Raw genomic sequence first — 104903 nt, 5'->3', positions numbered from 1 at the left:
GCCGTGTTCGTCGGCGGCGGACTGGCCGAGCTGGCAGACCAGCAGATCCCGTACGCGCCCGGCCATGGGCAGCACACTCACCGCGTACTGGTCGTACTCCAGTTCGTCACCCTGGGTGCCGTGGGGGCCGTACCGCTGGATGTCGGGGAAGCCGACGATCTGGCAGTGCGGGACGGGGGACGCGGTGGCGATCCGGCCGTAGCGGATCGCCCCGAGCGGGGCGGCCCGCTCACCGCCGATCACCACCCGGTCGGCGGCGAGCAGGGCCACGTCCAGTTCCGCGGACGCCCAGGCGACCTTGCAGGGCACGGGGCGGCCGTAGGCGGGGTGGATCACCTCGGCGGTGTCCTGGCCCGCCACGACATGCGCGGCGGTCAGCACGATGTACGCGTCGAGCAGCACGCCGCTGCCCTGGCCCGCGTCCGCGCCCGCGCCTGTTCCCTGGACCACGACGACGCGGTCTAGGGCGATCTCGCCGGGGCGGGTGACTCCGTCGGGGCGGGTGAGGTCGGCGGAGCCGGCGATTCCGTCAGGCCCGGCAAGGTCCCCGGAGCCGGTGATTCCGGTGTTACCCATTACCCACGCCTACCGGACCCCGTCGCCGCCGGCCGTGTCACCGCCGGGTGCGGCGCCGAACCCGGCCGTGCTCCCCCGGCTGTCGTTGCGCACCCTCCACGGGCGGCCGGTGCGGGCGTCCAGGGCGCGGAGCGTGACGGCGACACGGTGGGTGCGGCTGGTGCCGAGGCCGCCGTCGGCACCGGCCTCCACGACCCATGCCTTGACCTTGGCCCCGCCCTTGACCTCCTTGCGCAGTTCGACGGCGAACTCCAGCTCGATGTCGCCGACCTCGAAGGTCACGTCCCGCCCGGTCGCGCGGGCGGCGGCGGTGATGAGTTCGTCGCGTACGGCCTCGACGGCGTCGGCCAACTCGATGCGGTGGTCGCTCATGTGATGCCCCCTCAGGTGTGTCGCGCACGAGGGTCTCACAGGGGCGCGGGGCCCCACCGGGCAACCCGGAAGCGCTCCGGGACGGACGTTCCGCACACCCTTTTCCCGGGCAATGCGCCGACCCCGCACGGGCAATGCAACGGCTCCGCACGGGTGATTTCCAGGTCGGCCGGGAGCATTTCCCGGACCGTTATTCGCGCGGGCGCTTTCCTGAGAATCAGGCTTGAATCATAAGATTTAAATGAGAGCAGAAACCTCTCTTCTTCTGCCCGCGATCTCCCTGCCTAAACACCAAGATTCCGCGAACACCAAGAGGGCAATCCGGAACGCCGCCACGAGGGTTACATGATTGTGATGCGTTCCACAAGCGGTCCTTTTCATCCCGATTTACTCTGGACAAATACTCACAATCCACCTGCCCTCGGTAAGCGTCCTCACGCCCGCGCGATAACACAGCAACGGCCCGGACCCAAGGCTCATCACCCATGAAATTTCAAATTTACCTCGCTAAATTCAATTCGCATGACTGCCGCACACGCAGACCTGCAGATCGACCGTCCGTCGGTGGCCGACGGGGCGGCGCTCTGGCGCCTCGCCAAGGAATCCGGAAATCTTGACCTGAACTCGTCCTACGCCTATCTGCTGTGGTGCCGCGACTTCGCGGCCACATCGGCGGTGGCCCGTGCCGGGGACGGCACACCCGTTGGGTTCGTGACCGGATACCTCAGGCCGGACCGGCCGGGCACGCTGCTGGTGTGGCAGGTGGCGGTGGACGCCGCGCACCGGGGGCGGGGGCTCGCCGCGCGGCTGCTGGACGACCTGACCGCCCGGATCGCCGCCGAACGGCCGCTGACCGGCGTCGAGACCACCATCACGCCCGGCAACACCGCCTCCGAGCGGCTGTTCGCCGCCTACGCCGACCGGCACGGCGCCCGCGTGGAACGCGAGGTGCTGTTCGGCACGGAACTGTTCCCGGACGGCCCGCACGACCCCGAGGTCCTTTACCGCATCGGCCCGCTGACCACCCGGCCGCATCGAGGCCCTTCGCACTGAGGAGCGATTCACTGTGACCATCACCCAGCCCGACCTGAGCATCTTCGAGACCCTGGAGTCCGAGGTGCGCAGCTACTGCCGCGGGTGGCCCACCGTGTTCGACCGTGCGCAGGGCAGCCTGATGTACGACGAGGACGGCCACCGGTATCTGGACTTCTTCGCCGGTGCGGGGTCGCTCAACTACGGGCACAACAACCCCGTGCTCAAACGCGCGCTCATCGACTATCTGATGCGCGACGGGGTCACCCATGGCCTCGATATGTCGACCACCGCGAAACGATCGTTCCTGAGCGCGTTCCAGGATCTGGTGCTGCGCCCGCGCGATCTGCCGTACAAGGTGATGTTCCCGGGGCCCACCGGCACCAACGCCGTGGAGTCCGCGCTGAAGCTGGCGCGGAAGGTGAAGGGCCGCGAGTCGATCGTCTCGTTCACCAACGCCTTCCACGGGATGTCGCTCGGCTCGCTCGCGGTGACCGGCAACGCGTTCAAGCGCGCCGGGGCCGGGATCCCGCTGGTGCACGGCACGCCCATGCCGTTCGATCACTATCTGGACGGCCGGGTGCCGGACTTCCTGTGGTTCGAACGGCTCCTGGAGGACCAGGGCTCCGGACTGAACCAGCCCGCCGCGGTGATCGTGGAGACCGTGCAGGGCGAGGGCGGCATCAATGTGGCCCGGCCCGAGTGGCTGCGCTCGCTGGCCGAGCTGTGCGAGCGCCGCGACATGCTGCTGATCGTCGACGACATCCAGATGGGCTGCGGCCGAACGGGCGCGTTCTTCTCGTTCGAGGAGGCCGGGATCACCCCGGACATCGTGACCGTCTCCAAGTCGATCAGCGGCTACGGGCTGCCCATGTCCCTGTGCCTGTTCAAGCCGGAGCTGGACGTCTGGGAGCCCGGCGAGCACAACGGCACCTTCCGCGGCAACAACCCCGCGTTCGTGACCGCCACGGCCGCCCTGGAGACCTACTGGGCCGACGGCTCCGCCATGGAGAAGCAGACCCGTGAGCGCGGTGAGCAGATCGAGCGCGCACTGATCTCGATCACCGAGGAGAACCTCGCCGACATCAAGGAGTACCGCGGGCGCGGGATGGTGTGGGGCGTGGAGTTCCACGACAAGGACCGGGCCGGACGGATCGCCCAGCGGGCGTTCGATCTCGGGCTGCTGATCGAGACCTCCGGCCCCGAGGGCGAGGTGGTCAAACTGCTGCCCGCGCTGACCATCGCCCCGGACGAACTGGACGAGGGCCTGAAGACACTGGCCCGCGCGGTACGCGAAACGGTCTGATCCGGGCCGGGGACGGGGCCCTCCGGCTCCGTCCCCTTCGTTCTGCGCAACTCCGTTCTGTTCAAGTCCGTGCCGTTCAAGTCCGTTCCATCCGATTCAGCATCATCCGATCCCGTTCTGCTCGATTCCGTTCTGTCCGATCCGTCCGAGGAGGCATCGCACCACCGTGATCGTTCGATCATTCAAGGAGATCGAAGGCACCGACCGGCATGTGAAGGCCGCGTCCGGCACCTGGGAGAGCAAACGCATCGTGCTCGCCAAGGAGCGCGTCGGCTTCTCGCTGCACGAGACGATCCTCTACGCCGGCACCGAGACCTCGATGTGGTACGCCCATCACATCGAGGCCGTGGTCTGCGTCGAGGGCGAGGCCGAGCTGACCGACCACGAGTCCGGGCTGACCCACACGATCACGCCCGGCACCATGTACCTCCTCGACGGCCATGAGCGGCACACGCTCCGGGTCAAGGAGGACTTCCGCTGCCTCTGTGTGTTCAACCCGCCGGTCACCGGGCGGGAGGACCACGACGAGGACGGCGTCTATCCGCTGCTCACCGAGCCCGAATCCGACTCCGACTCCGACTCCGAGGAGGTGTGACCGCCATGACCACGATCACCGATCCGTACCCCAGCCGCGGCGCCACCGAGGTGACCACCCCCCGCCAGGACCCGGTCGTCTGGAGCGCCCCCGGCGCCCCGGGCCCGATCCCGGCGACCGATCTGCGCGGTTACGAACAGGACGGTTTCCTCGCGATCGATCAACTGATCACCGATGACGAGGTCGCCGTCTACCGGCAGGAGCTGGAGCGGCTGATCGCCGATCCGACGATCAGGGCCGATGATCGTTCGATCATCGAACCGCACTCGCAGGAGATCCGTTCGGTCTTCGAGGTACACCGGATCAGTGAGCTGTTCGCCCGGCTGGTGCGGGACGAACGGGTGGTCGGACGCGCCCGCCAGATCCTCGGCTCGGACGTCTACGTCCACCAGTCCCGGATCAACGTCAAGCCCGGTTTCGGCGCGAGCGGCTTCTACTGGCACTCCGACTTCGAGACCTGGCACGCCGAGGACGGTCTGCCGCACATGCGGGCGGTGTCCGTGTCGATCGCGCTGACCGAGAACCACGACACCAACGGCGGGCTCATGATCATGCCGGGCTCGCACCGCACGTTCCTGGGCTGCGCGGGCGCCACGCCCAAGGACAACTACAAGCAGTCACTCAAGATGCAGGACGCCGGTACGCCCTCGAACGAGGCGCTCACCGCCATGGCGGGCGAGTACGGCATCCGTCTGTTCACCGGCCGGGCGGGCTCGGCGACCTGGTTCGACTGCAACTGCATGCACGGCTCCGGCGACAACATCACACCGTTCCCGCGCAGCAATGTGTTCATCGTCTTCAACAGCGTGGACAACGCGGCGGTGGAGCCGTTCGCGGCGCCCGTGCGGCGACCGGAGTACATCGGCGCCCGGGACTTCACGCCGGTGCGCTGACCCGGCGTCCGCCCCGGTATCCACGCCGGTGCGCTGACCCGGTATCCACATCGGTGCCTTGTGGGCCCGTCGTCCCGATCGAGGGGTGGCGGGCCCACGGGCGCGTCCGGCGCCGGTCCGCAGTCGCGCGTCCATGACCCCGCCCATGACCCCGGGACGGGTTTTCCCCCGGCCGCCTGCCCAGGGCCTCAGTCCGCCAGCGCGGCCAGCAGCCGGTCCACGTCGTCGGAGGTGTTGTAGAGGTGGAACGCGGCGCGCAGATTGCCCGCGCGGTCGGAGACCTCGATGCCCCGCGCGCTGAGCCCCGGCTGGTGCCCGCCCAGGCCGGGTACGGAGACGATCGCCGAGCCGGGTGCCGGGACCGGCTCGTGGCCCAGGTCGCGCAGGCCCGCGCGGAAACGGTCGGCGAGGGCGACATCGTGGGCGTGCACGGCGGCGACGCCGAGTTCCTCGATCAGCCCCAGGGAGGCGCGCAGCCCGGCGTGGGTGAAGAGGGCGGGGCTCATGTCGAAGCGGCGCGCGGAGCCGGCGAGTTGCTCGACGGGGCCGTAGCAGCTGTCCCAGGGGACCTCGCCCGCGACCCACCCGGCGAGCAGCGGCGTCAGCTCGCCCAGATCCTCCGGCACCACGAAGAACGCGACCCCGTGCGGCCCGAGCAGCCACTTGAAGCCGACGGCGGCCAGGAAGTCGTACGCGTCCGGATCGATCGGGAGCCAGCCGATCGACTGGGAGGCGTCGACGTAGAGACGGGCTCCCCGCGCGCGTGCCGCCTCGCGCAGGGCGGTCAGGTCGGCGAGGCGGCCGTCGGCGGACTGCACGGCGCTGACCGCCACGAGTGCCGTCTCCGCGCGGACCGACTCGGCGAGCCGCTCCAGCGGCACCGAGCGCACCTTGAGGTCGCCACGCATGTGGAAGGGGTTCACCAGGGACGCGAAATCGGCCTCGGCGGTGAGCACCTCGGCCCCGGCGGGCAGCGCCGCGGCGATCAGGGCGCCGAACTCGGCGACGGACGCCCCGGCGGCGACCCGTCCCACCGGCACCCCCGCCAGCCGGGCGACACCGGCGCGGACGGCCTCCACGTCCTCGTAGAGCGGGACCAGGGGGATGCCCTCGGCCCGCATACGGACCGCCCGGTCCAGGGCGGCGACGGTGCGGGCCGGGAGCAGGCCGTTGCTCGCGGTGTTCAGGAAGGTGTTCTTCGGGGCGAACTCGGCACGGACGAGGCTCTCGAAGGTCTCCATGCCCCCACTGTGCGGGCACCGCATGTCGAAGTCCATCGCGGAATTCTGCGCGGATCACCCAAGGAGCGCTTATGGGTGAGCCCTACGGGTGGGCCCCTGCCTGCGCTTCCGTGAGCGGGCACCCAGGGGCCGGGCGGGTCAGGAGCGGGGCGGGACCGCGCAGCCGTCGGGGCCGCAGGTGTCGCCGCCGTCCTCGATCAGCCGCAGCGGGGAGCGCTCGCCCCATGCCTGGGTCAGGGCCTGCGTGAACACCTCGGCGGGCTGGGCGCCCGACACGCCGTACGCGCGGTCCAGGACGAAGAAGGGCACCCCGTTCGCGCCGAGCTGGGCGGCCTCGCGCTGGTCGGCGCGTACCTCGTCGGCGTAGGCGGTGGGGTCGGCGAGCACCTTGCGCACCTCGGCGGTGTCCAGGCCGGCGGCGCCGGCGATCTCGACCAGTCGCTCGTCGTCGCCGAAGAGGGACCGCTCCTCGGCGAAGTTGGCCTCGTACAGGAGCTGGATCAGCTCGCCCTGGTGGCCGTGCTCCTTGGCGAGGTGCAGCAGGCGGTGCATGTCGAAGGTGTTGCCGTGGTCACGGTCCCGGGTGCGGTAGGCGAGGCCCTCGGCGGCGGCCTGGGCGCCGAGGTTGTCCTCACCGGCCTGGGCCTGGGCCTCGCTCATGCCGTACTTCTCGGTGAGCATGGTGAGCACGGGCTGGATGTCGTCCTTGGCCCGGCCGGGGTCCAGCTCGAAGGACCGGTGTACCACTTCCACCTGGTCGCGGTGCGGGAAGGCCGCGAGCGCCTTCTCGAAGCGGGCCTTGCCCACGTAGCACCAGGGGCAGGCGATGTCGCTCCAGATCTCGACGCGCATGTTGTCGGTTCTCCCGGTAGACGGCTGGGGAGGGAGACAACCCTCCGCATCAATGCGCGAACGCCCAAACGAGCAGTTTCATTCCGATGCGTTCGGTCACCATCGATATCGCTCCGCCACCGTCGGTACCGCTCCACCGTCGTCGATACCGCTCCGCTGCCGTCGGCCGCGCTCCCCCGCCGCCGGGTTCGATCCCCCTCCATCGAAACGAGCAGCCGCCGTCGAAACGGACACCCACCACCGATGCGAACATTCACCGTCGAAACGAGCAGCCGCTACCGATACGAGCAGCCACAGTCGATCCGAGCAGCCACCACCGAAACGAACAGCCGCCGTGGATATGAACAGCCACCGCCGAAACGATCAGCTTCCGTCCCGCAGATCGCTCGGCCACGCCGGGCGGAACTCCAGGTGGTCGTAGGTCACGACACACCCCTCCCCCATCGGCGACTGGGTCATGAACCCGACCAGCGCGGCGCCGGTCGCCTCGGCGTCCCCCAGCGTGAACAGGCGCACGAACGTCCAGCGCTCGCCGTCGCGGGAGGCGTGGAAGGCGAAGGAACGGCCGGTCCGGCTCACCCGGAGCCAGACGGAGCTGCCCTGAACGGTGAAGGAGTTCGCGTCGTCGGAGTGGCCGCGGGTGACGACCGTGCACACGGTGGGCACGTCCGGCGAGTACTCCAGGCAGAGCTTGGCCCAGGAACGCTCACCGACGTGCACGTACAGCACACCGGCGTCGAAGGAACCGGCGAAACCGACCGTGACCCGGGCGATCAGCTGGAAGTCGCCGACCGGCGCCCCGAGCAGCCGGGGCGCGTCCGCGGCCGGGTCCAGGGACTCCCCGGTGGGCGGTACGAACCGGTCCTGCCGGGCGCCCGCCCACCCGGTGAGGATTCCGTCCTCGTACGACCAGTTTCCGTCGGGGCCGTAGGTGCGCAGGGCGAACGGCAGTTCGGGGAGTTCCAGTTCCATGGCGGGATTCTTCCAGGCCGCACCGGGCCGCACCGGGCCGCACCGGGCCGTACCGGGCCGGGTACGGCGGGTCGGCACCCCCGGTACGAGCGGGTCGGCGTCCCCGGTACAGGCAGGGCGGCGTCCCCGGTACGACGGGTCGGCGTCCCCGTCCGCCGTGCTCAGCGCTCCAGGACGCCGTTGAAGCGGCGCGGCAGCCCGAGGGGGTTGTCGTCGCGCAGCTCGGCGGGGAGCAGGGCCTCGGGGGCGTTCTGATAGGCGACCGGGCGCAGCCACCGCTCGATCGCCGTGCCGCCGACGGAGGTGGAGGTGGAGGTGGTCGCCGGGTACGGCCCGCCGTGGTGCTGCGCGGGCGCCACCGCGACGCCGGTCGGCCAGCCGTTGACGAGCACCCGCCCGGCGAGCGGGGTCAGCTCGGCCAGGATCGACGCGCCGAGCCCTTCCCCGGCGGCCTCGCCCGCGGAGAGCTGGACGGTCGCGGTGAGGTTGCCGGGCAGCCGGGAGAGTACGGCGCTGACCTCGGTGTCGTCGGTGTAGCGCGCGACGACGGTGACGGGCCCGAAGCACTCCTCCAGGAGCAGATCGTGCTCGCCGCCCGTGGCCAGCCGGGCCGCCGGGACGGTGAGGAACCCGGCGCCGACCGTGTGCTCGCCGCCCGCGCCGGGTGTCACCGGTGATTCCACATCGGGCAGCTTGGCGCGCTCGGTCACCCCGGCGACGAAGTTGTCCCGCATCCGGTGGTCGAGGAGCACCCCGGCCTCCACCTTGCTGACCGCGTCCATGAGCGAACCGATCAAACGATCACCGGACGCGCCCTGCGGAGCGAGCACCAGGCCCGGCTTCACACAGAACTGGCCGACGCCCATGGTCATCGATCCGGCGAGTCCCGCACCGATCTCCTCGGCCCGCTCGGCGGCTGCGGCCTCGGTGACCACGACCGGGTTGAGCGATCCTAGCTCGCCGTGGAAGGGGATCGGCACCGGCCGCGCGGCGGCGGCGTCGAACAGGGCGCGTCCCCCGCGTACGGAGCCGGTGAAGCCCGCCGCCGTGATCGAAGGGTGTGTGATCAGTTCGATCCCGGCGTCGAACCCGTGCACCAGTCCGAGCACGCCCCCTGGGATGCCGTGTTCGGCGGCGGCCGTGCGCAGCACCTTGGCGACGAGTTCGGACAGGGCCGGGTGATCGGGGTGGGCCTTGACGACGACCGGGCAGCCGGCCGCGAGGGCGCTGGCGGTGTCGCCGCCGGGGACGGAGAAGGCGAAGGGGAAGTTGGAGGCGGCGTAGACGGCGACGACGCCGAGGGGCACCTTGTGGCGGCGCAGATCGGGCACGGGCGGCGTGGCGGTCGCGTCGGGGTGGTTGATCACGACGTCCAGGAAGGCGCCCTCGTCGACGATGCCGGCGAAGGCGCGCAACTGGTAGCTGGTCCGAGCGAGTTCGCCGGTGAGGCGGACGGGGCCGAGCGCGGTCTCGGCGTCGGCGGCCTCCACCAGGGCCTCCCGGGCGGCCTCCAGGCGGTCGGCTGCGGTGCGCAGGAAGGCGGCGCGCACCGGGCGGTCGGCGAGCGCGCCACGGGCCTCGTGGGCGGCCCGGACGGCGGTGTCCACCTCCGCGGGCGTCGCCTCCACGGCGACCTGTTCCCGCTGCTTCCCGGTACGGGGGTCGACACTCCAGACTGGTGCTGCTGCCACCGCTGATCCCTTCAGATGTACGTGCCGCTCGGATGCAAGTGCCGCTGCGAGTGCCGCGTGTCGTGGCACATGGTGTGCCACATCTGGTGCCGGATGGCAAAAATGCCGCACTATGTACGGCATCTCTCCGCATCACCCGGACCCTGTTCGATATACTGAACGTTGTCTCTGATGATGAACTTCACCCGCTCGGAGACTATTTCCCGGCGAACGAAGGGGTCAAGGGCGATGTCGGCAGGCGATACGGGCGGCGGGGCACAGGTCAAGTCCGCGGTGCGGACGGTGGAACTGCTGGAGTACTTCGCCGGGCGCCCCGGCATGCACTCCCTCGCGGCGGTCCAGGAGGCCGTCGGCTACCCCAAGTCCAGCCTCTACATGCTGCTGCGGACCCTGGTCGAGCTGGGCTGGGTGGAGACCGACGCCACCGGCACCCGGTACGGCATCGGGGTGCGCGCGCTGCTGGTCGGCACGTCGTACATCGACGGCGACGAGGTGGTCGCGGTCGCCCGCCCGACCCTCGACCGGCTCTCCGACGACACCACGGAGACCATCCACCTGGCCCGGCTGGACGGCACCAATGTGGTCTATCTGGCCACCCGCCAGTCGCAGCACTATCTGCGGCCCTTCACCCGGGTCGGCCGTCGGTTGCCCGCCCATTCCACCTCCCTGGGCAAGGCGCTGCTGAGCACGTACACCGACGAACAGGTGCGCAAGCTGCTGCCCGACACGCTCCCCGCGCTGACCGAGAACACCATCACGGACCGCGAGAAGCTCATCGAGGAGCTGCACCAGGTCCGTGAACAGGGCTACGCGGTCGACCGCGAGGAGAACACCCTGGGCCTGCGCTGCTTCGGCGTGGCGATCCCGTACCGCACCCCCGCGCGGGACGCGATCAGCTGCTCCATCCCGGTGGCGCGGCTCACCCCGGCCCATGAACAGATGGTCAAGGACGCGCTGTTCGACGCGCGCGACCGGCTGACCCTCGCGACCCGGAGGCTCTGACCCATGGACCGTACGGAACGGGCGGAACCGGCGCACGGGAGTGGGTCGGCCGGGGGCGGGGAGCGGGCGGACCGGGCCCGGGAGGCGCACTGGCTGCGCCCCGCACCGGCCGCCGAGGTGGCCCTGCGGCCCGTGCACGACAGCGATCTGCCGGTGTTCTTCCGGCTGACGAACGATCCCGAGTCGCTGCGCATGGCCGCCTTCACCGCCGACGACCCGGCCGACCGGGACGCCTTCGAGGCCCATTGGCGGCGCATCCGCGCGGCTCGGGACATCGTGAACCGCACGGTCCTGGTGGACGGTGACGTGGTGGGCAGCGCCGCGGTGTACGGCGATCCCGGGGATCGCGAGGTGACGTACTGGATCGATCGCGCGTACTGGGGCCAGGGCATCGCCACGGCAGCGCTGCGGCTGCTGCTGGCCGAGGTGCCGGAGCGCCCGCTGTACGCCCGTGCGGCGGCGGACAACGCGGGGTCGTTGCGGGTGCTGGGCAAGTGCGGTTTCCGGGTCACCGGGCGGGAGCGCGGGTTCGCGCGGGCGCGGGGCGAGGAGATCGACGAGGTGGTGCTGACGCTGGACGCGCCTTGATCGGATGCACGGCGCTTGATCGAATACACGGGTCTTGAACACGTGCGCAGAACTAGGACTCGATCAGCTGCCCGCGACCTGATCAGATGCGCAGATCCCGACCAAAGGCGCGAGCCCTGATCGGATGAGCGTTCCATGAGAAAGACGCACGGAAGGAACGTTCTGATCGGCTCCGCTCGTCTGATGGAGCGGGATGAACAAGACGATCAGGCGAGCCTCCGTCTTCTCGCTGCTGCTGGTGCTCGCCCTGTTGATCAGGGCGACCTGGGTGCAGTTCTACGACGGACAGGCCCTCGCGGACGACACCGACAACCGGCGGAACGCGATCGAGCTGTACAGCGCGCCGCTCGGCAACATCATCGTGGCCGGCGAGGCGATCACCGGCTCCGCCAGAACCACCGGCGGCGATCTCGCGTACAAACGCACCTACGAGGACGGCGCCCTGTACTCGGCGGTCACCGGCTACAGCTCCCAGGTCTACGGTGCCACCCAGCTGGAGGGCATCTACCAGGACGTCCTGGACGGCACCGACACACGGCTGAAGACCGTGATGGACACGGTCACCAACACGCGAGCCGACCCGGGTGACGTGGTCACCACGATCGACCCGGACGTGCAGCGGGCCGCGTACGAGGCGCTGGGCGACAAGAAGGGCGCCGCCGTCGTGATCGACCCGGTCAGCGGGCGGATCCTCGCGGTGGTCTCCACACCGTCGTACGACCCCGACGAGATCACCACGGACAACCCGGATGTCTGGGAGCAGCTCACCGAGGCCGAGGACAAGCCGATGACCAACCGCGCGCTGCGCCAGCCGCTGCCGCCCGGTTCCACGTTCAAGCTGGTGGTCGCGGCGGCGGCGCTGGAGGACGGGCTGTACGCGTCGGTCGACGAGCGCACCGACAGCCCCGACCCCTATGACCTGCCGCTCTCCAGCGACGAGCTCACCAACCAGAACCCGTCGGCGCCGTGCGAGAACGCGACGATCCGGGTGGCGCTCCAGTACTCCTGCAACAACGTCTTCGGCAAGATGGCCGTCGACCTGGGCCAGGACAAGGTGCGGGACATGGCGGAGAGGTTCGGGTTCAACGACACGGAGCAGGACGTGCCGGTGCGGGCGTACGAGAGCGTGTACCCCGAGGACATGGACGAGCCGCAGACCGCGCTGAGCGGGATCGGCCAGTTCGATGTGACGGCCACGCCGCTCCAGGTGGCCATGGTGTCGGCGGCCATCGCCAACGGTGGTGAGCTGGTCTCGCCGCACATGGTGTCCCGGATCACCGACAGCGACGGCGACACGCTGGAGAACTACGACGACAGCACCACCACGGAGCGGATCGTCAGTTCCTCCACCGCGGAGCAGTTGGAGTCGGCCATGCGGACCGTGGTCGAGGACGGCACCGGTTCGAACGCGCAGATCCCCGGCGCGACGGTCGGCGGCAAGACCGGTACGGCCCAGCACGGCGAGAACAACAGCCAGACGCCCTACGCCTGGTTCACGTCGTACGCCAAGTCCGACACCAACGGCAAGGAGGTGGCGGTCGCGGTGGTGGTCGAGCAGTCGGACGCGGCACGCTCCGAGGTGAGCGGCAACGGGCTGGCCGCGCCGGTCGCCAAGGCCGCGATGGAGGCCGCGCTCGCGGACTGAGGGCGGGCGGACGGACCGAGGGCGCACGGACCGGGGCTCCGGGCCGAGAGACGGAGACCAGGAGTAGACCCAGCACCCGGGAGGGGCCTCATGGGAGGCCCCTCCCGGCGGTCTTTCCGGCGTGTCGGCCGGGGCCCGGCATGCGGCCGGGGCCGGTCGACCGGTCGGGGTCCGGCGTGTCGGCCGAGCCCGGTCGGCCGGTCGGCAAGCGTTGGCCGCGGTCGGCCGGATCAGCGCACGCCCAGGAGCTGTTCCAAGGGATCGATCGCGAAGTACACCAGGAACAGCACGGACGTGCCCCACAGCAGCCAGTGCACCTCCCTGGCCCTGCCGAGCACGGTCTTGATGGTGACGTAGGCCAGGAAGCCCGCGCCGATGCCGTTGGTGATGGAGTAGGTGAACGGCATGACCGCGATGGTCAGGAACGCGGGGACGGCCAGTTCGTACCGCTCCCAGTCGATGTGTTTGACCTGGGTCATCATCAGGAATCCGACGGCGACCAGGGCGGGGGCGGCGGCCTGGAGCGGGACGATGGTGAGCAGCGGGGTGAGGAACAGCGCGAGCGCGAACAGACCGCCGGTGATCAGATTGGCGAAGCCGGTGCGCGCGCCCTCCCCGACGCCGGCCGCCGATTCGATGTAGGAGGTGGCGGAGGACGCCGAGGAGGCGCCGCCCGCCACAGCCGCCGCGCCGTCGATGAGCAGGACCTTGCCGAGGCCGGGGACCTTGCCGTCCTCGTCCAGCAGGCCCGCCTCCGAGCTGATCCCGACGACCGTGCCCATGGTGTCGAAGAAGTCGGAGAGCACCAGGGTGAACACGAGCAGCACGACCGTGATCACTCCGACCTCGGGGGCGCCGAACGCGCCGAAGAGACTGAACTCGCCGATCAGTCCGAAGTCGGGCGTGTCGACGATCCGGTCGGGCCAGGCGGGGGTGGTCAGACCCCAGGTGCGGACATCGGCGACGGAGTTGATCACCAGTGCGACGATCGTCATGACGACGATGCTGATCAGAATCGCTCCTTTGATCTTTCGAGCGATCAGCGCGAACGTGAGCAGCACTCCGGCGCAGAAGACCAGGATCGGCCAGCCGGAGAGCTGGCCACCCCCGCCGAGTTGCACCGGCACGGTGGTGTTCGCGGCGTCCGGGATCCGGCTGACGAACCCGGCGTCGACCAGGCCGATGAACGCGATGAACAGCCCGATGCCCACGCTGATCGCCTGCTTCAGCGGCTGCGGGATCGCGTGCATCACCGCCTCGCGCAGCCCGGTGACGACCAGCACGCAGATGAGCAGTCCCTCCAGGACGATCAGGCCCATGGCGTCGTCCCAGCTCATCAGCGGGGCGATCTGGAAGGTGACGACCGCGTTCAGGCCGAGCCCGGCGGCGAGCGCCAGCGGCAGATTGCCGCCGACGCCCATGATGACCGTCATGACCGCGGCGACCAGCGCGGTGGCGGTGGTGAGCTGGACGGGGTCGAGCCGGTCGCCGTACGCGTCCTCGGCGCCGCCCAGGATGATCGGGTTCAGCACGAGAATGTAGGCCATGGTGAAGAACGTGGCGAAACCGCCGCGTATCTCACGTCCGAAGGTCGATCCCCGCGCGGATATGCGGAAGTACCGGTCGACCCCGTTACGGGGCGCGGGGGTGGGGCGGGGCCGGTCGGCCACTTTCTGGGAACCGGACAAGGCGCGAACTCCTCGATGCCAGCGGATCGTTCGGATCGGTGCGCCGACGCCCTGCGGGATCACTGCGGTGCGGTGCAATGCGGAGCGGTGCGGAGCGCGGCTGCTGGCTGGATTGTTCCCTTGTTGTGGCCACTTCAGGTTTTCCGCGTGTTACGGGTGCCGGATTCGGTCTCGCCGGGCGTCACGGCTTCCAGTACGGGTCCCTGCCGCTGAGGCCGATCGCACGGTCCAGGAGCGGGGCGTCGTCGGGCACCGGGACGACCGGGCCGAAGAGGCCGTTGCCGCGGTCGGGGTCCTCGGCGGCGGCGAGCAGGAAGGTGTACGCGGCGCTCAGGGCGGCCGGATCGGGCTCATAGGGCTGCCCGGTGGCGCGGGCCAGGTCCCAGGCGTGGACGACCAGTTCGTCGGCCGCGACGGCGCCGGCGATCTCGCCGGGCAGATCGACGCCGCCCGCGCGCGTCATGCCGGTCCAGGCGGCGGGATCGCGCCAGGCGTCGGCGAGTTCGGCGAGGGAGACGAGGAGTTCCTCGCGCCAGCCGGGGGTGATGTCCGGCTCCTGGTCGCCGGGGCTGGTGTCGGTGGTGTCGCCCAGCCGCTTGTGCCCGGCGTCCCGGAAGGCGACGGACAGCCCGGCCAGATGCCCGAGGAGATGGCGTACGGCCATGCCGGGACAGGGGGTGGCGTCGGCGAGCTGGTCGTCGCGGACACCGGCCACCAGCTGTGCCACGATCCGGGACTGCGGGCCGAAGTCGAACGCGGGGTCGGTCATGACATTGCCTCCTGGGCGGACGGGGCGGTGCGGTTGCTGTGATCGCGGTTGCTGTCGTTGCGGTGCAGTGAGTGGCAGTAGCTCTGATCGCGGTTCCGGTGATCGCGGTGTGCTTTTGATCAGTGATCACGGCGCCTGTGATGTGGACCGCCCCGGGCGCCGAAACTCATCGCCCGCGCGCGGGGCCCGTTTCCGCGACAGACCCCGCCCGTCCCCACCCCCAGCACCTCACGCCCCACCCCCCGTCCGGCGCCCGCCTCACCACCCCCCTAGGGCATGTGCCCGATCCGTCCGTGCCCGTCTTAGCCCCACGATGACCAGGCATGACGAGGACATGGACAGATGCGTGGACGGGCGCCCGGGTGCTCGGGGACCGCACCGCGCGCCGGTATCTGGGCGCGGTGCTGGTGAACGGTTTCGGCACGAACGCGCTGTGGCTGGCGGCCGGGGTCTGGGTGAAGGAGCTGACCGGTTCGGACGGACTGGCGGCACTGTGCATGCTGGCGATGTGGGCGCCGACCGTCGCCGGTCCGCTGCTGGGCCCGCTCGCCGACCGGGTGCGCCGCAAGCCCCTGCTCGTGGGGCTGAACCTGGGCATGGCCGTCCTGCTGCCGGTTCTGGTGACCGTGGACTCCGCGGCCGGGGTGTGGCTGATCCTCACGGTGCTGCTCGCCTACGGCACCACGGCGGTCCTCAGCGACGCGGCCGAGGCGGCGCTCATGCCCTCCGTGATCCCGGGGGACCTGCTCGGCGACTTCAACGGGCTGCGGATGACCGCCACCGAGGGCATGAAGCTGGCGGCGCCGCTCGCGGGCGCGGGCCTGTACGCCGCGTACGGCGGCGCCGCCGTGGCCGTGCTGGACGCGGTGACCTGTCTCCTGGCGGCGGCCCTGATCGCCTCCGTGCGGGTGCGGGAGAAGGCCCCTGAGCGGCCCGCCGAGGGCTGGTGGGCGCGGACGGCCGCGGGCGGCCGGGAACTGTGGGTGCGTCCGGCGCTGCGCCCCCTGGTGCTGGCCGCGGGCGCGGCGATGCTGTGCGCGGGGGTGAACGGGGCGCTGGTGTACGCGGTCGTAGAGGGCCTGGGCCGCTCCCCCGCCTACGCGGGGCTGCTGGCGGCGGTGCAGGGCGTGGGGTCGGTGCTGGCCGGGGTGGCGGCGGGACCGGCTCTGCGGCGGCTGGGCGAGCGGCGGTTCGCGGTGGCGGGCATCGCGCTGACGGGGGCGGCGGTGCTGCTGCGGGCGGTGCCGTGGGAGGCGGCGGCGCTGGTGTCGGGGGTGGCGATCGGGGCGGGGCTGCCCTGTGTGCTGATCGCCGCGCTCACCGCGGTGCAGCGGAGCGTGCCGGACGCCGTGCTGGGCCGTACGGCGGCCACCGCGAGCACCGTGATGTTCACTCCGAACGTGATCGGTCTGGTCGTGGGCGCCGCCCTGGTCGGCGCGGTGCCGTACGGGCCGCTGCTGCTGGCCGTGGGGCCCGTGCTGCTGCTGACGGCCCTTCAGCTGGAGCGGAGCGCCGCGCGGACGGCCGCCAGGTCGCCGTCGGACGCCAGTCCCGCGTGATAGAGGCGCAGTTCGGTCGCGCCCAGCACCCGCGCGCGGGCGGCGTCCACGGTGAGGGTGGCGGGGCTGCCGCCCAGGCCGGAGACCACGGTGAGGTTGGCGGCGAGCACCTGCCCCGCGCGCGCGTGCCGGGCGAACGGGGCCAGTGCCCCGGCGCCGCCCGTGCAGGGCACGACGACGCCGTCGGCGACGGTGAGGATGTGCGCGGGGTCGACTCCCGCGTTGGCGCCGCAGTGGTAGGAGACCGGGTCGGCGTGCAGCAGGACGCGGAAGCCGTCGGGAGCCGCCGCGCGGACGGCCGCGACCGCCGCCTCCTGAAGGCTCCGGGCGGTGCGGTCGCGCCAGGCGCGGGTGGCGTCGGCCCGCTCCTCGCCGAGCAGCTTCCCGACCCCGGCCCAGGCTCCGTCGGAGGGGGCGCCGCGCCAGACCGGCTCCAGGGCGCCGCGTACGGCGTCCGCCAGCCGGTCGGGATCGAGGCCCTGTCCGTCGTAGCCCGTGCGGCAGTCGGCGCAGAAGCACAGCGACATCAGGTACTGCCCGGCGTCGCCGAGACCGACCCCGGCGATCTTGTCGTGGGCGTGCAGATGGGCGAGGCCGTACCAGCCGAGGGACTCCAGTTCGGTGCCGGTCGCGCCGGGGCGTACGGCCGCCTCGGCGGCGAGTGCGACGAGGTACGCGCGCGTGGCGGGCTGTGCGATGCAGGGCGCCCAGGGGTAGCGGTCGCCGTAGGCGTTCACCACGCTGGTGTGCGGATGGTCGGCGCCCAGGCGGGAGTTGTGCGCGAGGACCACCCAGGAGCGCACGTCCAGACCGGCCGCCGTGAGTGCCGCCGCGGCCTCGCCGAAGGCGTCGCCGGGGGCCCAGTCGCCGGCCGGGAGGGGGCGCAGGGCGCGGCCCGTCCAGTGGTCGCCGGGCGGGTAGAGCACGGCGGCGTGGGCGGCGGTGACGACGCGGTGGCGGGGGTGGCGGGGGGTCAGGGCGCGGGTGGAGTGGTAGGCGGCGGCGAGGGTGGCCCCGCCCACGCCGAGGGCGGCCACCGCGTCGGCGGCGTGCGGGTCGCCGTTGATGTCCCAGGGGTAGAGGAACGCGGACGCCGTCAGGGGCCCGGTCCGCGCCGGGTGCGGGGCGTGCGGGGCGGTCACGCGGTCTCCGCCAGGAGGCCGTGCCCGCGCTCGATGAGCCGGGCGAGCTGTTTGACGTGGTCCTCGGCGGGTTCGTGCAGCGGCGGACGCACCTCGCCGACGTCCAGGCCGCGCAGCCGGACGCCCGCCTTGACCAGGGAGACGGCGTAACCGCGGCCCTGGGCACGGAGTTCCACGAACGGCTTGTAGAAGCCGTCCAGGAGGCGGTGGGCCGTGTCACGGTCGCCGGTGGCGGCGGCCCGGAAGAAGGCGAGCGCGATCTCGGGGGCGAAGCAGAAGACGGCGGACGAGTAGAGGTCGATGCCGATGCCGCCGTAGGCGAGCTGGGTCTGTTCGGCGGTGGGCAGTCCGTTGAAGTACAGGAAGCCGCCGGGGCCGTCGAGGCGTACGGCGCTGACGATGCGCTGCATCAGGTCGAGGTCGCCGAGGCCGTCCTTGAAGCCGATGATCCCCTCGGTGCGGGCGAGCGCGACGACCGTCTCGGGGGTGAACACGGCGTTGTCGCGCTGGTAGACGATCACGGGCAGGGCGGTGGCGGCGGCGATCTCCCGGTAGTGGCGCAGCAGCCCGTCCGGTCCGGCGACGACGAGGTAGGGCGGCATGGCGAGCAGTCCGTCCGCGCCGGCCGCGGCGGCGAGCCGGGCGTAGCGCACGGCGAGGGCGGTGCCGTAGCCGGCGCCCGCGACGACCGGGACCCGCCCGGCGGTCGCCTCCACGGCCGCGCGGACGCAGCTCTCGAACTCCTCCGGGGTGAGCGCGTGGAACTCGCCGGTGCCGCAGCAGGCGAAGACGGCGGCGGCCCCGGCCTCGACACCGCGCCGCACATGCGCGCGGTAGATGTCGAGGTCGACCTGTCCGTCCGGTCCGTAGGCCGTGACGGGGAAGAACAGCGGCCCGCTGGGGGCACTGAGGCGGTCGGCGAGGGGCGCTGTCGTCACGGGCTCTCCCTGGTCCATATTCATGATCTGCGTCCATGCTTCTGAACAAGCTCACGCTAAGGCGGCACCAGGGGGGCGGTCAAGCGCGTCAACCCCCGACACACCAGCGGATTCCCCCGCCGGACCGGGCACTTGACGGGGACAGGCACCGCTCCTTAACGTGTCCACGCATGTGAATGACGTCTACGCATACGGCCCTCTTGACCGTGTCGCCGGTCGCCGGTCGCCGGTCAGGGACGGGGCCGCCGCCACCGGACAGCCGAGGAGACCGAGGATGCCCGCGCCCCGCACCGCGCCCCCCACCGCTCCCCACACCGCGCCCCACCCCGCGCCCCGCAGCACGCCCCGCACCGTTCTGCTCACCGGCGCCGCCGGCGGCCTCGGCACCCTCATGCGCGACCTGCTCCCCCGCCACGGCTACGCGCTGCGCCTGTTCGACGCCCGGCCCGTGGCGGGCGCCCCGGAGGCGATCATCGCCGACCTCAACGACACGGCGGCCCTGCGCGAGGCCGTGGACGGCGTCGACGCGATCCTGCATCTGGCCGGGATCTCCCTGGAGGCCCCGTTCGAGAAGATCCTGAGGTCGAACATCGAGGGCACGTACCGCCTCTACGAGGCCGCGCACGAGGCGGGCGTCGCACGGATCGTGTTCGCCTCCTCCAACCACGCGGTCGGCTACACCCCCCGCCCCCAGGGCACCGGGCCGCTGATCCCGGTCGGCACCCCGCGCCGCCCCGACACCCTCTACGGCCTGTCCAAGGCGTTCGGCGAGGATCTCGCGCAGTTCTACTGGGACAAGTACGGCATGGAGACCGTCTCCGTGCGGATCGGCTCCTGCTTCGCCGAACCGACCACTGTGCGGATGCTCTCGGTCTGGATGAGCCCGGCCGACGGCGCCCGTCTCTTCCACGCCGCCCTGAGCGCCCGCGAGGTCGGCCACACGATCGTCTACGGCTCCTCCGCGAACACCCGGCTGTGGTGGGACCTCACCTCCGCGCGGGCCCTGGGCTACGAACCGCAGGACGACTCCGAACCCTTCGCCGCGAAACTGATCGCCGCGCAGGGCGAACTGGACCCGGACAACGAGGCCCACGCCTACCTGGGCGGCCAGTTCGTGACGGACCCCCCGATCTGGCCGTACTGACCACCCCACCCGGACCGCCCCTGCCTCCGGCCCCACCCCGACACCTCACCCCACCCGGACCACCGCCGAGCGCCCCCCGGCCACCGGCCCCCGCGCGCACCCGCCCCGCCCCGCCCCTGCCCGAACGGCCACAACCCCCCTGTTCGTACGGACACACCCGCCCCGCCCGGACACCGGCCGCCGGTCCGCCCTGACCGGAGGTCAACGCCGAACGGGCGGCGAACGGGCCCGCCCGGCGCCCGATTCGGGCACGCATGCCGCCCGATCCCACACCCGGACCCGCAATCACGCTGGTCCGCGACGGGCACCCGCGGCTGCGATCGGGCGGATACGGGCAGTATCGGGCCCGCAACAGACCTGGTGAGTGCCGGACGCCCGCTGTAGAACATCCCCCAAGGGTTCCACCAGGCCCGAACGGGCAGCATGCTCGATCAGCCGATTCGATCAGCGGGTTCAGTCAGCGGGTTCAACCGACTGGTCCGATCAGCTGGTCCGGTCATCATGTCCGTTCAGCCGGTTCGATCAGCCGATTCGATCATCGAGTCCGATCGGCCGGATCGATCGGAAATATTCGATCGGGAACATTCGATCAGGGACATTCGATCAAAGGCAGGTGTCGGCGATGACGGCGAGGACCGCGGAGGAGCGCCAGCGCGAGATCGTGCTGGCGGCGCGCCGCGCGGGCTCGGTCGACGTCAACGCGCTGGCCGATGAACTGGGCGTGGCCAAGGAGACCGTACGGCGGGATCTGCGCGCCCTGGAGGACCACGGTCTGGTCCGCCGTACCCATGGCGGCGCCTATCCCGTGGAGAGCGCCGGTTTCGAGACGACCCTCGCCTTCCGGGCCACCAGCCATGTGCCCGAGAAGCGCAGGATCGCCACCGCGGCGGCCGAACTGCTCGGGGACGCGGAGACCGTCTTCGTCGACGAGGGCTTCACCCCGCAGCTGATCGCGGAGGCGCTGCCCAGGGACCGGCCGCTGACCGTGGTCACCGCCTCCCTGCCGGTCGCGGGCGCGCTCGCCGAGGCGGAGGGCTTCTCCGTGCTGCTGCTCGGCGGCCGGGTGCGCTCCGGGACGCTGGCGACCGTGGACCACTGGACGACGAAGATGCTCGCCGGGTTCGTCCTCGACCTCGCCTTCATCGGCGCCAACGGCATCTCCCGCGAGCATGGACTGACCACCCCGGATCCGGCCGTCAGCGAGGTCAAGGCGCAGGCGGTACGGGCGGCGCGGCGGACGGTCTTCGCGGGGGTGCACACCAAGTTCGGCGCGGTCAGCTTCTGCCGGTTCGCGGAGATCGGCTCCCTGGAGGCGATCGTGACCAGCACGCTGCTGCCGACGACGGAGGCCCATCGCTACTCACTGCTGGGACCGCAGGTCATCCGGGTCTGAGCGGCCCACCGCGGCACAGAATCCCCCTTCCGTCTTTCAGCCCCAGCCCCAGCTCCCCCCTTCCCCTTCCCCTTCCCCCTTCCACCCCACCTCCCCCAAGGGTCGCCCCCATCCCTCACAGCGCCCCTTATGCCCCTATATCTTCAGGAGCGAACCATGCGAACCCAGAGCCGACGGAGGCCGCGAGGCATGCTCGCCACGGCCGCCGCAGGGACGCTGCTCGCCCCGCTGCTCTCCGGCTGCTGGGTCGGCGCGGGCGGGTCCGGATCCGGCGGCGACGCCATCAATGTCCTGATGGTGAACAACCCTCAGATGGTCGAGTTGCAGAAGCTCACCGCCGAGCACTTCACCGCGGAGACCGGCATCAAGGTGAACTTCACCGTGCTGCCGGAGAACGACGTCCGCGACAAGATCAGCCAGGACTTCGCCAACCAGGCCGGCCAGTACGACGTCGCCACCCTCTCCAACTACGAGATCCCGATCTACGCCCGCAACGGCTGGCTCCGGGAGATGGACTCCTATGTCGCCGACGACCCGGGCTACGACGAGGAGGACGTCCTCACCCCCATGCGCCAGTCGCTGACCGGCGACGACGGCAAGCTCTACGGCCAGCCCTTCTACGGCGAGTCGTCCTTCCTGATGTACCGGAAGGACCTCTTCGAGCAAGAGGGCCTGACCATGCCCCCGAACCCCACCTGGACCCAGGTCGCCGACCTCGCCGCGCAGCTCGACGGCGCCGAGGAGGGCATGAAGGGCATCTGTCTGCGCGGTCTGCCCGGCTGGGGCGAGGTGATGGCCCCGCTCACCACGATCGTGAACACCTTCGGCGGCACCTGGTTCGACGAGAACTGGAACGCGCGGCTGGACTCCCCCGAGTGGGCGGAGGCGACGAAGTTCTATGTCGACCTGGTGCGCGAGCACGGCGAGTCCGGCGCCGCCCAGTCCGGCTTCGCCGAGTGCCTGAACAACATGACCCAGGGCAAGGTCGCCATGTGGTACGACGCGACCTCCGCGGCCGGGTCCCTGGAGGCCGACGACTCGCCGGTCAAGGGCGATGTGGGCTACGCGCCCGCGCCGGTCGAGGAGACCGAGTCCTCCGGCTGGCTCTACACCTGGGCCTGGGGCATCCAGGACAGCTCCCGCAACCCCGACAAGGCATGGCAGTTCGTGTCCTGGGCGTCCGGCAAGGAGTACGAACAGCTCGTCGGTGATCAGGTCGGCTGGTCGAACGTTCCCGCCGGGAAACGAGCATCGACGTACGAGAACCCCGACTATCGCGCGGAAGCGGCTGCTTTCCAGGAAATGACCAGGGAAGCGATCGAAGGAGCACGACCGGACGATCCCGGGGTGCAGCCCCGCCCGGCACCCGGCATCCAGTTCGTCGGCATCCCCGAGTTCACCGATCTCGGCACCAAGGTCTCCCAGGAGATCAGCGCGGCCATCGCCGGACGCCAGTCCGTCGAGGAGGCCCTCGACCGGTCCCAGCAACTCGCCGAAGAGATCGCAGAGGAGTACGAGGGACGATGAGCGCCACCACCACGGCCCCCGTGGCCACTCGATCTGTTCGTACGAACAATCCACAGCCGTCGAACCGGATGAGGGCATGGGCGACCCGCGCGCCGCTGCTGCCGGCCCTGGTCTTCATGATCGTGGTCACCCAGCTGCCGTTCGTGGCCACGCTGGTGATCTCCTTCTTCGACTGGAACTCGCTCTATCCGGACGCCCGCAGCTTCGCCGGGTTCGGCAACTACTCCGAGGTGCTCACCGACGCGGATCTGCGCGGCTCGGTGTGGACGACGATCCTGCTGACGGTGGCGGTGGTGCTGGCCAGCCTGGTCCTCGGGCTGCTGCTGGCGCTGCTGCTGGACCGGAAGTTCAAGGGCCGGGGCGTGGTCCGCACTCTGCTGATCGCCCCGTTCCTGGTGGTGCCGGTGGCGGCGGCGCTGCTGTGGAAGCACGTCCTCTACAACCCCGAGTACGGCCTGCTGAACGGTCTGCTGAGCTATGTCGGCGGGCCCCAGCCGGACTGGATCTCCAACACGCCGCTGCTGGCCGTGGAGATGGCCCTGGTGTGGCAGTGGACGCCGTTCATGATGCTGATCCTGCTGGCCGGGCTCCAGAGCCGCGACCAGCAGCAGATCGAGGCCGCGAAGGTGGACGGGGCCAGCGACTGGCAGATCTTCCGCCATCTGACGCTGCCGCATCTGCGGCGCTATCTCGAACTGGGTGCGCTGCTCGGTTCGATCTACATCGTGCAGAACTTCGACGCGGTGTTCACGATCACCTCGGGCGGCCTCGGCACCGCCAACCTGCCGTACACCGTCTACCAGAGCTTCTACCAGGCCCATGAGAACGGGCTCGCCTCGGCCGCCGGTGTGCTGGTGGTCATCGGTTCCATCATCATCGCGACCTTCGCCCTGCGCGTGGTGTCGTCCCTGTTCCGCGAGGAGGTGGGCCGCGCATGAGCACCGTCGCCGTACGCGTCCGCAAGCGCAAGGGGTTCGGTCTGGGCCTGGTGGCCTGGCTGGCCGGGATCGTCTTCTTCCTGCCGATCGCCTGGATGACGCTGACGTCCTTCCACTCGGAGCAGGACGCGGCGACCAATCCGCCGTCCTTCCTGGCCGCGCTCACCCTGGACGGCTACCGGGAGTTCTTCGGCGCGGGCGGCGGGGCGAGCCCCTGGCCGTCGCTGATCAACTCGACCGTGGCCTCGGTGGCGTCGACGCTGCTCGTGCTGCTGCTGGCGCTGCCGGCCGCGTACGCGCTGTCGATCCGGCCGGTGAAGAAGTGGACGGATGTCCTGTTCTTCTTCCTGTCGACCAAGATGCTGCCGGTGGTGGCGGGGCTGCTGCCGATCTACCTCTTCGCCAGGAACGTGAGCATGCTGGACAACATCTGGCTGCTGGTCATCCTCTACACCTCGATGAATCTGCCGATCGCGGTGTGGATGATGCAGTCGTTCCTGTCCGAGGTGCCGGTCGCGATCATCGAGGCCGCGCGGGTCGACGGGGCGAACCTCCCGACGATCCTCGCGCGGGTGGTGGCGCCGATCGCGCTGCCCGGGATCGCCGCGACCGCCCTGATCTGTTTCATCTTCAGCTGGAACGAGCTGCTGTTCGCACGGGTGCTCACCGGGGTGGTCGCGGAGACCGCGCCCGTCTTCCTGACCAGCTTCATCACCAGTCAGGGCCTGTTCCTGGCGAAGGTGTGCGCCGCGTCGCTCGTGATCTCCCTGCCGGTGCTCGCCGCGGGGTTCGCCGCCCAGGACAAGCTGGTCCAGGGCCTGTCGTTGGGAGCCGTGAAATGAAGGCCGCCGTCATCGAGTCCGTGGGCCGGGCCGTCGTCGCCGAGGTCCCGGATCCGACGCCGGGACCGCGCGAGGTGGTCGTGGAGGTCGCCGCGTGCGGACTGTGCGGCACCGATCTGCACATCCTCCAGGGCGAGTTCGCGCCGAAGCTGCCGATCGTGCCGGGCCATGAGTTCGCGGGCGAGGTGGTCGCCGTCGGCACCCAGGTCACCGAGGTCGCACCGGGTGATCAGGTCGCGGTCGACCCCTCCCTCTACTGCCACGAGTGCCGCTACTGCCGCAACGGTCACAACAACCTGTGCGAACGCTGGGCGGCGATCGGGGTGACGACGGCGGGCGGCGCCGCCCAGTACGCGCTCGCCCCGGTCGCGAACTGTGTGAAGCTCCCCGAGCACATCCGCACCGCCGACGCCGCCCTGGTGGAGCCGCTGTCCTGCGCGGTGCGCGGTTACGACGTGCTCCAGTCCCGGCTGGGTGCTCATGTGCTCATCTACGGGTCCGGAACCATGGGCCTGATGATGCTCGAACTCGCCAAACGAACAGGAGCGGCGAGCGTGGACGTGGTCGATCTCAACCCGGAGCGGCTGGAGACGGCCCGCCGGCTCGGTGTCTCCGGGGCGGCGGCCGGCCCGGACGAACTGGACCGGCCGCAGGGCTGGGACCTGGTCGTGGACGCCACCGGCAACGCGGCGGCCATCCAGGACGGCCTGGACCGGGTCGCCAAGGCCGGGACGTTTCTGCAGTTCGGCGTCGCCGACTACGCGACCCGGGTCACCATCGACCCGTACCGGATCTACAACCAGGAGATCACCATCACCGGCTCGATGGCCGTGCTGCACAGTTTCGAGCGGGCGGCGGAACTGTTCGCCAACGGTGTGCTCGATCCGGAAGTGTTCATCAGTGATCGTCTGCCCCTGGAGCAGTACCCGCAGGCGCTCGAACAGTTCGCGGCGGGGATCGGCCGGAAGATCGTGGTCGTTCCGTAGACCGGTGGGTGGTCGATCCCCTGATCGACCACCCACCGGCAACCGAGGAACAACGAACGACAACCGCCTGATGCCCACCGCCCCAGAACCGGGCCTCCCCAGAACCGGGCCTCCTCCCCCGGACCGGGCCTCCCCCCGGACCGGGCTGCCGCGCCCGCCCTCCTCCCTGCCTCCCCGGTAGCGAGCGCGGCAGCCCGAACCACGGCATGTGACCCGATCGGCCGCCTGGTAAGGGAACGGTAAAACGTACTCGCTCGTTCATCGGGCATGACAGCTATGACCCCCGGCTCGAACATCCCTCTCGCCGCCCCACGTGTGACGGTGGACGTCTCCGCCCCGGTGCGGCTCGACGTATCGGGCCTGCTGCTCACCGCCGACGGCAAGGTGCGCTCCGACGACGACTTCATCTTCTACAACCAGCCCCATGGGCCGGGTGTGACCTATCGCTCGGGCGGCGGTACGGCCCCCGACGCGATCATCGTGGACACGGCGGCCGTCCCGCCGGGCATCGAGAAGATCGTGGTCACCGCGAGCCCGGACGCCGCCGGGCAGACCTTCCAGGGCATCGAGCCCACGGCCACGATCCGCAACGCGGACGACAGCGCGGTGCTGGCCACCTTCACGCCGCCGCAGCTCGGCGCGGAGACGGCGCTGGTGATCGTGGAGGTCTACCGGCGCAACGGCGTCTGGAAGGCCCGCGCGGTCGGCCAGGGGTACGCCAACGGCCTGGCCGGGATCGCCACGGACTTCGGTGTCACGGTCGAGGAGCCCGCCGCGCCCGCGGCGCCGCCCCAGCAGCAGACGGCTCCGCCGCCGGCCCAGGCCCCGGTCACGCCGACGGTCCCGTCCCTGCCGGTGGATCCGCGGCTGGCCGCGCCGCCGGCCCCCGCGGCCCCGCCCGCCCCGCCCGCGCCTCCGGCCGCCGCGCCGGGCAGCGGGAAGATCAACCTGGACAAGGGCCGGGTCAGTCTCCAGAAGAATCAGACGGTGTCGCTGGTCAAGGGCGGTCGCCCGCTGCTGTCCCAGGTCAAGATGGGCCTCGGCTGGGAGCCGGCCTACCGGGGCAAGGACATCGACCTGGACGCCTCGGTCATCGCGTTCGGCCCGCAGCGCAATCACCTCGACAGCTGCTACTTCGGCAAGCTCCAGATCCTGGGGGGCTCCGTCCGGCACTCCGGGGACAACCTCACGGGTGAGGGCGGTGGCGACGACGAGGTGATCACCGTCGACCTCGGCCGGCTCCCCCAGGAGGTGTCGGGCCTGGTCTTCACGGTCAACTCGTTCTCCGGCCAGAAGTTCACCGAGGTCGCGAAGGCGTACTGCCGGCTGATCGACGCGGGCACCGGCGAGGAACTGGTCCGCTTCGACCTCACCAGCGCGGAGCCGCAGACCGGGGTGATGATGGCGAAGTTGATCAAGCAGTACTCCGGGGAGTGGGAGATGACCGCGGTGGGCGAGTTCGTGAAGGGGCGCACGGTCCGGCAGATGGTGAAGCCGGCGGGCGCAGCGCTGTAAGGATTTGTGCAGGTCGGAAGCCCTTGAAGGATGCCCGTGTGACCCATCCATTGGCCGCTCGGCGTGGCTCTTGGGGTCGTCTCGGGCTCACCTGCCGCAACATGCAGCCATCCGCCTCGTCTAGCGACAAGTGGAGATAACTGGGGATTACTAGAGATGACTCAGGGGCATTCGGGCGGTCTATTTCCCATCTATCTCCCAGTACGAGCACAAGGGAAGGCCCCCGCAGACTCTCTCTGCGGGGGCCTTCCTGATCTGAGACCGGGCCAGGGCGGGAGATCCACCTGGGGGTGGGGCCTTCCCCCGCTCTGGCATACGGTCTAACGATCCCACTTGACGCGTGGCACGCACAGTTTCTCCGCAAATGTCGAAGAAGCTGTGTACGTGATCACGCAACAGAGGGGACCCTAAGACCGTCCGCCTGCCCCGCAGGGGGGTACACGCCGCAAGCGGCGAAGCCTGCGTGAGCAGGGGACGGCCTGTCCGGCACGGGCGCAATTGCAGTGCGTCCGTGCCGGGCTTAAGTGGTGGAGGGTCCTCCCATTCCACCCATGCCCGGGGGTTAATGCAAGAGGCATGTGCCGCAAATTAATCACACCCCGTGCGCTTTCGTAACGCTCTGTTGAGTTTTGGCCGGTGGATGTATGCATCGTCCCACCACCCAAGAGCCTCAGATTTACCACAGACGGTAAAGACTTTCGGTCAAGATCGTTCGACGTTGGTCGGGTGCCACTCGACCCCATGCCCGACTGGGTGCACCCCCGCCGCCGGGCCATCGGGGCACGCATCCGCGAAACCCGCCGCGCCCACGGTCTCTCCCAAATCCAGCTCGGCGAGCGCATCGGCCGCGACCACAAAACCGTCCACCGCTGGGAGACCGCGGCCACAGCACCCGATCTGGTCGACCTGCTTCTCGTCGCCGATGCCCTGGACGTGCCGCTCGCCGTCCTCGTGCGCTGACGGCCGGCCGCCGTCCCGGTGTCCTGCCATGCCCAGCACACCGGGACGGCTCAGCACGCCCCACCCACCCCGAGTGCGACCCGCAGGGTAGGGCTGGTCACCTCCCGCCCCCGCCGACCCAGGGGGCGGGAGGTGGTCATTGGCGGATCTCGGGGTATGTCCGCGTGTGGGTGCTAGGGCACGGCGGCTTGTGGAGGTAGATGGTGCAGCCGCCTCGGGTCTCGCCGGGGTTGTCGAGCTGGTCGTAGTCCTCGCCGGGCCGGATCGGTTCACCGCATCGCTGGCAGGTCATCGGCGTCCCTCGCGCATCAGTCGCCGTAGGGTGACGCCGATCTCGCAGCCGTTGGCGTTGTCGACGCACTGCTCGCAGAGGGGGGCGTGGTCCAGCAGTGCGCGGTAGGCGTGGGTTTTGGTGTGGGGGTGGCAGGCGCGGGGGAACCAGTGGCGCCCGTCATCTGCCTGCTGCTCGCCGAGGTTGATGGCCGTCTTCGCGTTGAGCGGGGCCTCGCTCCGGCCCCAGACGCAGACGGCGCCTCGCTCCTGGTCCGGCGTGAGTGCGGCCAGTACGGGGAGCGCGAGCAGCGCCAGCGCCTCGGCCGGGATGTCGTGGACCGTTGCGCTCATGTCGACTCCTCCGCCCTGCCGCTGGTCGTACAGTCCTCAAGGGCTGCCCGGAGTGCGTTCGGCTCGGTCAGCCAGCCGTCGTCACCCGGGCACATCCGCCAGTGCGGGCCCGGCCCCTCCGTACGACGGTGCGGCGGGATCGTCACGCTCGACCCGAGGCTCAGGACGCGGGTGCTCTCCATCTCCCAGGCTTGCGCAGACTCGGTCGGCACGAAGAAGTAGAGGACCGCACTGCGGGGGTCTTCCACCACGGCTCCGCAGCGGGCGCCGAGGACCGCCATGGCGCCTGCGCCTAGGTTGCGCGGCACGCGGATGGCATCCCAGTCGCGTCCGGCTTCGAATAGTGCGCATGTTGCGATGGTGGGTAAGGGCGTCGGCATGGTGGGCTCCTGGCACCGTGGGGTTCGGGTGCGATCAACATTGGCCCTCCAGCAACAGGAATCCGAGGACTCTGACAGGTCTTTTCGGTGCCCAAAAGAGGACTTCCATAGGGCTATTGAGGTGACCTGTAGCCAATAGCAGGACTCTGGGCGACACTTGACGCTGAACTCCACGCCGAAGGAGCAGCAGTGGCCAAGTCCGAGAGCAACGCGAGGCTCAAAGCAGCACGGATCGCTGCCGGATACCAATCTCAGCAGGGCCTCGCCGATGCCCTCGGTGTCGGAGTCCGGCAGGTCCGCCGCTGGGAATCCGGCACCCCGCCGTGGCCGCAGCCCGAGGTAGCTCAGGCTCTCACGCGCATCCTCGGACAGGATCTGGAATCCCTCGGATTCACCCGGCCTGGCGGTGCGGGGCTCGACCCCGGTCGCCGTGCCGTCGTCGCGGCCACCGCAGCGGCGGTGGGCCTGGCAGCCGTCCCTACGCAGGCCGTCGCCATGCAGCCCGCCACCGCAGCCGACGACTACGAGGCCGTGACCCGCTCGCACCGCCGTCTGTACTGGTCCGTCGCTCCCGCCACTCTGCACCCGGCAACTCTGGCGCATGCCTCCCTTGGCTGCGCCCTGCTGCTGGAGACGGCCGGCCAGACCCGGCAGCGGGTAGCGGCGGCGCTCGCCGAGGCCTGGCTGCTGGCCGGGCGGATCGAGTTCTTCGACCTGAGGGACGCCGACCGCGCGCAGCAGACTCTGGTCCGTGCCCTTCAGGCTGCGGGCGAAGCCGATGACGCGCTGCTCGGCGCCGGGGTCCTCGCCCACACCGCATTCATTCCAGGATGGGTTGGCGACCGGGATGCGGCAGTGGAGCGGATGGTGGCCGCGCGGACCTACGCCCGGCGCGGCCCGGCGTCCGCCGAACTGCTCGCATGGCTCGACGCGGTCGAAGCGGAGTGCGAGACCCGGTGCGGCAACGCTAGGACAGCGCTGCACCTGATCGGCCACGCCGAGGACGTCCTCACCAAGGGGAGCCTTCACCCCTCACCTCTCTGGCTGGACTGGTTCTCCCCAGTCCGGCTGGCCGCCTTCAAGGGGAACACCCAGCTCACAGCCGGGCATCTGCCGCAGGCCCGTGCCACGCTCCTCGGTGTTCTCGACGCCCTCGATCCGGCCGAGGAGAAGCAGCGCTCGGTCATCCTCGGCGACCTGGCCGCAGTCGAGGCCGCTGCGGGCGATCCCGAGGCCGCCTGCCGGTACGCGGTACGCGCCCTCGATCAGTTGGAGCGCACCTGGTACGCGATGGGCATGGACCGCGTCCGGGAGGTCCGCCGGACTCTGGCGCCGCACCAGCACGAGCGGTGCGTGCGCGAGCTGGACGACCGGCTGTACGGATGGTCTACGACGGTCAGCGCGCTTGCTCGTTGAAGTGACGGATCTCCCCGGAAAGCTCTGAGAGGCTGTCGACGCGGAACGTGGGCAGTTTCTGCGCCTGCTCGGACCGCCACTGGATCGTCGCCCATGGCCCGCGACGTACGAGCGCGGTGTGCATCCCGGCCTGGCGGGCGGGCGCGATGTCGTTGTCGACGCGGTCGCCGACGTACAGCATCTCGCCGGGTTCGGCCGGGACGGCCTCGGCGACGCGGTCGAAGAACGCGCGGTCCGGCTTGGAGGCGCCCCAGTCGTCGGAGGTGCCGATCAGGTCGACGTCGGTGCTGAACAGCTCGCGGAGGAGCGTCCCGGCGCGGACGGTCTGGTTCCCTGCGATACCGAGCCAGAGCCCGTCCGCGCGCAGGGTGGCCAGCGCGTCGCGGACGTCGGGGTAGAGATCCTCTTCCCCGAAGGACTCCGGCTTGCCCGCCTCGGCACGGCGCTCACGCTCCGCATAGAGGTCGAAGCCGGGCCGGAACTCCTGGAAGGTGTCGCGGTAGTCGCGGCCCTGGGCGATGACGGCGCCGAACGTGGAGGCGAAGGTGTGGCGGGGTACGCCCAGCCAGTCGGCCCAGGTGCCGTACTCCCGGGTCTCGTCCACAAGGCACTCGCCGACGTCGAAGATCACAGCGCGAATCATGGGGCTGAGGGTACCGGGACACGACGAAAGCCCCTCCCGCCCGAGGCGAGAGGGGCGGCTCCCGGCGGGTCAGCGGCGGGCGAGGCGGGCGCGATAGATGTGAGACGCGGCCACGGCCGACGCCGCGACACCCCAGCCGAACCACCAACCGAAGTGCGGCTGGGCGGCGATGAGCATGATCGCTCCGCTGGCGACCATCAGCACATCGCCGTACTTGATGACCCGGGCCATGGTGTCCCCCTTCCGGCAGTGGCAACCATCCTAGGCCCCGCCCCCAACAGACAGGCGGGCCAAGCGCCTACGCGACCTCCCACTCGACCACCGTGTCCGTGCAGCCAGCCGCCAGATGCAGCAGCCGGGCCTGCTCGGTCGCGTCGACCGCAAGCCCCCACCGCAGCTTCGTCGCCGTCCACTCTGCGGTGTACCGGCACAGGGCCGACGCCGCCGGGGGCAGCCACTCGGCCGGATCCTGGTCAGACTTGCTCCGGTTCGACGCCGCAGTCACCGCGACCAGCGACGAGGCCTGGCCCTGGTCGTTCGCGTACGCCTCGCGCCGGGCCGGCGTCCACTCATCCGCCCCCGAGTCCCACGCCTCCGCCAGCGGCACCATGTGGTCGATATCCAGCGACCCCGCCGCCGTCACCAGCTTCTCGTCGTAGTACGACGTCCACTCCCCGCCCGACAGCGCGCACCGGGCGCCGACTGTCGGAGCGGCCACCGCCTCCGCGATCAGGACCTCGGCGCGCGTGTTGCAGCCGTCCGTCGGGTTCAGGCCCGCGTTCCAGTGCTTGAAGGCGTCGCGGGTGTAGCCGGTGCGGTCCTCGGCCGCGACCGGCAGCAGACCCACCGCCACGCCGATCCGGGCGGACTCGGCGGCCTGTGCGGGCGACGGGATGACGACGAGGGACGTAGCAGCGAGAGCAGCGGCAGCGAGGCCGCGCACAACAGATTTGATCATGTTCTGTTGATAGCGGCGCAGCAGAGGCGCACGCACAGCGATCACGGCGCGCGCCCCCCGTGTGGGTGGAATCGTCATACCGGAACGACAGAACGCCCCCTGCCACGGTCATGGTGACCGTGGCAGGGGGCGGGGACTACTCGCGTCTTGCGTCCTGAATTTTCCGGAAGTCGGGATCTTCGAACAGATCCGCCAACGCCTCCTGCACAGGTAGCGTGGTGAGGTCGGCTACTGCGAGGTACCGCACGATGCCGATGATGGCGTCGACCAGTCCGACGACCATCCCTTCGGGAGACCGGCAACTCTGCATTTCCTCTGCCTCTTTCGGTTGGATGAATCGCCCCCGACCGGTGGTCACCACGACCACCGGTCCAGTTCACACGTCGATGTGGTCAAGGTACGGGCGGGCCCGGTCCGGAATCGGACGTGGCGCCGGAGGCTCCAGCCCGGCACCCCGGATGTAGCCGACGAGACTGCGCCGGTCATCGACGAGCCAGGCGATCGCCGCACCCTGCCCGGTCATCTGCTCCTGCTGCTCCGTCTGCCGCGTCTCCAGACGCTTGATCTCCCTATCCATCCGATCGGTCACCGCGGTGAAATCGTCACGCCGCTCCTGCCGCTTGGTACGGCGGGCGGAACGAGCGGCAACGACACCGCCGATCGCCCCAACCGCCGCCAGCCCGGCCTGCACCCACGTGTCCACAGCCGTCATGGGCCGCTCACTCTCTTCATGCGGGGAGGCTCACGCCATCCCGCCACTACCAGCACCGGTACAGCAATCGCCGCCCACACCGCAGCGGCCACCCAGCCGCGCGGGAAGTCGCCTTGCAGCCAGGACGCGAGGTAACTGGCCATCCACGGCAGGACGATCAACGGCAGGGCGAGGAAACCGGGCCAGTCCACGCCTTGCGGCATCCACGCCGCCGCGACCGCGATGATCCCGGACACCATCCACAGCCAGCCCCACACCTCCAAGGGCAGCAGCTGCACGGCCAGCGTCAGACCGCGCTGATCCGGCTGCGGGGAGATCAACTGCCCGTACCCGTACAGCGCCCACACGGTGCCGTACGAGAGGAGGATCGCGCCGCGGCGGCCCAGCACGCGGGCCAGCCGCCGCACTGCACGGCACCTCACCTAGACACCCGAGGCAGTGGACGCCGAGTTCTTGACGCCGACGAACTGGGCGAACACGCCCTTGATGAGGGAGCCGACCGCAGCCAGTCCGGCCACGCCGACGGTCTCCCACAGGGATGCAGAGAACATATCGCCAGGTCCGGCGGCGAGGGCGACGCCCCCGGCGGCGACGAGGAATGTCCAGATGACGCGCTCGGCGAGGTCGCGGGCGTAGGCGGCGGCGGTCTTCACCACGGTCTCGGCGTCGTCGGGCAGTGTGAACTCGGGCATGATCTACCTCTTCTCCAGCGCGGTGACGCGCTTCTCCAGTGCGCCGAGACGATCCTCGACGGTGGGCTTCGGGGTGGGCTTCGGCGCCGGCGTCGTCGTGCCGGGCGACCAGGACGCGGGATGCTTCAACCGCTCCGCCACGTCCTTGCGGAACTGCCCCATCGAGAACACGAACCGACCGCGCGCTCCATAACCCTCGACCGGGCCGCGCGGGTCGACCTTGCCCTCGACGGAGGTCTCCAGATGCCCGGCGCAGGACTCCCCCGACCAGCCGTAGGTCCGGCACAGTGCCGCGTTGATCCGCACCCACGCGTCGTACTGGACCCGTGGGTAGGTGTCCTTGTTGTCGCCGCGGTTCTCCGTCTCGATCCCGTAGCTGACGTCGTTCCCGTCGACCGTGCCGGTGGACTTCAACGGCTTCGGGTGCACGGTGCGCTCGTTGAGGAAGCTGTCGTACGCGTTGCGCGCCATGGTCCCCGCGTGGTTCGCGCGGCCCGCGCTGCACATGGTGGCCACGCCGGTCTTGGCGAGGTAGATGTGCGCCAGCGGGCCCGGCAGACCGGCCACACCGCTCTTCGCCACGACATCCCGCGAACTGCTGCCCGCCGTGTGATGGTTCAGGACCATGTGGACCGGCCCGAAAGCCTTGCCCGTCTCGTCATCCCGTTCGCGCGCACGCCAGCCCGGGTATTCGCTGATCCGCACGCCCTCGGCCTTCAGGATCGCGACGAACTTGTCCGGGGTCAGGGGTGTCGCCATAGAACTGCCTCTCTCTGAAGTCGTCACGTCCACGTACCGGGGGTCCCCGACGCGGTGCACAGATGCCAGCCGCCGGCCGAGTCGAGGACCACATCACCGGCCGTCCACGCACCCGTCGACGGGGCGCCGGCGCTGGCCTTGAACCCCGCCAGCCGGAGAGCGGTCAGGCCGTTCTTGCCGCCGAGGGACGCGACGCCGGTGGTTGGGTCGAGGGTGTGGACGGCGCCGCCGTAGAGCGCCGTGACCGACTCGAACTTCCCCTCAAGCTGCACGTTCTGGGCATCTGCCGAGAGCCGCAGGTAGGAGTGCTGGGTGCCCGTGAAGTCGCCGCCGGACCAGTTGGATATCAGGAGGTCTGAGCCGGCGGCCTCCAGGTCAAGAGCGCCGCCGCCGCGGCGGAATCGGTAGCCCTTGCCGGTGCCGAGGACGGCGAGGTCGGCGCCGTTGACGGTGAGGTCGCCGGTGAAGGTGGCGCCAGCGAGAGATGCCTTTGCGTCAAGGGCGACGGAGAGGCCGGTGACCTGGGCCTGAGTGACCGCGACCGGGTCGCTGCTGCCGACGCTGTGAGTTGCGGCGTGCGCGAGGGGGGTTCGGGCGTCGGTGAGGCGTCCGTCGTTCCCGGCGCAGACCGTGGTGGCGGTGGTGCCGAAGGCCACGGTGAGGGTGCGGTCGGCGGTGAGGGTACCGCCGCCGGTGAGACCAGTGCCCGCGAGGATCTGGCGGGAGGTGGGCGGGGCGCCGATGTCCGCGGCGTCGAGGTTGACGATGCCGGTCTCGCCGTTGACGGAGAGGACAGCGGGCATGGACACGGTGCCGGTGGAGGACTCCACCTCGATGAGGCCCGGTAGCGCGACGGTCGGGGCGGCGGCGGGGAGGCTGATGTTCCACGCCTGGCCGGGCGCGTTGGTGAAATTCTCGTCGACTCGGTAGGTCCAGCCGGAGGGTTCGAAGCCGTCGGCATCGGTGGCGAGGAGTTCGACGGTGAAGTCGCCGGAGGCGCCGATGGTGGCGTTTTCGCTGCCGAGGGCGATGACGCCGTGTTCGGCGGAGACGACGCGGGCTACGGACGGGGTGAAGCGGAGGGTGCCCGTGGGGATGCGTCCTGCGAGGGTGCGGTAGCCGCTGGTTCCGGCGGTGACGGTGACCGTTTGTATGCCGTCGGGGAAGGCCATGGGTTCCTCCTACCGCCACGCCTCCTTGGAATCGTAGCCTAGACGTACGCGTGTGCCTGTGATTCGTAGGCTACAGTTCGGGCAGCCTTCGCTCAGAGGCTGACGGCAGGGGCTTCCGTGCGGGTTGACCCTGCCGTCCACAACCCGCGCCACACCCGCACAGGAGCAGCCATGCATGACCCGCTCACCGTCGCGTTCGAGATCCGCCGCCCCTGGCCCCAGCGCTCGCCCCTTCCAGCAGCAGGCCACGCGTCCGTGCGGTGGCGCATCCGCCTCCACCACGACTGCGTCTCCGCGTGTCAGGACGATCCACCTCACCGGGACGGCGCGTTCCCTTGGTGGCGCCCCTCCAGCTACAGCGCGTTCTCGCGCCTCAACGGCCGGGACTACTACTGGCCTTCCCTGATCACTGTGTGGCATCGCGAGCCGGGCGGACGCGATGGCCTCTCCGAGTGCGGGAAGCGCGTCCAACGCAGTGATGGCACCTGGCGGTTCTCGCGTGCGTGGCGCTGGCATGTCCACCACTGGAAGATCCAGTTCAGGCCGTACCAGAATAGGCGACGTCGCCTCCTGACCCGCTGCGCGTGGTGCGGCGGACGCGACCGCAAGGGTGACGCCGTCAACTTCTCGCACCAGTGGAACGGTCCGCGCGCCCGCTGGTGGCAGGGCGAGAGGGGCCTCTTCCATCACGGCTGCTCGTCGATCGAGCGAGCCCACTCGACCTGCGTGTGCGTGAGGCCCGTGCTCGACAGCGACACCTACGGGCGGTGCGCGAGGTGCGATCTCTTCCGCCCGTTCGGATTCACCGACGCCAACCTCGCGCGAGCACGGGAGTTGCAGACCGTGCCCCGCGGTGGTCGTCGTCCCGACGCCGGAGAGAGGCCCACGCCGTGACCGTGATCTGCCACGTCCTGGGCTGCCTGTTCGCGTTCTTCATGCTCGCCCCGCACGGACCCGTCACTCACGACTACCAGCCCACCACAGTGCGGAGCAGCCGATGAGCAAGAACGCCAACCCCTCCGCCTACAGCGGCTTGGTGGTCCAGCAGTACCGGGCCGACCACGGCGGGCAGCGGTGGGTGTTCCGCTGCTGGGGCACCGACACCTGCGACGGCGCACTGTCCCTCGACCACACCAGCGAACAGTCTGCGGGACGGGCACTGACCTCTCACATCGCGGAGTTCCATCAGCCGGGCAGCCCGGCGCCGGAAGTGGAGATCCGCATCACCGGCGACCTCACAGAAACGCAGCGCCTTGAGGTGAACCGACTCATCGACAAAGCTGCTCGGCGGGTTACCCGCAACGGCGGAGCAAGTCAATGACCGCGCAGACCATCGCGCCCGCCCACCCCGCCTACAACACCCCACTCGCCCTACGCGGCCCAAGCTGGCGCGACCCCTTCGCCGCGATACCCACCCTCGACGTATTCGCCTGGGCAGCCGACAACGCAGGCTGCGGCTACTACCGCGCCCAACTCCCCATGCAGGGACTCGCCGCACGCGGCTACGCCACCCACCACGGCACCCGGCTCCCCCAGCCCGTCCGCCACAACCGCGACGTCACCGTCATCGGCCAGCGCGTCTGCGACCCCAACCCCAGCATCCTGTGGCAGCAACTCGCAGCCGAAGGCCGCAAACTGATCTACGAGGTGGACGACGACCTCTTCAACATCGACCACCGCAGCCCGAAAGCCCACCAGTACTACGGCCGGCCGGATATCCGCGACAACATCATCCGCAACATCCAGGTCGCCGCCGCAGTGACGGTGACGACGGAGCCGCTCGCCAACATCGTCCGCCAGTGGAACCCCAACGTCCACATCATCCCCAACGCCATCCCCGACTGGCTCGTCGACCACACCCCACGCCAGCGCACCGACGGCACCATCACCATCGGCTGGGGCGGCTCCGCCACCCACAACATGGACTGGGGCCACGCCGACCAGCAAATACGCCGCTTCCTCCAACGTCACCCACAGACGGAACTCCACTGCATCGGCAACGACTACGGCGCACTCCTCCGCGCACCCCGCCGCCGCTTCACTCGCTGGCAGCGGAGTGTTGAGGACTACTACCGGACCATCGACTACCACATCGGCGTCACACCGCTCCTACCCCACGTCTTCAACCAGTCGAAATCCGCGATCAAAGCCCTGGAATGCGCCGCCCTCAGCATCCCCGTCGTCGCCTCCGCCGTCCGCCCGTACGAGGACTTCGTCCAGCACGGTGTCACCGGCTACCTCGTACGCCGCGACCACGAATGGGCCCAGCGCCTCCGCACCCTCGCCACCGAGCCCGAGACGCGGGCAGAGATGGGCGCCGCCGCCCACGAACACGCCCGCCGCTTCACGATCAGCGCCCTCGCACCCTTCTGGGAGAAGGCGGTCCTCGGATGAAAGGCGTCATCCTCGCCGGTGGACGCGGCAGCCGCCTCGGCGACACCACCCGCGTCGTGAACAAGCACCTGCTGCCCGTCTACGACCGGCCGATGATCTACTACCCGATAGCCACCCTCCGCGCCATGGGCGTCGACGACATCCTCATCGTCACCGGCGGCGAGCAAGTCGGCGGCTTCGCACAGCTCCTCGGCGGCGGCTTCACCTACCGGGTGCAGGAACGGCCAGACGGGATCGCCGGGGCGCTCACTCTCGCTGAGGGGTACGTGGACGGCCTGTTCCCGGTGATCCTCGGCGACAACTACTTCTCCACCATGCCCGCGATGCCCAGCGAACCGGCCATCTTCACCAGCCCCACCGACCGGCCGCAAGCCTTCGGGATCTACGACCCGGGCAGCGAGCAGATCGTGGAGAAGCCGACGAATCCGCCGTCCAATCTCGCAGTGACCGGCCTATACGTGTACGACACCGACGCCTTCCAGTTCATCCGCACGATGACGCCCTCAGCCCGGGGCGAGCTAGAGATCACCGACCTGAACAACGCCTACCTGCGGTGCGGGCTGATGGACGTACGGGAGGCCCCTGGCCTGTGGTCGGACATGGGCACCCCCGACTCCCTGCTCATCGCAGCCCTGCACGCAAAGGAGAACGCCCGTGCCGCCTGACCTGGACTGCATCAGCCCGGAGCGATTCGGTACCGCGGCCCCGTTCCCGCACGTTGTCGCCGACGGGCTGTGGGACCCAGCGCTGCTAAGCGCCTGCGCCGCCGAGTTCCCGCCCGGCGATGACCCACGGTGGATCACCTACCCGGACCCGAAGGAGATCGGGAAGCGCGCCGGCGCCTCGAACATGTGGGGCCCGGCCACGCGCAGTTTCTTCGAGACGGCCCGCTCCGCGGAGACCTGCCGCGCGCTGGAGAGGGCGACTGGTATCGGGCCGCTCACGGCGGACGATCTCGGCGGCGGGATGCACATGACCGGCGAAGGCGGTCGGCTGGCGATGCACCGCGACTTCTCGTTTCACCCGACACTCCGGCTGGAGCGCCGTCTCAATCTGCTCGTCTTCCTGAACGAGGAGTGGGCTGCCGAGTGGGGCGGCGTCCTGCACCTCGGCACTGGGCAGGTGGTCGCAGTCGAGCCGCTGTTCAACCGGACCGTGCTGTTCGCGTGCGGTCCGGAGTCGTGGCACGGACACCCGGACCCGATCGTCGGCGACCACTGGAGGAAGAGTCTCGCGATCTACATGTACGCACCCCTGCGCGAGGAGACCGACAGAGCCCACAGCACTATCTGGAGCGCCGATGCCTAGGCCCCGCAGGCTCTTCGTCCGTTGCGGCGACCGCTTCGGCTGGCTGACCGCCGTCCACGACTTCACGACGCAGACCACGGCACCAAGCAAGCAGGTTGCCCCATGACCGCCCTACACCGTGCCGCTATCATCCCGACGCGCGACCGGCACGAGATGCTGGCCGACTGCATCAACTCCGTGGTGGACCAGGTGGACCGGGTCATCGTGGTCGACAACGGATCGACGCCGCCGATCGACCCCGAGCAGTGGCACGGCAAGGTCGGAGTCCTGTACGTGGCCCTCGACCCGCCGAACATCAGCCTCCTGTGGAACCTCGGCCTGAACTGCGCTGCCCAAGCCACGCCGACCGACGAATGGGACGCGATCGTCCTCAACTCCGATGTCGTGGTGCCGCCCGGCTGGGTGGACGCGCTGTCGACCGCGATGCGTTCCACGACCGCGGTGCTCGCCTACCCGGACCAGGCAGGCGGCCAGCAGCAGGTCCTTCACACTCGGGCGGAGCCGGTGGACCTGCGGCAGCGGATCAGCGGGTACGCCTACATGCTCCGAGGCGAGAGCAGGCTCCGCCTGGACGAGTCGATGGCCTGGTGGTACTCGGACGATGATCTCGACTGGCGTGCGCGCGAGCAACGCGGGGCGCTCCTGGTTCCCGGGCTCGCGGTCGAACACCGCTGCCCGAACGCATCCACGGCCGAGCGGCCCGATCTTGCGGAACAAGCGGGCCGGGACCGGCAGACGTTCATCAGCAAGTGGGGAAGGGCGCCGCACTGATGCATCCCGAAGCGCGCGACGGGCTGGCCCGGCAGCTCGATTCCTCTGGCCTGGATCTGACGGCACCGTGGCGGGTGCTGGATCTTGGCGGCCGGGACATCAACGGCAGCGTTCGTGATCTGCTGCCGGAAGCGAAGTGGACGGGCCTTGACATAGAGCCGGGGCCCGGCGTGGACCTGGTGCACGACGCCACCGGGCCGTGGCCGGCCGACTGGGATCGGTTCGACCTGGTGGTGTGTACGGAGGTGCTGGAGCACGTCGAGCGGTGGGCGGCGCTCCTGCGGACGGCGTCGCAGGCGTTGGAGCCGGACGGCCCGGAGTCCCTGTTCGTGACGTGCGCGTCGACGGGGCGCCTGGAGCACGGGGCGTCGGGTGGTCCGCGTCCTTTGCCGGGCGAGTGGTACGAGAACGTCTCACCTGCGGCCCTGCGGGAGGGGCTGGTGGGGCTGTTCCGGTACTCGCATGTGGAGTATCGGGCGAATCCGGGGGATGCGTATGCGTGGGCGCAGGGGGTGCTGCGGTGAGCGGCATCGTGGAGTTCCTGCGGGCCCGCTACGAGGAGCGGCGGGCGCTTGCGCTCGCGGCGACGGCCGGACCCTGGACGGCGGAGATCGAGTTCTACGAGCCGCGCAAGCCGCTCGTGCAGATCTCCACGGGGTCGGCGCCCGTCAGCCTGCCGGGCTATTTCGGGGTGCGGCCGGTCGCTGAGCTCGAAGGGAACGGAGACGGCGGGGTCCTGACGGCTGCGGACGCGGAGTACATCGCCGCCAACGGCCCGGATGCCGCGCTCGCCGACCTAGACGCCAAGCTTGCCGTGCTCACGGTCTACGAGGACGCCGAGCGGAGTCTTGCTGCCACCGGGACCGGTACTCCGCCGTACGACCTGATGACGGGCGCGACCAACACCATGCGGCACGCGCTCCGCTTCCTTGCGGTGCCGTTCGCCGCGCACCCGGACTACGACGAGAAGTGGCGGCCATGAGCGCCTTCGGGGAGATCACCGTGTGCATCCCCGCACACCCGGCCCGGGTCGAGAACGGCATGCTCGTGCGGGCCGTCCAGTCGGTGCGCGCGCAGCTGCTCCCGGCCGCCGACATCAGCATCGCCATCGACGAGAACGGCGACGGCGCAGCCGTCACCCGGCAACGCGCCCTCGACGCGGTCGAGACCGAGTGGGTTGCCTTCCTCGACAGCGACGACTGGTTCTACCCGGAGCACCTGCGGGTGCTGGCCGCCGGGGCGAAGATCTTTCACGCCGACTACGTGTTCTCCTACTACATGGTCCACTTCCCCGATGGCCGGCCGTGGCCCGCCAATGACCCGCTCGGCCACTTCGGAAAGCAGTTCAACCCGCAGGCCCCGCACCAGACCACGATCACCACGCTGGTGCGGACCGAACTAGCGCAGCGGGTCGGGTTCTTCGACCCGCCCGAGGGCAGCATCGTCGGCGGCCACCGGGGTGGTGAGGACTGGCACTTCACGGTGGGGTGCGCGGAAGCCGGGGCCAAGATCGTGCACGTGCCCCGGCGGACGTGGGCATGGTCGCATCATGGAATGAACAGCTCGGGCATCCCGGGGCGCGGCGACGCTGAAGGGCGGGCGTCATGACGGGGCCGGAGCACTACCGGGCAGGCGAACGCCTCCTGAGGCAGTGCAGCGAGTTCGGGTCTGGCGAGCGACGCGGCAGCATCGCCGCCGAGGCGCTTCCTCGCCGCGCTCACCGCAGCCGTCGCCACCCACCACCACCCCGACACCATCGCCTGGAACCAGGCCCTCAACCCACAGGAGCCGTCGTGAACCAGCCTCAAGGCCAGCAGGTCAGCATGGAAGACGCGCTCGCCGCATTTCGGCAGCGCTGCGGCGAACTCGCCGACGAGAACGTCCTCCTCAAAGCCCGTGCCGCCAGCCTGGAACGGCAGATCACCGGTCTGGAGGCAGAGAACGCCCGACTCCGCGAAACGCCGCAGCCGAGCCCGGCGGACGCGGGCAATGAGCCGGGCTAGGCAACGCGCTCCATGATCGCGTACGCGGTCAGCGTGTTCGACGCGGACGCCGCGCCCCAGTCCGCCGTCACAACCAGATCAGCCGACGCCGTGGTGTCCCGCACCACCGTGCCGTCCGAGTAGTTCATCTGGATGTCCGCTACCGATCCGGTCTGTGTACTGTTCCGGCGCTCCTGGAACGCGGCAAACCACGTCCCGCTCGCCCCGGTGCTCACGCAGATCACATCCGCCTCCACGCAGGACTCCTTGTCCGTCTGCGCCGTCCCGGAGAGCGTGGTCGCGCCCATCTGCGCGAGCAGCGTCCCAGCGAGACCACCGAGACGGAGCCGCCACGTCATCGTCGCGCTGGCCAGGAAGCTGATACCAGTGACGACCCGGATGCGGTAGATGGCGCCGACGACCGCATCGTTCGCGGGGATCGTCAGCGAGGCGACCACCGTCTCAGCGGTCGTGTTCGCGACGGTCGTAACTGAGGCTGGTTTGTTCCGGTAGACGGTGGCACCGCCGACCAGTCGGAGATCGCCGCCGATCACAAACGAATCGTCCGTCTTCAGCGTGTTGGCAGCAGACCGGAACAAGTTCACGTCCGGGGCGATAGAACCACCTGGGCCCCACAGCGTCGTCCCGTCCGCCTCGATCAGGTGCCGGTTCTGCGTGTCGCCAGACACCCGCGTGGACAGAATGTCGTCGCCTGCCGCCGAGGCGAGGACGGCGATGCTCGCCGCCGACCCTGAGCCCCCGATGTTCAGTTGTCTGCCACCGGTCAGGTCGAGGTCCGCGTTGAACGTGGAGCTGCTGTTGGGGATCTGCACCCAGGACGCGGACGCCGGCGCGGTGCCGTTGGAGAAGTACGTGCGGAACGAGGTGTCGGTCTCCATGATCGGCTTGCCGGAGTACGGGGACGACGGCCGGGTCGTCGACGTGACGGGCTGGAAGCCGGCCGCTGCATCGAGTCTGTCCAGGTTCTGGCCGATATCGGTCGTGTAGTTGACGTCCTCAGAACCGTCCGAGGCCGACTTGTAGAGACCGAGGCGGGTCGTCGGAGTGTCAGGCACGGGATGCCTCCTTCGAATCGGGTTCTACAGGGAGACCTCCGTACAGGCGTCTCCAGCGGCCGACGTCGGCCATCTCCCGTTTCGCACGGAAACCGGCGACGCTGGTCCCGGGCCGCTGCCGGATCACGTCCAAGGGGCTGGTCTTGGCCCGGTCGAAGATGATGGTCTCCCGTGCCGCCTTCACCACCGCATCGATGCGATCGGCCTGCGCCTGACGCGCCTCCGCCGTACTGCGCGCGGCCATCACCGCGACCGGCGGCCCATCCGCAGCGTCGTCGATGAACGCCTCATGCAGCACCAGATCGAGCAGGGTATCCACATCGTCCGGATCGATACCGAACTCAGCGGCCCGCCACTCCAGCGTCTCTTTCGGGAACAGGTGAGTGACGCCGTGCCCGTCGGCCGCCCGGGTCACGACATGCCAGCAGTCCGCTCCTCCGTGCCGGTGCTCCTCCACGGACTCCACCGTGCGGACGCGTGCTCCCATCAGGGTCTCCTCTCTCAGACGCGATAGCACCAGAACCCGACGCTGCCGTTGTTCGTCGCGTTCGGGCCGGCCGAGGCCAGTTCGTAGGTGAATCCGCTGGTGGAACTGGCGGTGACCTGGCCTTGGCGCATTGCGGTATTCGGGTAGCGGAACTGACAGACGGGGATCATGGTCGAGGCCATGGTGGGGCCGTAGCTGATGGCCACGGCATTGGTGCCGCCGCTGCCGAAGTTCCAGCCGACGGAGCCGGTGAAGATGCCCTCGGTGGTGGACGCCGTGATGTAGTTCGCCCACTGGCCGACGTGTCGGGTGCGTCCGCTGGTGAAGTCAAAGTACTGGCCGTCTGGATCGGTCGTGTTCCATCCCACTCGCCCGCGCGAGGAGTCGGCGTAGAAGTAGCCGCCTTGGACTCCGCCGGTTTCGAACCCTTGGATGAATGCGTTGACGCCCGCCTCGATGTATCCGCCGTGACGGAGCTGCCCGGCCTGTGTGACGACCTCAAGTCGTGCTCCGGCCCCTGCCGTGAGGTAGACCCGCGAGATGGCCGAGGTTCCGCCGCCATCGTCGTACGGCGACGAGTTCAGGCCCAGGTTGACCTCAGAATTCGAGGAGACTCCGTTGATGTAGCCGTAGTCGCTGCCCGTGCTCGGGTAGAAGCGGATCTCCGGCAGGTAGGTGGTGGTCGGGTTGATCTCCAGCCGTCGGCCAGAGGTGCCCGACTTCAACTGCCCGACGATCGTGATGTCGCCGGTCGCGGCGGCTGCGTACAAGGTCTGGACGCCGGCCGAGTTCCACAAGCCGATGCCCCCGGAGTTCAGCTCAGCTCGGGCTCCGGTGTCGGCGGTTTTGATGCGGGCGCCGATGATCCAGTCAGCGGTGATCGTCCCTGCGGTGACCTTGGTGACGGTCAAGTCGGAAATATGGGCGTCGTCGATGAGGAGGGCGGTCGCGGTCGCCGCGTCGGACGGTCCGGACTTGTTGCCGGTCTTGTCGACCGCAACGACCCGCACGTAGCGGGCGGAGGTCTCCTCCACCTGTGCGGTGAAGACGACAGGGATCTGCGCCTGGATCATGCCCGCGTTCGCGACGGCCTTCCCCTTCACGGTGGCCGCGGTCGGGGTGAAGCCGGGCTCGTAGGAGACGTGGATCTCCAGATGATCCAGGTCGGATTCGAGGTTGAAGGAACCGCCGCTGGACTTGCCGAGCTGATGGGTGACCTGCACGGCGATCCGCGACCCCGCCATCGAAGGCGCGGCCGGCGTGCTGGGCGGGATGTTGTCGGCGGACGCCACGAACGTCGTCACCGGGGACCAGGCGCCGGCGTTGCCGGTGGTGTCAACGCCGCGGATCTGCACGTCGTAGCCGATCCCGGGCGACAGGTCCTGGATCTGTGCGGTCGTCTGATCCCAGTTGACGACCATGGTCTGCCAGTCCCCGTCCGGGGCGGCAAACGGCTGTGACCAGACCTGTAGGTCCTGCCACCGGACTTGGGACACCGACGCCCAGGTGGCCGGGTAGATCATGTCGGTGTCGACGGCGTACCGGATCTCGTAGTGGGACCCGTCGAGCACTGTGGAGCCGTCGACGTTGTTCGGGGCGTTCCAGGAGAGGATGACGCGGGCGCGGGTGAAGCCGCGGTTGTCGAGGTAGGCGACCCCGGTGAAGGGCTCGATGAGGACGGGCTGGCCCGGGACCGAGGTGTCAGCGTTCGGCCGGGACCCGACCGGCTCGGTACTGCTGTTGGTGAGCTGGCGGGAGAAGTCCCCGACCGTCACCGCGGAGGTGGTGTCGGTCTCCCAGTCGACGTACTGCGTCAGGTCGATCCACATGCCGGCCGCGGTGCGGTAGGCGACGGTGTACTGCTCGGTGATCGCCCATGCTGTCTCGGTCACCTGGAGCTTGATCGGATTGATGCGGGTGCCCCGGAAGGTGATCTCTGTGCTGGTGTCGATCAGCCCGGAGTCGGGATCGTACACCCAGACTCGGTCACCGACGACGAAGCTGCCGTGCACGTCATAGTCGGTGGTGCTGAGGCTGAGCGCGTTGCGGGTCGACGTGAACTGCGACAGGGCCAACTGGGCGCGGACCGCGGCGTTCGCGGTCGCTGTGTCCGACTCTGACACCAGCCGGGTGAGCTTCAGCGGACCGCCGTGGATGTTCTTGTACGAGGTCGCAGGCAACACGTCCGCGCTGCCGGTGGCGATACTCGTGCCGTCACCCTCGGCGAGCAGCACTACGCGAGTGCTGTAGTCCTCCACATCCCGCGTCACGTCCACGCTGCCGGGCAGCGCGCGCATGGCCATGTCCTCGCCGGCGTCCTTGGTGGTGATGACGCATGTCGGGGTTGTGACGAACAGGTTCGAGTCCGGACCGGCGTCGAGTGTGCCGTCCCCGTTCACGCGCCAGGACACGGGCACGCTGGTGGTGGACATGGTGTCGCACACGTACTGGATGGCCGCGCGGGGCGACTCGTACCGGTGGCGGCCGGTGTAGGTGCCGGTCACGCTGTAGAGGGTGCCTGCGGTGACCGCGCCGGACGCTGGGAGCAGCATGGTGACGGCGGTGGCGAAGGAGGCGGAGGCGGGTTCGACGGCGTTCTCGTAGACGTCGCCTTTCCCGTCCTCGTCGCCGAGCCAGAACGCCATCCCCACCCCGCCGATGGAGAGGTCGTCCTGGGGGGCGTTGGTGCGGCCGTCGTCGCCGACGGTGCGCGTGCGGAGCACGCCGACGTAGCGGGCGATGTCGAGGAGGTTGTCACCGTACTGGAGTGGATCCAGGCGCCCGGGGATGATGGCCACGTGCCCGAAGTAGTCGAGGGCGTCGAGGACATCGCGGGGCGTCTGAGAGAGGAGCTTGATCTCCCACGAGCCGAGGGCTTTGAGGACCTCCTGAACCGCCATGTCTACCTCCTCACCCCGTAGACGGCTTCGGGCATGCAGGCGATGTACTGATTCCGCAGGTCTGTGGCGGCGTCCCCGGAGACTGCGGAGCCGCCGCCCGCAGAGACGCCGAGGAAGAAGTCCAGCGCGATGGCCGCGTTCTTTGCCAGGCCGCCGTTGGCGTGCGCGGTGAACGTGCGGGCGGACCCGGCGACGAAGCGGTTGCCGTCCCCGTCGTTGCCGGTGGCGGTTACGTACCCGGAGGCGGCGAAGCTGGTGTTGGTCTCCAGGCTGCTGCGGTATACGGCGAGGGCCGCCGCGGTGCCGGTCTGAAGGTAGCCCTCGACAGTGCGGGAGCCGCGGCGCAGGGTGAGGTCGAGCGTGGTTCGGCCTGGGCTCTGGCTTCCGATCAGGCGGAGGATGGCCATCTCGGGATCGTTGCGGAGCAGGGTCGCCGCATCCCATGTCGTGATGGCTGAGGCGCTCCCGGCGACGGAGACGTTCCAGTACTTCGAGTGCCAGGCGCCATCCGTGTACGCCTGCACGTCGAGCGTCCCGGACGCGCCGGGGGTGACGTCGACGAAGCCGTTCGACAGGGCCCACCCGGTCGCGGCCAAGGGCACATCGACGCCGTACACCTCCTGCGCGCCGGATGTCGTCACCTTGACCCGGCCGGTCAGGTACGCGGCGGGTGCGCATCCCCACCGTGGGGACACGCCGGCGGGGACACCGCGGTAGACGGTCATCGCTCCGTCGGCTCCGGTGCGGGTCATGGTGGTCGCGTTGGTGGCGCCGGTGTAGTAGCCGTAGTGGCCGATCGGCGGGGAGTGCCAGCGCTCGCCGGTCAGGCTGAAGTCGTTCAATCGCACCGCGCCCGTGAGGCGGGACTGGAGGTCGGTTTCGGCATCGGAGCCGACGCGGTCCAGGGAGACCTTCCAGGTGGAGGTGACGACGTCCGTGCGCTGCTCCGTGTACGTGGCCCCCGACGACTTGACCGTGTAGTAGCCGCTGCGCTCCGGCTTGTCCGTGAATGTGACAGGAATGCACTGGCCAGCGATGAGTGCGTTGATCCCGTCGTGGCGCGCGATGACCTCGGCGCGGCTCAGCGGCGGGTAGGACTCCTGCCCGTCCAGGTCCAGCGACCGGCCGTCGCCGCCGGACTCGGAGACAGTGAACGTCTCCCGCAGCGGGATCCGCCCGAGCTGGACATCACCCCATCCGTACAGCGCCATCAGCGGGCCCTCGCCTTGTCGTAGAGCCGGATCGCTTCTTTCATCTCCGCAACCAGCGCCTGCGCCGCGGCGCGCCGGTCGGCCGGGCTGGAGAAGTCGAAGCTGCCGGAGACGGTGATGTTCTCGATGGTCACGCTGCCGCCCGCGCCGATGCCGCTGACGAGCTGCTCGAAGACGGCGTTCTGCTCCGGCGTGAGGACCCGCTCCGGGCGACCGGTGGCATTGATCGCCATCGTCGCGCCGGGCTGGAGAAGCCCGCCGGAGTCGTACTTCGCCGCGGGCGCGAAGCCCCACCGGCTGGTGAACAAGCTGTCCTTGTAGGAGCGGGCGCCCTTGCCGACGATCACACCGTCCCCGCCGCGCGACTCCACGTTGACGCCTGCCAGCGTGCCCGCCGTGTGGCCAACGTCCGCGTGCGTGACCCCGATCATGAACGGGGAGTTCAGATTCCGAACCCATCCCGCCGGGCCACTGTTCCCGACGAAGCTGCCAGTCGCCCACCGGCGGTGCGGCTTCTCCCCTCGGATCACGGACTCGACCGCGCTGACCAGACCCGAGCAGTCCCAGCTGGGGTTCCCGTTGCCGCCCCACTGATAGGGCAGCCCGTTCTGCGTACGCACCCACGACAGGGCCTTCTGCACGGCGGGACCACCGGCGGCCTTCTTGTCCTCGTTCCCGAGGAAGCCGAGCATCCCATCGAGGGCCTTGTTCGACATGTCCTTCATCAGGGTGCCGACGCCGCCGCCGGGAGTGGAGTTGATGAGCGGCCGGACCATTGAGGAGATCGCCTTCTGTGCTGCGGCCTTGAGTCCGCCGACGACGACGTCCTTGGCCCAGTCCTTGACGCTGCTGACTGCGCCTCCGATGGCGGAGGTGACGGAGCCGACGATCCCTCCTTCAGCGAACCGCTGGGTGGGCCCTTGGTAGCGGCGCTTCTCCTCGGTCCGGGAGGGGTCGCCGCCGGTCTTGGTGGGCTTGTCCTTGCCGAGCATGGCGTCGATGCCGCGTTGTCCGCCGAGCTGGGCGACCTGGGCGGTGGAGAGGATGCGTTCGCCGGGGGTGAGCATGGCGGGGACGGTGTCGCTGTTGCCGGTGCCGGGGACGACGCCGCCCTTGTTGAAGCCGAGCGAGATGGTCGGCAAGGTGATCTTGGAGGAGATCTTTCCGGCGATGCTGTTCCACATCGTGCGGATGCCGTTGTTGTAGACCGTGTTGACGACGTACTTCACCGGGGCGCTGATCTTGGACTTGATGCCGTCCCAGATGGTGCCGAGCGCGTTCTTGAGATTGCTGAAGGCGGTCCTCATCGCGGAGGCGAAGTCGCCGATCCTGCCTCGGATCGTGGTGAAGATCGAGGAGACCTTGTCGCGGGCGCCGTTCCACAGCCCGTTCCATGTGTTCGTGATCGACGTGCGCAGCCCGGAGACGCTGTTCTTGAAGCTCGTCCAGGCGCCCGAGATAGCGGCTTTAAGGCCGTTCCAGAAGCTGTTCCACCGATCGCGGACGCGGGTCCACAGCCCGTTCCACAGGTCGATGATCCAGTTCCTCAGGCCGATGAACAGCTCCTTCGTCCGCGTCCACAGCGATTGGAACCAGCCGATGATCGCGTTGACCAGGTCCGGGATGATGCTGTTCCCAACGAGCTTGTCGTACAGGCGCTGGAACGGGTCGATGATGTAGGTCTGAATCCACTCCCACGTCCCGGCGAAGAAGTCCTTCACCCCTTCCCAGACGCCCTTCACGACGTCCCGGAATGTCTCCGACTCCGTCCAGGCATAGGCAAACGCGGCAGCCAGGCCCAGCACGATCAGGGTGATAACGCCCACCGGGCTCGCCGCCCACGCCGCAGCCAGCGTGCCGACAGCCGTCGTCAGGAATCCGTGCATCAGCGTGACCGCTCCCGTGGCGAGCGCCCACGCCTTCATCGCCAGCACGATCGCCAGCACCCCCGTGGCGAATGAACCCACGAGCGTGGAGTGTTCGCCGATCCACGTGAAGAACCCCATCAGCGGGCCCTTCACCAAGTCCGCGACCCCGGCGACCGCATCCGCCCATGGCGCCATGATCGGCACCAGCCCAGCAAGCGCCGCACCCACCACGCCCGTCACCAGCGACGCGATCGAACTGAACGCCCCGAAGATCCGGGCCAGCGCGTCCTGCATCTCCGGCAGCCCCGTCACCCGGCGCAGCTCCGCGAACGCGCCCCCCAGCGTCGACAGAGCGTCCCCGCCGCCCGCAGAGGCCGCGCCGAAAATGTTCTTCAGCGCCCCGAACGCGTCGGCGATGACCCGGCCGAACCGTTTCGCTATCTCGACGCCGTTGTCGATCGCCTTCTCCAGGCGGCCGTCCTCGAAGGCGTCCGTCAGCTTTTGGGAGATCTTGTCGGACTCCCCGGCCATCGCCTCCGTGATCCGCTGGAACGCCGGAGACGCGGCGATCGACAACTCGACGAACGCCTGCCCCAACTGGCCCGGGATCTTCTGCAACGGAGCGAACCCGTCGTTGAAACCCTGGAACATCCGCGTCAGCAGGCCCTGGTCAGCCAGCCGCGTGAAGGTGTCCATCAGGCCGCGGGCCATGCCGTTGAGGTTGTCGGCCATGCCGCCCAGCCCGACCCGTACTGCGGGCAGCGCCGCCGTGCCCAGCCGGGTGACCGAGTCGTCCAGCCCTCGGAACAGCCGGTCCTGCACGTCCATCTTCAGCGACGAGAACGCGGGCCCCATCGCCCGGACCGCGGTGACGAATGACTGCGCGTTCGGCGACAGCTTCGCCATGGCCTCGGCGTACTTGTCGGTCTGCTCTACGCCCTGCTCCTGGGCTGCCGCCACAGCACGATGGGCATCGGCGAGGGACTCCTGAGCGCTGCGGACCTGCCGGGCCGCCTGGACCTGCGCGTCCGCCACACCCTGCTGCGCCTCCGCGAGCCGCTCCTGCGCGTCCCGAACCGCCTCGGCGCCGTCCTTAGCGGTCTGCGCCGCCTCCGCCTGCGCATCCTGCGCATCCCTGGCCCGGTCACCGACATTGCGCTGGGCGTCCGCGACCTTCTGCTGCGCGCTGACGACCGTCTCGGAGCCCTCGACACCCGCCGCGTTCGCCGCCGCCGTGTCCTCCCGCAGCCGCTCAGTCTCGGTCTGCTGGTCCTTCAGCCGCTGGACGGACCTGTCGTACTGGAGCTGCGCTTCAGCCAGCTCCTCGGCGGTGGCCTTGGCACCCTTGGCCTTGACCGCCGCAAGAGCCTTCTCCGCCTCGGCGACATCGAGGACGGCCTGCCGCTGGTCCAGCTCTGCATTTGCCAGCCGGGAGTTCAGGTCCTCGAGCTGCTCCGCGGCCTCCTTCCGCGCGTCGGTCAGATCCTCCTGTGCCTGACGGGCGTCCTGGATGGCGTCGGTGAGATCACGTTCCGCGTCGGCGACCCGGCGCAGCGCGGCCTGCCGGTCTGCCGCGGCCTGTACTTCGGCGTCACGGACGTCCTCGGCGGCGGCCTTCACCCGCTTCTGGGCGTCGGAGATGGCCCGCGCCGCGTCCTGCTGCGCCTCCTTCAGCGACCGGGACGCCCGCGCGACGTTGATCTGCGCCTCCGCGACCGCGCGGGCCGCCGCGACCGCTGATGCGCCGGACTGCCCGGACGACTGGCCGGCCGCCTTGAACGCGGCTCCCACCCCCGACAGGCCGACCGCGAGGGTGGCCACCGCGGTAACGAGACCGCCGAGAAGGGGCACCGCGACGGCAGCGGCGGGCCCCATCTGCGCGATGCTGGAGCCGAGCGCGGCCACGGTCGGTAGCGCCGAGAGTGCGGCAGCGGCGAGCGCGAGCAGGCGCATGGACAGCATTCCGGCCGATCCGGCCGCCCCGCCGAGCCCGGACAGAACTCGGAGGGCGGAGCCGTCGACATCGACGCGGACGTTGACCGTGCGGGGCCGCGTCAGGAGTGCGAGGTCGTCCGCTGCGATGCGGGTGTCGGCATCGGCCGTGATACGGGCGGTACGTTGCCGGGTGAGCAGTGCGAGGTCGTCGGCAGCAGTTCGGGTGTCGAGGTCGGCGAAGACCCGCACGGTGCGGTCGCGGGTCAGCGCGTCAAGCTGGGCTTCTGCGAGACGGCGGGCGGCTTCCTCAAGGTCGACAAGGATGTTGACCGTGCGGTCTGCGAAGTGGAGTTGAGCACTGGCGGCGGCGCTGTCGACGTGGGCGGTGATCCTGGCGGTGCGGTCGCGAGTGAGGCTGGCCAGTGCCCCCGCTGCGGCTGTGCTATCGAGATCGGCCGTGAGCCTGACCGTTCGGTCTCTGGTCAGACGCCGCAGGGCAGTGGTGGCGGCCTTGTCGTCCAGGTCCGCGGTGAGCTTGACCGTGAGGGGCTTGATCAGCGCCTTCAGCTTGGCCGTGGCTGACTTGTCGTCGAGATCTACGCCGATCCGTACCTGGGTCCTCTTCGCTTTCAGGCGGTCGATGGCTCGGTCGTAGCCGGACTCGTCGGCGGTGACCTCGACGTATCCCTCCGCGATCCGGAAGGCTCCGGCCACGTCCTACCCTCCCTCTGCCACGCTCACTAGCCCGGGGAACTGCGCCCGGAACTGGGTCAGTGAGACCTCGGTGGTCTCGCTGGCGGCGCGTCCTTGCGGCGCGTCGTGCGTGCGGGTTGGGGTGTTGCTCGTAGCCCGTGCAGGCTGGCGGTCTTCTCGTTCCTCTTCCTGCCTGGCGGCCATCACGCCCTGGTAGGCAGGAAGCCGGTAGGCAAGTGCGAAGTAGCGGCGGGCACTCACATCGGCTTGCTCAAGGTCGATGCCGTAGATCGCGAGGAAGTCGGCGTCGATGTCATCCTCGTGGTCAAGGACCCATATGACCTGCCCGGTCCGTTCCTCGATCGCCTCCAGCCACCGCAGTTCGACGATCGCGTCGCGGAGCGGTGTCAGCCACGGCGGGCTTTTCCCTTGTCTCCTTCCTGCCTGCCGAGGGCTTGTCCGACGATGATGTCGACGATCGATTCGAGCTGCTCATCCGTGAGGCCCTTGGACTGTTCCAGTGCCTCGTACGCGTCCTCGCCGAGCACGCGGATCAGCAGGGGCGCGGTCGCGAGTTCGTGGCCCCGCTCCCCGGCTTGCCGCAGGTACTGGAGGGCGACGCCCTTGGGGATGTTCTTGGGGATCGTGTACTCGGTGTCGCCGATGTAGAAGAGCGGGACGCGCTCCTCGACGACCTCGTCGTCGGCGGCGATGCGGATGGGTTCGAAGCCGACGTCGGCACCGCCATCGGGGGTCTTGGCGGCGGTTCGCTTGCGGGCGGCGGCGGTGGCCTGGCGGGTGCGTGTGGTGGATGCCATGGGTCGTGCTCCTCGCTACGGACAGGATCCGGGCGTCGGCCTAGCTGAGCTGGTCGACGATGTGGAACGGGTTGATCGTGCTGCTGACGTAGTGGCCCGCCAGCTTCATGGGGATCAGGGTCTGCTTGTCCTTCGTGTACGACAGCTCGACCGAGTCGGTGTTGAGCATCCGGCGGCCGATGATCCGGCGGCGGAACTGGCCGGGCGCGTAGCCGTCGAGGACGATCGCGAAGTAGTTCGGCTGCGTCGCGCTCGACGTCACGTTCGGGTCGAATGACTTCCAGCCCGCCCCGGACGCCGAGGTGCCGCCGTTGAGGGTCAGCGACAGGTTCTCCAGCGTCGGCTCCGCCAACGAGGTCTCGATCGTGAAGTCCTGCTTGGTCAGCCTGCTGCCGACGCGGAGGGTGATCTGGTCGACCTCCAGCTCCGAGTACGTCTGATCGACGCTGAGCTTGGCGCCGTCCTGGGTGCCGCCGAGGTCCGTCCACGCAGACGCGGCCGGCGTGGTGTTGACGGCGGTGTCGAGGGGCTCCGTGGCGCCGAAAGCGCCGGTGTAGAGGGTTCCGGGGCCCTGGATCAGATTGGTCGTGGTGACGGCCATGGGTCAGCTCTCCTTGTTCCCGGCCGCGCCGGTGCCGGGCTTCTTCGCGGATGTGGTCAGGGCCGCGGACGGGGGCGGCACGCTCTCCTCAATGAGGAGACCCTGCCGCTTCAGGTCGAGATACTCGGCGTCGCCGACCTCGATCTCCTTGTCGGGCTGCATGGTGGTTCGGACCTTGCGGGTCATCGGTAGGCCTCTCTCACAAGCGGGAACTGGTGGTGCGAGTAACGCGGGTGGAAGCGGATCTCCAGGCAGTCCTCGGGGCGCAGGCTCGGCGGGCAGGGCACGATCCGGACCGGGCCGGTCAGCAGGAACTCCAGCTCGGCGCGGCTGTTGTGGATCAGCGTCTTGCCGCCGTAGGAGAGGAGCTGCCCGTGCGGGGTGTCCTCCTGGATCGCCCACATGCGGCTCATGACGGCACCTCCGTCCAGGCGATGACCAGCCCGGGGATCGAGTAGCGGGCGTACGAGGACGGGTCGTCCGGGACCCGCCTGTGCTCGCCCGTCGTATAGGCGGAGAGCACCCGGGCCGCCGGGTAGCCAGTCGGGAGCGCGACGGTCTGCGGGATCGCCGGATGGTCGTAGCAGGCTGCTTGGATCGCCTCCGCGAGAACGGCTGCCTTGTTCCATGGCGGCTTCTGGGACTGTTGGTTGAACGCCCAGCAGTCCACGCCGAGGGCAGGTTCACGCAGCGGAACGTACAAATTCGGGGTACCGCCGACCACGACCAGGGTGACGAAGCCGTTCTCGGTCCAGGAAGCAGCGTCCTTGGGCAGGGTGGTCGCTACGCGGTCGCCGACGATCGTCTTCAGCCAGGCAGTGGCGACGAGTTCGGGAGTGGCCCGCAGGACCGGAGTCGTCATGCCGTCCTCCGCTGGAAGAGGGCGGGCCGCAAGTAGGGCTGGGGGTCGGTGCCCGGGTGGTTGACGCGCGCGACCGGGTGATCCGCGCCCGGCCAGTACAGGGCCTTCTTGTTGCTGGGCAGGATGACGTGGGCCGGTGTGCCGAGTTCGACGTCGGTGGCGTAGTTGCAGTCCAGGGAGCCTACGCGCAGGACTTTGCCCTGGACCTCGGCGCGCAGGGAGTCGTGCAGTCGGCTGGTCCGCTTGGGCACGTAGTCGCGGGCGTCGTCGAGGATGGCCGGGCCGATGACGTCGCCGAGCCAGTCGCTGATCGCCGCGTCGACATGCTGTCGCGCGGACGGGTCCATCCGGATACCGGATGACGCCATGGCCGCCTCCTCTCCGAAGGTGGTCGTACTGCGGGCCACCCGGTCTCCCCGGGATGTAGCCCCTGTTCAGGACCAATTCGCGCAGGTGCGCAACTTGGTCAGGTGGTGCGTCGGAGGTCGAGCCGCAGGTCGACGGCGAATGCGGGGTTCGCCATTGAGGAAGGAGCATCGACGATGTAGACCGCGCCGGTGCGCTCGTCGCGCACTCGGTCCTGATCCCGGATATCCGTGCCGGCAGCCACCCGGGCTACGGCATAGCGGACGATGCGGGGGGTCGGATTGTCGCGAGTTGTGACCCGACGGGACTGCTCTGTCAGTGAGGCGGGGATGCCGGTCCGTACGACGGTGTCGGTGTCCTGCTCGTCGGCATAGGCATCTGTGGTCGCGCCACGCAGGACGCTGATCGTGGTGGTGGCGATGGCCTGCATCATGGCCCCCCTGTGTGCGGGGCCCACACGAGCGAATCGTCCGACGCATCCGACAGCGGATTTCCGACCAGAGGGCCGGAGCCCTCGATCGCGGACCGGATGTGCACCGTCCGGGACCGCATCCACGACACACGCTTCAGCGCCCTGGCGGCCATGGGAGCGAGGACCAGGCCGTCGCCCGTCAGCGTGGACGACACCTGGTCCTGCTGGATCTGCGTGGCATCCAGCCGCGTCTCCAGACCGAACTGACCCGCCGCCCACGCTGCCTGTCGGGCGACGGCCCGGCCCAGCCAGTAGAGATCCCGCTGCCGGATCCGCGGGGTGTCCTCGTAGACCCTGCCGCTGAAGATCTCGATGTCCGACTGCGCCTGGGCAAGCTGCGCATCGGTCACCGAAACGCCAGTGGCGTCGATGACCTGCTGCGCGGTGGCCCAGGCGTTGACCATGTCAGCCCTCGCCCTTGATCACGTCGTGGGGCGTAGCCGTGTCCTGCGGGGTGTGGTCGATGGATGCGGGCACGGTCTCCACGGAGTAGGTGAGGACTGTGGAGACGCCGTCGTCGTGGTCGGTTGCGCCGTCGAAGGACACGCTGCCGCGCGGGTGAAGGCCGCGCTGGATCGCCTCGCTGGCGACCGCCGCAGCGTTGGCCTCGTGCGCAGCGTCCCCGCCGGTCCACGTCCCACCGACGGCGAACTGTTTCACGAAGCTCATGCCGTCCGAGCCGTCCGTGGAGCGCTCCTCCACCTCGGTCTCGGGCTCGCCCGCCTTCGCGGGGAACTGCTTCGCCCGTGCGCTGGTCTTGCTCGCTGCCATGGCTCACCTCCCTGCTGGCCGCCGTACCGCCCGGAGCCATCGGGCGGTACGGGGTCTAGGGGGTGTCAGCCGACGAGGATGGATCCGCCGGCCGGGTGGCCGTAGGCCCAGCCGCGGCGGGCGCGCATCTTGAGGATCGACTCGTCGGTGAGGGCGGACAGGCCGTCGCGGCCATCGATGAACACGCTCTCGGGGCCGGACCGGCGTCCGAGGAGCATGAGTTCGGGGTTGACGAACGCCATGATCGGCCGTCCGCCCGGTGCGGCGCTGGCGGTCGGGGAGGTGCGGGCTCCGAGGGACCAGCGGATCGGCACGTTGAAGATCGTGTCAGGGGTTCCGGCCGTGCCCTTGACGAAGATCGGCTCGCCCTGGAGGTCCTTCACGCCGCGCAGCGACTTCCGGAACGCGGGGCTGGCGATCGCGTAGGTGGACGCCGGGTCGAAGTAGTCGCCGACCTCCACCAGGCCCATCGCGCCGGAGAACTCGTCGTAGGTGGGAGCGCCTGCGGTCGCGGCGACGGTGATGTTGGTGTCGGCGGTGTAGCCGAGGGTGTTGTCCGTGGTGTGGAGCAGGCTGTACAGCGAGGTGAACGGCACGCCGGTGCCGGGGGCCGCCGTGACGGCGAGGCAGGCGTTGTCGAGGAACTTCGCGTACGACTTGCCCCAGCCCATCATCTTGGCGTTGATGATGTCGGCGACGGAGTCGTCGATGTCCTCTTCCGCGATGCGGACGGCCTTGCCGAGCTTCTTCGCGGTGAGGAGGACTTCGTCGTTGAGGCTGGTGTCCTCGCCGTAGGCGCCGCCCTTGTCGACGACGTCGACGCCCATCCCGGCGGTACGCGGGACGTGCTTGGTGTCGGAGGTCATGGTGATCGGCGAGGAGAGGTCTTCGACGGCGGAGACCTGGAGGATGGACTGGATGACCCTGGAGGTCTCCCACTCCTCGGGAATCCATGCCTCAAGCGTATTCCGAGCGATGGCTACTGCCCTCCAGTGGGAGACGCCCTGTCAGGGCGGAAGTCGATGACCTTGGTGAACTTCCGCTTGTTGCAGGTCAGGCAGAGGGGCTGGACGTTGTCCTCCGTGTGCTGGCCACCCCGCGAAAGCGGGATCACATGGTCGAGCGACAAGGCTTCCTGCGACGCGCAGGCAAGGCACTGCTTGCCGTAGCGGTCGACAACGACGTTCCACTGCTCCTGCGTCAGGTCTCCTGCTGCATAGAACGCTTTGCGGAGGCGGGCCCGCTGCATGACAGCGAACTTGTTCGCCTCGTAGTACTTGCGGTACGCGAGCGCTTGGCGATCCTTGTTCTGCGCACGGTATGCCTTGCCGACCTCGGGGTTGCGCTCATGGGAGATCCGGTTGCGCACTTCGGGGTTGCGGCGCCAGTAGTCCTGAGTCCGGGCGATGTGAAGCTCGGGGTTCTTGGCGTAGCGGTCACAGGCGTTGGCTCGGCGGCATTCGACGCACTTGGGTCGGTTGCCGGGAGCCTGTACGTACTTGCCGACGTGGCCGCGCTTGCATACACGCTGAGAGAGGTCCATGCCCCAGCGTGGCACGTAACGCCTGGTCAGAACTGCGGAAGTTCGAACTTGGTACGTTCCGGCGATCATGTCATCGCATACGAACAAGAGGCACACCCCCCTCTGTTGAGGAGACCGGATGGGGAACCGAACTGACGCACTCGGGCCCCATCACGGGCGCCTTCGCAGTGGAGGCAGGGCTCCCGTCGCGGGTGTCCCACCTACCAGCCCACCATTCCAATGACCTTGGAATCGCAGGGTGAATGCCGACTATACCTTCAAAGTCAAGACTTGCCGAGGATTCGGGCCGCGTGGATCTCCGCCGTACTCTTGGCCCTCTCGACAGCCGCCGGCTTCGGCGCACCTGTCGGACGCGCCTTCGGCTTCGGCCTGTCCTGCGGCAGCAGCTCCGGGTACTCGTTCTTCACCCGATCCACCTCCGCCTCCACGCCGACGAGATCCCCGTCGTCGTCGACGGACACCGCATCCCAGTCGACAAGCTTCATCAGCCGGTCCGGGCTCGCAAAACCGGCCTCGGCCAGCGCTGCTCGGACCCCGGCCTTCTTCATCGGCTCCCGGAACCGCTTCTCGCCCTCCTCGCGGGCCTCGCGGAGGGCCTTCTCGTGATCGGTCTCGTTGACGCGGGCGGCGTCCTCCAGCTCCTTGTTCCGGAGCCGGTGCCGCTTTCCGTCGTCGTTGGCCTTCTTCAGCGCAACCTGCGTCCGCCGCCACTCCGCCTCGGATGGCGGCTTGTACGCCTCCGGCTCGTCGCCCTTCTTCGTCGGCGGCTTCGGCTTCGGACTGTCCTCAGGCTCAGGCTCCGCCTCGGGGTCGTCTGCCGGGTCGGGCTCCGGATCGTCCTCGACGACGATGTCCGGCTCGTCGTCCTCGGCGCCGCCGGCGATGACGTGGATTGGCCGGCCGTCGGCACGGTGGCCGAGGACGGTGCCGGGCGGCACGCTGATGCCGGTGGCCCGGCGGGGGATGGTGTGGATGCCCATGTGGTGTTCTCCCATCGCGGGGTTGGCGGTGGCCCATCGGCGGGCGACCGTGGTCATGCGGCGGCCGGGAAGCGGCCGGATCGGACTGCGGTACGGGCGGTGCTCTCGACTGCGGGCAGCAGGTCATCGACGGTGCGCAGCAGCTCGCGGGCAGCGCGTACCCGGACAGCGCGGGACTCGGACGGCCGGGCGACTCCGTAGCCGATGGATCGCTCGGCTTCACGCCGCAGCGCCTCCGGGAACGGGATCCCGCTCGTGGTCCAGGTGTCGTCCCAGGGGACGGTGCGGCAGCGGCAGTACCCGTGCAGGGGTGGCCCGTCCACGGGCGCAGCGCGGGTGCGGCGCTGGCGGGGGTCCCACGACAGACCCCCCGGGAACGGCTCGCCCGACACAGTGGTGCGGCCGGTGTAGGCGAGGCAGCGCACGCACGCGTCGGCCTCCGACACCCACACCCGGAGCGGTGCCGTCGCCCGCACGACCGCATCCAGACCCTCATGCACCGCGGTGTTGATGACCCAGGAGATGTGCGCGCGGATCGCGGACAGGGCCGAGCGGGCGGCGCCGAGCCCGGCCAGCAGATGCGACCAGCGAGATACCCGGTCCGGGTGCAGCAGGTACACAGAACGGTCGCGGCGCACGACCACCATGTCGCTGATGCGGCGGGCCTCATTACGCAGGACCCAGCTGACGGCCGGTACCCGCGGTCCCCGGCGTCGGAGCCCGGAAGCTGCCCGCACGAACGCGGTGCCCTGCTTCACGCCCATCGCCACCGCTGGCCCGAGACCGTCAGCGAGGACGGCAGGCGCGCGGCTCGCGAGCGCGTCGAGGAGGCGGCTGACGGCGGTACGTGCCGCGGCGAGGATCCGACGCAGCGCGTCACCTGGCAGCGCCGACCGGTTGGGGCCGCCGTAGGCGCCGGTCCACGCGGCGAGGGTGCGACGGATCAGGTCCTCGAACGCCCGGTCGCTGCCGCCCAGGGCGAGGTCGGCGATCTGGTTCTCCATATCGGTGACCTCGTCGGTCTGGTCGACCTGGACGAGGCGCGTGAGGTCGTCACTGGAGTACGGCATCAGCCCCCCTCCTGCACCTGCGCGAGTGCCTCCAGGTCATCGATCGCCCCGGACATGAGCGCGGCGACCTGATCGCCCGTGATGACGCCGAGGGCCGCCGCGGCGCCGAGCTTCTGCGCGGAATCAGCGAGGGAGGCAAGGACGTCGACGCGGCGCTGGAGTTCGGCATCGTCGGTACCGGAGAGCCAGGCGTCGACCTGCTCGGCCCGGTAGCCGGCCTCCATGAGGGCTTGGCGGCGGGGCACTCCGGCTTCGATCTTCGCCTTGACGGTCTGCCAGCCTTCGGCGGAGGACACGGAGCGGGCGGGAACCCAGTCGACGGTGACGACCGGATCGGTTACACCGAGGAGGCGTAGCGCGAACACGAACGCGGCGTGGAGGGAGGCGCCGTAGGAGGTCTGCCGGTTCTCGACCTTGCTGATGAACGGGCCGTCCTCCTCACGGTACGACTCGCCGGAGCGTTGGCTGGAGGACTGCGGGTCGAACATGCGCAGCGGCGTGTCGGTGATCTGTGCCATCGCACGGACGTTGAACTGGATCGGGTCGAGGAACACGTCCGGGTTCGCGGCGTCGAACTGGCCGACCTCCCGGTAGCCGCGCAGTAGCCACATCTCCCCGGGGCCCGCTTTGAGGCTGCTGTCGGCGCCGGTATCGGACGGGCCGGTGCCGCGTTCGTCCTTCGGCCAGTCGTCATCGTCGAAGTCGCCGGGCTCCAGGTCGGACGTGTCGGTGGTCGCTGTCTCGGTGAGCGCGTACCGCTGAGGGGCGCCCTGGTAGTCGACCGTGCCCATGTGGGTGGCCTGCAATTTGGTGATGGCGTTCTGCGGGCCGTACGCGCCGTAGTGCTCGGGCGTGCCATAGGGGCGGTCGGTGCGGAAGTGAAAGGCGGGCTGCTCGCCCCAGTCGTGGTCGAGCAGCCACGACTCGGGGTCCTCGTCGTCGGCCAGCCAGTGTGTCCAGTCGGCGGGCTTCTCGCCGGTGGAGTTCTTGCCGGTGGTCCAGCGCTCGGTACGGTCGTCATAGAGCAGTTCGGCCCGCCAGTAGGGCCCGTCGCGCCAGCGTTTGATCGTGAATGCCTTGCGGCGAGGGTTCTCTTGGTCGTAGATCACCCGGACGGTCTGCGGGGAGTTGTAGAACATCTCGACCCGCAGGACGTTGTCGTGCTCGTCCTCGACGGGCAGGACCATGAGATAGGCGTCTCCGTACTCGCCCGCCCGCCGGAGCAGGTCGGGGAGTTCGAGGTTGAGCTGGTTGTCCTGCCAGACCTTCGCGATGAGATCGCTGGTGGTTTTGTCGGGGCTGGTGATCGAGGCGACCTTGAGACGGTTCGTGACCGCGTTGACCGGGGTCTTGGCGAAGTTGAGGTCGAAGTCGATGTCGTGCGCGGCGAGGGCGCGGCGGAGGCGGACGCTGGTGAAGACTTCGGGGACCTTGCCGTCGTAGTAGGTCTGCGCCTGGTCGTATCCGGACCGGGACTTCTTCAGTTCTTCGATTCCGAGCATGAGGTCGGCACGCGTCTCGTCTTCCAATGCGACCTCCACCCTTGACCTTTAAATCGAAGGATAGACGGTCTCTGGATGTACGGGTATCGCCTACCATCCCCTTCACAGCCTGCGAATCACAGGACTAGACGTAGCTCGCGCGGCTCGCAGACGGTGGAGCCTGCTTCCTCACCACCGGAATGAACCTCCGGATCGCGCTCCCCACCGCGTCGACCATGTCGTCGTTCGGCCCCTTCGGGAACGTGCACATCTGCTGCTCCAGCTCCGGCAGTTTCCGCGCATGCAGCACCCGGCCCCGCTGATACAGACCGAGCAAGCCCTCTGCACGCACGAACTTCGGTTCGTTCTGGTGGACCGTCTTCACCTTCACCGGCATGTCGTGGAGGATCGCCTCCCAGGTGTCGCCGCCCTGGTTGACCTCGATCAGGATCAACCCAATGCGGGGGAACTCGTCGAGCAGGGCGAGGACGCGCTCGCGGAGTTCCGGCCCCGGCCGGACCTTCAGTTCCATCGCCGCGTGCACGACACACCTCTGATCCCGTACCGACCACGACACGACTCCCACGCCGGTGCAGTCGCTCGCCTTCTTCGCGGTGGTGGCCGGGTCGATGGATAGCATCATGTGCGTGATCGAGTCGACGCCGTACCGGAAGTCGTCCGGCGTCCACAGCGCACCGTCCGCCGCCAGCGGATCGTTCGCCATGTTCTTCGCGTACGACCGCGTATGGCGGATCTCCAGCAGATACCCGATCGGCCACTTCCCAGGCCACATCGACCGTTCCGTACCGTCCGGGCGCTCCACGATCGGCAGACTGTGGTGCGCACGGATCCCTTCCTCCCGGACCCAGTCCTCCGCCTGAACACCCTTGGCCGCCTTCACCAGCTGGTGGATGATGCTGCCCGGCATGGTGACGGTCCCGCAGATCACCACCCTCGCGTAGACGTTCAGCGGGAAGATGGCATCCACCAGCGTGGTACGCCGCTTCGCCGCCAGTTCCGCCGAGTAGCTGCTCTCATCCGGCTCGATGTCATCGCACAGCAGCAGATCCGGACGCTTCTGCTCCACCTTCATCCCGAGAGAGCTGGAGTCGATGCCGCGGGCGGCGAACACGAAGCCGCCCTTGGCGACGTACATGTTCTGGGTGTCCGCGACGCTCGCCCCGGAGGGCCGCTTTGCCGGGGTGCACAAATTGGGGAAGTCACGGCGCAGCAGCGTGTTGTTATCGATCTCCCGCTTGAAGGTGGCGAGGTGCGTCTCGGCCTGCGTGGCGGATGCGGCGAACGCAGCGGCGAACTTCACGTGGCCGTGGGCTGCTGCCCAGAGAGGCAGGATCAGGAACCACCATGTCGACTTGCCCGTGTTGCGAGGCGCGATGTAGGCGTCCCGCTGTTCCGCCGGTGTGGTGGGCGGCCGAACCCAGCGCCGACCGGCGCGGCACCAGTCGAGGTGCGCGTCACCGAACGTGATCTTCCCTTCGGCGTCTTTGAGGTGGTGGCGCAGATAGGTGAGGGCGAACAGCAGCGGGTCGAGCCGGGTGAGGATGCGCCGGCCTTCGGGGTCGGCGAGGAGTTGGCCGTCGAGCTGGGCGAGGTGGGCGGCGAGATCGAAGGACTCGGCGTCGAGCCCTTCGAGATACGACTCCGGCGGGGCGGCGGTCATGTGCCGCTGGTCTCGGTGCCGTTCTTGAGTGCCTGCTCCTGGGTGGCGACTCGGGCTCGGGCGTCGCGGATCAGCTCTTGGAGTTCGAGGTCCTGCTGGGTGACCTCATGGACGGTGGCCTCGACCTTGACCGCAGCTTCGACTCCGGTCAATTTGGCGCGGCGTTCGGCGTTCCGGTTCCGGGCGTCTTCGATCTTCACGAGACGGTCGATGGCCTGGAGGATCGGGGCATCGTCTTCCATCGGCAGGTCCGTGTCGGGGTGGTGGATGACGTGGCCGTTGCTGACGACGATATGCGGGGCATCAAGGACCCGACGGGCCTCGACCTCCAGACCCTTGAGACGGACGAGTTGAGCGTCGAGCCGGTCAAGTTCGATCTTGAGGAGTTCCTCGGCGGGCTCACGGACGACCTCACGCAGGGCGCGGCTGACGGCGTGGTGGGCGTCACCTTTGTTGCTGAAGTCGAGTTCATCTGCGATCTGCTGGTACGTGTAGCCCTGGGCACGGAGGCGGCAGGCGTCGGCGTCTCGTCCGGCAGTGTCGAGGGTGCGGGTGAACTCACCTTGCCGGTTGCGGCCCGGGTGGGGTGCGCCGCGGTCTCGGTTGGTCATGGTGGATGCCTCCTGCCAGTCCCTACCTTCAATTCGAAGGCTAGATCCAGTATGGAGTTTAGATCCACCATCCGAGTGGGGTGATGATGGAGCTATCTGCACACGGAGGCCGCTACAGCTACGGCACTACCCGGCACCAGGCGCGCGTAACGCTGCGCTGACTGACAGAGTCGACGACGGCAGAGAAAGCCAAAGGGCCTGGAGCACGCCACACTCCAGGCCCCCTACGTTCGGGTGAGGCGCGGTTCAGAACTGAGCGTTGGCGAGCATGTCGCCGTCTTCCCCGTACACCGTGACGAGCCCGTTCTCGGACTCGTAGCACGACGTGAAGGCGGTCGCGATCAGCTTGCCGTCGCCCGTGCTGGGGCCCATGAGGCCGCCCGTGAAGTCGGTGTAGACCTCAGCGCTGTCGAGGATGTCGTTTTGCTTGTCGGTCCCTGTCACTTTGGTGACGTGCTTGACGGCGTCCTTCTCCGTGGGGGTGCCGTTCTCATTGACGCAGTCGGTGAACTCTTCGGCCTGCGTCTTCGTGTCCTCGACCGCCGCGCTGTCGGCTTCCTTGTTGCCGTCCTGGGCGGCGTCGCTGGCAGCGGGTTTGGCACGGTCGGTGCTCGTCTTGGTCCCGCCGCTGTCGCTGCCGTTCATGGCGGCGTTGCATCCGCCGATGACGACGAGTCCGACGATGATTCCGCCGATGATCTTACCTTTGGCCATATTTCCCCCTGGCTGGTGCGGGTTGCGTGAGCCTGGAGCGTAGGGGGTTGAGTGGGAGTCGCGTAGGGAGTGTGATGATCCTGTGATCAGAACGTGTGAGTGCGACGAGGCGTACGCAGAAGAGCCCGCGCTTCTGAGCGAGAGGACAATGAACGGGCCCTGGATCGCTACGCCTTGAGGCTGGCCCGCTTGGGGCGTGGCCGGTCGAGGAGGGCGAGGTGAGCGACGCCGGTGATCAGGTAGGCCCACATGGCATATCGGAGGATCTCCCGCCAGGTGGCACCCCAGGCGTGGATGTCCAGGTCGAGTTCGGCGGCTGCGATGAGGGTGACGCTGATGAGGGTGTAGACGGCGACGGTTGGCCATTCCACGACGCGCCGGCGCCAGGCGACGATGAAGGGGATGAAGGTGAGCGCGGTGAGACTGACGGCGGGGAGTGCGGCCCAGGCCCATCGTTGCCAGGGTCGTGGGTACATGGGGCGTCTGGTGGTGTGGCGCATGGCGGCTCCTGGCGTGTGGGCGGGGGGCCAGGGTGCCGTGTGCGGTTGGGGTTTGGTGGGTGTGTGACTGTTTGGTGACGCTTCCGGAACCCTGCGGGCAGGGTGGAGCCCCCTCCGCTGGTGCGTCGGAGGGGGCTTCGGCCATGCAGGGGTTCAGGTGAGCTGGGGGCTACCGATCAGCGGGTGCGGCTCCAGGGATACCCAGTCGCAGCCGCCATGCGCATGGACGGCACCGGACTGCTCGTCCTGCCATGCCTGGTCGAGGTCGAACGGGATGCGCCGGGCCGCCTCGACGAACGGCCCCTTGGCGGCCTCCTTGGTGGCGTAGACGCCGAGGACCGCGCCGCCTTCATGGTCTTCGCCCGTGGAGAGGACCCAGATGGTCGGGCCTGTCTGCTGCGGGCGGTGGGCGAGTTCAGCCACGGCGGGTTCCCTTCGGTGGCGGCAGGTTGAGGGTACAGCGGGGGTCAGGCGGGGTTGAGGGACGTCGGCCGGACGCAGTTGGCGACGATCTTCGGGGAGCCGGGCCGCGTGAGGGTGAACCGGGGCTGGTCCACGGCGTGCGCGCGGCGGCAGCGGCAGATCCAGGCGCGGTAGGTGCCGCCGTGGAGGCTGGTGATGGTGCCGTGGTAGGTGACGTGCTGGCCGTCGGTGTGCGGGTAGGTGAGCATTGGCGCCTCCCTAGGCGGCAAGTGCGTCGGCGAGGAGTGCGACGCGGGCGGCGATCGGGCAGTCGACCGGGTACAGCACGATGACGGTGGCGAGCCCATGGGCCGGGCGGCGGGCCTCCTCGGCGGCGGGGCGCGGGACCAGGTAGCGGGTCCTGTGGATGGAGTAGGAGAGCAGCCGGTCAAGGCGGAACTCGCGGCGTTCGCCGCTCTCCCGGTCCATGGCCTTGATGAGGATGTGGCCTGCGTGGCTGACGTAGAAGTCGTAGACCTCGATCGTCCTGGTGGTCTTGACGAGGCGGCCGGTCTTCTTGCCGGTCTCGTCCTTCTCTTCCTTCATCGCGGTGATCGAGACGGGGTGCTGGCGGTCGGCGGCCGTGATGAGGCGGGTGAGGGTTTGGATGGTGGTCTCGTTCTTGGTGTGCCTCATCTTGATCCCCCTCGCCTTGAGCGCTACTTGGTTGCGCTTCTCGGTATTCAATATAGGGAGCGCTGATGAGGTGCGCAACTAGGTAGCGCTGGAAATCTGCGCTACTTTGCAGCGCCACCCTCCAGCGCTAGCCTGAGCGCATGACCGACGAGACCCCAGACTCCATCGCAGCCGCAGCCGCCCGATACAAACGCGACAGCGACCGGGCCAAGAAGTCGCGCGGAGAACTCACGGACCTGGTCCTTGACGCCCTGCGGCAACCGGGTGCCGAACCCGTCGACATCGCGCGCCGCGCCGACTGGACGCCGGCCTACGTGCGCAAGCTGGCGCGCGAAAAGGGGATCGTGGCCGACCCCGCCTATCAGGCGCGCACGCAGAAGGCGCGCGAGCGACTCCTGGCCGAGGCGGCAGCGTCGCTGTCGGCCCCTCAGCCTGCTGTCGTATCCGCCAAGCGGGATGACCACGCCGAGCCGAAGGCCGTACCGGCCGTCTCGCCTCAGGTCGCGGTGCTGCCCTACGAGCGTGTCCGGGATCTGGCGGCCCGTGCCGAGGAGCGGCACCCGGAGTGGGTGGAGGAGATCCGGGCGGAGTACCCGCACCTCCACGCACGGGACTTGGACTACCTGATCGTGGATGCGGGCATCCGGCAGGGCTTCAAGATCCCGGGAGTGGCCGACCGGCCAGTGACCGAGGAGGAAGCCGCAGGGTTCGCCGAGTCGGCCCGGTCCAGGGCTGATGGGCAGCAGCGGGCGAAGCTGGAGCAGCTCGCCGGGTCCACGGCTGACGGGGCGAAGGACTATGCGGTCATGCACGCGGGCCTGGAGATGGGCCTGCTGACGCACGATGAGGTGTACGCCGAGCCGGACCGCCCAGGCGAGGAGCCCACACCGTGAGCGTGCCCAAGCTCTACACCCCCGCAAGAGGGGTACAGGACCGCGAGGCGTTGCGCGCGCTGCTCGCCCGCCTCGGTATCGACGCGCACGTCACGACCGAAGGCGGCGCCCCGACGATCGCCCTCGACCGAGCAGGCATGGAGCAGCTCCGCGACTGGTTCGCGGAACACGGGGACGTGGCTCAGGCCGCAGCGATCCGGCGCGCGCTCGACGCGTAGCCCGCCGCATGACGATGGCCCCGCCCCACACCCGGGACGGGGCCATTCGCCTGCTCGCGACTACTTCCCGACCTGCCACTCCACCGGCTCATCCAACCCGGCCGGCGAGTACAGCACCCGCTCCGGACGCCCCTCCTCCGGCACCTGGAACGCGATATGCCCCCGCACGCAGTCGTCCGCACCGACCTTTGCGTCCATCGGGTACACCGGCTGCGGCAACTCGCCCGCGTTCATCCCGGCCGATTCCACCCGTGCTCCGTCCGCGTAGGCGAGTGACCACGTGTACGTCGACGTCTCGAACGGCGCCGAGCCGGTGTTGCAGACCTTCACCTCCAGCGCCGCCCACTTCTGCCCCGCGCTCAGGAAGTCGGGGATGCCTTTGATGCTCTTGTCCTTGTAGGAGAGGGCGGCAGCGCTGAACGTGATGTCGGTGGTGATGTCGGCGGTGTCCCCCAGTTTCAGCGGCTCGGCGGGCGGTGAAGGCTCCGCGCTCGGCTCGACGCTGCTGGCCTCAGTGTTGGTCGCCTTGGCCACTGTCGGCTCGGCGCCTCCGTCGTCGCGGGAGTTCACCACCACGGCGCCGGTAGCGACGATCGCGATGATGACGGCGGCAGCCGACCCGATGATGACGAGGTTGGTGCGGGACTTCGGGGGCGCTGGCGGGGGCGGCTGGAAGTCGGGCACTGGTGGTGGCGTGGTGTTGCTCATGGTCCCCCCAGGACTCGGGCGTGCGTGCCCGCATCATCGTGGGGTGTGAACGTCCCGTGGAGGGCTGTTCACCACTCTGTGACCCGAACCCGCCCAACGCGGCCCCCAACCCGCAGGTACAGGCGGACTCCCGGGACCGGCTGAGGGGTAGCGGGCGCGCTCCTCCTTGCAGCCGAGTGCCAGCACTTCTCCGGTGCGGCTGAATCCTGCTTCCAGGATGGCCGAATCTCCCATTCACGTGCACAAATCGTGCACGTACTCTGAGGTGGTCGGGACACACTCGACTCTCCAGAAGGGGGAGTATGACCACCCCAATTCCCACGTCAGCCGCTATGTCGGCGGCCGAGTTCCGTATCACGCGTGAAGCCGTGGGCTTCACTCAAGATGCACTGAGCATGCACCTGGAATGCAGTCGGAGGTCCGTCGCCAACTGGGAGGACGGGACCCGCCCGGTCCCGGACGACATGCGCGACGCGATCATCCGTCTCGCCGCGTACACCGACGGGGCCGTCGATGCCCTCGCCTACCAGCTCAGTGGAAGCGACACCCCCAGCGTGGAGACCTACCGGGACGACGAGACTGTCCCCGTGCTGTGGTCGGGTATGCCGGCGTCGTGGCATCGTGCCGTCGTCGCCCGCGTCGCCCGTCGGATTCCCAGCCTCCGTATCACCTACGGCGGCCAGGGGCAGTAAGCGCGCGAGGGCCCCGCCGTCCACCCGACGGCGGGGCCCTCCTCGCGACCGGCTACTCCCCGTGGCCCCGCCAGGGACGGAAGACGCCGTTCTCCCGGTCGGCCATGTCCGGCGGCTCCTCGAAGTACGCCGCGCCGTCCCCCTCGCAGTAGCAGAGCGGTGCGGTCGGGTCGGAGTGCTGGGGGCACTCCTGGTAGTGCTCCTCGTTGACGGGCATGCGTTTCTCCTTCGGTCGCGGATCCCCGGGCGGGGGATTACTACGCCTACACCCGCGCGGTGGGCGGGAGTCGGCTGATGTCGAATGGTGGGGCTGGTGTTGCGTGTGGGATCAGTCCTGCCGGGTGCGACGGATGACCACCGCTGTGGCGTCGTCGCGTACGCCGTCAGTCCCGGTTTCGGCAGCCCTGACGAGAGCCTGAGCTAGGGCCTGCGGGTCCCCCTGGTGCTCCAGGGCGAGGGCCTTCAGGGTGTGGTGCGGCATCTGGTCGTGCACTCCGTCGGAAGTGAGCAGCACCAGGTCCGCGGTCGTCCATGCCTCGGCCACGGTGGCGACCGCCGCCGTCGCCACCGAGGTCCGCACCCACTGCCCGGCACGGCGGACAACTTCCCCCGCGTATCCGCACATCTCCAGTTGCGTGGCGAGGTTGTGGTCGATGGTCAGGTGCTGGAGCTTTCCATCTTCCAGGGCGTACGCGCGGCAGTCTCCGACCCAGGCGGTGCTGATGCGGTCGTCTCCCGGTTTGGTCACGGCGACGACGGCGACGGCGTCCGGCTCGGGCTCGGCGCCGGCACCGGGATCGGCCACCAGTTCTGTGGCGGCGAGGAGTCCGGCGAGGCATCCCCTGCGGGCGGCGGTCCGGGCGGCAACGGCGGCGAGAATGCGGGCGACGTCGGCTATGTGCGGGCTGTGACCGATGCCGTCGACTACGGCTGCGGCAAGGGTGCCGTCTGCCTGGACGTGGACGATGGCGGCGTCTGCGCTGGGGGCGATGGTGCCTGCTCGGGTGGCGTGGCCGGTCTCGATCATCGCTGGTCCCCCTTTGGTGCGCCCGGAGTGGGCGTTGTGGTCGTCTTCACCCAGCCGCCGCGCGAGGCGCGGTAGGTGGTCTCGTGCCCGCGCAGCCGCGGGTCGTCGGGCGGCGGCGGTTTCTTCCAGCCGAGTGCCATGATGGCGATCTCCTGTCGCTCGTGTGATGGGAACCGGGGTGCGGGCCGCACTCTTCTTGGCGGATGGGAGCGGCCCGCCCCGGGGTAGATGGCCGGTAGATCCGGCGGTAGACGGTGGTAGACGGTCTGGTAGACGCGCAGGTCACGCGGCGGTAGACGGCACGGGAGACACCCCAGGGGTGCCGACCGGGGAGGGGCCGCCGAGATCCCTCCGGCGCACCCCCCACGTCGGCGACCGGCCGCCCGCTTTCACCCCCCGATCGCAGGGCACTCCCAGCCCCTCCAGGTGGCGGCGCAGGTGGGTCACCGTCCGGCCCTCCCACTGGCCCCTGTCCTGGAGGTGCGCGAGGACGGTGCGGAGCTGCACCTCGTCGGCGTCTCCCATGACGTCCAGGAGGAACCGGTGGACACCCTCACCCGGAGCCGGTTCGGCCAACGGGGACTCCTCCTTTGCGGGTGCGGTGGAGGGCTTCCCGGCGCGCCAGGCGGCACAGGCCCAGCAGCCGGTCAGCACCCACATCAGCCGCGGCTGCGCCCGCACAATCATGAAGACGACCACGACACTTGCGATGCTGGCGAGGGTCCAGACGATGGGGCCGAGGCGGGCGGTGAGTCCGGTGAGGTCGTCGCGGCGGGTGCGTCTGATGCGGGCCGCGTGCCGGGCGGCGAGCCTGCGCGCGAGGACGCTGCTGCCGCGGCCGAGACGATCGGCGGTGCGGACGAGGCGGCTCACAGGACGCCGGCTCCCTGGATGGCGGCGACGATGCCGTCCCCGGCCGCGTTCAGGGTCCCGGGCAGCCAGGACAGGGCGCCCGCCACGCCCGCGGTGAGGCAGAGGGTAGAGCCGACGTACGCGCCGCCCAGGATGCGCCTCTTGTCCTTCTTCCCGGCCGCTTTGTAGGCGAGGACGACGAGGAGCACGGTGATGACGACGATGACGGCTCCGGTGGCGCCGAGGCCGACGAGTTGGCCGCTGGTCAGGCTCTGGCCGGAGGTGGTGCCGGTCGTGGCTGCGCCGAGGCGTTCCCCGGCGCCGTTGCCGACGGTCCCGGAGCGGGAGTGGGCCCAGCCCAGGATGCCGCCGGGGCACATGGCGGCGCCGACTCCGCCGGCCGTCCCTTTGCTGAACGCGCTCAGTTGCTTGGCCTCCCGGGTACCGGTCCACCAGGGGTGCAGGTTCGCGGTGAGGATGATCAGGGCGGCGAGGAGGCCGCCGAGGGTGAGGGTGGTGGTGGCGGTCACGGTCGTACTCCGGTCAGGGCGAGGATGGGGTCCCACCAGTGCAGGACGCCGAGGGCGCCGAGGCCGGCGGTGACGAGGAGGAAGCGCGGGATCGCGCGGCCGGTACGCCGGTCGATGGCCCAGGCGGTGGTGACGGCGATTCCGGCGATGAGGTAGGCGGCCCCGATCCCGGCCTCGGTGCGGGCGGCGTGGACGGTGCGGGACCAGAGTCCGACGGGGCTCTCCCCTCCGGCCCAGGGGGTGAGCGCGAGGGTGAGGGCGGCGGCCATCCGCCAGGTGACGAGGCGGTCCCACAGCCGTGCCCAGAGGCTGGGGCGGGGCTCGGGCTCGGGCGGCGTGAGGGGGATGAGGGTGACGCGGACCTCGATCGGTCCGGGTGCCGGGGGTGGTGGGAAGAGCGGGCCGTGGCCGGCGGGCGGCGGGGGTGGCGGTGGCCGCCAGGGCGGGTGTTCGTCGTGCTGCGGCGGGCGTGCGGGCAGGGGCGCGCCCGCGGGGATGACGCGGGTCGGGGTGACGGGCCGCTGCTCGGGGGTGGACACGGTGGGCTCCGGGGGTTGGTGGCCGAGGGGGCGGGCGCCGAGGAGGTCGAGGTAGGCGCGGGCGCGCCGCTCGTCCGCGCCTCGGGCGGTCATGAGGCGGGGCGCTCGATACGGCGGCGTGTCCGGGCCACGGTGTCCGCGGACACGGAGGGTCCGTGGATGGTGCGGACGTAGGACACGACGGCGTCCTTGTCCGTGATCCCGGACGCGAGGGCTGTCCGGACGGTGTCCGCGACTGTCTGTCCGGGCGGCGCGATCGGCTGCACCGGGCGGACGGGTGTGCGCGGTGACCTGCTGTCCTTCGTGTCCGGGTGGTTGTCCGTGTCCTCGTCGAGGACGGTGCGGACGGTGTCCGTGTCCGTGTCGATCCCGGCGGCGGACAAGTGGTCGACGATGTCCTCGGCACTGGCGTCGGGGAAGGTGTCCGCTGCCGCGCGGACAGCGGAGCGGACGGTCCCGCCGCGACGGTTGTCCGGTCGGACGGCGGTGTCCGGCGGGGTGAGGGCGTGTCCGGTCTGGACGGGGTCGAGGAGGTCGAGGCGGACACCGACCGCGCTGCGCAGCGTCGTCCAGGACCGCCCCGGGTACATGATCCAGCCGAGGGCGGGGATGTGCGGGAGGCGTTCGGCGATCAGGCCGCGGGCGGCGCGCTGTTCGTCGCGGATGTCGCGGCGGTGGAGTTCGAAGAGCAGCTCGACGCCGGCGGACAGGGAGGCGAAGCCTGCGGCGGCGGGGAGTCCGCCGAGGGTGTAGCCGTGGTGCCAGTTGAGGAGTCCTGCGACGGAGACGAAGGCGACGAGGGCGAGGCGGGCGAGTCCGGCGGGGGTGCCGCGTTCGACGGCGCGGCGGGCGTAGGTGGCGCAGATGAGTCCGGCGGCGTCGAACATGATGCTCAGGGGCCAGGCGAGCCAGGGGTTCATGCCCCAGCGGATGAGTTGGCCGGAGAGGGACCAGGCGGCAGCTGCGAGGAGCATGGCGAGGACGAGTGCCCAGGCGGCGCGGGTGGGGTTGGAGAGTCGGCGGCCGGTGGGGCGGGGCGTGTTCACGGTGCTCCTCCGGGAGCGGGAAAGGCGGCGGCCCCCGCGTGGGGTGGCCAGCGCGAGGTGGGTCAGGCTCCGGACGACGCCTCGAACAGATTTGCGCTGGCGTGTCGGCGCAGAACCATGGCGCGCGCATGCCACTCGTTCACCGCGTCGATGACTGGGCCCTCGAATGAGAACCACTCGGTGCCGCCGATCCTCAGCTTGGAGAACCTGGCGTGCATTTCGTCTTCGTGCCGCCGGTCGCCGGGTACGCAGGCGACGACGTTGCGGGGCTTGAGCGCGAGGGCGCGAACACGGTTGCGGAGGTTGGTTGTCGTACCGATCTTCACGCGGTTGCCGTTGAGGATGAAGTAGACGACGTCTTCGTGGCTGCCGTCCGGGATGTTCAGCCGCCTGTATCCGGTCTCTTCATCGAAGTTGCCGATGGCGAAGTCGAGATCGTTCATAGGTGCTCCTCCGGAAGCGGGGAGGCCGGGCCGCGCGCTGGGGGATGTACGCGCGACCCGGCCGCTCGGGGGCGGGTTAGGGCTGGTTGGGCTGGAGGTCGAAGAAGAGGACGCTGCCCTGCGCGAGGTCCGGGCTGGTGCGGACGATCTCGGCGCGGAGGTCGAGGTAGATGTCGTGTCGGGTGGCGCCGGGGTGTGGGGTGACGGTGCCGACCCGGGAGGCGAAGGCGACGCCCCCACCGACGACGGCTTGCAGGGTGAGGACGTAGTGGTGGGTGCCCTGGCTGCTCATGGGGTCCTCATCGGGTCCAGTCGGTGTGCCGGTTGCCGTGCCGGTCGCGGGCGCGGTCCTGCTGTTCCCAGCGGTCGGCGTCGCGGGCGGTGTTGGGGATCTGGTCGCGGTGCCGTTCGCGGCGCTGCCCGCGCAGTTCGGCGGCGAGCCGTCGGTCGTCGACGGGCGCGAGGGTGCGCATGAAGTCGCGGATGCGGCCCATCAGCGGTTCCCCCAGCCGAGGCGCTGGCGGATGTCGGCGGCGTCGGCGTAGTCCTGCTGCGCCTGCTCAACCGTGGCGGGCCTGTCGAGGATGGGGTTGGGGCGGGGGGTGCGGTCCAGTTCCTCGGCGGGGCCGGGTGGCTGAGTGGTCAACGGGTCGCCGCCGGGCGGTGGGTGCGGCGCAGGCCGAGCTGGATGCGGTCGCGGCGGGCGATGGACTCGCCGTAGCGGTGGATGCGGGCGGTGCGCTCCTCGGGTGTCTCGGGGTCGTGCCAGGCGGCGGGCTGGCGCCAGCCGATGGGGGTGCCGACGGTCCATGTGGTGCCGTCGGTCATGGTGAGGGGGCGGACGTTGCGGGCGACGCGGGCGAAGTTGCTGGTGCCGTCGATGATCTTGAAGGTCAGTCCGGTCGCGTGGGTGACGGTCTCCGGGGTGGGCTGGTCGGGGGTGGGGTCGGTACCGTGTGTCACGGTCGTTTCTCCTGGTTGCTCAGGGGCTTCGGCAGGCCCCGGCCGGGCTCTCACACACCGACCGGGGCCGTTCCATTGGTGCAGTGCCAGAGTGGCAGAACTTCTAGAAAATATCCAGAAGTTCGGGAAGGATGGGGGCGTGCCCAAGAACCCTGGACGCGAGGGGAGTCCGCGCTTGATCACTCCGCAGCAGATTGAGCAGGAGTATGGGATTCGGCGGTCGACGCTGTACACGTACCGCCACCGCCCGACCTTCCCTCAGCCAGTCAAGGTCGAGGGCTCCATCAAAACCTTCTACCGAGCTGACGAGGTTGCCGCGTGGGTCGCGGCCAACCCGAAGCAGCAGGGGAAGAGAACCGACCTCGCCGCAACCCAAGGAGCGCCAGCAGTGATCGAAGGCCAGATGGGGACGAAGCCCCTCAACGGGAACGATGCCCGCGCGATCCTCGGGATCGTGTGGCAGTGGATCGAGGGCGCCAATGACGGAACCGGCTCGGACGTCGGTGACCTGACGGATGCGCTGGAGTCCGCCGGGTACGGACCGGTCGCCGAGGCGCAGGATGGATGACCTGGTGATATGGCTGCGCACGCAGTTGGATGCTGACGCTGCTGGTGCGGCCGACCCGTATGCGGAGAAGTCGTGGCACGCGAAGGGTTGCGAGTCGCTGCCGGACGTCCTGTATCCCGAGCGTGAGACCGGGGCCTGCGACTGCGGGGTTCCGTCGCGGCTGCTGCGGGAGATCGACGCCAAGCGGCAGCTGGTGAACGCTCACTCCCGCCCGCACGAGTGCGTCGCCCTCACCGGGAGCGGAGAAAAGTCCGTGGTCGACGGACAGCCCTGGGAACTGTGGGAGCTGGAGCACACCAGCGACGACGGCCCGTGCACGACGCTGTGCGTGCTCGCGCTGCCGTACGCGGACCGGGACGGCTACCTGCCGGAGTGGCGCCCGTGACGGCTTGTACGACTTTCCGTGTCCGGCTGCGCCCGCACCGTGAGCCCCCGCATCCTGGACCGATGGCGGACACCCCATGCGGAGCCTGCAACGGGACTGGCACAACCGAGCACGTCCAGCACACTGTAGAGACCGGACCCGACGGCGAACAGAAACCCGTCGAGCGACGCTGGACCGGCCCCTGCGGACGGTGCAACGGCTCGGGCCAAGGCTGAGAAGGGAAACGACGCGATGCGAACCGTGTACGTGTGCCTCGGGTGCAGCTGCCTCTACCTGCCCCCCGAGTCGATGACCTACCCCAGCCACCCCGACCTGACCGCCAGCCGCACCCATTGCGGACAGCCGGGCTGCGAGGAGAAGGCGCGCACGGCGGTCGCCACATCGGGCCTGCCGGAGGAGCGGGTGGTGGAGCTGGCCCGGCGTGCTGCGGGACTGGATGTTCCGGCCCCGGAGCGGCGGCCGTGGCGTCTGGCACGTGGCCGTCGTCCTGCCGCGGCTCCGAGGGGGGCGCGGGGCCGGCTGTCCTGACCTGACCTCTGCTGCGCCCCGGACGTCCGCGTCCGGGGCGTTCGCGTGTTCGGGCCGGGCGTAGGATTCCACCCCGTGGCTGATACCGAGTACCCCGCTGACCTGCTGGAGCTGGAGCGTTCCGCCTGGACCGCGATCCAGGAGGGTACGCTCACGCGCGAGTTGGCGCACGCCGTGCAGCAGGGTGTGACCGCGTTCGCGGCGGAGACCGGAGTCGACCGGCACAAGGCGGAGATGGGGCTGAAGAAGATCGTCCGGCACACCGAGGCGGTGTAGCAGCCCGTCCCGGTGCATCACACCGGGACGGGACACCAGCAGCAAACCCGACTGTCTAGTCGTTGTCGGATCCGTGCAGGCTACCGGCCGCCACTGACAACGGGCTCGGTGCGTGGGTCGAGGTCAAGGACCGCCCACACCTGACGCCCCTCCACGGCGGCCTCCGTGCCGCAGCTCACCGCGCCCAGCTCCCGCAGCCGGGGCAGCACCTCGCCGTCGAGGGCAGGCGGATTCGGCTGGTGGCTGAGGGCAAGCATGAGGACCTGGTGATCCTGCTCGGCTGCGTGGAGGCTGACGCGCCGGCCGCCGTCGCCAAGGACCGTGGTGATGAGGTGGCGGACCAGGGCGTCCAGGTCGGCGGGGACCGGGAGCCCCCACTTGCCGAGCTGTTCGGTGACCGCAGCGACTGCCTTGCCGGGTGCCGAGCGCACTGCCCAGGGCTGTGCGTCCAAGGTCCAGTTGGCGCCTGCCCGGTCTTTCATGACGGGACGGCCGCTGCGCGCGGCGCGCTGAGGCTCGGGCAGAGCGGACTCCTGGCCGCGTTCGGGGCGGGGCGGGGAGAGGGGGCGTTTCGGGGGCGGGGGTGTCTTCGGCGGGTAGTCGGGGCGCGGTTTGGGGGCGTCTGTGTCCGGTGTTCCCACGGGGCCTCCCCGGCGCTGAGTGACGTTCTGACCGCCCAGCGTAGCGGGCGAGGCTACCGTTGCGCCCATGGATGACGGCATGACGGTAGAGCTGTTCGGCGGGCCCCTGGACGGGTGGCATGTCGAAGTGGACGCGCAGGATGATGATCCGTGGACGGCGATCATCAGTGATCACGGCCGGTATCCGGGCGGGCGCTCCCTCTACGCCCCGGACGGTGCGGGCGTCTGGCGACACGTGAGAGACCTGCGCCCCGACGAACTGTGATCTGAACCCGGGGCGCGAGTCGGCACGGCGAGACATAGAGTCGAACACGTGAGCGAATCTGTATCCCGGCTTGACCTGCTGCGCTTCCTGGAACGCGTTCAGGAACGGGACCTCGCGCGCACCCGCCGGTGGATCGCCGAGGAGGAAGAGCGGGAGACAGAGCAGCAACGCGGTGCAGCTGCCCGGCCGCCGCGCCCGGACTGGCTGATCGAGATCGAGTGGCGCGGGGGCGGCCCGGACGCATGGACCCGTTGACGGGGCCGCGGGTCAGGGGTGGGCTGCAGCAGCTCCCGGCCTCGTGGTGGCCGCCGTCCGGCAGCCGCAGTCGCAGGGCTGGCCCGTGAAGGGGTTCTCCCTGCACTGCTCGTGCAGATTCTGGGCGGTGGTGTCCAGGTACCGCTCCGGGTGATCCTCGTGCGCGCGTTGTGCGCGCTCCGCCGTCTGGCAGGCGACGCACAGGTAGGGGGCCGGGTCGAGGAAGGCGACGACGTCGACAGGAAGCCGGTGGGTGCTGGCGTGCATGAGGCTGGTGATCACGTCCGGCGCCGGGCAGGCGGAACGGCTGCAATGCACGTTGCCGTCGTCGTCCAGGCCGAGGGACGCGAAGTGGCAGCCGGGGCAGATACCGCGAACGATGGAAGGCATGCGTCAATTCTCCCTGACGGAGGGCCTGTTGGTGTGGGCTTCCGCCGACATGGCCGCGCTCGGGTCCTGGATTGTGCGGGGCTACGAGTCGGCCGGCGCGTAGGGGCCGAGGATGTTGCTGGTGACGTAGTACTCGTAGACGTCGGTCCACTCGTCCCGCCAGCCGGGGCGCCCGGCGTCGTGTTCGGCGTCGGCCAGGATCAGCACGGCTCGCGCCCACTGGACGGCTGCGGCTTGGGTGACGGGTGTGGGGTCTGCGATCGCGTCTGCGGTGACGCGCCTGTGGGTGGCGAGGATGAGTTCTTTGGCCCCGCGGTCGGGTCCGGCCGGGTAGTGCTGCTGGAGGACCTGCTCGTACCAGTCGGTGATCTGGCGGAGGTGGAGGGCGTGGTCGTAGGTCATGCGCCCATGCTCCAGGCGCTCGGGGTCGAGGTCTGCTCGATGTGTGCGCTTCACCTGTGGCCTGGGTCACAGCGGGGTGCGGGAACGCCGAACGCCCCGCCGCGGGGGTGGACGGGGCGCCGGGCCCGCTCGGCTATCGGCCGACTGGTTCTCGGGGGCCACGATTTCGCGCGGCAGACGAGCGGGCTACGGGCAGGATCCCACGGCCGTCAAGCGCTGGTGTCACAGCATCCGGCATGCCCGCCACAGTGCCTCCGCCGCGCGGGGGTGGCCGTGTCCGGCGAGCCATCCGCCCATGTGATCGATGCGGCGGTGGACGGCGAGGCGCAGGCGGGTTCGGGCGGGGAGACGCGGGCACAGCACATGCAGGTCAGGCGCCGGGCCGCTCCCCGCCGGCTGTGGCGCTGCCGGCGGGGAAGTGGTCGTCGGGGGTGCAGCCGCCTCGGGGGTGGAACGGGCAGTAGTCGTCAGGGACGTCCGTGTGCTCGAAGTCCTCGTAGCGGTCGTCGTCCATGGAGGGCTCCTCTGCGAGGTGTCGGTCTCGGGCGCGTTCGGCCCACTGCTGGCTGGTGTGGTCGAGGGACAGTGCGCCGTCGCAGGTGTCGGTGCCCCAGCAGCGGAACACCCACTTCCGGGTGCCGTCGTCGGCCCGGTACTCCCGTACGACGAGGGGGTCGGGGTCCGGCTGCGTCGGGGCGGGCCGGCTGTCTGCTGCTGGTCCAGGTGCCGGGTCGAGGGCGTCGCTGAGCCGGTCGGCGACTTCGTCGGGGTTGCGGGTCCAGGCTGCCCCGGCCCGGATGTGGGCGACGACCGTGCGGACGCGTTCAAGGGCGGCCTCGGCGCTGTCCAGTCGGGCGTACAGCCGGTCGAGTTGGGTGTCGGTGATCGTGGACGCGGTGGGACGGGTCACGGCTGCTCCAGGGCGTATCCGGTACGGCGGGGCGTGCCCGTCTTGGTGGTGGCGGTGGCGTGGAGCTTGGAGAGCGGTACGGGGTTGAGGAGGGGCCATCCGCCGTCGACGGAGGTGGCTCCGGCTGTCTCGGTGCCGACGGATGTGATGCGGATGCGGAAGTCCTCGTAGCCGGGCTTGCAGCTTCGATAGGTTTGTCCGCGTTCGATGTGGTGGGTCACGGCTGGCCTTTCGGTGGTGGGGGTGGTGCCGCCCGTGAGGGACGGCACCACGGGCGGTCGCGTCAGGCGTGGGTCACAGATGAGTCCCGGTGAGCGGGATGGTGCGGATGGAGTGGCGTTGCCGGGGGGTGAGGCCCTGGCCCCAGAGGTCCGTCTCCCAGCGGGGGCGGTCCTGTTGGCAGCGGCAGGTGTCGTCGGCGGGGAGGAAGTGGCCGCGCGGGCAACGCGGTCGGCCGAGGGTGACGGTGGTGTCGACCGCCTCCCTGATCACGACGGGTCCTCATCGTCGGCGGGGTCCCAGGTCGCCAACGGGTCCCGCTCGCTGGTGGCCCACGCATAGGTCGGGCAGGGGTGGGGGTGGCCGCATTCGTTGCAGTCGCCCGATGTCAGGCCGCCGTCCCCGGTGTGCTTGCTGTGGGCGGTGGCGATGCGGGCGAGGCGCGCTGTCGGGTCGTCGGGCAGGACTATGCGGGTGGCGCCGCCGTGACCGTGGACGGCTCGGATGGAGGCGATGCCTTTGGGGTGCGGGGTGGTTGTGGGCCAAGCGCCGAGCCAGTGGATGACGGCTTCGCCGTCGCTGAAGATGGCGCCTTCGGCGACCTTTCCGGTTCCGCTGACTCCGGAGACGTCGGTGTCGCGGATGAGTTCGAATGGGATGGGCCTGTCAGTCATGGTCACGCTTCCTTCGCGGGCGTTGTGCCGGGGCAGTGGACGGGGGTGACGCCGGGCTGGGGCTGCCAGTCGTGCGGCGGGTGCGGGCGGCGCAGGACGGCGGCGCTGCACGGGACGGCGGGCCCGGGGCAGACCCACGGCCAGTCCGGCTCGGCGTCCGCAGCGCAGCAGGCGGGGCAATCCTCCGCGTTGCCCCCGGTGTGGGCGAGCCTCCCCGAGGCGATCAGCCGGGCCAGCGCGTCGGTGGCCGTGCGCCCGTTCACCTCCACGTGAGGCGCGGCCTCCTGGGCGAGGCGGAGCGCGGCGTCGTGGTCGAAGCGGTGGCCTGTCAGCCATGCGTCGTCCCGTTCGGAGGGGATCGGCTCCCAGTCCCACGTGCCGTCGGCGCCGAGGCACTGGTGGCCCCGGAGGATCGCCCACTGGTCGTGGCCCCGGTACTCGACGGTGATCTCGTAGGCGTGACCGCCGAGGGTGTTCTCGCTCTCGGGGAGGAGGTTCACGGCGTACTGGGTGGCACGGACGTGGGGTATGGCCATGGTCACGCCTCCTTCGCGGGCGTGTCGGTGAGGGCCGCCCGAATCCGCGCGGTCGCGGCGTGGATAGCGGCATCGTCGGTGGCCGCATCGATCGCGCCGAGGTCGGCGAGGACGCTGTCGGGTACCGGCGCGGGGACGGTACGCGGGGCGCGGGGCGTTTGCCGCAGGCCGATCAGTCGGGCTGCGCGCTGGTGCTGGTCCATGGGGCTCCTTCGGCTCAGGCGGTGGTGGTGCCGGGGCAGACCCACGGCCAGTCCGGCTCGGCGTCCGCGTGGCGGCAGGCGGGGCAGTCCTCGCCGTTCGCGCCGTCGCCGAGGTGCGCGGGCTGGGGGCGCTCGGCCTCGATCGTGTAGGTCGTGGTCTCCCGGACGAGGCGCCGCCGCACAGGCGTGCCGTCGGGCCAGACGGGGGTCTGTTCGGCGGCAGCCTGCATGGCGGCGGTCGCGGCGTCGAGGTCGGACCACCCGCCGACGCGCCATTCGTCGGTGGAGGGGTCGTGGGTCTCGATCTGCCACTGGTGGGTGGTGGCGTGATGGGGCTCGGTGTCGGGCTGCTGCTGCGCCCCGGCTTCGTCGGTCGCCAGCAGCGGCCACGGACCGGGTCCTTCGAGGCGCTGCTCGGGGTGGACGTGGGCGAAGTGGGCGCGCGCCCCCGCCGGGAAGCGGAGGGTGACCGGGTACGGGCAGAGGGGGCAACGGACCGGGCCATCGGTGAGATCGACGGCGGTGATCGGCTCCAGCTGCTGCATCTCGGAGGTGGCGCGCATGGCTGCCTGCTTGACCTGCATGGCCTGGACGATCTGGGCGGCGTACACGCGGTCCTGCTCGCGCTGCTGCGGCTCGGCAGCCAGACGGCGCAGCCGCTCCAGCGCGGCGGTATCGGCGTCGGTGAACCCGCGGCCGAGGGACAGTTCCTCGGCGGCCTGGTCGAGCGCGAAGGTGAGGAACTGGCGCTCGGGCTCGGTCAGGACGGCGGCCCGGTCGGCGGGCGGCGGCAGCAGCACGGCCAGCACCGCGTCCCGGGCCGCTTCCATCGCCGCCTCAAGGCCGTCGTCCCATCCGGCCTGGTAGTGCTTCGACCCGTCAGGCGACGGCGTCTTCAGCGCGAAGACGGATCGCACGACATGCTTCGCCGCCTCGTCCGGGAGGAGGGCAGCGGTGCGGTCGCGGAGGTCGGACCTGTCCGGCGCGGCGGCGGCCATCTCACGGGCGTGCAGGGCAAGCGCCTCGCTGATCACCTCGGAGGGCAGGCCGCTGCGCCACAGCAGCGCGCGGGCGGTCTCGGTCGGGCCGGGCTGGGTCATGGTCTGCTCCAGGAGGGTGTGGGAGGGTCGGGGTGCCGGCCGCCCCCGTCGTTAGCGGGGACGGCCGGTGCTGCGTTCGGTCAGGGCTGCGTCTCCCACGCCGTGATCGCCGCCTCCAGCGGCCGGGAATCCCACGACCAGGTGCCGTCGTTGCAGATGCGGCCCGTCGACAGGTGCCCGCGCAGGGCGTTCGCGGCCGAGCACGCCACCTGCCGCGGGCTGGAGAACGTCAAGACGCCCGCCAGGTCGAGGTCGTGCACGTTTCGGCCGCCGCCGTCCTCGATGAGGTGCCAGCCGCGGTCCTGGTCCCAGCCCAGGTACACGCCGTGCTGCCATGTGTCGGCGTCGATGTCCTTGAGGTCGACGTGGATCCAGCCTTCGAGGAGGCGGCCGTCGGGGCTGCTGGTGCCGCCGTCGGTGACGGTGATGCCGTAGTCGGCGAGGGTGTCGGCGACGGCGGTGATGTACGGGTCGTGGGGCAGAGCGTCAGCCATGGTCAATTCCTCCAGGTGTCAGGTGAGTTGGGATGGTATGGGGTGGGTGTGACAGTGCCCCTGGCGTGGCACGCTCGGGGGTGCGGGCCGCCGTGGCTCCAACACGGCGGCCGGTGTCGTGCTCACAGCAGCGCGTCCTGCACAGCGGCGGCGTCCACCGGATCGAGCGCGGCAGGCTCGGGCAGCGGCAGCGGGTTGAACTCGATCCAGGCGTGCGCCCAGTTCCGCTCCCGCATGTCCGCGAAGGACAGAAGATTCCGCCGCAGGTCGCCGCCGATGACCGCGGTGAGGGCGCCGTCCGGGTGCAGCGTGCAGTCGAACGGCGGCCGGTCCGGGGTGTGTACACGGATCGGGGTCGGCACGTCCGGTAGGGCAATCTCCCGCTGCGCGGGCGCCTCGACCGTGGCAACCGGGCGGGTGCAGTGCGGGCAGCTGCACGGGCCCCTCACTCGACTTCCCCGGCGAGAAGGCGTTCGACGGTGCTGGTGTCGACGCACAGCCGGGCGGCGATGGCGGCGTGCTGGTGTCCGTCGTAGGCGAGCTGGCGGGCCATGCGCGCCCATTCGGCAACCCGGTCGCCGGGCTGGATGTAGCTGTCGTTCGCGCTGTGCCAGGGGGTCTCGTCTTCGGCGAGCCGCTGCTCGATGAGGGGTGCGGGCTGGCCGGTCACCGGGACACCTCCACAGCCGTGCCCGGGTCGACATCCGGGTGCGTGAACCGGACCGGCTTGCCCAGCTCACGGGCGTAGGCGATCTCCGCGCGGGTGCTGTCACCGATGTAATCCCCAATGACGAGCACCCGGTCGGCCAGGCGGATCTTCTGCCGGTGCTGCTCGTCCAGGCGCACCTTCAGCGCCTCCGCCTCGGCCTGGTCGGCCCACAGTGGGTGCGGGAGCTTCATGTTGCAGTCGGGCTTCAGGACGAGCGCCCCGGCGACGGACTCGGTGATGGCGGCTTCGGTCATCTGGTCGGCGAATCTCATCGATCCGCACAGGACGACGACGTCGCGGATACCGAGGCGGGCCTTGCCGTCGGCGAGTTTCTGTTCGGGGGTGAGGAGTTCGGGATAGCTCATGGTCGTTTTCCTCCGATAGGTACTGGTTGGTGCGGCGGTCCGTGTTGGTCGCGGTCAGCCGGTCGGTAGCTCGGGCTGCACGGGGATGGCGAGTTGGCCGGGTATGTGGGCTGCTGGTGTGGTGTGTGCGGGTCTGTGGATGCGAGGCGCTGTGTGGCCGCCGAGCTTCCTGCGGCAGACCGGACCGGCCAGGACCGCCCGTGAGGTCTCGTCGCGCAGCAGGCGCCCGCACAGGCGGCATCTGGGGGTGCCCTCGGTCATGCCGCCTCGCTGTCGGTGATGAGGCGGAGTCGGGGCCGGTGGGCGTCGGGTGTGCCGACGGCTTCGCAGAGCGCCTGCCAGTGGGCGTCTTGCTCGGCTCGGGTCCAGGCCGGGGCGTCGGCAGGGCGGGGGTGGGGTGCCGGGGGCTCGGGCCGAGTGGGGATGGCTTCCTGGAGGAGCCGCTCCAGCGGGCTCACCGGGTGTGCCCCGTCCACGGCTTGAGGAGGCCCTTACGGCGGGCGTGCATGACCCACTTCGCGGCGGTCGAGTGGGAGATGTGGAAGTGCTCGGCCACGGCGCGGGTCGGGCTCTTCCCGTCGTCGCGGGCTTCGAGGTAGACGGCGGCGACGTCTTCGAGGTGGGCGTGGGTGATCCGGTAGCGCTTGGTCTTCTTGCCCGCCGCGGTTGTGGGTCCGGTGAGGTCCATGCCTGCGGCGGGGCTGCACGGGACGGCGCCGACGACGGGCCAGTCGGCGACGGCCTTGTCGGTCTCGTAGCCGGTGGAGCCCCACCGGTCGGTGATCATCCACCGGGCGGGGTGGGGCGGCGAGGGCCAGAGGACGGCGAGGCGGGTGCCGTCAGGGGAACGGCGGACGGTGCCGAGCAGGTCGGGCGTGGTGGTGGTCACTGGTCCTCCAGGGGCAGTGCGGTCTGCTGGCCGGTGACGGCGGCTTCGCGGGCGAGGCAGGGGCGGCAGACCTCGGGGTAGTGGATGGCGAGGGAGGAGTGCAGGGCCATGGCCGTCTGGATCTTGATGTGTTCGGCGAGGGTGCCGTGGGCGGCCATGTCGTCGATCGCGGCGTCGGTCATCAGCGGCTCGTCGAGCGGCTGCCACCAGCCGCAGGGGCAGCCGTCCTCGCCCCCGATGCCGAGGGCTGCGGTGTGGGCCCAGCAGGCATGGTGGCGGTGCTGGCGGCAGGCGGGGCAGATGGTCGTCTTGTCGCCGAAGGGGACGACGGTGTAGCCGGGGCGGAGTTCGGAGTCCTTCGCGCGGTAGCCGCGGGTACGGCCTGCTCCTCGGGTCATGCGGCGGTTTCCTCGGCTTCCTGGCGGCGGCGCGGGTGGACGTCGGCGAGCGGGCGGCCCTCGATGTGGCACGGCGTCCCGGGCGCGACCTGGCAGTCGGGGCAGCACGCGGTCGCCAGCACCCAGGCGGTGACCCGCTGCGGATGGGGCTGCGGGAGGCGGTGGTCGCGGGTGCGGAGCGTGCAGGGCCGGTGGGCGGCGGCCCCGCAGTGGGGGCAGGGGACGGCGCGGGCGGGGTGGTGGCCGGCGCGGAGCTGATGGCGCAGCTCGGCGGGCATCGGAGCGGAGGGGCGGAGGGTCATGAGGCGGTCTCCTGTTCGGCGAGGTAGCGGGCGGAGGCGTCCCGGATGCGCTGCTCCTGTGCCTCGCGCTGTTGCGGGGTGAGGTCGGTGTGGCCGCGGGCGGCGCGCCTCCGGCTGCTGTGGGGCTTGCGGCCTTTGCCGAGGGGCTGTTTGCTGCTGGCGCCGGGCAGGTGGCAGGGGCGGCCGATGGGGGCGTGGCAGGCGGGGCAGATCACGCCGAGGGGCCCGGCGCGGCGGACGCTGTCGGCGAGGGACTCCTCGTCGGTGTCGGGGACGGTCCGGTTGCCCTCCCAGCCGCGCGCCGCCAGCTCCTCGACGAACTCCTTCGGCGGGGCCCCGGTGAGCGCCGGGCGCCCGGTGGGCGGCGGGATGCGGCCGGAGGCGATGGCGTGGACCTGGCCTCGGTAGCGGGCCATGAACTCGCCGACCGTCTCGTCGCCGACGGGCTCGTACTGGAAGTTCTCCAGCCGCTTGCTGCGGATCTTGGAGCGGAGGGTGCGGACGTGGTGCGGATGGATCCACAGCCGGGCGTCCGGGTCCTTCGGGGCGGTCGAGTAGTAGGCGGCGACCGCGGCCTTCGTGTCGGCGTCGAGGGGCACGTCGTGGAGGGCGGCGGCCCAGGCGGTGCGGGCGGCAACGGACGGTTTGCGGTTGTCGAAGGCGGCGCAGTGGCCGAGGAGTTCGGCGGCCTCGTACTCGTTCACGCGGAGTCCTCCGATCGGGGCGGGGTGGCGAGGGCGGCCCATCCGGCGACGCGTTCGTCGGTGCCCGTGAGTGCCTGGCCAGTGGGGAGCTGGATGACGTTGGCGGCTTGCGCTGCTCGGCGGATCTCGGAGAAGGCGAACTGGAGGGTGTTCGCGGTGACGGGCTTGCTGGTGTCTCCGAGACGTTCGACGGCGCGCCACAACTCGCCGGGTTCGGTGCCGTTGGCGAGGGTGTCCGCGATCACGGAGCGGACTTGGCGGCGCTTGTAGGAGTTGCCGCGGGCGAAGCGGTCGAGGAAGGCGTCGGTCATCCGGTCCGGGAGGGGCTTCTCGCCCGTCTGCGAGACGGCGCGGTTGCCGGACGGCTCAGCGGGGGGTTGGGGGGGGTCCTCTTCCCTTCCTTTCCCTTCCTTTCCCTTCCCTTCCGTCAGTGAATGGTTCAGTGAAGAAATATCGCTGTCCGTAGCGGTTGACGGCTCTTGGATGAACCAAGTGTCAGATTCCTTCACTGAACCGTTCAGTGAATCGTTCATCGCAAAGTCATGCGTGTTCACTGAACGGTTCAGTGAGTCGCTCACTGAAGCCTCGATCCCGGCCAGGCTGCGCGGCGGAACGAACTCCTCCTCCGGAGTGTCGCGGCGGGCCACCACGCACGCCTGGTGCGCGGCGCGGACGTTGGACGGGTGGTCGCTGCCGCCGGCCGACGGCGGGCGGATGTGGTCGATCGAGAGGTTGTGGTCGTCGTTGACCACAGGGAGTCGCGGGATGTCCAGGCCGCAGAGCTGGCAGACCCAGCCGTCGCGGCGGGCGTACATCTCCCGGACCTTGTAGTTACCGAGGGACGGTGGCGGAAGCTTGCTCTTCTGCGGGCGGTTGATCCTCTGGTGCTTGCGGAAGTTGACGACCACCGCCATCTGCTGCCGGGCCACGCCGCCGATATAGGGGAAGACGAGCCCGGCGTCCGACAGCAAGCCCATGAGGTGCTCGACGTACTTGAGGGTGACGTCATCGTCGTACATAAACGTCTGGGCCTTGATGTACGAGGGCGTCCATCGGAGCAGCCCTTCGTCGTCGGCCATGTTGAAGGTCGAGATGAAGAGCAGCCGGGCGTCACGGGGCAGGAGCCCGACGACCTCGTCCTCCCAGAACTCCGGCTTCACGGTACGAATGCGCGGCATCAGCGCTCACCGCCCTGCACATCCGGCTTCGGCAGGTAGTAAGCGAGGTCCGTCGACAGGAACCCGCCCGCGAGATCCGCGGCGTTGAGGAGCCAGTCCCGGCCGTATCCCGCTCGGACGGCATCCGCGAGCTGCTTGAGAAACTCTCTCTCGCCTCGCTGTGTGGGAGCTCCGTCGGGACTCATCTGCTCCCACTTGGACGCCCAGATGTTGAGGATCCCGGCGCCGCTTTCGTACTGCTCGTCGGTGAGCGGAGTCTGCGCGGCGAGCTGTTCGGCCGTCTTGAACTCGTCAGGCAGGTACGTGCTGGGGTCGGTGGCGTGATCCGATCCGGCCAGGAACGCCTGCTCGGTGAGTTCCAGCTGCGCAGACAGGCCGCGGGCCAGCATCTCGCTCACGTCCTGCATGAAGTCGAGCGCGTCGGCCTCGCTGGGGGATCCCGGGCCGATCCGCTGCCAGGCCCACACCCAGGTGGAGTAGAGGTGGCACGACACACGGTTGTGGATTCGATCGTCTGACGGGCCGGGACTCTCTGACTCGTCGGCGAGGATTCGGCGGGCGTCCTCCTGCAAAGCGGTGACCTGGTTCCAGGCGATGCCGCAGCAGTACTTGAACTTGTTGGCCGGAAGCACCTTCTCGTTGCCCATGGACGCGTCGACGATGTCGCCCCACACCTGGGCGGGAAGGCCAGCGACACGGAAGCGCTCGATGCTCGGTTTCCAATCGCCCGGAAGTTCGAGCGTCTTGCGTTCGGCACCCTCACCTATGCCCCATCGCTCCCACTCCTTGAGGAACGCGGCACGGTAGTTGTGCTTCGGCCTCTGCTGTTCGAGCAGGTTGTCCGCGGCCTGCTGCATGGCGGCGGACCATCGGAGAGCGTCGCTGGAGACCGCGGCCACGTGAGCGGCATCGGGGCTGGCACTGCTCTTTCCGCTGTTGCAGGGTTCGCAGGCGGTGACGAGGTTGTCGGGGGTATCGGTGCCGCCGAGCGCGACGGGGGTGACGTGATCGACGCGCAGCGGTGCGTCCGGGGCAGACGCTCCGCAGTACCCGCAGGTGTGGTTGTCGCGCCGGAAGATTTCGTACCGGAGTCGCTTCGAGACGGCCATGCAATTCCCGTTCATGACGAATTTCAAATGCCGGGGGCGGTGAATTGCGCGGCACATTCCTGCCGCGCTTCGGCTCCCCTTGGACGGTTCGCGTACATCATAGCGCTCATGTCGCTCATGTACATAATGATCGTGAGGTACACTCCGCACATGACCGCGCCCAAGATGGAGCACCAGGAGAAGATCGCGGACTTCCGCAACTCGCTCGCCGACGCGATCGAGCGCGCCCGCTACTTCGACGAGACGACCGTGCTCACCAGCCGCGGCAAACGTGTGGCCGTCCTCGTGGGCATGGACTTCTACGAGCGCGCGCTGGCCGCCATGGGTGAGCAACGGGTGCTCGTCGAGCGGCCGGCCGAGTCCTGACACCACCGCTCCTCCTCTCCTGGCCCCGTTCCGGCAGGGCTTCGTGCTGTTGTTGTAGGGGCCTGTCCGCCTGCGGCGTGGGATGCGTGAAGGGGTTTGCAAGTCGCGCTGATGTGCGCAAACGCCGTGTCTCATGGCCCTGGTTGACGGCAGGGGCGAGTCACGCGACCCTCCCGGCCTGCGCGGCGCGGGTGCCCCGCCACACGGCGACCCGGGACCGCTCGCTCGTACGGCGGGCGCTGCGGTCGGTCCCCGCGTCCTCGATCAGCCCCTCCCGGGCGAGGGACTGCACGAAGTTGCCCCAGTCGGCTTTCGCGTTGGCCGGCTCGGGGAGGTCGTTCTCCACGGCGATCTCGTACGACGTGAACCGGCGCCCGCTGCGCGCGGCGGCGACGAAGGCCGGGCGGACGTGGTCGGCCCACTCCGGGTAGCTGAGCGTGGCGGGCGCAGGGAGGGTGCCGTCGAGCGCGGGCTGTATCGCGGGGGTCACCGCTCGGCCCCCGCTGTGCCTGTCGCGGCCCGGAAGCCGCGCTGGTTCCGCAGCCGTACCCCGGCCTCCAGGAGGAGGGTGCGGGTGGTGCCGTAGGAGCGGCCGATCTGGCGGGCGGTGGAGTGGATGGTGCATCCGGCGAGGTAGAGGTTGGCGGCTTGGGCCATGAGGCGGGTGCGGGCGTCGCCGCGGGTGGGTTTGCCGGTCACGGTCTGGCCTTTCGCGTGGTGGTGTGGGGTCCGGGCCGCTCCGCCGGGGGGAGGTGCGGGGCGGCCCGGGGTGGCGGCTGCTGGCGGGTTGCGCCGGGGGAAGCAGCCGCCCGTCAGGCGGTCTCAGTCGTGGTCGTAGGACTCGACCTCGATGCCGTCGGCCCGGACCGTCACCTCGGCGTGGTCGCCGAACGCGTCCAGCAAGACGTGCTCGAAAGCGCCGCCCTCGATCGCCTTCTCCAGCGCCTTGCACCGGTCGTACCGGGCACGGTCCGGACCCTCGTAGACCTCGCTGACGACGACTCGCCGCTTCGTGACCGGGTCGACGTCGCCCCACTCCGTGGTGACCTTGCCGAGAGTGCGGTGCCCCCACATCTCCAGCTCGTCCTCATCGGCTTCCTCGTCCGCGGTGGTGCGGACCCATGTGCCGTGGGCGCTGAAGGTGCAGGGGTCGCCGTCGTTGAAGTACGGGGTGTACTGCCGCCACCCGAACTCTGTGATGGTCGGGTCATCGAGGACGGCCTGGAGGATCGGCTGGAGCTCTTCGATCGGCTTCTGCTCGACGCGTCCGGCGCCAGGGGTGATGTCGCCCTGGACGGGGATGCCGAGGAAGTTGGTGCGGTCGGTCACTGGTCTGCTCCGGTCGGCTGGTTGAGGAGGAGATGGGAGAGCGGGACGGTCTTGCGCTGGCTGCCGGACATCCAGGGGGTGATGGGCATGCCGTCGATGTAGTCCGCCGGGGAGGGGAGCCAGCCGAGGTCCTCAAGTACGTGCTGTTCGGCGATCAGTCGGACAGGGACCTGCACGGTGGACCGTTCCTTGGGGACGTCGAGGGTGACGCCGAAGATCCGCTGGCAGAGCCAGACGCCCTCGGTGTGGTGGTAGAGGGAGCGGTGGCGGACGTCGCCGATGATCCGTTTACTGGAGTCCAAAAACTCGTGCACCGGGAGGTAGATGGACGGATCGCCTCCCCACTTCCGGGCAGACGACTGCGCGTGATGCCAGCTATTCACCGTGCTTCTCCAAGTAGTTGGCCGCAGCTCGCAGCGCGGCGGGGTCGTGCAGGAAGAGGCCGAGCCCCCGGTTGCAGCGCCCGCATAGGAACTCGCGGAGCGCGCCAGTGGCTTCGTTGTGATCGAGGTGCAGTTCGCCGTCAGCGCCGCAGATGGCGCACTTGTCGGCCTTACTGCGCAGGTCGTCGTACTCCTCCAGCGTGATGCCGTAGACCGTGGCAACGCGGTACCGCATGGAGGAGCGGTTGCTGGAGCGGGCCTTGCGCGTGCAGGTCTTGCACGCGGCGGCGAGGCCGTCCTTTGACTTTCCGTGCTTCCAGAATTCGCCGAGGGGGCGGAAGTCCTGGCATCCGTAGCACCAGCGTTGCCCTTCGGGTGCTACGGGGCGACTGGTCTTGTTCACCGGCTCCTGCCGGATGCGGCTGATGGTGCTTTGGCTCGTATTGAGCTGCTCGGCAATCGCTCGCTGGGGCACGCCTTCGCTCAACAGGCGCAAGATCGCGGCCCGTTGTTCGTCTGACAGGTGCTTGGAACCCATCCGAACCTCCATGATTCGTTTTCACCTATCGTATTTGACTGTCAGTCATGGTGAAATGAATCAGCGTGATTCGTGAATGGGCAGGTAGAGGTCGGGACTCCCCCCCATTTGCGGGCGCTGCTCTGGGCGTGGTGCCAGGAGTTCACGCGTGGTCTCCTTGGGTGGTGGCCCCGCCGCACTACTTCTGCGGCGGGGCTGCTCGGGGTCAGGTGGTGTGGTGGACGGCTGCCTGCGCCGCCCGGAAGGCGCGCGGGTTGGAGCGGCGTTTGCCGGAGGCGATGGCCCGGTCGTCGTGGACGCGGGAGTCGGACAGCGGCGACGGGGTGGTCCAGGCACCCGCGGGGGCGCCCGGCCCCGGTGAGGTCTCGGGCAACCCTCGGAGGGCGTTCGGGGTGTGGGCGGGGCAGCGCGGCCCGGTCAGGTACGCGCGCACTCCATCCGCCGCACGGCAGTGGCGGCGCTCGGCGCCGATCCAGTGCGTGCACTCGGCCGCCGTGCGCGGGCCGCTCACGCCGCCCTCGCCGCGCCGCCGCCGCGGAAGACCCGGGCGTCCGCGTTGGCCTGCTTGCACGGCTCGCACGCGTCCTCACCCCGCGAGCGATGCCGCGCGTACCCGGTGCGCGTCCCGCACACGGCGTCCGAATCCCGGATCACCGCGTCGATCAGATGGGCGCCGTCGTAGCAGGTCGTGCCGCACGTGCGGCGGACAGCGCCCTCCGGCTCGCGGCCGTGGCCGACGATGAACGCGGCCTGGAGAGCGGTGTACCGGCGCCCCCGGAATTTCAGGTTCTGGCCGCCGCCCCAGCGAAGGTGTCCGTCGTCCGTGCGGCGGGTGTGGCGGGCGAACGCCTCGGCGAGGGTCGCGGGCGGCGGCTCCGGGTCGGGCTCCGGCCTGCCGCGGGCCTGGCGTCGCTTCACCGACAGGCGCTGCTTCTCGTCGAGGCCACCCCACACGCCGTGCTGCTGGCTGGTGTCGAGCGCCCACGTCAGGCAGGCCACCGCGACGGGGCAGCCGCGGCAGATCGCCTTGGCATCCTCGACGCCGAGGGTGTCGTTGGAGTGGGGGAAGAAGCGGTCGGTGTCGTCTCCCCGGCAGGCGGCACGGTCCCGCCAGTCCTCACGGCGGCCGAGGGTGTCGGGCGCGGAGCCGCTGTACTGGCTCATGGGGTCACCGCCTGAGTGGTGTTGATGGGGCAGTCGGCGGTCGTCGTCCCGGGCGCGGCGGTCCGCTTCGGCCGGGCGCCGGGCGGGGGCGGGAGGAGTCCGAGGGCGTCGAGGAGGAGACGGCAGTCCACGGCGTCCACGGCGCGCGAGGCCGTGTGTCGGGTGGCGAGGCGGCGTTCCTCGGGGGTGTTCTGGCTGAGGGGCAACAGGCGCGGGGCCATCACTGGTCTCCGTCCGGCTCGCTGTGGACGGCGGTGTGGAGGCGGTCGCGTCCGGCCTGCCACTCCGGCCCGGCGGCGAGCGTGACCGGGTCCTGACGGCGGGCCGTCTCCGCCCGCTCGTGCGTCTGCCGGACGACACGGGCGTGGGGCGACTCGTGGCGCCGCTCCCAGCGGAGCACCCGCCGGTACGCGACCAGCAGCAGGGCCACGATCACGGCGCCCGCCACGACGGCGGCGGGAAGATCGCCCATCGGCCAGAAGACATCGAGGGGGATCACTGCCGTGCCCCCGATCCCGGCTGCGCGGCTGGCGGCCACTCGACCGGGCCCTCGCTCGACGTCGTTTCGGCGGTCGTGCGCTGGGCGGACTGCTCGGTGTACTGCTGCCGGATCTCACCGACCGTGACCCGCTGCTGCGGGAACTCCTCCTCCAGCGACACCTCGCCGCGGGTGACCGACCCGTAGACGATCTGGAGTTGCGCAACGTCGAGGTTCAGCCACCGCTCGGTCGGGCGCCCACGGTTCTCCTCCAGTTGCACAACGGAGACGCCGAGGTTCTCGAAGGCGGTCACAGCGTCGGCGATCCGCTGGGCCAGCGGCTTGTCTCCGGGGCCCTCCTGGAGAGTCCGGTTCGCGACCTCCTTGGCCTCTTCCCGGTACCAGTCCGGCAGCACCGTGAAGATCATTTCCCGGAGTCGTCGGGCACCGTTGTTCGTGTTGTTCTCGTAGACGTCCCGCGGGTCCTCCAGCGGCTTGCGTCCGGAGGACTTCGTGAACCGCACGTGCGGCACCACGAACGTCGTACTCGCACGCTCGTTGGACTCCAGGTCCCACGCCCACGCCTGCATCTCCGACTCGCCGGCCTCGTCGTCGCGGCGCAGCTCGTTCAGGCCGTGGTGGATGTTGCCCCAGCAGCGGGCCAGTTCCTTGGCGAACTGGATGGTCTCGCCGTTGACGTTGCCGTCACCGCGGTTGAAGCGGAAGAAGGAGCGGGCGGCGAGGGACTGCTGCCGGAACGCCTGCCGCATCTTGCGGGTGGCGGTCTCTTCGTTGCGCGGGAACTGGCGGGCGACGATGACCGCTGCCTGCACCTCCGCGACCGCGCGGGACTGCTCGACTGCCGTGCCCTGCCCGATGAACGCCGGAGCCGGGGCGGCAGGGGCGGCGAACTGCTGGTCGTTGATGGCGGGGTAGTTCACAGGTACTCCAGGGAGTCTCGGGTCTCGGCCCAGCCGGGCAGGGACACGGGGACGACGTCGTCGCTGTAGCCGGGCCAGTAGCCGGTCTCCGTGCAGCGGGCGAAGGTCTCCAGGGCGCAGCGGTTGCGGGCGGCGCCTATACGGCGGGCTATCGCGTCCACCTCGATCACGGTGATCACGTACGGGGCCGTCTTCTCCTGGCAGACGAAGACGAACGCCGCGGTCTCATCGGCGATGCCGAGGGCCTTGCAGGCGGACCGGTAGGTGTCGTCCTGCTGGTGGTAGCCGTACTCCTCGATCGCCTTCTCCAGGGCGTCCGGGGCGGCGGACCGGCAGGTCTTGTAGTCGGGGATGATCAGGCGTCCGGCGCGCGGGGCGGGCAGCCAGTCGAGTCGGGCGCGGCGCATGACGCCGGTCCTGTCGTCGCGCCAGAACAGGGACCGCTCGGGCGTGCCGTGGGCGGGGTCGAAGAGCAGGGAGGCGATGGGGTGGCGGCGCAGGGCGTCGGCCATGTCGTGGACCTGCCGGTACTCGGCGGGTTTGAGGGGGATCTCGCCTGCCTCGCGGGCGTCGGCCACCGCGGTCTTCGCCGTCGTGGTGTTCCACACCTCGTGGTCGATCTTCCGGAGGGTGGCGCCCTGTCCGAGGACGAGTTGGTGGGCGGCGTTGCCTAGATCGAAGACCTTCTTCGGCGGCTGTGGGTGGTCCTGCTCGTGCCGGAAGTGCGCGGGGCTGGACGGGGGGAGGAGCTTGCGGGCGCCGCTGGAGGAGAGGGCGTACCGGTGGGAGTGGTACTCCTCATTCGTCATGTCGTGGATGCCGGGCTCGGTGATAGGGCCGGAGGACGGTGCCAGCGGGCTTGTCAGAACGGTGGCATCCACTCGGGACCCTCCTTCGGCTCGGTGTCGGTGTGGCGCCACTGGATGCCGTCCTTGGTCTCGTGCCAGGCGCGCGAGTCCGTGCCCGCGTGGGGTCCGAGGACGCAGCGGCGGAGAGTGTCGGTGGCGGGGCTGTACAGGGCCTCAGGGCACTGCGGCCCGGCGGCCGGGGCCGTAGCCCCGACCGCCGTGGTGATGGTCATGCAGTACCTCCGGGCGGGCAGATGCAGGCTTCGGGGTGGTCGCACGCCATCTGCGCGTACGCGGCCTCGATCGGGCCCTCGTCCGGGTCCATGCGGTGGCGGGCTTCGGCGGCGATGCCCTCGGCGAGGCGCTGTTCGCGCTGACGGGCGACGAGGTACGCGACCTCGCCACCGACGCGGATCATGGGCACGCCCGCGTCCGGACCCGGGCGCCTCATGACGCACCGCCCCGGTCGGCGAGGCTGTACCAGCGGGCGTTCGGCTCCTCGTGCAGGACCAGGTGCCCCGCCTCGGCAAGCCGGGCGAGATCCCCGCCGGTCGTGCCCTTGCTGACCGGCCAGCCCTGCTTGCGCAGCACGTCCCGGGCGTGGCCGGACTTCCACCGGCGGTGCGGGTCCTGGCGGATCGCGTCGAGGAGTGCGTTCTGCCGGTCGGCGGCGGTCAGGGCCGGGGACCACCTGGGGCTCGATGCCGGGCTGCTCGCGGTGTCGATCGCCTCCCGCAGTACGGCACGCACATCCGGCGCGCAGTCCGGCAGCGGGCCGTCACCGAGGGCCGCGACCACGACAGTCGCGACCTCGGGGATCGTCGCCGCGCGGACCTCGGCCAGGTAGGCGTCAAGGGCGGCTTGGGCGTGCGTCTCGGACCAGACCGTCATGTCGCCCCGATCGGTGCGGATCATCAGAGCCAGGCGCTCACGGGCGTTCACGCGGCATCCACCTCACTGCGGGCGGCGGACTGCACAGTCCGGCCCACTGTGTACGCGTGCCGCAGCCACAACATCGACTCCAGATCCCACGAATACAGATCCGGCCCCGACGCAGGCCACCGAGTTGCCGCCTGCCCCCGCTCCGTCAGATACACGCCGTCCCACCCGGCGGCAGCCATGCCCGGCCAGTCCGGATACAGCTCCGCCACGAACGGCAGATCCGCATCAGCAGGGAACGCGTTCACGATCTCCACCAGGTGCTCGTGGCAGTCGATCAGCAGCAACCGGGCACGCGGGGCGGGGATGATCTCTGTGAGCAGCGAGTCACTGGTGTCGGTGTCCATCTGGCTGCGCTGCCACTCCAGCCACGCACTGTCCGCCGGGACTCCGGCGGCGCTGCGGGCCGTGACCGGGGCCGTCCACAGGCCGCTACCAGCTGCGGGCTTCACCCACCCAGTGCCGACGCCGACGATCGGCCGGAAGCAGGCAGGGTCGGCGGTGAGACTGACCTCGTGTTCGGGGTCGTGGGCGTAGACCTGCGCGGGAAGGGACGCAGAGGTGATCGTCGCGAGGCTCATGCGGTCCTCCGCTTCGGGTTGAAGCGGTCCAGCACGGTCAGCGCCATCTCGGCTTCGGCGGCCAGACGGTGCATGTCCGGCGAGGACACCTCGACCTGCGCCGTCTCCATCGCGGCGACGTCCTCGACCTGCTCGACCGCCGCGTCCAACTCGCCCTCGCGGCGGACCGAATGCACGACGTCCGACAACTCGTCCAGCGCGGCGAGGATCGCCTCACGGGATTCGTCCTCCCGCCAGTGCTGCACCAGCTGGACGAGCGTGTCGGCGCGGATCTGGTCGACGCGCAGGACGCCGTGGAGGTGGTTCACACCCAGCTCGAAGGACAGGGGCGGCTTCCGGGAGTGGATCATCGGGTGCCTCCAGCGGGGGCGGTGAGGAGCAGCAGGAAGAAGGCCGCCGACACGACGGCCTCATGCGCGGCAGCACGGACCGCCCGGCGCACGTCGTACAGGGCGGGGCCGACCGCGATCAGCAGCCGGTCAGCGACAGGCGAGTCGAGCGCGCGGCGTACGGCGGGACGCGGGTCGAAATCCGTGACCTCGGCGTCCACCACCAGCAGGAACAGACCCGACCAGACGGCCGTGCCCGCGACACCCAGCGACAGCGCGGATGCCAGATCGGCCAGCGTGAGGTGGTGCGTCACGACCCACCGCCCGTCTCGGGCAGATCCCGGCCCACGCGGTACGGGTGATGCAGCGGCGAGTCGTGCGGGTCCTCCACCGACGGCGCCAACAGCGCGGACAGGCGGGACGCCGAACGAACTGCGTCCGTCTCAGCCGCCATCCGCCAGTTGAACGCGCACGTGCTGCACGGCTGGCCGTAGGTGTAGCCCGCGCCGCACATCCGGCAGGTCTGCGGCGTGCCGAGCAGCAACGCCTCCAGCTCCGCGATCCGGTCCCGGTCCGCCCGCAGCGCCTCGGCAGCCGCCGACAACGCCTCGTTCGTGACATGCCGCTCCTCGCGCAGCGCAGCAACCTCAGCCCGCAGCTTGGTGACCATCTCCAGCAGCCAGACCAGATCCGCCCGAGCATGCAACACCAGCTCCGTGTCAGCGGGCAGCACGGTCGTCACCCGGCCCACCGCCACCGGGCAGCCCTCCACGTGCGTACGCACCACGCCCGACTCCAGATACCAGCGGCCCGCACTCGCCCCATCCACGCGAGCCCGGACACGGCCGAGCGCCTCATCCAGCAACTCGGGCACGTCCGTCCAGTGCGCGCCAAGCGGCAGCAACGGACGCCCCTCCACATCACGCCCCCACGGCGCCCCGGCGTTTGTGATCGGCTCGCTCACGACGCCACCCCCTCAGGGGCAAACTCCGCGTGCACCAGCGCGATCGCCGACAGGTAGTTCTCCACCTGCCACCGCCGCCACCGCGTCCAGTCCGGCCCGTAGTAGTCCGTGAACTCCGTGTCGACCTCGGCCAGACGCGACTCCTCCACGTCCTCCGCCCGCACCATCACCGGAGAGGTGATCGCCGCCGCGTTCACAGCGCCACCTCGCAGTCGTCCGCGGCAGCCACCAGCACCGCCACAGCCGACTCCACCGTCCGGCCCTCCACGTCACCCCACGCGGCGACGTGCATCTCCAGCCAGTACGGCTCCTCGTTCCACGCAGGCTCGCCATCCACCTCCAGGCGGCCAGCCAGCACGCGCACCGCCAACTCGGACAACTCCGACTCGCGGTGCGGGTTGTCGCCATGCGGCGAAGCCACGCAGCGGATCGCCGCCACGATCGACAGGGGGCGCGTCGAGTGCGGCGTGGTCATCACGCGGTCGAACGCGTCGGGGCAGTAGTCGCCCTGGTAGTGGCCGTTCATGGCGAGCAGCCGCGCCGCCGCCCGGAACACCTGCGGGATGGTCGTCGGCCGCGCCAACGGCGACTCGTGGAGCGGGAGAACACGAGCCCGCCGGTATCGCTGCTTACGGATGCGAGTGCACGCCTTGCAACGCCGCTTCCCGGCGTTGCTGGTGGCCGTGTTCACTTCGTCGTACGGGTGCCCCTGCGGGCAGTGGGTTCGGGGCTTGAGCTTCACGTCCTTGCGCCCCAGATTGATGAGGCCGCGACGTGTGTTCTCTGCCGGTGTCACCGGCTCAAGGTGGGTGGGGTTCACGCAGTTGCGGATCCGGCACAGGTGGTCGAGAACGAGTCCGTCCGCGACCGCCCCGACGAGCTGCACGTAAGCCGCCCGATGGGCACGCCACATGGTGCGGTTCAAGTTGATGAGGCCATAGCCCTTCGGGCTGAGCTGGCCTCCCCACTCCCAGCAACCGGTCTCGCCGTTGAGCTGGGTCTTGGCCCAGAACCGCTCTGGCAGGCGTCGGTCTCCGAACGGGACCAAGTCCACTGTCGGGATGGGTGGGATGATGGTTTGCAAGGTGATCCACTCCTTCACTGGGATCTGGTGGATTGCCGAAGTCGGGGGGCTGCTCAGGCGGGCAAGTCGGAGCGGCCCTTCGGCGTGGAAGGGGTCAGGCGGCGGCGGGACGGCGCCGACGCCGAGGGCGCGAGCGGCCGTCGACCTTGTTGCGCCCGATCTCCGCGATCACAGCAAGGTCCGAGTCGCTGAACATGATCTGGTTGGCCATGCGGCGTGACGGAAAGGCCGTACCGTCCTTGCGGTTCACGCCCCGCCGCAGCCAGTCCTGGCCGCGCTTGTCCTCGGGGTCCTCGGTCGCGAGGCCGAGCCGGACCGCGGCCTTCTTGAGGTTGTAGAAGTTCTCCAGAACGGGCTCGGGCTCAGACGTCTGGGTGGGGGCGGGCGGGGCCTTGGTCGGCGGCATAGCTGTCCTTCTCGTGAAGTTCCTCGGCGGGGGCGAGGAGTAGGCCGTCGTCGGGCTGGACTTGCAGGGCGGTGCGCAGGCGCGTGTACGTGGGGGGCCGCATGTCGCGTCGGGCGCCGGTTTCGAGCTGGCTGAGGTAGGGGCCGCTGATCCCGGCTTGCTGGGCGCAGTCGTCTCGGCTGAGGCCGAGTTCCTTGCGGCGAGTGCGGATGGCCGCCCCGTCCACCTGGAAGGTGGTTGGGGGTTGTTCCATGAGGAGAATCTAGCGACTCTAACTAGAGATTTCTACTTATACTCACTAGTAATCTCTAGAAATCTCTAGCCGTGAGCCCTTTTGGGCGACCCCAAGGTGCCGGATGGCGCCGATTTCCGGTCCGAGAGTCGACATTTCTGGCGGTAGCTAGAGGTAGCTGCCATGATGTGGCGCATGACGCCCCTCGCCGACAACACGGATCGTCACCTGCAGAAACTCGCTGCGCTGGTGACGCAGCGGCGCGTCACCCTTGAGATCAGGGACAAACGGGTCGCCGCGAAACGCTGCGGCCTGTCCGTTACGACCTACACCAAGGTCGAGGTCGGCCAGCGGGTCACGGACACCACCTACGCCAAGATCGAGTTGGGCTTCGGCATCCGCGCCGGCTCATGCAAGGCTGTCATCGACGGCTCCGCCGACTCGATCACCCTGGAAGACGGCACCGAACTGATCGAAGGCGCGGAACTGCGGAAGGTCGACGCCGACCGTTTGACCGACGCACTGCCCGGCGCAGTCACCAAGTCCGCCATCGCGACCGCGCCCGGACTGACCGGCGCACAGATGCAAGCCATCAGTGAAGGAATCATGGAGGAGCTGCAAAGACTCGGGATCATCCCTCCGGGCTCCGACCAGCGACAGTGACCGCCACGCGAGTGACGCGTTATCAAACCGTGACGGTAGTTGCCTGAAGAAACCTCACCAAACCCCCCTCACACACGCGTTCGCTATGTAACCCTGACGGTCCACCTGGGGGTTCTCCACTGCGACACCAAGGGGGAACCATGGCGACTGTGATCACCGTCGACAGCCCTGGCTTCTTCGGCCAGGTACTGGAGACCGGCGGACAGATCGTCTGCATCCTGGCCTCCGCAGCAGCCACCGAACCCAAAGTTCAAGCAACGGTGAGGCGACTCATGCAAGGTCAGGGAGTCGACTGCCGAAAGTGCCGCGGCTGCCCCGTCGGCCGGGCACAGTAGAACAGTCAGCACGCGGAGGCCGGCGGTAGGGGTACCTGCCGGCGTATCCGCGATCCACCAATCTGTTTCATCCGGGGGGATGACGCATGCCCTACGTCGAACAGCGCGGGAACAAGTTCCGCGTGAGGTGGTGGGCCGGCGAGTACCTCGACAGCGGCAAGAAGAAGTACGAGGGCGAGTCCGGCTTCGACACCTGGGACGAAGCCAACGACTACGGCCTAGACCGCGAGTACGAGGTACGGCACGGAAAGCACATCGCCAAGCAGAGCGGCGACATCCTGATGAAGGACTACACGCTGCCGATCTGGCTGCCTGATCAGGATCTGCGCCCCGAGTCCGTGAGGACGTACCGGTCGATGCTCAAGGCCCAGATCAACAAGCAATGGGGAAGGCGCCGTGTCGGCGACATCACCACGCCGGAGTATCTGGCGTGGAAGAACGTCCTGAACCGGAAGGTTGAGGCCAAGGAGCTTTCCCGCACATACGTTGATGACATCCTGATGCTCTTCGGCATGTTGATGATCGATGCCGTCACTCGCTACAAGTACCGCTCGGACATGCCCGTGCCTCCGGCCGCGCCGCGCCGCGGCAAGTACACGAAGAAGACGGTCCGCAAGAAGCGCCCGCTGGCAATCGGGCCGGTCTACCAGCTGGCCGTGAACGCCTACACGGTATGGGGGTTCACGGGCTGGGCGTACATCTGGCACTCCGCTTTCCAGGGAAACCGGCCTGGCGAGATGTACGGGCTCCAGAAGTCGTACCAGTGGCCCGCGTGGCCGATGAGCGAGCCCGATCGCGAACTCCGCGAGGAGGCGATCGAGCGGTACGGCAAAATGCCTGCGACGCGGACCGAGTTCCAGCACCAGTGGGTGGACGGGAAGAAGACGCTCACCTCGCCGAAGTACGAGTCGCAGCGGACTCTGGTCGCGGCGCCCTTCCTCACGGCCATGCACGAGGCGCTCGCCGTCTCCAACGCGTCGCCCTGGCTGTTCCCGGCTCTGGCCGGAGGGAACCTCCTCGGTGCCGCGTTCGACAGGGACTACTGGGGGCCGATCCGGGACGGTTTCGACGAAAGGTCCGCGCGGGTGGACTTCGTCCGGCCAGCCATCCCGCCGGTGAAGGAGTTCGAGGGCCTGCCGATCTACCGTCTACGGCACTGGATGCGCGAGTGCCTGGAGGAGGAAGGGCACTCGGAGACGGCGATCGAGACCCGTATGGGGCACGAGCTTGCGGGGATCCGGGGGCTGTATAGCAACCTCACGATCAAGATGGAGCGGGATATCGTGGAGTCGCAGCAGGCTCGGTGGGAGAGCTTCTTCGAAGCGGCTGGTGGTCTCTGGATTCCCCCGTTTCCCAATCCTCTCCCAGTGGATCAAGAGGAGTAGCTGTCCTCGCAGGTCACGGGCCATGAAATGACAGTTGCCCGATGATGGCGAAGTTGATCAAGCAGTACTCCGGGGAGTGGGAGATGACCGCGGTGGGCGAGTTCGTGAAGGGGCGCACGGTCCGGCAGATGGTGAAGCCGGCGGGCGCAGCGCTGTAAGGGTCGGCCCCCGCCGCGAACCCTCGGGGCACGTCTCCGCGGGGGCCTCCACCGCGTCGCCGCCGGGAACGGGCGGGGGACCGGGGCAGGAGACCAGGGCGGGATCCATGACGGGAAACCAGGACGAGGGATCCACCTGGGGGAGGACAACCCTCGCCCTGGCCGTAGGGCACAACGATCAGATCTGACACATGGCACGGGGCCAAGGTCGGGGCCGGGGTCGGTCGCGCGCGGGCGCAGGTACCGCCGCACCTCGGCGTCCGACGCCGTCCAGATCACCCGGCGATCAGCCCGAGGTCGCCCCAGGGTCAATCCAGGATCAGCCCGGCGTCAACCCGGCCCCCGTACCCCCCGTCCCCGCCCCGGCCCCCGTCCCCGCCCCAGCCCCCGCCCCCAACCCCTCCATCAGCAACCGCAGATACCGCCCCATGTGCCGCCCCTCCCCGTCCGCCAGTTCCGACGCCGTCGCGAGGCCGTGGGCCAGGCGCAGGATCTCCACCGGCTCCACGTCGGGACGCAGGGTGCCCTCCGCGCGGGCCGCGCCGACCAGGCGTTCCGCCGCGCAGTTGAGCGTCGTACCGCAGACCGTCGCCGCGTAGGTGTCGCCGTCCGTGACGGCGGAGCCGAGCAGCGCACGCAGGCCGCCGACCTGGATGATGCCGAGGCCGATCTCACCCAGCCAGGCCAGCAGCGCCTCGCCCGGCGGCAACGCGGCGGCGTGGACGTCCGCGCGGGCGGCCAGCGCCTCGATCCGGCCGACGTACGCCGCCTCCAGCAGGGCCTGACGGGTCGGGAAGTGGCGGTAGAGCGTGCCGGAGCCGACGCCCGCGCGCTTGGCGATCTCATCCAGCGACGCCTGCTCGCCCTGTTCGGCGAAGACCTCCGCGGCGACCTTCAGCAGCCGTTCATGGTTGCGCCGGGCGTCCGCGCGCATGGGCCTGACCTGCGCCATCCTGCACTCCTCGGAAACAGGGCCCCCACCGCAGGCCCGTCTCCCCGACTCTACCCAGCCGACCCGCCCGACCGACCCGCCCTGGGCCCGACGCTGCCCGTCCGCCCGGAGAAGCCGCCCGGCCGGGACACCGGGACACGCCACCCCGGGCACACATCGGCTAGAACAATCCGCTGTAACCGTTCAGCGCCGGCTGCCCGCCGAGGTGGGCGTACAGCACGGTCGACTCCGGTGCGATCTCCCCGCGCTCCACCAGATCCACCATCCCGGCCATCGACTTCCCCTCGTAGACCGGGTCGGTGATCATCCCCTCCGTGCGGGCGGCCAGCCGCATCGCGTCCAGGGTGCGGGCGTCGGGGATGCCGTACGTCCCTGCGTGGTAGCGCTCGTCGAGTTCCACGTCCGCCGCCGTCAGGGTGGCCCGTACGCCGATGAGGCGGCCGGTGCGGTCGGCGATGCGGGCGATCTGCTCCCGCGTACGGGCCGGGTCGGCGGACGCGTCGATGCCGAGCACCCGGCGCGGGCGTCCGCCCGCCTCCTCAAGGGCCCGGAACCCGGCCACCATGCCCGCCTGGGTCGAACCGGTCACCGAGCACACCACCACGGTGTCGAAGAAGACACCGCGTTCCCGTTCCTGCGCGGCGACCTCGTACGCCCAGCGGGCGAAGCCCAGTCCGCCGAGGGGATGGTCGGAGGCGCCCGCCGGGATCGGGTACGGCCGACCGCCCGACTCCTCGACCTCCCTGAGCGCCTGCTCCCAGCTCTCCTTGAACCCGATCCCGAACCCCGCCCGGACCAGCCGCACATCCGCCCCGGCCAGTCGGCTGAGCAGGATGTTGCCGACCTTGTCGTAGACCGCGTCCGGCCAGTCCACCCAGCTCTCCTGGACCAGCACGCACCGCAGCCCGGCGCGGGCGGCGACTGCGGCGACCTGCCGGGTGTGGTTCGACTGCACCCCGCCGATCGAGACCAGCGTGTCGCAGCCCTGGGCGAGCGCGTCCGCGACGAGGTACTCCAGTTTGCGGGTCTTGTTGCCGCCGTAGGCGATCCCGGAGTTGCAGTCCTCCCGCTTCGCCCAGAGCGCCGCCCCGCCGAGCCGCTCGGTGAGCCGTTCCAGCGGATGCACCGGGGAGGGACCGAAGAGGAGGGGGTAGCGACCGAAGGACTCAAACAACTCAAAGGGTTCGGAGGTGTCGAAGGGTTCGGAAGTGTAGGAGGTGTCAGAGGTGCCGGAGGTGGATGTCATGACGGGGCTCCTGGGACAGGTGGGGCGGCGGGTTCGGACAGGTCGGCGAGGGTGTGCCAGATGTCCGCGGTGATCCGGACGGCCTCCTCCGCGTCCCCGGCCGCGCACGCCTCGATCAGGCGTTCGTGCAGACCGGCGGAGCGGCAGTTGCCGCCCTCGCCGAAGCGGCGGCGTTCCAGGCGGCGGATCAGCGGGGTGTAGCGGGCGACGGTCGCCGCGGCGGCGCGATTGCCGCTCACCCGCAGCGGTACGTCGTGCAGGTCGTCGTCGGCGCGCAGCGCGCTGTCCACGTCTCCGGCGGCCACGGCGGCGGCGAACCGGTCGTTGGCGGCGCGCATCAGGTCCAGGTCCGGGGGGCGCAGCCGGGGGACGGCGGTCCGGGTGACGAGTTCGTGCATCGCGCCGACCACCGCCGCCGCGTCCCGCACCTCGGCGGCGACGACCGGGGTCACCCGGGTGTAGCTCTGCGGCTTGCTCTCCAGCAGCCCCTCGTCCACCAGCCGGGAGAACGCCTCGCGCACCGGCGCCCGGGACAGTCCGAGCCGCTCGGCGAGTTCGGCGTCCCGGACCACCGTGCCGGGTGCGATCTCCCCGGCGACGATCGCGTCCCGGAGGGCGGTGTAGGCACGGTCCCGGAGCAGGGTGCGGCCGACGGGCCGTAGGGCGGTCATGATTGAAATGTTAGATGTCAGTGAGCGGGATGAGAAGGGTCCGGACAGGTGCCGCGAGGTGAGATATATACGCGGCGGTCGGTGTCCGGACCCCGATGTGCTGATCCGCCGCGCGTTACGGACCCGCGCCTACCGCCGCTGGCGCTTCCAGGGGCCCTCGATCGCCAGCATGATGCCGGGCGTCTGGATGTTGGCGTAGAGGGTCTTGCCGTCGGGCGAGAAGGTGACCCCGGTGAATTCGCTGTACTCGGGCTCCTCGGCGGTACCGAGGTTGAGTTCGTTGCGGGCGATGGGGTACGTCCGGCCGCGGTCGGTGGCGCCGAAGAGGTGCTGGACGCCGTCGCCGTCCTCGGCGATGATCAGGCCGCCGTACGGGGAGACGGTGATGTTGTCGGGGCCGTCGTAGGCGCCGTCGGCGGACGGATCGGGGTTGACGCCGATGAGGACCTTGAGGGTGAGGGTGCGGCGCGCGGGGTCGTAGAACCAGACCTGGCCGTCGTGCGCCTGACCGGGGCTCTCGGCGCGGGCGTAGGACGAGACGATGTACGCCCCGCCGTCGCCCCACCACATGCCCTCCAGTTTGCGGCAGCGGGTGACCTGCCCGGCGGTGAACTGCTTGCGCACGGAGACGGTACGGGCGTCCCGGTCGGGGACGTCCACCCAGTCGACGCCGTACACCGTGCCGATCCGGGTGGCGCGGGAGAGGTCGTCGACGAAGCCGCCGCCGGAGTCGAAGCACGTGAACGCCTCGAAGCGGCCGGCGTCGTCGGCGAGGGTGCGCAGCCGCCCGCGGCCGTGCCGGAAGCCGCCGGGCGGGGTCCAGCGGAACAGCAGGCCGTTGGGGTTGGAGGCGTCCTCGGTGAGATAGGCGTGCCCGCGCCTGGGGTCGATGACGACGGCCTCGTGGGCGTACCGGCCGAGCGCCTTGACGGGCTTGGGGTCCCGGTTGGCGCGCCGGTCCTCGGGGTCGACCTCGAAGACATAGCCGTGGTCCTTGGTCATTCCGTTGGACCCGGCCTTGTCCTCGGTCTCCTCGCAGGTCAGCCAGGTGCCCCAGGGGGTGGTGCCGCCCGCGCAGTTGGTGGCGGTGCCCGCCACGCCGACCCACTCGGCGACCTGGCCGCCCCGGCGCACCTCGACGACCGTGCAGCCACCGGCCGCGGCGGGGTCGTAGACCAGGCCCTCGGTGAGCGGGACGGGGTGGGCGGCGCGGGTGCGGGGGCCGCCTATCTCATGGTTGTTGACCAGCAGGACTGCCCCGCGCGGACCGTCGAACGCGGCGGTGCCGTCATGGTTCGAGGGCGTGAACTCACCCGACTCCAGCGTGGTCCGGCCGCTGTAGGTGATGATCTCGTACGAGAATCCGGCGGGCAGCGCGAGCAGGCCCTCCGGGTCGGGCAGCAGCGGGCCGTAGCCGATGCCGCCGTGCCGGTCCGCCGCGAGGGTGTCGTCGTCATGGCCGTCGGCGGTGTCGGTCTCGGTGGCGGCGAGGGCGTTGGGCGCGGTGGCGAGGGCGCCGACGCTGCCCGCCAGCGCCACCCCGGCGCCGGTGATCGCGGAGTTCCTGGCAAAGTCCCTGCGGGTGAGCGACATGCTGTCTCCTGAGAACGGTGGGCGTGCCGTGGAGGACGATGAACGTGCCGTGGAGGGTGGCGGCGACCGTGAACCGGCGCCAATGTTCCGCCCACGCCTGAACGCCGGTTGAACACAGGGGAACGGGGTCGCAAGGGCTTTCGGGCCGAACCCTCACCGGGTGCCCCGGCCTCCGCCCGACACCCCCACCCG

Annotated in this window: 146 protein-coding genes and 1 pseudogene (1 of these 147 cut by a window edge); 39 read left to right on the top strand and 108 right to left on the bottom strand. The window is 69.9% G+C overall.

What is annotated here, in order from left to right; translation table 11 throughout:
* Both ABZX40_RS13870 and ABZX40_RS13865 read right to left on the bottom strand, forming a co-directional pair.
* Positions 1-576: the 5' portion of an NACHT domain-containing protein gene (locus ABZX40_RS13870; RefSeq protein ID WP_355735107.1), read on the bottom strand. The gene continues 2727 nt to the left of window position 1, outside the view; the window shows 576 of its 3303 coding nt (coding positions 1-576); the start codon lies at positions 574-576; its stop codon lies off the left edge, out of view.
* 9 nt (positions 577-585) lie between these two features.
* Entirely contained in the window at positions 586-948 is a 363-nt protein-coding gene (locus ABZX40_RS13865) for a trypco2 family protein (RefSeq protein WP_355735104.1), read from the bottom strand.
* A gap of 522 nt (positions 949-1470) precedes the next feature.
* On the opposite strand from ABZX40_RS13865, the gene ectA reads away from it, so the two are divergent.
* From ectA to thpD, 4 genes are all read left to right on the top strand, one after another.
* The gene (ectA, locus tag ABZX40_RS13860; RefSeq protein WP_355735101.1) at positions 1471-2001 is read left to right on the top strand and encodes a diaminobutyrate acetyltransferase; all 531 of its coding nucleotides are present in this window, start codon (positions 1471-1473) and stop codon (positions 1999-2001) included.
* A gap of 13 nt (positions 2002-2014) precedes the next feature.
* Positions 2015-3286: a diaminobutyrate--2-oxoglutarate transaminase gene (gene ectB / locus ABZX40_RS13855; RefSeq protein ID WP_355735098.1), complete on the top strand. Its 1272-nt coding sequence runs from the start codon at positions 2015-2017 to the stop codon at positions 3284-3286.
* Positions 3287-3452: 166 nt separating this feature from the next.
* Positions 3453-3881 (top strand): ectoine synthase, encoded by a 429-nt coding sequence (locus ABZX40_RS13850; RefSeq protein WP_355735096.1) that lies wholly within the window; start codon positions 3453-3455, stop codon positions 3879-3881.
* A gap of 5 nt (positions 3882-3886) precedes the next feature.
* Complete coding sequence (thpD, locus tag ABZX40_RS13845; RefSeq protein WP_355735094.1) at positions 3887-4774, top strand: ectoine hydroxylase; 888 nt, start codon at positions 3887-3889, stop codon at positions 4772-4774.
* Between the two features lie 188 nt (positions 4775-4962).
* Here the strand turns inward: thpD and ABZX40_RS13840 are convergent, their stop codons facing one another.
* The 4 genes from ABZX40_RS13840 to ABZX40_RS13825 form a co-directional block, all read right to left on the bottom strand.
* On the bottom strand, positions 4963-6015 hold the full coding sequence (locus tag ABZX40_RS13840; protein ID WP_355735091.1) for an aminotransferase class V-fold PLP-dependent enzyme: 1053 nt from the start codon (positions 6013-6015) through the stop codon (positions 4963-4965).
* A 138-nt stretch (positions 6016-6153) separates the two neighbouring features.
* On the bottom strand, positions 6154-6867 hold the full coding sequence (locus tag ABZX40_RS13835) for a DsbA family oxidoreductase (RefSeq protein WP_355735088.1): 714 nt from the start codon (positions 6865-6867) through the stop codon (positions 6154-6156).
* A 363-nt stretch (positions 6868-7230) separates the two neighbouring features.
* Positions 7231-7839, bottom strand: a complete 609-nt coding sequence (locus ABZX40_RS13830) for a DUF1349 domain-containing protein (protein WP_355735085.1) — start codon at positions 7837-7839, stop codon at positions 7231-7233.
* Positions 7840-8000: 161 nt separating this feature from the next.
* A complete protein-coding gene (locus ABZX40_RS13825) occupies positions 8001-9530 on the bottom strand; it encodes an aldehyde dehydrogenase (NADP(+)) (protein WP_355735083.1) in 1530 nt (509 codons plus the stop codon).
* Positions 9531-9758: 228 nt separating this feature from the next.
* On the opposite strand from ABZX40_RS13825, the gene ABZX40_RS13820 reads away from it, so the two are divergent.
* The 3 genes from ABZX40_RS13820 (at position 9759) to ABZX40_RS13810 (ending at position 12765) form a co-directional block, all read left to right on the top strand.
* A complete protein-coding gene (locus ABZX40_RS13820; protein WP_355735080.1) occupies positions 9759-10532 on the top strand; it encodes an IclR family transcriptional regulator in 774 nt (257 codons plus the stop codon).
* A gap of 3 nt (positions 10533-10535) precedes the next feature.
* The gene (locus tag ABZX40_RS13815; protein ID WP_355735077.1) at positions 10536-11120 is read left to right on the top strand and encodes a GNAT family N-acetyltransferase; all 585 of its coding nucleotides are present in this window, start codon (positions 10536-10538) and stop codon (positions 11118-11120) included.
* Between the two features lie 193 nt (positions 11121-11313).
* Positions 11314-12765 carry a penicillin-binding transpeptidase domain-containing protein gene (locus ABZX40_RS13810; protein ID WP_355735074.1) on the top strand — a complete coding sequence of 484 codons (1452 nt, stop codon included), beginning with the start codon at positions 11314-11316 and terminating at the stop codon, positions 12763-12765.
* 230 nt (positions 12766-12995) lie between these two features.
* Here ABZX40_RS13810 and ABZX40_RS13805 read toward each other — a convergent pair whose 3' ends face one another.
* Complete coding sequence (locus ABZX40_RS13805; RefSeq protein WP_355735071.1) at positions 12996-14453, bottom strand: NCS2 family permease; 1458 nt, start codon at positions 14451-14453, stop codon at positions 12996-12998.
* Between the two features lie 181 nt (positions 14454-14634).
* Entirely contained in the window at positions 14635-15222 is a 588-nt protein-coding gene (locus ABZX40_RS13800) for a TIGR03086 family metal-binding protein (RefSeq protein ID WP_355735068.1), read from the bottom strand.
* A 323-nt stretch (positions 15223-15545) separates the two neighbouring features.
* On the opposite strand from ABZX40_RS13800, the gene ABZX40_RS13795 reads away from it, so the two are divergent.
* Entirely contained in the window at positions 15546-16781 is a 1236-nt protein-coding gene (locus tag ABZX40_RS13795) for an MFS transporter (protein ID WP_355735065.1), read from the top strand.
* On the opposite strand, the gene ABZX40_RS13790 is transcribed toward ABZX40_RS13795, so the two are convergent.
* Both ABZX40_RS13790 and ABZX40_RS13785 read right to left on the bottom strand, forming a co-directional pair.
* Positions 16718-17881 carry a hypothetical protein gene (locus ABZX40_RS13790; RefSeq protein ID WP_355735331.1) on the bottom strand — a complete coding sequence of 388 codons (1164 nt, stop codon included), beginning with the start codon at positions 17879-17881 and terminating at the stop codon, positions 16718-16720. The genes ABZX40_RS13795 and ABZX40_RS13790 overlap by 64 nt on opposite strands.
* 38 nt (positions 17882-17919) lie before the next feature.
* Positions 17920-18861 carry a 5-dehydro-4-deoxyglucarate dehydratase gene (locus ABZX40_RS13785; RefSeq protein WP_355735062.1) on the bottom strand — a complete coding sequence of 314 codons (942 nt, stop codon included), beginning with the start codon at positions 18859-18861 and terminating at the stop codon, positions 17920-17922.
* Between the two features lie 274 nt (positions 18862-19135).
* Here ABZX40_RS13785 and ABZX40_RS13780 point away from each other — a divergent pair, with 274 nt between their 5' ends.
* From ABZX40_RS13780 to ABZX40_RS13745, 8 genes are all read left to right on the top strand, one after another.
* Positions 19136-20005: an NAD(P)-dependent oxidoreductase gene (locus ABZX40_RS13780; protein WP_355735059.1), complete on the top strand. Its 870-nt coding sequence runs from the start codon at positions 19136-19138 to the stop codon at positions 20003-20005.
* Positions 20006-20627: 622 nt separating this feature from the next.
* Positions 20628-21398: a DeoR/GlpR family DNA-binding transcription regulator gene (locus ABZX40_RS13775; protein ID WP_355735057.1), complete on the top strand. Its 771-nt coding sequence runs from the start codon at positions 20628-20630 to the stop codon at positions 21396-21398.
* A gap of 156 nt (positions 21399-21554) precedes the next feature.
* Entirely contained in the window at positions 21555-22925 is a 1371-nt protein-coding gene (locus ABZX40_RS13770) for a sugar ABC transporter substrate-binding protein (RefSeq protein ID WP_355735054.1), read from the top strand.
* Entirely contained in the window at positions 22922-23863 is a 942-nt protein-coding gene (locus tag ABZX40_RS13765) for a sugar ABC transporter permease (protein ID WP_355735051.1), read from the top strand. The genes ABZX40_RS13770 and ABZX40_RS13765 overlap by 4 nt, the downstream gene beginning before the upstream one ends.
* A complete protein-coding gene (locus tag ABZX40_RS13760; RefSeq protein ID WP_355735048.1) occupies positions 23860-24705 on the top strand; it encodes a carbohydrate ABC transporter permease in 846 nt (281 codons plus the stop codon). Before ABZX40_RS13765 ends, ABZX40_RS13760 begins: the two co-directional genes overlap by 4 nt.
* The gene (locus tag ABZX40_RS13755) at positions 24702-25691 is read left to right on the top strand and encodes a zinc-dependent alcohol dehydrogenase family protein (protein ID WP_355735045.1); all 990 of its coding nucleotides are present in this window, start codon (positions 24702-24704) and stop codon (positions 25689-25691) included. The genes ABZX40_RS13760 and ABZX40_RS13755 overlap by 4 nt, the downstream gene beginning before the upstream one ends.
* Positions 25692-25967: 276 nt before the next feature.
* A complete protein-coding gene (locus tag ABZX40_RS13750; RefSeq protein WP_355735329.1) occupies positions 25968-27206 on the top strand; it encodes a TerD family protein in 1239 nt (412 codons plus the stop codon).
* A gap of 726 nt (positions 27207-27932) precedes the next feature.
* The gene (locus ABZX40_RS13745; protein ID WP_355735042.1) at positions 27933-28166 is read left to right on the top strand and encodes a helix-turn-helix transcriptional regulator; all 234 of its coding nucleotides are present in this window, start codon (positions 27933-27935) and stop codon (positions 28164-28166) included.
* Between the two features lie 288 nt (positions 28167-28454).
* Here ABZX40_RS13745 and ABZX40_RS13740 read toward each other — a convergent pair whose 3' ends face one another.
* Together ABZX40_RS13740 and ABZX40_RS13735 are read right to left on the bottom strand one after the other, a co-directional pair.
* Positions 28455-28790 carry a hypothetical protein gene (locus tag ABZX40_RS13740; protein WP_355735039.1) on the bottom strand — a complete coding sequence of 112 codons (336 nt, stop codon included), beginning with the start codon at positions 28788-28790 and terminating at the stop codon, positions 28455-28457.
* On the bottom strand, positions 28787-29098 hold the full coding sequence (locus ABZX40_RS13735) for a hypothetical protein (RefSeq protein ID WP_355735036.1): 312 nt from the start codon (positions 29096-29098) through the stop codon (positions 28787-28789). Before ABZX40_RS13735 ends, ABZX40_RS13740 begins: the two co-directional genes overlap by 4 nt.
* Before the next feature lie 261 nt (positions 29099-29359).
* Here ABZX40_RS13735 and ABZX40_RS13730 point away from each other — a divergent pair, with 261 nt between their 5' ends.
* Positions 29360-30586: a helix-turn-helix transcriptional regulator gene (locus ABZX40_RS13730; RefSeq protein WP_355735033.1), complete on the top strand. Its 1227-nt coding sequence runs from the start codon at positions 29360-29362 to the stop codon at positions 30584-30586.
* Here ABZX40_RS13730 and ABZX40_RS13725 read toward each other — a convergent pair.
* The 9 genes from ABZX40_RS13725 to ABZX40_RS13685 all read right to left on the bottom strand — a co-directional run bounded on the left by ABZX40_RS13725 (position 30567) and on the right by ABZX40_RS13685 (position 35522).
* Positions 30567-31229, bottom strand: coding sequence for an HAD family hydrolase (locus ABZX40_RS13725; RefSeq protein WP_355735030.1), 663 nt, complete (start codon positions 31227-31229; stop codon positions 30567-30569). The genes ABZX40_RS13730 and ABZX40_RS13725 overlap by 20 nt on opposite strands.
* Before the next feature lie 69 nt (positions 31230-31298).
* Entirely contained in the window at positions 31299-31460 is a 162-nt protein-coding gene (locus ABZX40_RS13720) for a hypothetical protein (RefSeq protein ID WP_355735027.1), read from the bottom strand.
* A 67-nt stretch (positions 31461-31527) separates the two neighbouring features.
* On the bottom strand, positions 31528-32187 hold the full coding sequence (locus tag ABZX40_RS13715; protein ID WP_355735024.1) for an HNH endonuclease family protein: 660 nt from the start codon (positions 32185-32187) through the stop codon (positions 31528-31530).
* 136 nt (positions 32188-32323) lie between these two features.
* Positions 32324-32554 carry a hypothetical protein gene (locus tag ABZX40_RS13710; RefSeq protein WP_355735021.1) on the bottom strand — a complete coding sequence of 77 codons (231 nt, stop codon included), beginning with the start codon at positions 32552-32554 and terminating at the stop codon, positions 32324-32326.
* 9 nt (positions 32555-32563) lie between these two features.
* Complete coding sequence (locus ABZX40_RS13705; protein ID WP_355735018.1) at positions 32564-32899, bottom strand: hypothetical protein; 336 nt, start codon at positions 32897-32899, stop codon at positions 32564-32566.
* Positions 32896-33321 (bottom strand): hypothetical protein, encoded by a 426-nt coding sequence (locus ABZX40_RS13700; RefSeq protein WP_355735015.1) that lies wholly within the window; start codon positions 33319-33321, stop codon positions 32896-32898. Before ABZX40_RS13700 ends, ABZX40_RS13705 begins: the two co-directional genes overlap by 4 nt.
* Positions 33322-33591 (bottom strand): hypothetical protein, encoded by a 270-nt coding sequence (locus ABZX40_RS13695; protein ID WP_355735012.1) that lies wholly within the window; start codon positions 33589-33591, stop codon positions 33322-33324.
* A 3-nt stretch (positions 33592-33594) separates the two neighbouring features.
* Positions 33595-34350, bottom strand: coding sequence for an N-acetylmuramoyl-L-alanine amidase (locus ABZX40_RS13690; RefSeq protein WP_355735009.1), 756 nt, complete (start codon positions 34348-34350; stop codon positions 33595-33597).
* A 23-nt stretch (positions 34351-34373) separates the two neighbouring features.
* Complete coding sequence (locus tag ABZX40_RS13685; RefSeq protein WP_355735006.1) at positions 34374-35522, bottom strand: hypothetical protein; 1149 nt, start codon at positions 35520-35522, stop codon at positions 34374-34376.
* A 171-nt stretch (positions 35523-35693) separates the two neighbouring features.
* On the opposite strand from ABZX40_RS13685, the gene ABZX40_RS13680 reads away from it, so the two are divergent.
* The 10 genes from ABZX40_RS13680 (at position 35694) to ABZX40_RS13635 (ending at position 41998) form a co-directional block, all read left to right on the top strand.
* Positions 35694-36416: a hypothetical protein gene (locus ABZX40_RS13680; protein WP_355735004.1), complete on the top strand. Its 723-nt coding sequence runs from the start codon at positions 35694-35696 to the stop codon at positions 36414-36416.
* A gap of 103 nt (positions 36417-36519) precedes the next feature.
* Positions 36520-36843 carry a hypothetical protein gene (locus tag ABZX40_RS13675; protein WP_355735001.1) on the top strand — a complete coding sequence of 108 codons (324 nt, stop codon included), beginning with the start codon at positions 36520-36522 and terminating at the stop codon, positions 36841-36843.
* A complete protein-coding gene (locus ABZX40_RS13670) occupies positions 36840-37916 on the top strand; it encodes a glycosyltransferase (RefSeq protein WP_355734998.1) in 1077 nt (358 codons plus the stop codon). Before ABZX40_RS13675 ends, ABZX40_RS13670 begins: the two co-directional genes overlap by 4 nt.
* Positions 37913-38581 carry a sugar phosphate nucleotidyltransferase gene (locus tag ABZX40_RS13665; protein ID WP_355734995.1) on the top strand — a complete coding sequence of 223 codons (669 nt, stop codon included), beginning with the start codon at positions 37913-37915 and terminating at the stop codon, positions 38579-38581. Before ABZX40_RS13670 ends, ABZX40_RS13665 begins: the two co-directional genes overlap by 4 nt.
* Positions 38571-39224, top strand: a complete 654-nt coding sequence (locus ABZX40_RS13660) for a 2OG-Fe(II) oxygenase (RefSeq protein ID WP_355734992.1) — start codon at positions 38571-38573, stop codon at positions 39222-39224. Before ABZX40_RS13665 ends, ABZX40_RS13660 begins: the two co-directional genes overlap by 11 nt.
* A 102-nt stretch (positions 39225-39326) precedes the next feature.
* On the top strand, positions 39327-39995 hold the full coding sequence (locus ABZX40_RS13655; protein ID WP_355734989.1) for a glycosyltransferase: 669 nt from the start codon (positions 39327-39329) through the stop codon (positions 39993-39995).
* Complete coding sequence (locus tag ABZX40_RS13650) at positions 39995-40519, top strand: class I SAM-dependent methyltransferase (protein WP_355734987.1); 525 nt, start codon at positions 39995-39997, stop codon at positions 40517-40519. Before ABZX40_RS13655 ends, ABZX40_RS13650 begins: the two co-directional genes overlap by 1 nt.
* Complete coding sequence (locus ABZX40_RS13645) at positions 40495-40977, top strand: DUF6221 family protein (RefSeq protein ID WP_355734984.1); 483 nt, start codon at positions 40495-40497, stop codon at positions 40975-40977. The genes ABZX40_RS13650 and ABZX40_RS13645 overlap by 25 nt, the downstream gene beginning before the upstream one ends.
* Positions 40974-41603: a glycosyltransferase gene (locus tag ABZX40_RS13640; RefSeq protein ID WP_355734982.1), complete on the top strand. Its 630-nt coding sequence runs from the start codon at positions 40974-40976 to the stop codon at positions 41601-41603. Before ABZX40_RS13645 ends, ABZX40_RS13640 begins: the two co-directional genes overlap by 4 nt.
* 185 nt (positions 41604-41788) lie before the next feature.
* A complete protein-coding gene (locus ABZX40_RS13635) occupies positions 41789-41998 on the top strand; it encodes a hypothetical protein (protein WP_355734979.1) in 210 nt (69 codons plus the stop codon).
* Here the strand turns inward: ABZX40_RS13635 and ABZX40_RS13630 are convergent.
* From ABZX40_RS13630 to ABZX40_RS13505, 26 genes are all read right to left on the bottom strand, one after another.
* Positions 41995-43053 carry a hypothetical protein gene (locus tag ABZX40_RS13630; RefSeq protein WP_355734976.1) on the bottom strand — a complete coding sequence of 353 codons (1059 nt, stop codon included), beginning with the start codon at positions 43051-43053 and terminating at the stop codon, positions 41995-41997. The genes ABZX40_RS13635 and ABZX40_RS13630 overlap by 4 nt on opposite strands.
* Positions 43046-43540: a hypothetical protein gene (locus ABZX40_RS13625; protein ID WP_355734973.1), complete on the bottom strand. Its 495-nt coding sequence runs from the start codon at positions 43538-43540 to the stop codon at positions 43046-43048. Before ABZX40_RS13625 ends, ABZX40_RS13630 begins: the two co-directional genes overlap by 8 nt.
* Before the next feature lie 14 nt (positions 43541-43554).
* On the bottom strand, positions 43555-46440 hold the full coding sequence (locus ABZX40_RS13620; RefSeq protein WP_355734970.1) for a hypothetical protein: 2886 nt from the start codon (positions 46438-46440) through the stop codon (positions 43555-43557).
* A 2-nt stretch (positions 46441-46442) separates the two neighbouring features.
* Positions 46443-47651, bottom strand: coding sequence for a hypothetical protein (locus ABZX40_RS13615; protein WP_355734967.1), 1209 nt, complete (start codon positions 47649-47651; stop codon positions 46443-46445).
* Positions 47651-52168, bottom strand: a complete 4518-nt coding sequence (locus ABZX40_RS13610) for a hypothetical protein (protein WP_355734964.1) — start codon at positions 52166-52168, stop codon at positions 47651-47653. The genes ABZX40_RS13615 and ABZX40_RS13610 overlap by 1 nt, the downstream gene beginning before the upstream one ends.
* 386 nt (positions 52169-52554) lie before the next feature.
* Positions 52555-52965, bottom strand: coding sequence for a hypothetical protein (locus ABZX40_RS13605; RefSeq protein ID WP_355734962.1), 411 nt, complete (start codon positions 52963-52965; stop codon positions 52555-52557).
* A gap of 40 nt (positions 52966-53005) precedes the next feature.
* Entirely contained in the window at positions 53006-53566 is a 561-nt protein-coding gene (locus tag ABZX40_RS13600; protein WP_355734959.1) for a hypothetical protein, read from the bottom strand.
* A 3-nt stretch (positions 53567-53569) separates the two neighbouring features.
* The gene (locus ABZX40_RS13595; RefSeq protein WP_355734956.1) at positions 53570-53752 is read right to left on the bottom strand and encodes a hypothetical protein; all 183 of its coding nucleotides are present in this window, start codon (positions 53750-53752) and stop codon (positions 53570-53572) included.
* A complete protein-coding gene (locus ABZX40_RS13590; RefSeq protein WP_355734953.1) occupies positions 53749-53979 on the bottom strand; it encodes a hypothetical protein in 231 nt (76 codons plus the stop codon). The genes ABZX40_RS13595 and ABZX40_RS13590 overlap by 4 nt, the downstream gene beginning before the upstream one ends.
* The gene (locus tag ABZX40_RS13585) at positions 53976-54428 is read right to left on the bottom strand and encodes a hypothetical protein (RefSeq protein WP_355734950.1); all 453 of its coding nucleotides are present in this window, start codon (positions 54426-54428) and stop codon (positions 53976-53978) included. The genes ABZX40_RS13590 and ABZX40_RS13585 overlap by 4 nt, the downstream gene beginning before the upstream one ends.
* Entirely contained in the window at positions 54425-54796 is a 372-nt protein-coding gene (locus ABZX40_RS13580; protein ID WP_355734947.1) for a hypothetical protein, read from the bottom strand. The genes ABZX40_RS13585 and ABZX40_RS13580 overlap by 4 nt, the downstream gene beginning before the upstream one ends.
* Before the next feature lie 98 nt (positions 54797-54894).
* A complete protein-coding gene (locus ABZX40_RS13575) occupies positions 54895-55227 on the bottom strand; it encodes a hypothetical protein (protein ID WP_355734944.1) in 333 nt (110 codons plus the stop codon).
* Positions 55224-55670: a hypothetical protein gene (locus ABZX40_RS13570; protein ID WP_355734941.1), complete on the bottom strand. Its 447-nt coding sequence runs from the start codon at positions 55668-55670 to the stop codon at positions 55224-55226. The genes ABZX40_RS13575 and ABZX40_RS13570 overlap by 4 nt, the downstream gene beginning before the upstream one ends.
* A 1-nt stretch (position 55671) precedes the next feature.
* The gene (locus ABZX40_RS13565) at positions 55672-56037 is read right to left on the bottom strand and encodes a hypothetical protein (protein WP_355734938.1); all 366 of its coding nucleotides are present in this window, start codon (positions 56035-56037) and stop codon (positions 55672-55674) included.
* Positions 56038-56102: 65 nt separating this feature from the next.
* Positions 56103-56987, bottom strand: a complete 885-nt coding sequence (locus ABZX40_RS13560) for a phage major capsid protein (protein WP_355735326.1) — start codon at positions 56985-56987, stop codon at positions 56103-56105.
* A gap of 29 nt (positions 56988-57016) precedes the next feature.
* The gene (locus ABZX40_RS13555; protein ID WP_355734935.1) at positions 57017-57580 is read right to left on the bottom strand and encodes an HNH endonuclease; all 564 of its coding nucleotides are present in this window, start codon (positions 57578-57580) and stop codon (positions 57017-57019) included.
* A 263-nt stretch (positions 57581-57843) separates the two neighbouring features.
* Positions 57844-58560, bottom strand: a complete 717-nt coding sequence (locus ABZX40_RS13550; RefSeq protein ID WP_356162527.1) for a hypothetical protein — start codon at positions 58558-58560, stop codon at positions 57844-57846.
* A gap of 53 nt (positions 58561-58613) precedes the next feature.
* Complete coding sequence (locus ABZX40_RS13545; protein ID WP_355734929.1) at positions 58614-59630, bottom strand: hypothetical protein; 1017 nt, start codon at positions 59628-59630, stop codon at positions 58614-58616.
* On the bottom strand, positions 59630-61159 hold the full coding sequence (locus tag ABZX40_RS13540; protein WP_355734926.1) for a phage portal protein: 1530 nt from the start codon (positions 61157-61159) through the stop codon (positions 59630-59632). The genes ABZX40_RS13545 and ABZX40_RS13540 overlap by 1 nt, the downstream gene beginning before the upstream one ends.
* A 97-nt stretch (positions 61160-61256) precedes the next feature.
* Entirely contained in the window at positions 61257-62792 is a 1536-nt protein-coding gene (locus ABZX40_RS13535; protein WP_355734923.1) for a hypothetical protein, read from the bottom strand.
* Entirely contained in the window at positions 62789-63403 is a 615-nt protein-coding gene (locus ABZX40_RS13530; RefSeq protein WP_355734921.1) for a hypothetical protein, read from the bottom strand. Before ABZX40_RS13530 ends, ABZX40_RS13535 begins: the two co-directional genes overlap by 4 nt.
* Before the next feature lie 246 nt (positions 63404-63649).
* On the bottom strand, positions 63650-64117 hold the full coding sequence (locus ABZX40_RS13525) for a hypothetical protein (protein WP_355734918.1): 468 nt from the start codon (positions 64115-64117) through the stop codon (positions 63650-63652).
* Positions 64118-64284: 167 nt separating this feature from the next.
* On the bottom strand, positions 64285-64617 hold the full coding sequence (locus ABZX40_RS13520; RefSeq protein ID WP_355734915.1) for a hypothetical protein: 333 nt from the start codon (positions 64615-64617) through the stop codon (positions 64285-64287).
* Between the two features lie 153 nt (positions 64618-64770).
* The gene (locus ABZX40_RS13515; protein WP_355734912.1) at positions 64771-65040 is read right to left on the bottom strand and encodes a hypothetical protein; all 270 of its coding nucleotides are present in this window, start codon (positions 65038-65040) and stop codon (positions 64771-64773) included.
* Between the two features lie 44 nt (positions 65041-65084).
* Positions 65085-65288 carry a hypothetical protein gene (locus tag ABZX40_RS13510; protein ID WP_355734909.1) on the bottom strand — a complete coding sequence of 68 codons (204 nt, stop codon included), beginning with the start codon at positions 65286-65288 and terminating at the stop codon, positions 65085-65087.
* A gap of 10 nt (positions 65289-65298) precedes the next feature.
* Positions 65299-65715, bottom strand: coding sequence for a WYL domain-containing protein (locus tag ABZX40_RS13505; RefSeq protein WP_355734906.1), 417 nt, complete (start codon positions 65713-65715; stop codon positions 65299-65301).
* Between the two features lie 140 nt (positions 65716-65855).
* On the opposite strand from ABZX40_RS13505, the gene ABZX40_RS13500 reads away from it, so the two are divergent.
* Together ABZX40_RS13500 and ABZX40_RS13495 are read left to right on the top strand one after the other, a co-directional pair.
* Positions 65856-66608: a hypothetical protein gene (locus ABZX40_RS13500; protein ID WP_355734903.1), complete on the top strand. Its 753-nt coding sequence runs from the start codon at positions 65856-65858 to the stop codon at positions 66606-66608.
* Positions 66605-66826 carry a hypothetical protein gene (locus ABZX40_RS13495; protein WP_355734900.1) on the top strand — a complete coding sequence of 74 codons (222 nt, stop codon included), beginning with the start codon at positions 66605-66607 and terminating at the stop codon, positions 66824-66826. The genes ABZX40_RS13500 and ABZX40_RS13495 overlap by 4 nt, the downstream gene beginning before the upstream one ends.
* A gap of 60 nt (positions 66827-66886) precedes the next feature.
* On the opposite strand, the gene ABZX40_RS13490 is transcribed toward ABZX40_RS13495, so the two are convergent.
* Complete coding sequence (locus ABZX40_RS13490; RefSeq protein ID WP_355734898.1) at positions 66887-67534, bottom strand: DUF4352 domain-containing protein; 648 nt, start codon at positions 67532-67534, stop codon at positions 66887-66889.
* 302 nt (positions 67535-67836) lie between these two features.
* Between ABZX40_RS13490 and ABZX40_RS13485 the strand changes: the two genes are divergently transcribed.
* Positions 67837-68226 (top strand): helix-turn-helix domain-containing protein, encoded by a 390-nt coding sequence (locus ABZX40_RS13485; protein WP_355734895.1) that lies wholly within the window; start codon positions 67837-67839, stop codon positions 68224-68226.
* A 52-nt stretch (positions 68227-68278) separates the two neighbouring features.
* Here the strand turns inward: ABZX40_RS13485 and ABZX40_RS13480 are convergent, their stop codons facing one another.
* From ABZX40_RS13480 to ABZX40_RS13425, 12 genes are all read right to left on the bottom strand, one after another.
* Complete coding sequence (locus ABZX40_RS13480) at positions 68279-68443, bottom strand: hypothetical protein (RefSeq protein ID WP_355734892.1); 165 nt, start codon at positions 68441-68443, stop codon at positions 68279-68281.
* 111 nt (positions 68444-68554) lie between these two features.
* Positions 68555-69253 (bottom strand): SpoIIE family protein phosphatase, encoded by a 699-nt coding sequence (locus tag ABZX40_RS13475; RefSeq protein ID WP_355734889.1) that lies wholly within the window; start codon positions 69251-69253, stop codon positions 68555-68557.
* Complete coding sequence (locus ABZX40_RS13470) at positions 69250-69393, bottom strand: hypothetical protein (RefSeq protein WP_355734886.1); 144 nt, start codon at positions 69391-69393, stop codon at positions 69250-69252. Before ABZX40_RS13470 ends, ABZX40_RS13475 begins: the two co-directional genes overlap by 4 nt.
* A gap of 142 nt (positions 69394-69535) precedes the next feature.
* On the bottom strand, positions 69536-70126 hold the full coding sequence (locus ABZX40_RS13465) for a hypothetical protein (protein ID WP_355734883.1): 591 nt from the start codon (positions 70124-70126) through the stop codon (positions 69536-69538).
* Complete coding sequence (locus ABZX40_RS13460) at positions 70123-70635, bottom strand: hypothetical protein (RefSeq protein ID WP_355734880.1); 513 nt, start codon at positions 70633-70635, stop codon at positions 70123-70125. Before ABZX40_RS13460 ends, ABZX40_RS13465 begins: the two co-directional genes overlap by 4 nt.
* Complete coding sequence (locus ABZX40_RS13455; protein ID WP_355734877.1) at positions 70632-71267, bottom strand: hypothetical protein; 636 nt, start codon at positions 71265-71267, stop codon at positions 70632-70634. Before ABZX40_RS13455 ends, ABZX40_RS13460 begins: the two co-directional genes overlap by 4 nt.
* Positions 71264-72220, bottom strand: a complete 957-nt coding sequence (locus ABZX40_RS13450; RefSeq protein ID WP_355734874.1) for a hypothetical protein — start codon at positions 72218-72220, stop codon at positions 71264-71266. Before ABZX40_RS13450 ends, ABZX40_RS13455 begins: the two co-directional genes overlap by 4 nt.
* A gap of 62 nt (positions 72221-72282) precedes the next feature.
* Entirely contained in the window at positions 72283-72663 is a 381-nt protein-coding gene (locus tag ABZX40_RS13445; RefSeq protein WP_355734871.1) for a GIY-YIG nuclease family protein, read from the bottom strand.
* Between the two features lie 76 nt (positions 72664-72739).
* Entirely contained in the window at positions 72740-72955 is a 216-nt protein-coding gene (locus ABZX40_RS13440) for a hypothetical protein (RefSeq protein ID WP_355734868.1), read from the bottom strand.
* 7 nt (positions 72956-72962) lie between these two features.
* Complete coding sequence (locus tag ABZX40_RS13435) at positions 72963-73157, bottom strand: hypothetical protein (RefSeq protein WP_355734865.1); 195 nt, start codon at positions 73155-73157, stop codon at positions 72963-72965.
* Positions 73157-73309, bottom strand: a complete 153-nt coding sequence (locus tag ABZX40_RS13430) for a hypothetical protein (protein ID WP_355734862.1) — start codon at positions 73307-73309, stop codon at positions 73157-73159. The genes ABZX40_RS13435 and ABZX40_RS13430 overlap by 1 nt, the downstream gene beginning before the upstream one ends.
* Positions 73306-73626, bottom strand: a complete 321-nt coding sequence (locus ABZX40_RS13425) for a hypothetical protein (RefSeq protein WP_355734859.1) — start codon at positions 73624-73626, stop codon at positions 73306-73308. The genes ABZX40_RS13430 and ABZX40_RS13425 overlap by 4 nt, the downstream gene beginning before the upstream one ends.
* Positions 73627-73765: 139 nt before the next feature.
* On the opposite strand from ABZX40_RS13425, the gene ABZX40_RS13420 reads away from it, so the two are divergent.
* From ABZX40_RS13420 to ABZX40_RS13405, 4 genes are all read left to right on the top strand, one after another.
* Complete coding sequence (locus tag ABZX40_RS13420) at positions 73766-74194, top strand: AlpA family phage regulatory protein (RefSeq protein ID WP_355734857.1); 429 nt, start codon at positions 73766-73768, stop codon at positions 74192-74194.
* The gene (locus tag ABZX40_RS13415; protein WP_355734854.1) at positions 74187-74579 is read left to right on the top strand and encodes a DUF6221 family protein; all 393 of its coding nucleotides are present in this window, start codon (positions 74187-74189) and stop codon (positions 74577-74579) included. Before ABZX40_RS13420 ends, ABZX40_RS13415 begins: the two co-directional genes overlap by 8 nt.
* A gap of 231 nt (positions 74580-74810) precedes the next feature.
* Positions 74811-75107, top strand: coding sequence for a hypothetical protein (locus tag ABZX40_RS13410; protein WP_355734851.1), 297 nt, complete (start codon positions 74811-74813; stop codon positions 75105-75107).
* A gap of 75 nt (positions 75108-75182) precedes the next feature.
* Positions 75183-75383: a hypothetical protein gene (locus ABZX40_RS13405; protein ID WP_355734849.1), complete on the top strand. Its 201-nt coding sequence runs from the start codon at positions 75183-75185 to the stop codon at positions 75381-75383.
* Between the two features lie 80 nt (positions 75384-75463).
* Here ABZX40_RS13405 and ABZX40_RS13400 read toward each other — a convergent pair whose 3' ends face one another.
* On the bottom strand, positions 75464-76024 hold the full coding sequence (locus ABZX40_RS13400) for a hypothetical protein (RefSeq protein WP_355734846.1): 561 nt from the start codon (positions 76022-76024) through the stop codon (positions 75464-75466).
* 67 nt (positions 76025-76091) lie between these two features.
* Here ABZX40_RS13400 and ABZX40_RS13395 point away from each other — a divergent pair, with 67 nt between their 5' ends.
* Together ABZX40_RS13395 and ABZX40_RS13390 are read left to right on the top strand one after the other, a co-directional pair.
* A complete protein-coding gene (locus tag ABZX40_RS13395) occupies positions 76092-76289 on the top strand; it encodes a hypothetical protein (protein WP_355734843.1) in 198 nt (65 codons plus the stop codon).
* A 48-nt stretch (positions 76290-76337) separates the two neighbouring features.
* Entirely contained in the window at positions 76338-76544 is a 207-nt protein-coding gene (locus ABZX40_RS13390; protein ID WP_355734841.1) for a hypothetical protein, read from the top strand.
* 12 nt (positions 76545-76556) lie between these two features.
* Here ABZX40_RS13390 and ABZX40_RS13385 read toward each other — a convergent pair whose 3' ends face one another.
* The 21 genes from ABZX40_RS13385 to ABZX40_RS13285 form a co-directional block, all read right to left on the bottom strand.
* Positions 76557-76934, bottom strand: a complete 378-nt coding sequence (locus ABZX40_RS13385) for a hypothetical protein (RefSeq protein ID WP_355734838.1) — start codon at positions 76932-76934, stop codon at positions 76557-76559.
* 81 nt (positions 76935-77015) lie between these two features.
* Positions 77016-77336: a hypothetical protein gene (locus ABZX40_RS13380; protein WP_355734835.1), complete on the bottom strand. Its 321-nt coding sequence runs from the start codon at positions 77334-77336 to the stop codon at positions 77016-77018.
* 370 nt (positions 77337-77706) lie between these two features.
* Entirely contained in the window at positions 77707-78246 is a 540-nt protein-coding gene (locus ABZX40_RS13375; RefSeq protein WP_355734832.1) for a hypothetical protein, read from the bottom strand.
* Entirely contained in the window at positions 78243-78467 is a 225-nt protein-coding gene (locus ABZX40_RS13370) for a hypothetical protein (protein ID WP_355734829.1), read from the bottom strand. Before ABZX40_RS13370 ends, ABZX40_RS13375 begins: the two co-directional genes overlap by 4 nt.
* Before the next feature lie 73 nt (positions 78468-78540).
* A complete protein-coding gene (locus ABZX40_RS13365) occupies positions 78541-78738 on the bottom strand; it encodes a hypothetical protein (protein ID WP_355734826.1) in 198 nt (65 codons plus the stop codon).
* A complete protein-coding gene (locus tag ABZX40_RS13360; RefSeq protein ID WP_355734823.1) occupies positions 78735-79139 on the bottom strand; it encodes a hypothetical protein in 405 nt (134 codons plus the stop codon). The genes ABZX40_RS13365 and ABZX40_RS13360 overlap by 4 nt, the downstream gene beginning before the upstream one ends.
* A gap of 2 nt (positions 79140-79141) precedes the next feature.
* Positions 79142-79675 (bottom strand): hypothetical protein, encoded by a 534-nt coding sequence (locus ABZX40_RS13355; protein ID WP_355734820.1) that lies wholly within the window; start codon positions 79673-79675, stop codon positions 79142-79144.
* A gap of 2 nt (positions 79676-79677) precedes the next feature.
* Entirely contained in the window at positions 79678-79878 is a 201-nt protein-coding gene (locus ABZX40_RS13350) for a hypothetical protein (RefSeq protein ID WP_355734817.1), read from the bottom strand.
* 14 nt (positions 79879-79892) lie between these two features.
* Complete coding sequence (locus tag ABZX40_RS13345) at positions 79893-80978, bottom strand: hypothetical protein (RefSeq protein WP_355734814.1); 1086 nt, start codon at positions 80976-80978, stop codon at positions 79893-79895.
* 80 nt (positions 80979-81058) lie between these two features.
* Positions 81059-81472, bottom strand: coding sequence for a DUF6292 family protein (locus tag ABZX40_RS13340; RefSeq protein WP_355734811.1), 414 nt, complete (start codon positions 81470-81472; stop codon positions 81059-81061).
* 122 nt (positions 81473-81594) lie between these two features.
* Positions 81595-81834 (bottom strand): hypothetical protein, encoded by a 240-nt coding sequence (locus tag ABZX40_RS13335; RefSeq protein ID WP_355734808.1) that lies wholly within the window; start codon positions 81832-81834, stop codon positions 81595-81597.
* Between the two features lie 83 nt (positions 81835-81917).
* Positions 81918-82142, bottom strand: a complete 225-nt coding sequence (locus tag ABZX40_RS13330; RefSeq protein WP_355734805.1) for a hypothetical protein — start codon at positions 82140-82142, stop codon at positions 81918-81920.
* Positions 82139-82546: a hypothetical protein gene (locus ABZX40_RS13325; RefSeq protein WP_355734802.1), complete on the bottom strand. Its 408-nt coding sequence runs from the start codon at positions 82544-82546 to the stop codon at positions 82139-82141. The genes ABZX40_RS13330 and ABZX40_RS13325 overlap by 4 nt, the downstream gene beginning before the upstream one ends.
* A gap of 54 nt (positions 82547-82600) precedes the next feature.
* Complete coding sequence (locus ABZX40_RS13320; RefSeq protein ID WP_355734799.1) at positions 82601-82807, bottom strand: DUF6011 domain-containing protein; 207 nt, start codon at positions 82805-82807, stop codon at positions 82601-82603.
* Positions 82804-83004, bottom strand: a complete 201-nt coding sequence (locus ABZX40_RS13315; RefSeq protein WP_355734796.1) for a hypothetical protein — start codon at positions 83002-83004, stop codon at positions 82804-82806. Before ABZX40_RS13315 ends, ABZX40_RS13320 begins: the two co-directional genes overlap by 4 nt.
* The gene (locus ABZX40_RS13310; RefSeq protein WP_355734793.1) at positions 83001-83435 is read right to left on the bottom strand and encodes a hypothetical protein; all 435 of its coding nucleotides are present in this window, start codon (positions 83433-83435) and stop codon (positions 83001-83003) included. Before ABZX40_RS13310 ends, ABZX40_RS13315 begins: the two co-directional genes overlap by 4 nt.
* Positions 83432-83833: a hypothetical protein gene (locus tag ABZX40_RS13305; protein WP_355734790.1), complete on the bottom strand. Its 402-nt coding sequence runs from the start codon at positions 83831-83833 to the stop codon at positions 83432-83434. The genes ABZX40_RS13310 and ABZX40_RS13305 overlap by 4 nt, the downstream gene beginning before the upstream one ends.
* Complete coding sequence (locus ABZX40_RS13300) at positions 83830-84135, bottom strand: hypothetical protein (RefSeq protein WP_355734787.1); 306 nt, start codon at positions 84133-84135, stop codon at positions 83830-83832. Before ABZX40_RS13300 ends, ABZX40_RS13305 begins: the two co-directional genes overlap by 4 nt.
* Positions 84132-84839 (bottom strand): hypothetical protein, encoded by a 708-nt coding sequence (locus ABZX40_RS13295; protein WP_355734785.1) that lies wholly within the window; start codon positions 84837-84839, stop codon positions 84132-84134. Before ABZX40_RS13295 ends, ABZX40_RS13300 begins: the two co-directional genes overlap by 4 nt.
* Positions 84836-85999: an HNH endonuclease gene (locus ABZX40_RS13290; protein ID WP_355734783.1), complete on the bottom strand. Its 1164-nt coding sequence runs from the start codon at positions 85997-85999 to the stop codon at positions 84836-84838. Before ABZX40_RS13290 ends, ABZX40_RS13295 begins: the two co-directional genes overlap by 4 nt.
* A 17-nt stretch (positions 86000-86016) precedes the next feature.
* Positions 86017-87126 (bottom strand): HNH endonuclease, encoded by a 1110-nt coding sequence (locus ABZX40_RS13285; protein ID WP_355734771.1) that lies wholly within the window; start codon positions 87124-87126, stop codon positions 86017-86019.
* Between the two features lie 150 nt (positions 87127-87276).
* Here ABZX40_RS13285 and ABZX40_RS13280 point away from each other — a divergent pair, with 150 nt between their 5' ends.
* Positions 87277-87492: a type II toxin-antitoxin system prevent-host-death family antitoxin gene (locus ABZX40_RS13280; RefSeq protein ID WP_355734768.1), complete on the top strand. Its 216-nt coding sequence runs from the start codon at positions 87277-87279 to the stop codon at positions 87490-87492.
* A 160-nt stretch (positions 87493-87652) separates the two neighbouring features.
* On the opposite strand, the gene ABZX40_RS13275 is transcribed toward ABZX40_RS13280, so the two are convergent.
* The 22 genes and pseudogenes from ABZX40_RS13275 to ABZX40_RS13170 all read right to left on the bottom strand — a co-directional run bounded on the left by ABZX40_RS13275 (position 87653) and on the right by ABZX40_RS13170 (position 97729).
* Positions 87653-87982: a hypothetical protein gene (locus tag ABZX40_RS13275; protein ID WP_355734765.1), complete on the bottom strand. Its 330-nt coding sequence runs from the start codon at positions 87980-87982 to the stop codon at positions 87653-87655.
* Positions 87979-88191, bottom strand: coding sequence for a helix-turn-helix domain-containing protein (locus ABZX40_RS13270; protein WP_355734762.1), 213 nt, complete (start codon positions 88189-88191; stop codon positions 87979-87981). The genes ABZX40_RS13275 and ABZX40_RS13270 overlap by 4 nt, the downstream gene beginning before the upstream one ends.
* Positions 88192-88314: 123 nt before the next feature.
* Positions 88315-88821 carry a hypothetical protein gene (locus ABZX40_RS13265; RefSeq protein ID WP_355734759.1) on the bottom strand — a complete coding sequence of 169 codons (507 nt, stop codon included), beginning with the start codon at positions 88819-88821 and terminating at the stop codon, positions 88315-88317.
* Positions 88818-89135 (bottom strand): hypothetical protein, encoded by a 318-nt coding sequence (locus ABZX40_RS13260; RefSeq protein WP_355734757.1) that lies wholly within the window; start codon positions 89133-89135, stop codon positions 88818-88820. The genes ABZX40_RS13265 and ABZX40_RS13260 overlap by 4 nt, the downstream gene beginning before the upstream one ends.
* A gap of 61 nt (positions 89136-89196) precedes the next feature.
* A complete protein-coding gene (locus ABZX40_RS13255; RefSeq protein ID WP_355734754.1) occupies positions 89197-89742 on the bottom strand; it encodes an endonuclease domain-containing protein in 546 nt (181 codons plus the stop codon).
* Positions 89743-89947: 205 nt separating this feature from the next.
* Positions 89948-90253 (bottom strand): hypothetical protein, encoded by a 306-nt coding sequence (locus ABZX40_RS13250; RefSeq protein WP_355734751.1) that lies wholly within the window; start codon positions 90251-90253, stop codon positions 89948-89950.
* A 380-nt stretch (positions 90254-90633) separates the two neighbouring features.
* Positions 90634-90906, bottom strand: a pseudogene (locus tag ABZX40_RS13245) (WhiB family transcriptional regulator); the annotation flags it as partial.
* The gene (locus tag ABZX40_RS13240; protein WP_355734748.1) at positions 90903-91127 is read right to left on the bottom strand and encodes a hypothetical protein; all 225 of its coding nucleotides are present in this window, start codon (positions 91125-91127) and stop codon (positions 90903-90905) included. The pseudogene ABZX40_RS13245 and the gene ABZX40_RS13240, both read right to left, overlap by 4 nt.
* Positions 91127-91378: a hypothetical protein gene (locus ABZX40_RS13235; protein ID WP_355734745.1), complete on the bottom strand. Its 252-nt coding sequence runs from the start codon at positions 91376-91378 to the stop codon at positions 91127-91129. The genes ABZX40_RS13240 and ABZX40_RS13235 overlap by 1 nt, the downstream gene beginning before the upstream one ends.
* Positions 91379-91401: 23 nt before the next feature.
* Positions 91402-92325 carry a hypothetical protein gene (locus ABZX40_RS13230; protein ID WP_355734743.1) on the bottom strand — a complete coding sequence of 308 codons (924 nt, stop codon included), beginning with the start codon at positions 92323-92325 and terminating at the stop codon, positions 91402-91404.
* Positions 92322-93134: a PD-(D/E)XK nuclease-like domain-containing protein gene (locus ABZX40_RS13225; protein WP_355734740.1), complete on the bottom strand. Its 813-nt coding sequence runs from the start codon at positions 93132-93134 to the stop codon at positions 92322-92324. Before ABZX40_RS13225 ends, ABZX40_RS13230 begins: the two co-directional genes overlap by 4 nt.
* Positions 93135-93187: 53 nt before the next feature.
* On the bottom strand, positions 93188-93406 hold the full coding sequence (locus tag ABZX40_RS13220; RefSeq protein WP_355734737.1) for a hypothetical protein: 219 nt from the start codon (positions 93404-93406) through the stop codon (positions 93188-93190).
* A complete protein-coding gene (locus tag ABZX40_RS13215; RefSeq protein ID WP_355734734.1) occupies positions 93403-93597 on the bottom strand; it encodes a hypothetical protein in 195 nt (64 codons plus the stop codon). The genes ABZX40_RS13220 and ABZX40_RS13215 overlap by 4 nt, the downstream gene beginning before the upstream one ends.
* A 23-nt stretch (positions 93598-93620) precedes the next feature.
* Entirely contained in the window at positions 93621-94115 is a 495-nt protein-coding gene (locus tag ABZX40_RS13210; RefSeq protein WP_355734731.1) for a hypothetical protein, read from the bottom strand.
* The gene (locus ABZX40_RS13205; RefSeq protein ID WP_355734729.1) at positions 94112-94693 is read right to left on the bottom strand and encodes a hypothetical protein; all 582 of its coding nucleotides are present in this window, start codon (positions 94691-94693) and stop codon (positions 94112-94114) included. Before ABZX40_RS13205 ends, ABZX40_RS13210 begins: the two co-directional genes overlap by 4 nt.
* Complete coding sequence (locus ABZX40_RS13200; protein WP_355734726.1) at positions 94690-95043, bottom strand: hypothetical protein; 354 nt, start codon at positions 95041-95043, stop codon at positions 94690-94692. Before ABZX40_RS13200 ends, ABZX40_RS13205 begins: the two co-directional genes overlap by 4 nt.
* Positions 95040-95336 (bottom strand): hypothetical protein, encoded by a 297-nt coding sequence (locus ABZX40_RS13195; RefSeq protein WP_355734723.1) that lies wholly within the window; start codon positions 95334-95336, stop codon positions 95040-95042. The genes ABZX40_RS13200 and ABZX40_RS13195 overlap by 4 nt, the downstream gene beginning before the upstream one ends.
* Entirely contained in the window at positions 95333-95809 is a 477-nt protein-coding gene (locus tag ABZX40_RS13190; protein ID WP_355734720.1) for a hypothetical protein, read from the bottom strand. The genes ABZX40_RS13195 and ABZX40_RS13190 overlap by 4 nt, the downstream gene beginning before the upstream one ends.
* Before the next feature lie 173 nt (positions 95810-95982).
* A complete protein-coding gene (locus tag ABZX40_RS13185; RefSeq protein ID WP_355734718.1) occupies positions 95983-96183 on the bottom strand; it encodes a hypothetical protein in 201 nt (66 codons plus the stop codon).
* Positions 96180-97070 carry an HNH endonuclease signature motif containing protein gene (locus tag ABZX40_RS13180; protein WP_355734715.1) on the bottom strand — a complete coding sequence of 297 codons (891 nt, stop codon included), beginning with the start codon at positions 97068-97070 and terminating at the stop codon, positions 96180-96182. The genes ABZX40_RS13185 and ABZX40_RS13180 overlap by 4 nt, the downstream gene beginning before the upstream one ends.
* Positions 97071-97164: 94 nt before the next feature.
* Complete coding sequence (locus ABZX40_RS13175; protein WP_355734712.1) at positions 97165-97476, bottom strand: hypothetical protein; 312 nt, start codon at positions 97474-97476, stop codon at positions 97165-97167.
* Complete coding sequence (locus ABZX40_RS13170) at positions 97433-97729, bottom strand: helix-turn-helix domain-containing protein (RefSeq protein WP_355734709.1); 297 nt, start codon at positions 97727-97729, stop codon at positions 97433-97435. Before ABZX40_RS13170 ends, ABZX40_RS13175 begins: the two co-directional genes overlap by 44 nt.
* Before the next feature lie 174 nt (positions 97730-97903).
* Between ABZX40_RS13170 and ABZX40_RS13165 the strand changes: the two genes are divergently transcribed.
* Together ABZX40_RS13165 and ABZX40_RS13160 are read left to right on the top strand one after the other, a co-directional pair.
* The gene (locus ABZX40_RS13165) at positions 97904-98371 is read left to right on the top strand and encodes a hypothetical protein (protein ID WP_355734706.1); all 468 of its coding nucleotides are present in this window, start codon (positions 97904-97906) and stop codon (positions 98369-98371) included.
* Between the two features lie 421 nt (positions 98372-98792).
* Positions 98793-100091, top strand: coding sequence for an integrase (locus tag ABZX40_RS13160; RefSeq protein WP_355734704.1), 1299 nt, complete (start codon positions 98793-98795; stop codon positions 100089-100091).
* A 477-nt stretch (positions 100092-100568) separates the two neighbouring features.
* Here the strand turns inward: ABZX40_RS13160 and ABZX40_RS13155 are convergent, their stop codons facing one another.
* The 4 genes from ABZX40_RS13155 to ABZX40_RS13140 form a co-directional block, all read right to left on the bottom strand.
* Entirely contained in the window at positions 100569-101201 is a 633-nt protein-coding gene (locus ABZX40_RS13155; RefSeq protein ID WP_355734702.1) for a helix-turn-helix domain-containing protein, read from the bottom strand.
* A 160-nt stretch (positions 101202-101361) separates the two neighbouring features.
* The gene (locus ABZX40_RS13150) at positions 101362-102447 is read right to left on the bottom strand and encodes a 1-aminocyclopropane-1-carboxylate deaminase (protein ID WP_355734699.1); all 1086 of its coding nucleotides are present in this window, start codon (positions 102445-102447) and stop codon (positions 101362-101364) included.
* Positions 102444-103118 carry a GntR family transcriptional regulator gene (locus tag ABZX40_RS13145; protein WP_355734696.1) on the bottom strand — a complete coding sequence of 225 codons (675 nt, stop codon included), beginning with the start codon at positions 103116-103118 and terminating at the stop codon, positions 102444-102446. Before ABZX40_RS13145 ends, ABZX40_RS13150 begins: the two co-directional genes overlap by 4 nt.
* A gap of 129 nt (positions 103119-103247) precedes the next feature.
* Positions 103248-104711: an alkaline phosphatase PhoX gene (locus ABZX40_RS13140; protein WP_355734693.1), complete on the bottom strand. Its 1464-nt coding sequence runs from the start codon at positions 104709-104711 to the stop codon at positions 103248-103250.
* Positions 104712-104903 lie beyond the last annotated feature (192 nt).

Source organism: Streptomyces sp. NPDC004610 (genome assembly GCF_040609715.1).
In the GTDB taxonomy this organism is placed as follows: Bacteria; Actinomycetota; Actinomycetes; order Streptomycetales; family Streptomycetaceae; genus Streptomyces.
The sequence above is the reverse complement of the archived record's forward strand: the minus strand, read 5'-3'. Positions and strand labels throughout refer to the sequence as shown.

Excerpts from the sequence above, each read along its gene's own strand:
- ABZX40_RS13865 (WP_355735104.1), bottom strand. The coding sequence starts at position 948 with ATGAGCGACCACCGCATCGAGTTGGCCGACGCCGTCGAGGCCGTACGC.
- ectA (WP_355735101.1), top strand. The coding sequence starts at position 1,471 with ATGACTGCCGCACACGCAGACCTGCAGATCGACCGTCCGTCGGTGGCC.
- thpD (WP_355735094.1), top strand. The coding sequence starts at position 3,887 with ATGACCACGATCACCGATCCGTACCCCAGCCGCGGCGCCACCGAGGTG.
- ABZX40_RS13840 (WP_355735091.1), bottom strand. The coding sequence starts at position 6,015 with ATGGAGACCTTCGAGAGCCTCGTCCGTGCCGAGTTCGCCCCGAAGAAC.
- ABZX40_RS13835 (WP_355735088.1), bottom strand. The coding sequence starts at position 6,867 with ATGCGCGTCGAGATCTGGAGCGACATCGCCTGCCCCTGGTGCTACGTG.
- ABZX40_RS13830 (WP_355735085.1), bottom strand. The coding sequence starts at position 7,839 with ATGGAACTGGAACTCCCCGAACTGCCGTTCGCCCTGCGCACCTACGGC.
- ABZX40_RS13820 (WP_355735080.1), top strand. The coding sequence starts at position 9,759 with ATGTCGGCAGGCGATACGGGCGGCGGGGCACAGGTCAAGTCCGCGGTG.
- ABZX40_RS13815 (WP_355735077.1), top strand. The coding sequence starts at position 10,536 with ATGGACCGTACGGAACGGGCGGAACCGGCGCACGGGAGTGGGTCGGCC.
- ABZX40_RS13810 (WP_355735074.1), top strand. The coding sequence starts at position 11,314 with ATGAACAAGACGATCAGGCGAGCCTCCGTCTTCTCGCTGCTGCTGGTG.
- ABZX40_RS13800 (WP_355735068.1), bottom strand. The coding sequence starts at position 15,222 with ATGACCGACCCCGCGTTCGACTTCGGCCCGCAGTCCCGGATCGTGGCA.
- ABZX40_RS13795 (WP_355735065.1), top strand. The coding sequence starts at position 15,546 with ATGACGAGGACATGGACAGATGCGTGGACGGGCGCCCGGGTGCTCGGG.
- ABZX40_RS13780 (WP_355735059.1), top strand. The coding sequence starts at position 19,136 with ATGCCCGCGCCCCGCACCGCGCCCCCCACCGCTCCCCACACCGCGCCC.
- ABZX40_RS13775 (WP_355735057.1), top strand. The coding sequence starts at position 20,628 with ATGACGGCGAGGACCGCGGAGGAGCGCCAGCGCGAGATCGTGCTGGCG.
- ABZX40_RS13770 (WP_355735054.1), top strand. The coding sequence starts at position 21,555 with ATGCGAACCCAGAGCCGACGGAGGCCGCGAGGCATGCTCGCCACGGCC.
- ABZX40_RS13765 (WP_355735051.1), top strand. The coding sequence starts at position 22,922 with ATGAGCGCCACCACCACGGCCCCCGTGGCCACTCGATCTGTTCGTACG.
- ABZX40_RS13760 (WP_355735048.1), top strand. The coding sequence starts at position 23,860 with ATGAGCACCGTCGCCGTACGCGTCCGCAAGCGCAAGGGGTTCGGTCTG.
- ABZX40_RS13755 (WP_355735045.1), top strand. The coding sequence starts at position 24,702 with ATGAAGGCCGCCGTCATCGAGTCCGTGGGCCGGGCCGTCGTCGCCGAG.
- ABZX40_RS13750 (WP_355735329.1), top strand. The coding sequence starts at position 25,968 with ATGACCCCCGGCTCGAACATCCCTCTCGCCGCCCCACGTGTGACGGTG.
- ABZX40_RS13740 (WP_355735039.1), bottom strand. The coding sequence starts at position 28,790 with ATGAGCGCAACGGTCCACGACATCCCGGCCGAGGCGCTGGCGCTGCTC.
- ABZX40_RS13725 (WP_355735030.1), bottom strand. The coding sequence starts at position 31,229 with ATGATTCGCGCTGTGATCTTCGACGTCGGCGAGTGCCTTGTGGACGAG.
- ABZX40_RS13720 (WP_355735027.1), bottom strand. The coding sequence starts at position 31,460 with ATGGCCCGGGTCATCAAGTACGGCGATGTGCTGATGGTCGCCAGCGGA.
- ABZX40_RS13715 (WP_355735024.1), bottom strand. The coding sequence starts at position 32,187 with ATGATCAAATCTGTTGTGCGCGGCCTCGCTGCCGCTGCTCTCGCTGCT.
- ABZX40_RS13705 (WP_355735018.1), bottom strand. The coding sequence starts at position 32,899 with ATGACGGCTGTGGACACGTGGGTGCAGGCCGGGCTGGCGGCGGTTGGG.
- ABZX40_RS13695 (WP_355735012.1), bottom strand. The coding sequence starts at position 33,591 with ATGCCCGAGTTCACACTGCCCGACGACGCCGAGACCGTGGTGAAGACC.
- ABZX40_RS13690 (WP_355735009.1), bottom strand. The coding sequence starts at position 34,350 with ATGGCGACACCCCTGACCCCGGACAAGTTCGTCGCGATCCTGAAGGCC.
- ABZX40_RS13685 (WP_355735006.1), bottom strand. The coding sequence starts at position 35,522 with ATGGCCTTCCCCGACGGCATACAAACGGTCACCGTCACCGCCGGAACC.
- ABZX40_RS13680 (WP_355735004.1), top strand. The coding sequence starts at position 35,694 with ATGCATGACCCGCTCACCGTCGCGTTCGAGATCCGCCGCCCCTGGCCC.
- ABZX40_RS13675 (WP_355735001.1), top strand. The coding sequence starts at position 36,520 with ATGAGCAAGAACGCCAACCCCTCCGCCTACAGCGGCTTGGTGGTCCAG.
- ABZX40_RS13670 (WP_355734998.1), top strand. The coding sequence starts at position 36,840 with ATGACCGCGCAGACCATCGCGCCCGCCCACCCCGCCTACAACACCCCA.
- ABZX40_RS13665 (WP_355734995.1), top strand. The coding sequence starts at position 37,913 with ATGAAAGGCGTCATCCTCGCCGGTGGACGCGGCAGCCGCCTCGGCGAC.
- ABZX40_RS13655 (WP_355734989.1), top strand. The coding sequence starts at position 39,327 with ATGACCGCCCTACACCGTGCCGCTATCATCCCGACGCGCGACCGGCAC.
- ABZX40_RS13650 (WP_355734987.1), top strand. The coding sequence starts at position 39,995 with ATGCATCCCGAAGCGCGCGACGGGCTGGCCCGGCAGCTCGATTCCTCT.
- ABZX40_RS13640 (WP_355734982.1), top strand. The coding sequence starts at position 40,974 with ATGAGCGCCTTCGGGGAGATCACCGTGTGCATCCCCGCACACCCGGCC.
- ABZX40_RS13625 (WP_355734973.1), bottom strand. The coding sequence starts at position 43,540 with ATGGGAGCACGCGTCCGCACGGTGGAGTCCGTGGAGGAGCACCGGCAC.
- ABZX40_RS13620 (WP_355734970.1), bottom strand. The coding sequence starts at position 46,440 with ATGGCGGTTCAGGAGGTCCTCAAAGCCCTCGGCTCGTGGGAGATCAAG.
- ABZX40_RS13615 (WP_355734967.1), bottom strand. The coding sequence starts at position 47,651 with ATGGCGCTGTACGGATGGGGTGATGTCCAGCTCGGGCGGATCCCGCTG.
- ABZX40_RS13605 (WP_355734962.1), bottom strand. The coding sequence starts at position 52,965 with ATGGCATCCACCACACGCACCCGCCAGGCCACCGCCGCCGCCCGCAAG.
- ABZX40_RS13600 (WP_355734959.1), bottom strand. The coding sequence starts at position 53,566 with ATGGCCGTCACCACGACCAATCTGATCCAGGGCCCCGGAACCCTCTAC.
- ABZX40_RS13595 (WP_355734956.1), bottom strand. The coding sequence starts at position 53,752 with ATGACCCGCAAGGTCCGAACCACCATGCAGCCCGACAAGGAGATCGAG.
- ABZX40_RS13590 (WP_355734953.1), bottom strand. The coding sequence starts at position 53,979 with ATGAGCCGCATGTGGGCGATCCAGGAGGACACCCCGCACGGGCAGCTC.
- ABZX40_RS13585 (WP_355734950.1), bottom strand. The coding sequence starts at position 54,428 with ATGACGACTCCGGTCCTGCGGGCCACTCCCGAACTCGTCGCCACTGCC.
- ABZX40_RS13580 (WP_355734947.1), bottom strand. The coding sequence starts at position 54,796 with ATGGCGTCATCCGGTATCCGGATGGACCCGTCCGCGCGACAGCATGTC.
- ABZX40_RS13575 (WP_355734944.1), bottom strand. The coding sequence starts at position 55,227 with ATGATGCAGGCCATCGCCACCACCACGATCAGCGTCCTGCGTGGCGCG.
- ABZX40_RS13570 (WP_355734941.1), bottom strand. The coding sequence starts at position 55,670 with ATGGTCAACGCCTGGGCCACCGCGCAGCAGGTCATCGACGCCACTGGC.
- ABZX40_RS13565 (WP_355734938.1), bottom strand. The coding sequence starts at position 56,037 with ATGGCAGCGAGCAAGACCAGCGCACGGGCGAAGCAGTTCCCCGCGAAG.
- ABZX40_RS13555 (WP_355734935.1), bottom strand. The coding sequence starts at position 57,580 with ATGGACCTCTCTCAGCGTGTATGCAAGCGCGGCCACGTCGGCAAGTAC.
- ABZX40_RS13550 (WP_356162527.1), bottom strand. The coding sequence starts at position 58,560 with ATGGGCATCCACACCATCCCCCGCCGGGCCACCGGCATCAGCGTGCCG.
- ABZX40_RS13545 (WP_355734929.1), bottom strand. The coding sequence starts at position 59,630 with ATGCCGTACTCCAGTGACGACCTCACGCGCCTCGTCCAGGTCGACCAG.
- ABZX40_RS13535 (WP_355734923.1), bottom strand. The coding sequence starts at position 62,792 with ATGACCGCCGCCCCGCCGGAGTCGTATCTCGAAGGGCTCGACGCCGAG.
- ABZX40_RS13530 (WP_355734921.1), bottom strand. The coding sequence starts at position 63,403 with ATGACCAACCGAGACCGCGGCGCACCCCACCCGGGCCGCAACCGGCAA.
- ABZX40_RS13525 (WP_355734918.1), bottom strand. The coding sequence starts at position 64,117 with ATGGCCAAAGGTAAGATCATCGGCGGAATCATCGTCGGACTCGTCGTC.
- ABZX40_RS13520 (WP_355734915.1), bottom strand. The coding sequence starts at position 64,617 with ATGCGCCACACCACCAGACGCCCCATGTACCCACGACCCTGGCAACGA.
- ABZX40_RS13510 (WP_355734909.1), bottom strand. The coding sequence starts at position 65,288 with ATGCTCACCTACCCGCACACCGACGGCCAGCACGTCACCTACCACGGC.
- ABZX40_RS13505 (WP_355734906.1), bottom strand. The coding sequence starts at position 65,715 with ATGAGGCACACCAAGAACGAGACCACCATCCAAACCCTCACCCGCCTC.
- ABZX40_RS13500 (WP_355734903.1), top strand. The coding sequence starts at position 65,856 with ATGACCGACGAGACCCCAGACTCCATCGCAGCCGCAGCCGCCCGATAC.
- ABZX40_RS13490 (WP_355734898.1), bottom strand. The coding sequence starts at position 67,534 with ATGAGCAACACCACGCCACCACCAGTGCCCGACTTCCAGCCGCCCCCG.
- ABZX40_RS13485 (WP_355734895.1), top strand. The coding sequence starts at position 67,837 with ATGACCACCCCAATTCCCACGTCAGCCGCTATGTCGGCGGCCGAGTTC.
- ABZX40_RS13480 (WP_355734892.1), bottom strand. The coding sequence starts at position 68,443 with ATGCCCGTCAACGAGGAGCACTACCAGGAGTGCCCCCAGCACTCCGAC.
- ABZX40_RS13475 (WP_355734889.1), bottom strand. The coding sequence starts at position 69,253 with ATGATCGAGACCGGCCACGCCACCCGAGCAGGCACCATCGCCCCCAGC.
- ABZX40_RS13470 (WP_355734886.1), bottom strand. The coding sequence starts at position 69,393 with ATGGCACTCGGCTGGAAGAAACCGCCGCCGCCCGACGACCCGCGGCTG.
- ABZX40_RS13455 (WP_355734877.1), bottom strand. The coding sequence starts at position 71,267 with ATGACCGCCCGAGGCGCGGACGAGCGGCGCGCCCGCGCCTACCTCGAC.
- ABZX40_RS13445 (WP_355734871.1), bottom strand. The coding sequence starts at position 72,663 with ATGAACGATCTCGACTTCGCCATCGGCAACTTCGATGAAGAGACCGGA.
- ABZX40_RS13440 (WP_355734868.1), bottom strand. The coding sequence starts at position 72,955 with ATGAGCAGCCAGGGCACCCACCACTACGTCCTCACCCTGCAAGCCGTC.
- ABZX40_RS13435 (WP_355734865.1), bottom strand. The coding sequence starts at position 73,157 with ATGGGCCGCATCCGCGACTTCATGCGCACCCTCGCGCCCGTCGACGAC.
- ABZX40_RS13415 (WP_355734854.1), top strand. The coding sequence starts at position 74,187 with ATGGATGACCTGGTGATATGGCTGCGCACGCAGTTGGATGCTGACGCT.
- ABZX40_RS13410 (WP_355734851.1), top strand. The coding sequence starts at position 74,811 with ATGCGAACCGTGTACGTGTGCCTCGGGTGCAGCTGCCTCTACCTGCCC.
- ABZX40_RS13395 (WP_355734843.1), top strand. The coding sequence starts at position 76,092 with ATGGATGACGGCATGACGGTAGAGCTGTTCGGCGGGCCCCTGGACGGG.
- ABZX40_RS13385 (WP_355734838.1), bottom strand. The coding sequence starts at position 76,934 with ATGCCTTCCATCGTTCGCGGTATCTGCCCCGGCTGCCACTTCGCGTCC.
- ABZX40_RS13380 (WP_355734835.1), bottom strand. The coding sequence starts at position 77,336 with ATGACCTACGACCACGCCCTCCACCTCCGCCAGATCACCGACTGGTAC.
- ABZX40_RS13360 (WP_355734823.1), bottom strand. The coding sequence starts at position 79,139 with ATGACTGACAGGCCCATCCCATTCGAACTCATCCGCGACACCGACGTC.
- ABZX40_RS13355 (WP_355734820.1), bottom strand. The coding sequence starts at position 79,675 with ATGGCCATACCCCACGTCCGTGCCACCCAGTACGCCGTGAACCTCCTC.
- ABZX40_RS13350 (WP_355734817.1), bottom strand. The coding sequence starts at position 79,878 with ATGGACCAGCACCAGCGCGCAGCCCGACTGATCGGCCTGCGGCAAACG.
- ABZX40_RS13345 (WP_355734814.1), bottom strand. The coding sequence starts at position 80,978 with ATGACCCAGCCCGGCCCGACCGAGACCGCCCGCGCGCTGCTGTGGCGC.
- ABZX40_RS13340 (WP_355734811.1), bottom strand. The coding sequence starts at position 81,472 with ATGGCTGACGCTCTGCCCCACGACCCGTACATCACCGCCGTCGCCGAC.
- ABZX40_RS13325 (WP_355734802.1), bottom strand. The coding sequence starts at position 82,546 with ATGAGCTATCCCGAACTCCTCACCCCCGAACAGAAACTCGCCGACGGC.
- ABZX40_RS13320 (WP_355734799.1), bottom strand. The coding sequence starts at position 82,807 with ATGACCGAGGGCACCCCCAGATGCCGCCTGTGCGGGCGCCTGCTGCGC.
- ABZX40_RS13305 (WP_355734790.1), bottom strand. The coding sequence starts at position 83,833 with ATGACCCGAGGAGCAGGCCGTACCCGCGGCTACCGCGCGAAGGACTCC.
- ABZX40_RS13300 (WP_355734787.1), bottom strand. The coding sequence starts at position 84,135 with ATGACCCTCCGCCCCTCCGCTCCGATGCCCGCCGAGCTGCGCCATCAG.
- ABZX40_RS13285 (WP_355734771.1), bottom strand. The coding sequence starts at position 87,126 with ATGGCCGTCTCGAAGCGACTCCGGTACGAAATCTTCCGGCGCGACAAC.
- ABZX40_RS13280 (WP_355734768.1), top strand. The coding sequence starts at position 87,277 with ATGACCGCGCCCAAGATGGAGCACCAGGAGAAGATCGCGGACTTCCGC.
- ABZX40_RS13255 (WP_355734754.1), bottom strand. The coding sequence starts at position 89,742 with ATGGGTTCCAAGCACCTGTCAGACGAACAACGGGCCGCGATCTTGCGC.
- ABZX40_RS13240 (WP_355734748.1), bottom strand. The coding sequence starts at position 91,127 with ATGGCCCCGCGCCTGTTGCCCCTCAGCCAGAACACCCCCGAGGAACGC.
- ABZX40_RS13235 (WP_355734745.1), bottom strand. The coding sequence starts at position 91,378 with ATGGGCGATCTTCCCGCCGCCGTCGTGGCGGGCGCCGTGATCGTGGCC.
- ABZX40_RS13225 (WP_355734740.1), bottom strand. The coding sequence starts at position 93,134 with ATGACGAATGAGGAGTACCACTCCCACCGGTACGCCCTCTCCTCCAGC.
- ABZX40_RS13220 (WP_355734737.1), bottom strand. The coding sequence starts at position 93,406 with ATGACCATCACCACGGCGGTCGGGGCTACGGCCCCGGCCGCCGGGCCG.
- ABZX40_RS13205 (WP_355734729.1), bottom strand. The coding sequence starts at position 94,693 with ATGAGCCTCGCGACGATCACCTCTGCGTCCCTTCCCGCGCAGGTCTAC.
- ABZX40_RS13200 (WP_355734726.1), bottom strand. The coding sequence starts at position 95,043 with ATGATCCACTCCCGGAAGCCGCCCCTGTCCTTCGAGCTGGGTGTGAAC.
- ABZX40_RS13175 (WP_355734712.1), bottom strand. The coding sequence starts at position 97,476 with ATGCCGCCGACCAAGGCCCCGCCCGCCCCCACCCAGACGTCTGAGCCC.
- ABZX40_RS13170 (WP_355734709.1), bottom strand. The coding sequence starts at position 97,729 with ATGGAACAACCCCCAACCACCTTCCAGGTGGACGGGGCGGCCATCCGC.
- ABZX40_RS13165 (WP_355734706.1), top strand. The coding sequence starts at position 97,904 with ATGACGCCCCTCGCCGACAACACGGATCGTCACCTGCAGAAACTCGCT.
- ABZX40_RS13160 (WP_355734704.1), top strand. The coding sequence starts at position 98,793 with ATGCCCTACGTCGAACAGCGCGGGAACAAGTTCCGCGTGAGGTGGTGG.
- ABZX40_RS13155 (WP_355734702.1), bottom strand. The coding sequence starts at position 101,201 with ATGGCGCAGGTCAGGCCCATGCGCGCGGACGCCCGGCGCAACCATGAA.
- ABZX40_RS13150 (WP_355734699.1), bottom strand. The coding sequence starts at position 102,447 with ATGACATCCACCTCCGGCACCTCTGACACCTCCTACACTTCCGAACCC.
- ABZX40_RS13145 (WP_355734696.1), bottom strand. The coding sequence starts at position 103,118 with ATGACCGCCCTACGGCCCGTCGGCCGCACCCTGCTCCGGGACCGTGCC.
- ABZX40_RS13140 (WP_355734693.1), bottom strand. The coding sequence starts at position 104,711 with ATGTCGCTCACCCGCAGGGACTTTGCCAGGAACTCCGCGATCACCGGC.